This is a genomic window from Parabacteroides sp. MSK.9.14 (assembly GCF_019041495.1).
Lineage (GTDB): Bacteria > Bacteroidota > Bacteroidia > Bacteroidales > Tannerellaceae > Parabacteroides > Parabacteroides merdae.
Map to the genome: position 1 here is coordinate 1 of NZ_JAHPXO010000021.1, position 88,382 is coordinate 88,382.

Annotated in this window: 61 protein-coding genes, 4 tRNA genes and 1 pseudogene; 39 read left to right on the forward strand and 27 right to left on the reverse strand. The window is 42.7% G+C overall.

Annotation, left to right across the window (positions count from 1 at the left end):
* Nucleotides 1–183: 183 nt before the first annotated feature.
* Nucleotides 184–579, reverse strand: coding sequence for a DUF2721 domain-containing protein (locus KTG12_RS12190; protein ID WP_005646993.1), 396 nt, complete (start codon nucleotides 577–579; stop codon nucleotides 184–186).
* 94 nt (nucleotides 580–673) lie between these two features.
* Between KTG12_RS12190 and recO the strand changes: the two genes are divergently transcribed.
* Both recO and KTG12_RS12200 read left to right on the forward strand, forming a co-directional pair.
* Nucleotides 674–1,399 (forward strand): DNA repair protein RecO, encoded by a 726-nt coding sequence (recO, locus tag KTG12_RS12195; RefSeq protein ID WP_138272809.1) that lies wholly within the window; start codon nucleotides 674–676, stop codon nucleotides 1,397–1,399.
* 70 nt (nucleotides 1,400–1,469) lie between these two features.
* A tRNA-Arg gene (locus tag KTG12_RS12200) sits at nucleotides 1,470–1,541 on the forward strand.
* Nucleotides 1,542–1,577: 36 nt separating this feature from the next.
* Here KTG12_RS12200 and KTG12_RS12205 read toward each other — a convergent pair.
* Entirely contained in the window at nucleotides 1,578–1,988 is a 411-nt protein-coding gene (locus KTG12_RS12205; protein WP_005637519.1) for a hypothetical protein, read from the reverse strand.
* A gap of 91 nt (nucleotides 1,989–2,079) precedes the next feature.
* Nucleotides 2,080–2,826: an IclR family transcriptional regulator gene (locus KTG12_RS12210; protein ID WP_138272810.1), complete on the reverse strand. Its 747-nt coding sequence runs from the start codon at nucleotides 2,824–2,826 to the stop codon at nucleotides 2,080–2,082.
* Nucleotides 2,827–3,606: 780 nt separating this feature from the next.
* Here KTG12_RS12210 and KTG12_RS12215 point away from each other — a divergent pair.
* The 10 genes from KTG12_RS12215 to KTG12_RS12260 are packed head-to-tail and all read left to right on the forward strand — an operon-like array spanning nucleotide 3,607 to nucleotide 19,312.
* The gene (locus tag KTG12_RS12215) at nucleotides 3,607–6,597 is read left to right on the forward strand and encodes a TonB-dependent receptor (RefSeq protein ID WP_138272811.1); all 2,991 of its coding nucleotides are present in this window, start codon (nucleotides 3,607–3,609) and stop codon (nucleotides 6,595–6,597) included.
* Nucleotides 6,598–6,621: 24 nt separating this feature from the next.
* Complete coding sequence (locus KTG12_RS12220; protein WP_138272812.1) at nucleotides 6,622–8,082, forward strand: RagB/SusD family nutrient uptake outer membrane protein; 1,461 nt, start codon at nucleotides 6,622–6,624, stop codon at nucleotides 8,080–8,082.
* A gap of 54 nt (nucleotides 8,083–8,136) precedes the next feature.
* Nucleotides 8,137–9,360: an MFS transporter gene (locus KTG12_RS12225; protein WP_138272813.1), complete on the forward strand. Its 1,224-nt coding sequence runs from the start codon at nucleotides 8,137–8,139 to the stop codon at nucleotides 9,358–9,360.
* A gap of 29 nt (nucleotides 9,361–9,389) precedes the next feature.
* Complete coding sequence (locus KTG12_RS12230) at nucleotides 9,390–10,691, forward strand: endo-1,4-beta-xylanase (protein WP_138272814.1); 1,302 nt, start codon at nucleotides 9,390–9,392, stop codon at nucleotides 10,689–10,691.
* An 18-nt stretch (nucleotides 10,692–10,709) separates the two neighbouring features.
* A complete protein-coding gene (locus KTG12_RS12235) occupies nucleotides 10,710–12,260 on the forward strand; it encodes an endo-1,4-beta-xylanase (protein ID WP_138272815.1) in 1,551 nt (516 codons plus the stop codon).
* A gap of 10 nt (nucleotides 12,261–12,270) precedes the next feature.
* Complete coding sequence (locus KTG12_RS12240; protein WP_138272816.1) at nucleotides 12,271–13,461, forward strand: enolase C-terminal domain-like protein; 1,191 nt, start codon at nucleotides 12,271–12,273, stop codon at nucleotides 13,459–13,461.
* An 11-nt stretch (nucleotides 13,462–13,472) separates the two neighbouring features.
* On the forward strand, nucleotides 13,473–14,246 hold the full coding sequence (locus tag KTG12_RS12245) for an SDR family NAD(P)-dependent oxidoreductase (protein ID WP_138272817.1): 774 nt from the start codon (nucleotides 13,473–13,475) through the stop codon (nucleotides 14,244–14,246).
* A gap of 21 nt (nucleotides 14,247–14,267) precedes the next feature.
* Complete coding sequence (locus KTG12_RS12250) at nucleotides 14,268–15,011, forward strand: RraA family protein (RefSeq protein ID WP_138272818.1); 744 nt, start codon at nucleotides 14,268–14,270, stop codon at nucleotides 15,009–15,011.
* Nucleotides 15,012–15,023: 12 nt separating this feature from the next.
* A complete protein-coding gene (locus tag KTG12_RS12255; RefSeq protein WP_138272819.1) occupies nucleotides 15,024–16,457 on the forward strand; it encodes a cellulase family glycosylhydrolase in 1,434 nt (477 codons plus the stop codon).
* A gap of 41 nt (nucleotides 16,458–16,498) precedes the next feature.
* Nucleotides 16,499–19,312, forward strand: a complete 2,814-nt coding sequence (locus KTG12_RS12260) for a sugar-binding domain-containing protein (protein ID WP_138272820.1) — start codon at nucleotides 16,499–16,501, stop codon at nucleotides 19,310–19,312.
* Nucleotides 19,313–19,435: 123 nt separating this feature from the next.
* Here the strand turns inward: KTG12_RS12260 and KTG12_RS12265 are convergent, their stop codons facing one another.
* Complete coding sequence (locus KTG12_RS12265; RefSeq protein WP_138272821.1) at nucleotides 19,436–20,386, reverse strand: hypothetical protein; 951 nt, start codon at nucleotides 20,384–20,386, stop codon at nucleotides 19,436–19,438.
* 141 nt (nucleotides 20,387–20,527) lie between these two features.
* Here KTG12_RS12265 and KTG12_RS12270 point away from each other — a divergent pair, with 141 nt between their 5' ends.
* A complete protein-coding gene (locus tag KTG12_RS12270) occupies nucleotides 20,528–21,517 on the forward strand; it encodes a sugar phosphate isomerase/epimerase (RefSeq protein WP_155143589.1) in 990 nt (329 codons plus the stop codon).
* 55 nt (nucleotides 21,518–21,572) lie between these two features.
* On the opposite strand, the gene KTG12_RS12275 is transcribed toward KTG12_RS12270, so the two are convergent.
* Nucleotides 21,573–24,053 carry an outer membrane beta-barrel family protein gene (locus tag KTG12_RS12275; protein WP_216945447.1) on the reverse strand — a complete coding sequence of 827 codons (2,481 nt, stop codon included), beginning with the start codon at nucleotides 24,051–24,053 and terminating at the stop codon, nucleotides 21,573–21,575.
* Nucleotides 24,054–24,907: 854 nt separating this feature from the next.
* On the opposite strand from KTG12_RS12275, the gene KTG12_RS12280 reads away from it, so the two are divergent.
* The 3 genes from KTG12_RS12280 to KTG12_RS12290 are packed head-to-tail and all read left to right on the forward strand — an operon-like array spanning nucleotide 24,908 to nucleotide 31,428.
* Nucleotides 24,908–28,066 (forward strand): TonB-dependent receptor, encoded by a 3,159-nt coding sequence (locus tag KTG12_RS12280; RefSeq protein ID WP_216945448.1) that lies wholly within the window; start codon nucleotides 24,908–24,910, stop codon nucleotides 28,064–28,066.
* A gap of 27 nt (nucleotides 28,067–28,093) precedes the next feature.
* Nucleotides 28,094–30,082, forward strand: coding sequence for a RagB/SusD family nutrient uptake outer membrane protein (locus KTG12_RS12285; RefSeq protein WP_216945449.1), 1,989 nt, complete (start codon nucleotides 28,094–28,096; stop codon nucleotides 30,080–30,082).
* Between the two features lie 17 nt (nucleotides 30,083–30,099).
* Nucleotides 30,100–31,428 carry a BT_3987 domain-containing protein gene (locus KTG12_RS12290; RefSeq protein WP_075965460.1) on the forward strand — a complete coding sequence of 443 codons (1,329 nt, stop codon included), beginning with the start codon at nucleotides 30,100–30,102 and terminating at the stop codon, nucleotides 31,426–31,428.
* 217 nt (nucleotides 31,429–31,645) lie between these two features.
* Here KTG12_RS12290 and KTG12_RS12295 read toward each other — a convergent pair whose 3' ends face one another.
* Complete coding sequence (locus KTG12_RS12295) at nucleotides 31,646–32,641, reverse strand: sensor histidine kinase KdpD (RefSeq protein ID WP_138272824.1); 996 nt, start codon at nucleotides 32,639–32,641, stop codon at nucleotides 31,646–31,648.
* Nucleotides 32,642–33,041: 400 nt separating this feature from the next.
* Between KTG12_RS12295 and KTG12_RS12300 the strand changes: the two genes are divergently transcribed.
* The 6 genes from KTG12_RS12300 (at nucleotide 33,042) to KTG12_RS12325 (ending at nucleotide 42,196) form a co-directional block, all read left to right on the forward strand.
* Nucleotides 33,042–34,175 (forward strand): tail fiber domain-containing protein, encoded by a 1,134-nt coding sequence (locus tag KTG12_RS12300; protein WP_138272826.1) that lies wholly within the window; start codon nucleotides 33,042–33,044, stop codon nucleotides 34,173–34,175.
* A gap of 28 nt (nucleotides 34,176–34,203) precedes the next feature.
* The gene (locus KTG12_RS12305; protein ID WP_227226187.1) at nucleotides 34,204–34,572 is read left to right on the forward strand and encodes a hypothetical protein; all 369 of its coding nucleotides are present in this window, start codon (nucleotides 34,204–34,206) and stop codon (nucleotides 34,570–34,572) included.
* 20 nt (nucleotides 34,573–34,592) lie between these two features.
* The gene (locus tag KTG12_RS12310) at nucleotides 34,593–35,339 is read left to right on the forward strand and encodes a SpvB/TcaC N-terminal domain-containing protein (protein WP_138272827.1); all 747 of its coding nucleotides are present in this window, start codon (nucleotides 34,593–34,595) and stop codon (nucleotides 35,337–35,339) included.
* Between the two features lie 20 nt (nucleotides 35,340–35,359).
* Entirely contained in the window at nucleotides 35,360–40,645 is a 5,286-nt protein-coding gene (locus KTG12_RS12315; RefSeq protein WP_138272828.1) for an FG-GAP-like repeat-containing protein, read from the forward strand.
* Nucleotides 40,642–41,055, forward strand: coding sequence for a hypothetical protein (locus KTG12_RS12320; RefSeq protein WP_138272829.1), 414 nt, complete (start codon nucleotides 40,642–40,644; stop codon nucleotides 41,053–41,055). The genes KTG12_RS12315 and KTG12_RS12320 overlap by 4 nt, the downstream gene beginning before the upstream one ends.
* 190 nt (nucleotides 41,056–41,245) lie before the next feature.
* Nucleotides 41,246–42,196 (forward strand): outer membrane beta-barrel protein, encoded by a 951-nt coding sequence (locus KTG12_RS12325; RefSeq protein ID WP_138272830.1) that lies wholly within the window; start codon nucleotides 41,246–41,248, stop codon nucleotides 42,194–42,196.
* A gap of 63 nt (nucleotides 42,197–42,259) precedes the next feature.
* Here the strand turns inward: KTG12_RS12325 and KTG12_RS12330 are convergent, their stop codons facing one another.
* A complete protein-coding gene (locus KTG12_RS12330; protein WP_138272831.1) occupies nucleotides 42,260–42,931 on the reverse strand; it encodes a response regulator transcription factor in 672 nt (223 codons plus the stop codon).
* A gap of 160 nt (nucleotides 42,932–43,091) precedes the next feature.
* Here KTG12_RS12330 and KTG12_RS12335 point away from each other — a divergent pair, with 160 nt between their 5' ends.
* The 4 genes from KTG12_RS12335 (at nucleotide 43,092) to nagB (ending at nucleotide 47,037) form a co-directional block, all read left to right on the forward strand.
* Nucleotides 43,092–43,988: a diaminopimelate dehydrogenase gene (locus KTG12_RS12335; RefSeq protein WP_008154282.1), complete on the forward strand. Its 897-nt coding sequence runs from the start codon at nucleotides 43,092–43,094 to the stop codon at nucleotides 43,986–43,988.
* 95 nt (nucleotides 43,989–44,083) lie between these two features.
* A complete protein-coding gene (gene lgt, locus KTG12_RS12340; RefSeq protein ID WP_005637495.1) occupies nucleotides 44,084–44,917 on the forward strand; it encodes a prolipoprotein diacylglyceryl transferase in 834 nt (277 codons plus the stop codon).
* A gap of 36 nt (nucleotides 44,918–44,953) precedes the next feature.
* A complete protein-coding gene (locus KTG12_RS12345) occupies nucleotides 44,954–46,150 on the forward strand; it encodes an FprA family A-type flavoprotein (RefSeq protein ID WP_055284701.1) in 1,197 nt (398 codons plus the stop codon).
* A 74-nt stretch (nucleotides 46,151–46,224) separates the two neighbouring features.
* Nucleotides 46,225–47,037, forward strand: a complete 813-nt coding sequence (gene nagB / locus KTG12_RS12350; RefSeq protein ID WP_122116059.1) for a glucosamine-6-phosphate deaminase — start codon at nucleotides 46,225–46,227, stop codon at nucleotides 47,035–47,037.
* Nucleotides 47,038–47,105: 68 nt separating this feature from the next.
* Here the strand turns inward: nagB and KTG12_RS12355 are convergent, their stop codons facing one another.
* Nucleotides 47,106–47,369, reverse strand: coding sequence for a M48 family metallopeptidase (locus tag KTG12_RS12355; protein WP_055284703.1), 264 nt, complete (start codon nucleotides 47,367–47,369; stop codon nucleotides 47,106–47,108).
* Between the two features lie 149 nt (nucleotides 47,370–47,518).
* Between KTG12_RS12355 and topA the strand changes: the two genes are divergently transcribed.
* Nucleotides 47,519–49,864, forward strand: coding sequence for a type I DNA topoisomerase (topA, locus tag KTG12_RS12360; RefSeq protein WP_005647008.1), 2,346 nt, complete (start codon nucleotides 47,519–47,521; stop codon nucleotides 49,862–49,864).
* Nucleotides 49,865–50,616: 752 nt separating this feature from the next.
* Here topA and argS read toward each other — a convergent pair.
* The gene (gene argS, locus KTG12_RS12365) at nucleotides 50,617–52,410 is read right to left on the reverse strand and encodes an arginine--tRNA ligase (RefSeq protein WP_138272832.1); all 1,794 of its coding nucleotides are present in this window, start codon (nucleotides 52,408–52,410) and stop codon (nucleotides 50,617–50,619) included.
* Nucleotides 52,411–52,592: 182 nt separating this feature from the next.
* Nucleotides 52,593–52,865 (reverse strand): HU family DNA-binding protein, encoded by a 273-nt coding sequence (locus KTG12_RS12370; protein WP_005637478.1) that lies wholly within the window; start codon nucleotides 52,863–52,865, stop codon nucleotides 52,593–52,595.
* A 186-nt stretch (nucleotides 52,866–53,051) separates the two neighbouring features.
* Between KTG12_RS12370 and KTG12_RS12375 the strand changes: the two genes are divergently transcribed.
* Genes KTG12_RS12375 through KTG12_RS12385 form a run of 3 tightly spaced genes read left to right on the forward strand, consistent with a single transcriptional unit; the run spans nucleotide 53,052 to nucleotide 55,739 of the window.
* On the forward strand, nucleotides 53,052–53,762 hold the full coding sequence (locus tag KTG12_RS12375) for a rhomboid family intramembrane serine protease (protein WP_005637476.1): 711 nt from the start codon (nucleotides 53,052–53,054) through the stop codon (nucleotides 53,760–53,762).
* Complete coding sequence (locus KTG12_RS12380) at nucleotides 53,743–54,621, forward strand: rhomboid family intramembrane serine protease (protein ID WP_022321946.1); 879 nt, start codon at nucleotides 53,743–53,745, stop codon at nucleotides 54,619–54,621. Before KTG12_RS12375 ends, KTG12_RS12380 begins: the two co-directional genes overlap by 20 nt.
* Entirely contained in the window at nucleotides 54,618–55,739 is a 1,122-nt protein-coding gene (locus tag KTG12_RS12385) for an endonuclease/exonuclease/phosphatase family protein (RefSeq protein WP_022321945.1), read from the forward strand. Before KTG12_RS12380 ends, KTG12_RS12385 begins: the two co-directional genes overlap by 4 nt.
* An 85-nt stretch (nucleotides 55,740–55,824) precedes the next feature.
* Here the strand turns inward: KTG12_RS12385 and KTG12_RS12390 are convergent, their stop codons facing one another.
* Nucleotides 55,825–56,376, reverse strand: a complete 552-nt coding sequence (locus KTG12_RS12390) for a DUF4468 domain-containing protein (RefSeq protein WP_036724423.1) — start codon at nucleotides 56,374–56,376, stop codon at nucleotides 55,825–55,827.
* A 4-nt stretch (nucleotides 56,377–56,380) separates the two neighbouring features.
* Entirely contained in the window at nucleotides 56,381–57,382 is a 1,002-nt protein-coding gene (locus tag KTG12_RS12395) for a DUF4468 domain-containing protein (RefSeq protein ID WP_155143591.1), read from the reverse strand.
* Nucleotides 57,383–57,546: 164 nt separating this feature from the next.
* On the opposite strand from KTG12_RS12395, the gene secDF reads away from it, so the two are divergent.
* From secDF to hutH, 6 genes are all read left to right on the forward strand, one after another.
* Nucleotides 57,547–60,561 (forward strand): protein translocase subunit SecDF, encoded by a 3,015-nt coding sequence (secDF, locus tag KTG12_RS12400; protein WP_122342766.1) that lies wholly within the window; start codon nucleotides 57,547–57,549, stop codon nucleotides 60,559–60,561.
* A 175-nt stretch (nucleotides 60,562–60,736) separates the two neighbouring features.
* Nucleotides 60,737–62,740 (forward strand): urocanate hydratase, encoded by a 2,004-nt coding sequence (locus KTG12_RS12405; RefSeq protein ID WP_138272833.1) that lies wholly within the window; start codon nucleotides 60,737–60,739, stop codon nucleotides 62,738–62,740.
* The gene (ftcD, locus tag KTG12_RS12410) at nucleotides 62,737–63,642 is read left to right on the forward strand and encodes a glutamate formimidoyltransferase (RefSeq protein WP_046452459.1); all 906 of its coding nucleotides are present in this window, start codon (nucleotides 62,737–62,739) and stop codon (nucleotides 63,640–63,642) included. The genes KTG12_RS12405 and ftcD overlap by 4 nt, the downstream gene beginning before the upstream one ends.
* Nucleotides 63,643–63,645: 3 nt before the next feature.
* Complete coding sequence (gene hutI, locus KTG12_RS12415) at nucleotides 63,646–64,896, forward strand: imidazolonepropionase (RefSeq protein WP_046452458.1); 1,251 nt, start codon at nucleotides 63,646–63,648, stop codon at nucleotides 64,894–64,896.
* Between the two features lie 41 nt (nucleotides 64,897–64,937).
* On the forward strand, nucleotides 64,938–65,573 hold the full coding sequence (locus KTG12_RS12420) for a cyclodeaminase/cyclohydrolase family protein (RefSeq protein WP_005637450.1): 636 nt from the start codon (nucleotides 64,938–64,940) through the stop codon (nucleotides 65,571–65,573).
* Between the two features lie 12 nt (nucleotides 65,574–65,585).
* Nucleotides 65,586–67,076 carry a histidine ammonia-lyase gene (hutH, locus tag KTG12_RS12425; protein ID WP_005637447.1) on the forward strand — a complete coding sequence of 497 codons (1,491 nt, stop codon included), beginning with the start codon at nucleotides 65,586–65,588 and terminating at the stop codon, nucleotides 67,074–67,076.
* Between the two features lie 130 nt (nucleotides 67,077–67,206).
* Here the strand turns inward: hutH and KTG12_RS12430 are convergent, their stop codons facing one another.
* The 5 genes from KTG12_RS12430 to KTG12_RS12450 form a co-directional block, all read right to left on the reverse strand.
* Nucleotides 67,207–68,316 carry an Mrp/NBP35 family ATP-binding protein gene (locus tag KTG12_RS12430; RefSeq protein ID WP_005650530.1) on the reverse strand — a complete coding sequence of 370 codons (1,110 nt, stop codon included), beginning with the start codon at nucleotides 68,314–68,316 and terminating at the stop codon, nucleotides 67,207–67,209.
* A gap of 31 nt (nucleotides 68,317–68,347) precedes the next feature.
* Nucleotides 68,348–69,106 carry a tRNA (guanosine(46)-N7)-methyltransferase TrmB gene (trmB, locus tag KTG12_RS12435; RefSeq protein WP_005637438.1) on the reverse strand — a complete coding sequence of 253 codons (759 nt, stop codon included), beginning with the start codon at nucleotides 69,104–69,106 and terminating at the stop codon, nucleotides 68,348–68,350.
* Between the two features lie 123 nt (nucleotides 69,107–69,229).
* A tRNA-Asn gene (locus KTG12_RS12440) sits at nucleotides 69,230–69,303 on the reverse strand.
* Between the two features lie 35 nt (nucleotides 69,304–69,338).
* Nucleotides 69,339–69,412: transfer RNA gene (locus tag KTG12_RS12445), tRNA-Asn, on the reverse strand.
* 34 nt (nucleotides 69,413–69,446) lie between these two features.
* Nucleotides 69,447–69,520, reverse strand: a tRNA-Asn gene (locus KTG12_RS12450).
* 108 nt (nucleotides 69,521–69,628) lie between these two features.
* Here KTG12_RS12450 and KTG12_RS12455 point away from each other — a divergent pair.
* Genes KTG12_RS12455 through KTG12_RS12465 form a run of 3 tightly spaced genes read left to right on the forward strand, consistent with a single transcriptional unit; the run spans nucleotide 69,629 to nucleotide 73,504 of the window.
* Nucleotides 69,629–70,606 (forward strand): adenosine kinase, encoded by a 978-nt coding sequence (locus tag KTG12_RS12455; RefSeq protein WP_005637436.1) that lies wholly within the window; start codon nucleotides 69,629–69,631, stop codon nucleotides 70,604–70,606.
* Between the two features lie 47 nt (nucleotides 70,607–70,653).
* Entirely contained in the window at nucleotides 70,654–72,345 is a 1,692-nt protein-coding gene (locus KTG12_RS12460) for a S41 family peptidase (protein ID WP_138272834.1), read from the forward strand.
* A 19-nt stretch (nucleotides 72,346–72,364) separates the two neighbouring features.
* Nucleotides 72,365–73,504, forward strand: coding sequence for a hypothetical protein (locus tag KTG12_RS12465; RefSeq protein ID WP_022322599.1), 1,140 nt, complete (start codon nucleotides 72,365–72,367; stop codon nucleotides 73,502–73,504).
* Here the strand turns inward: KTG12_RS12465 and KTG12_RS12470 are convergent.
* The 10 genes and pseudogenes from KTG12_RS12470 to KTG12_RS12515 form a co-directional block, all read right to left on the reverse strand.
* Complete coding sequence (locus KTG12_RS12470; protein WP_138272835.1) at nucleotides 73,501–74,628, reverse strand: metallophosphoesterase; 1,128 nt, start codon at nucleotides 74,626–74,628, stop codon at nucleotides 73,501–73,503. The two genes, KTG12_RS12465 and KTG12_RS12470, sit on opposite strands and share 4 nt — an antisense overlap.
* A 9-nt stretch (nucleotides 74,629–74,637) precedes the next feature.
* The gene (locus tag KTG12_RS12475; RefSeq protein ID WP_138272836.1) at nucleotides 74,638–75,729 is read right to left on the reverse strand and encodes a metallophosphoesterase; all 1,092 of its coding nucleotides are present in this window, start codon (nucleotides 75,727–75,729) and stop codon (nucleotides 74,638–74,640) included.
* Between the two features lie 35 nt (nucleotides 75,730–75,764).
* On the reverse strand, nucleotides 75,765–76,154 hold the full coding sequence (locus tag KTG12_RS12480) for a hypothetical protein (protein ID WP_022322596.1): 390 nt from the start codon (nucleotides 76,152–76,154) through the stop codon (nucleotides 75,765–75,767).
* A gap of 23 nt (nucleotides 76,155–76,177) precedes the next feature.
* Nucleotides 76,178–78,868 (reverse strand): glycoside hydrolase family 2, encoded by a 2,691-nt coding sequence (locus KTG12_RS12485; RefSeq protein WP_022322595.1) that lies wholly within the window; start codon nucleotides 78,866–78,868, stop codon nucleotides 76,178–76,180.
* 11 nt (nucleotides 78,869–78,879) lie between these two features.
* Nucleotides 78,880–80,018: pseudogene (locus KTG12_RS12490) on the reverse strand (glycoside hydrolase family 130 protein).
* A 62-nt stretch (nucleotides 80,019–80,080) separates the two neighbouring features.
* Nucleotides 80,081–80,776, reverse strand: a complete 696-nt coding sequence (locus KTG12_RS12495) for a DUF3823 domain-containing protein (protein ID WP_224204268.1) — start codon at nucleotides 80,774–80,776, stop codon at nucleotides 80,081–80,083.
* A 22-nt stretch (nucleotides 80,777–80,798) separates the two neighbouring features.
* Nucleotides 80,799–82,649, reverse strand: a complete 1,851-nt coding sequence (locus KTG12_RS12500) for a RagB/SusD family nutrient uptake outer membrane protein (protein ID WP_022322594.1) — start codon at nucleotides 82,647–82,649, stop codon at nucleotides 80,799–80,801.
* A gap of 8 nt (nucleotides 82,650–82,657) precedes the next feature.
* Nucleotides 82,658–86,005, reverse strand: coding sequence for a TonB-dependent receptor (locus KTG12_RS12505; RefSeq protein ID WP_216945450.1), 3,348 nt, complete (start codon nucleotides 86,003–86,005; stop codon nucleotides 82,658–82,660).
* Nucleotides 86,006–86,116: 111 nt separating this feature from the next.
* A complete protein-coding gene (locus tag KTG12_RS12510; protein WP_005650514.1) occupies nucleotides 86,117–87,043 on the reverse strand; it encodes a FecR family protein in 927 nt (308 codons plus the stop codon).
* A gap of 130 nt (nucleotides 87,044–87,173) precedes the next feature.
* The gene (locus KTG12_RS12515) at nucleotides 87,174–87,749 is read right to left on the reverse strand and encodes an RNA polymerase sigma-70 factor (protein WP_005636964.1); all 576 of its coding nucleotides are present in this window, start codon (nucleotides 87,747–87,749) and stop codon (nucleotides 87,174–87,176) included.
* Between the last annotated feature and the right edge of the window lie 633 nt (nucleotides 87,750–88,382).

Sequence of the window (88,382 nt, forward strand, 5' to 3'; positions counted from 1 at the left end):
CCCCCTTTCAAGAATGAAAATCTTGCGTCCTAACCGATAGACGAACGGGCCATCATGTCAAAGTTTTTGCTTTTAGCTCTCTGGAATTGTTGATTTCCCGATTGCGAGTGCAAAGATAGATGTTCTCTTTAAACTGACAAAATATTTGAAAGAAAAAAGTTTTGGGTTAGTCGTATTTAACATCTATTTGGAACTCATATCCTGTAGGTGTATCTCTAAAGCATTGACGGAAATATTTATTTCCCAGATACATACGCATAGCGAAGCTGCCAATAGAAGCAATCCTATTCCAAATATCCAGGCGGCTATGATTTGCCATGAGATATAGATGAAGAACATCGAGACCACGCAAAAGAGTAGGCTTAGCAGACCTAATATCTGCATGGAGCGTGTCAGGTATAACCGTTTCCTAAGATTGGCTATCTGGGCGATGTCTTTCGGGTCGTGTGTCTGTTGATGCTTTTCTTTCAATGTGCGTACGAGGCTCGCATACGAAATAAAACGGTTTGTATAGGCCAATAGGATAAGTGAAACTGCTGAAAATAGCAGTGATGGGGTTGTGAGCGTGAGTTCTTGCATGTTTATATGTTCTTTATAATTTAGTAGTTTGTTATTCAATAAAACAAGGCTGAGAAGGAAAATGTTGTAACTTTGTTTTCCAAATTTCAGTGATATGTTGTGTAAAACGCGTGGGATTGTCCTGCATTCCATTCCATATAATGATAAGTACTCCATTATATATATGTACACGGAGGCTTTTGGACGTGCTTCTTATCTGGTTGCCCGTTCCCGTGGAAAGAAATCTTCTGTCTCGAAAGCGTTGTTCATGCCTCTTTCGGTAGTGGAGATGGAGGTTGAGCATCTGAATAAGCGGGATTTGCATCGTATCCGTGAAACGAAACTCTGCTATCCGTTGACGGAAGTGTTTTGTAATCCGGTGAAAAATATACTTGCGCTTTTCCTTTCCGAGATCCTTTTCCGCGTGGTGAAGGAGACGGAGCCGGATTCGCGCCTTTTCGAGTATTTGTTCGAGTCGATACAATTGTTAGAGCTTTCGGATAAGGGGGTGGCGAATTTTCATCTGGTCTTTTTACTGCGACTCTTGCATTATCTGGGGATATATCCGAACGTCGAATCATATGTGGCAGGTTCTTGCTTCGATATGTTGAATGGCGTGTTTGTCGATCGTATACCGATGCATCGCCATTATCTGAACCGGCAGGAGAGTGTGGTTTTGGTCCGGTTGCTGAAGATCAGCTTCGAGAATATGTCGTTGTATTCTTTTTCCCGGCAGGATCGTGTGAGTGTCATAAACCGTATTCTTGAATATTATCGCCTGCATTTGCCGGATTTTCCCGAAATAAAGTCCTTATCCGTCATGCAAAGTCTGTTCGATTAGCATATTGCTCCTTTAAATACTTGCCAGTTTGCGGAAAAGGTTATACTTTTGCCGCACTTATTATAAAAATGGCTCTGTAGTTCAACGGATAGAATAGAAGTTTCCTAAACTTTAGATCCGAGTTCGATTCTCGGCGGAGCTACAATAAAAAAGGCAATCGTTACGATTGCCTTTTTTATTACCAGTGGAATGCCTCGAAGGTCACCCGGTCTCCGTTTAGGAAACACTTTAAATATTCGTTACCTATTCGAACATCCTCGTAATAATCAGTCCCGTTTGCATATTCGACATAGAAAGAATCGAAATATTCGTCTTTCCAGTCCCAATAAAAACTTGTTTTCAATTCGTCAGTCATACCGTTAGGATAATAGATAATTGTAAAATCTTCTCCCGTATGATCGTTATAGAAGTCGAGCCGTTGTTCGCATTCGTACCCTTTGTTATTGGTATAAAAATCAACCCAGGTATTATTGCATAATGCATCGGTCGCCCAGCCGTAATCATCATAATACGGATCATCCTCACAACTGTTGAACAGACAGAGTGCGGACAGCAGAAATAATAAACCGAGTATATTCTTCTTAATCATAATTCCGAACATTAATCATTCAATGACAAAGATACGAATTAAAATAATATATATATGGAGAATCGGTTAAGATATAAGTCTTCAAATCGTACTATTTGCTTGCAGCATTGATCTTTTCGTTGATAATATCTGTCGCTTTTTTTAGTTGCTTTATGATATTATTTTTTTCTGATTTGCCGAAACGTATATCTGGTAGATAGATTCCGAGACTCGCAATGACCTTCCCTTTTTTCAAGATAGGGGTGGCTAAGCCTACTACATGATTTTTATTCCATGAAAGTTCGATGTTATTGGTTCGTATGTCGTTTAGTAATTGGATTAGTTCGGATTTTGTTTTGACTTCCGGCCATTCTTCTTCTGTAGGCAATCCGATCTTGTCGATAAAATCATTTAATTCCTTAGGTGAATAATGAGCCAGAATCATTCTGCCTGTTGTGGCTCTGTATACGGAAGACTCATTTGTTGTACGAACCTGGATTTCATGCGTACATTGTGATTCGTTCAGTAAAATTCTTTTGTCCCCTTTTATTACAGATAATATGACAGTTTCATTGATGTTGTCACGTAGATTATCCATTGCGACTTTTGCTGCATTGACGAGTTCTGTATTGTAAGAATTATCACGTGTGAGTTGATAAATCATGTATCCTAACTTGTATCCTTTTTTTGTGCCGGATTGTTCTACATAGTTGCGATATACAAGCGTTTTTAGGATATTGGCGCAAGTTCCCGCGTTTAATTCTACAGCAGTAGCAATTTCGGATAATCCGAATTCTTTGTCTGGTTCTTGTGCTAATATCTCGAGAATATTCAAGGCTCTGTTTATAACTTGTATCATACTTCCTCGTTTTTGTTTCGTGTAACCTGATTATATAACTGGCAATTAATAAGCTTATTTGCAAAACTACAAAAAATATAGTATTAAAATAGATTTTATGAAAGTCTTTATTGTGAGCATTTGTGATTCTCTCTATATTTTAATTTAGGATGAATCAAATATCTGTTTTGTTTATTTGTTTGTTCCCTTATTTTTTATTCTGGGTAACTTTTTATTCTATCTGTTCTCATGATGAAAAATAGGCTGTGATCTATTGACTTTTATTAATCCTTTGTTTGTAATGAATTGCTATAATTTAGTATATTTGTATTGTATTGAGAAAATAACGTAGAAGCGTTTAGTGAATCCTTGTCATCGAAATCGCCAATTTCAATAATGCCACAAGGTGTAACTATAGAACGCCTGCGCCCTTATAGGCGTGGGCTATAGTTTATTTGTGGCATGGTGTTTGGCGATACCTCGATGGCAAATAGGCTGTAGTCCCACGTTTTTTTGTGTCTGAATTTAAGGATGAAAAGTAGCCTTTCCTGCTATGTGCTTCTTTTTTTATTATTTCTATTTTTATTTATATTGTAAAATTTCAATTTTGTATAATTGAATTGTGATACCGCGAATATATTTGACTTTTTATTTTAAATAGCAGTTTATTTGTATGTTTAAGAGCATAAATGCTGATTTTTTTATAAAAATATTTTGTGGTTTATATGGTAGTAGTTAATATTGCATTGTAAAATTTAGTTTTACAATAGTAAATATCAAGTTAAACTTAATTCATGTCTTATGAAAAATCGGCAGAGTTTGTTATTGTGGATGTTGCTTTTTTGGGGCAGTGTCTCGGTTTTTGCTCAGCATGCTGTAAAAGGGAGAATTACAGATGCTAAAACAGGGGAACCTTTAATTGGTGTGAATGTTGTTTTGAGAGGTTCATCTGAATCTGGTACTATTTCGGATTTGAATGGAAATTATTCTTTGTCTGTTCCTGAATCTTCTTCGTTGATTTTTTCTTATATCGGTTATGTTACCCAAGAAGTATCAGTAGAAGGTAAGTCGGTTCTTGATGTTTCTCTGTCGGAAGATATGGAAGCTTTGGAAGAAGTTGTGGTAATTGGATATGGAACGATGAAAAAGAGTGATTTAACAGGTTCTCTAAGCTCTGTAAAGAGCGAAGATTTAACGGCTTATGCTGTCCCTAATCCGGTTCAAGCATTACAAGGTAGAGCTCCGGGAGTTCAAGTTACATCGAATACTGGCTCTCCAGAAGGAAATTTTACGATTCGTATCCGTGGTGCAAATTCGATTAAAGGAAGTAATGATCCTCTCTACATTATTGATGGGTTCCCAGCGAATATGTCCAGTGTTAATCCTGATGATATAGAGTCTTTGGAAGTATTAAAAGATGCTTCTGCTACTGCTATTTATGGATCTAGGGGCTCTAATGGAGTTGTTTTGATTACGACAAAATCAGGAAGAAAAGGAAAAACGACCGTAACCTATGATGGCAGCTATGGTATTCAATCTCAAATCAAAAAACTTGAGATGATGGATGCAACGGAATATATGATGTTTTATAATGAACAACAGTTGAATAATGCTGGAAAAGAATTTTTTACGGCTGATGAGATTGCTTTTGCTGGAAAAGGTACGGATTGGCAAGAGTTGGTTTATAAAGATGCACCTTTACAAACTCATAGTTTGTCTATTGCAGGAGGTAATGACAAAACCAAATTCTATGTGAGTGGCTCTTTGTTTTTGCGTGATGGTATTATCAAAAATAGCAGCTATGATAAGTATAATGTGAGAAGTAATATAGATCATAAAATTAACGATAAATTTAATGCTGGAGCTAATTTGTCGTATACAAGGACAAATAAAAGCATGAAAAGTAGTGGTGGTGGAAATCGAGGAGGGTCTTTAATTGGAGCATCAATTTCTGCTCCTCCAACTTTATTCCCTTATAATGAAGATGGCTCTTATAACAATTTACAATTGGCTTACCCATTTATGTCTAATGCTCTATTTAATCCATTAAATCTTATTAATGAAACATCCTCTAAAACTAAGGCTGACTTAGTGAATGTGAATGGTTTTTTGGAATATAAACCGATAAGAGGGCTGTCTTTGAAAGCTACAATTGGGGTTGAAACGTTGAATTATACTTCTAATAACTATAATAGTTCTCGCTATTTGTATGGAGCTTCAAGTGCTTCTTTGTCTTCTAATCAGCAAACAACAATTGTGAACGAAAATATCATGAATTATGATTTGACGGTCCATGATGATCATAATTTGAATTTTATGGGAGGTTTTACTTATCAACAATATTTAGGTACATCTTTTGGTGCAAGTGGAACTGATTTTATAAGTGATGCGCCAGAAGCATGGGGCCTTGGAGCTGCTGCTAATTTTGGAACGCCATCTTCTGGCTATACCAAATGGGTATTAATGTCATATTTGGCTAGAGCTAATTATTCATATAAAGGTCGTTATATGGCTACGGTTAGCTTCAGAGCTGATGGCTCATCTCGCTATAGTGAAGGAAATAAATGGGGATATTTCCCTGCAGCTGCATTAGCGTGGAGGATATCTGATGAGGCTTTTTTAAAGGATATTTCTTGGTTGTCTGATTTGAAATTACGTTTAGGATACGGAGAAACCGGGTCAACTGCAATTAATCCTTATTCAACGTTAAATATGTTGTCACAAGGTAAAGCGGCATTGGGGAGTGGGCTTGTTACATCATATGCACCGAGTTCAACTTTGCCGTCAGAATTGAAATGGGAAACTACATCTCAATGGAATATAGGTCTTGATCTGTCATTATTTAAATCTCGTTTGAGAATCACTGCTGACTATTATGATAAAACAACACGTGATTTGTTGAATAATGTTTCTTTGCCAACTTCTTCAGGTTATACGACAACTGTAAAGAATGTGGGAAAGATGGGTAATCGTGGTTTTGAATTATTAGTAGAAGGAGATGTTTTTCAACAAAAAGAATTCTCATGGACTTTATCTGCGAATTTAGGATTGAATAAAAATAAGATTAAAGAGTTGTATGGAGGACAGGATATTTATGGTTCAACTGTAGGTTTGTCTTATGTTGAAGATTTTGTGACTTTATTACGTGAGGGAGAACCTTTAGGAGTGTATTATGTATACCATGATACAGGTTTTGATGAAAATGGAAACATGACTTATGAAGATAAAGATGGGAATGGTGTATATGATAATAATGATAAATATATCGCAGGTAGTCCGCATCCTGATTTTACATATGGAATCAATTCCAGTTTGACATTTAAAGATTTTGAGTTTTCTTTCTTTTTGTATGGTAGCCAAGGCAACGATGTTTATAATGTAACAGAAACTGCAAATTATGATATGGGCATGGGACTTAATTTAAGGCGTGAGGTTTTTAACAGCCATTGGAGTTCGACAAATACTGCAGAACAAAACTTAATGGCAAAGTATCCGCGACCAGCAGCAAATCATAATATTAAGCATTCAGATCGCTTTGTAGAAGATGGGTCTTATCTCCGTTTGAAAAATATTATGTTAGGTTATAATTTACCTGTGAAAAAGTGGAATGTGAAAAACTGGTTAAGTGCGATAAAAGTATATGTGAGTGCTCAGAACCTATTTACTATTACAGGTTATTCAGGTATGGATCCTGAGGTGAACTCTTGGGGTGGAGATACAAATGCCGGACTTGATTATCTGACTTATCCAAATGTGAAGACTATTACATTTGGTGTTAAAGTTCAATTTTAGAGTATCTAATAAAGAAGAGAAAATATGAAAAAGTACATTTATTTATTCATGATATTATTATCGGTTGTTTCTTGCTCTGATTGGTTGGAAGAAGAACCAAAGTCTGTTGCTGCAGAAACGTTTTATAATACAGAAAGTGAAGCTGCAGCTGCGGTTGCTGCGCCGCTTGCTAATTTAAAAGGTTATGGTGGTTTAGACTATTTTGGAACTGCTTTGTGTGAATGTTTTGCAGATTATGCCTATGGTCGAGGTAGTTGGGCTTCTAATAGCGATTATATAGGATTAGATAATACTAATCAAACTCGTACTGCAAATATATGGACGAAATTATATACTGCTATCAGAAATTGTAATGTGGCTTTGGATCGTTTACCGCAAGCAAGTCAAATGTCAGAGGATAAAATAAATAGCTACATAGGGGAATTGCGGTTTATCAGAGGGCTTACTTATTTTTATTTAGTGCGATATTTTGGAGATGTCCCTCTTCATGTAGAAGAAAATATGAGTGAATATAATATAGGAAAGAGTTCTAAAGATGTAATATACGAACTTATAGAATCGGATCTCCGCTTTGCTGTAAATAATGCGCCTCAGACACCTCGTTTGGCAGGAACGCCTTCAGTGAATAGTGCAAAGAGCCTTTTAGGAGAAGTATATGCAACATTAGGTAGATATGAAGAATCGAAACAACTTTTGGAAGAAGTTATTAATAGTGGACAATATTCATTGGTCACGGTGTCTTCTGCTGCGGATTTTAATAATGTATTTGGACCAGAAATAGTTTCATCTACGGAAGAGATATTTTATATAAAGGAGTATCGAGAAAATGGTCAAGGTAATGAATATGCGATGTTTTGTTCCCATCCGGGAGCAATGATTGATGGGGATGCGATGCATGGTTCTGGAGGATGGTATGGTGTTTATACTACTACGGAAAATCAATTGATAACAGATTGGGATGTGAAAGATTTTCGGAAGGATTATAATTTGTTGTTGTTTGATTTCGGTATGGGAGATAATACTTATTTATTAACAAAATATCATGATACAAATGCTCCCGGGGCTTCTGGAGCTGCATGTGATTATCCATTAATTCGTTATCCGGATGTTTTACTATTGTATGCGGAAATGGCAATGAGAGTAACCGGTTCTCCTACGGAAGATGCAATGGAAAAGATAAATATGGTTCATCGTCGTGCTTATGGTTATGACCCTATGACTTCATCTGAAGTTGATTTTAAATTAAAAGATTACTCTACTTCAGAAAAGTTTTTGGAATTAATATTGAAAGAACGGATGTATGAACAATTTAATGAAGGGAAACGTTGGTTTGATCTGATTCGTCTAGGTATTGTAAAAGAGCAGATTAAGAGGATTAAAGGTCTTGATATACAAGAGAAACATATGTTATTCCCGATTCCGCAAACAGAGTTTAATTATAATGAGGCTCTTGATCCGTCAAAAGATCAAAATCCAGGGTATTAAATTAAAAATATGAAGGTGTGGTTTAAGCCACACCTTCGATAAACTATTCGTAAAATGAAACGACTACGTATCACCTATAAGTGGGAGTTAATTATCATGTTATGGGTTGCCTATTTTCTAAACCAGGGTGATCGGCAGATTTTTAATGTGGTGATTCCTTTGATAAAGGAAGACTTGCATTTGACGGATGTACAATTGGGGTTCGTTGCCTCTGTATTTACGATTGTATATGGTTGTTTGGTTCCCTTCGGTGGATATATGGGTGATTTTCTGAAGAGAAAATGGATTATTCTTATTAGTATCTTGATTTTCAGCATCGGAACGTTATGTACTGGATTTAGTGGAGGTTTGGTCTCTTTGATCATTTTACGTGGTATTACGACTGGCGGGGGAGAAGCTTTCTATTATCCGGCAGCTACCTCTTTGATCAGTCAGTATCATCATAAGACGCGAGCTATGGCCATGTCCATACATCAGACATCTTTGTATGTGGGTATTGTGGCCAGTGGGTTTATTGCGGCCTATATTGGTGAACATTTTGGTTGGCGAATGTCTTTTTTTACTTTTGGATTAGGAGGTTTGTTGCTGTGTATTTATTTATTTTTCAGAATGGAAGATACTCCGCAGGAAGTGAAAGAAGAAGGAAGGTATTCAATCTGGTATGTCATTAAAGAGATATTTAAAAAGAAGACGGTCTGGATGCTTTGTCTGGCTTTTGGAGGAATGTGTTTTGTGAATATTGGCTATGTGACTTGGATGTCTACGTTCTATCATGAAAAGTATCATTTATCTCTTTCGACAGCTGGGTTTACCTCTATGTTTTTTCATTTTGCAGCCGCATTGTTGGGGGTTTTAATAGGTGGAAAATTATCAGATAAATATGCACAAAAGCGTAAAACAGTCCGTCTGGAAACGGAACTGGTCGGATTGTTGTTCGGTGCTCCGTTTATATTTTTCATGGGATATACCTCGAATTTATATGTAAGTTATGCTATGTTGGCTTTGTTCGGCTTTTTCAGGGGAATTTACGATTCAAACTTGTATGCTGCTTTGTTTGATGTGATAGCGCCGGATTTAAGAGCATCTTCGGTAGGGGTTATGACTGCTTTTGCTTTTATTGTTGGGGCTCTAGCTCCCTTACTATTAGGATATCTGAAGACTGATTATGGTTTGTCTTTTGGCATATCATTTTTGGCAATATTCTATTTGTTAGGTGCCTTAGCCGTTTTTGTGGCGATCAAATTCTTTTTCTTGAAAGAGTTTTATGAAGGCAGATAGTTAGTAAAGTGTCTATAAAATTATAAAATATGAAAACAGTAATATTATTGATAGGATTGCTTTTTTCTACTTTTTCTTTACAAGCGCAAGATTATGAGGATGTCATGAGCGAGGCTTATTGGAAAATATGGAATTCGGATGTCCAGGCTAGCATAAATAAGAATATAGAGCAATATCGGAAAGGTGATGCCGAATTAAATATTCCATCTGGAGTCACTGTGAAAATTGAGCAGTTGAGCCATTCGTTTATTTTTGGAGGCAATATCTTTTTGTTTGGTCAGCTTGAGACTACGCAACAAAATAGACAGTATGAAAATACTTTTGGAGCTTTGTTTAATTCTGCTACTTTGCCTTTTTATTGGAAAACGCTGGAACCCGAGCAAGGAAAGCCACGTTATACGGCGGGATCTTCTTATATTTTCCGTCGTCCTCCTGTCGATCCTATTCTTGAGTTTTGCGAATCGAATAAGATAATGACAAAAGGTCACGCTATTATTTATGGTATGCGTCGTTGGGGACATCCGGATTGGATGCCGTCAGACCGTAAAGAGATGGAATTTTATTTTGAGAAGCATATTCAGGAATTAGCGTTGCGCTATAAGGATAGAATTCAGATATGGGACGTAGTCAATGAACCTGTTGATCAGGCAAATCGCGGAATAATGCCGGATGATTATACTTATAAATCGTATAAGTGGGCCATGAAGTATTTTCCGGAGTCTGTCATTTTTAATATTAATGATATTGATTTTAAAAGTGGTATTCCTTATACAAGACGGTATGTAGAAATTGCCCGGAATATGATCGATAGAGGAATTCGTATAGACAATGTTGGAGCTCAGATGCATATTTTTAATCCGGTCGAGGCTCAGAAAATAGCTGAGGGGGATAATATCCTGACACCGGCTAAGCTCACAGATGTGGTAGATTGCCTAAATGAAGTAGGACGTCCTGTACATGTGAGCGAAGTAACGGTTTGTGCTCCTGATTCAACGAGTATAGGAAGTGCGATCCAGGCTGTCATAGCTGAAAATTTATATCGTTTTTGGTTCAGTTGTCCCAATATTACGGGTATTACTTGGTGGAATGTCGTGGATGGAGGTGGAGCTCCAGGCGAGCCTTCTTATTCAGGACTTTATGACAAGAGAATGAGAAAGAAGCCTGTCTATGAGACATTAGATAGGTTGATAAACCGAGAATGGAAAACTTCACTGACCACAACATCGAATGCACAGGGCGTGGTTCGTTTCAGAGGTTTTAAAGGGCATTACCGTGCTACTTGGATAAATAAAAATGGTAAGATAGAAATTCAGGAATTTGAAATTAAATAATTAAAATTATAATTAGATATGAAAAGGATAACGTTAATAATCTGTTTAGTCTTTTGTTGTTTTAACTTGTTTGCGCAGAGAGGTTTTCCAAAAAGTGCAAAAGAGGACAAAGAAAAAATTATGAGTGAAGCTTATTGGAATATTTGGAATCCAAAGGTACAGGCTAAGATCGATAAGGACATTGAACAGAATAGAAAAGCAAATGCTATTGTTGGTTTACAGAATGTTGCGGCTGGATCAGAAGTGAAGATTGAGCAGGTTTCGCATGATTTTGTATTCGGTGCCCATATCTTTAACTATAATCAATTAGGAACTCCTGCGTGTAATCAGAAATATAAAGATGTGTTTGGGACATTATTTAATCGTGCGACTGTCGCATTTTATTGGAAAACCCTGGAAATGCAACCGAATCGCCCTCGTTTTCGTGAAGAATACTGGGATACGGAAGAATATTGGAATCGCCAGACAGACCCGAAGCATCAACCGCACTGGCGTCGTCCTTCTCCCGATCAGATTATAGATTTCTGTCTCAGTAAGGGGGTTCCTGTGCATGGTCATCCGTTGATCTGGGGAAACCGTAAATGGCATAATCCTAACTGGATTATAGACCAGATGATGACGCTTGAGGAGAAAAAGGAAATGGATAAACTGATTGTAGAATATGGCAATCTCGATAATTATTTGGATGGCGAAAAATACACAGATAAGTACAAAAATATGACTGTTGCTCAATTAGAAACGAAATTTCCTAATTTGACGAAAAAGTTAAAGGAATTGTTTGAAAAACGAATTGTAGAGATCGCTAAATATTATGGGGACCGTGTCAGTAGTTGGGATGTTGTCAATGAGAGTGCACAAGATTTTGCCAAAGGAGCAATGGTTCCGGGTTCCGGGCTCTGTAAAAGTAATTATGGGATAATGCCGGGAGATTATACATTTGAAGCTTTCAAAACAGCCAATCAGGTGTTTTCGAATAATGTCCTTTTGAATATCAATGATTATTGGACTGGTCCGGAGTATCCGGAGCAAGTAAAAGATTTGATGAAAAGAGGGGCGAAGATAAATGTTGCTGGTTCTCAAATGCATTTGTTCAAACCGCAACAATGTTTGGATATTGCTGCTGGTAAAGAAATCCAGACTCCGAATCAGATTTGGACTATCATGAACCGAATTTCGGAAACAGGATTACCGATTCATTTAAGTGAAATCACGATAACATCTCCAGGCAATGATGACCGAGGACAAAAAATACAGGCTATTATCGCACAAAACCTGTATCGCCTGTGGTTCAGTGTTAAAAATATGATGGGAATCACATGGTGGAATGTGGTAGATGATTGTGGTGCACCGGGAGAACCATCTGTTTCTGGATTGTTCACCAGAAACATGGATCCCAAACAATCATTTTATGCACTTGATAATTTGATCAATCATGAATGGAAAACTAATATGACCGTAAAAGCCAGTAAAAACGGGAATGTGGAATTTCGAGGGTTTAAAGGTAAGTATCATATTACTTATACAGATAAGTTTGGAAAGGAACAAGTTATAGAGTATCACTTAAAATAAGTATAAAGAAATGAAGATCGTAGACATGAAAGTCCGTTGTGTTGCAATTCCTATGAATTGTATGTTACGGCATAACACGGGAGTACATCCGGGTTATTTATTGAGAACAATCTTGGAACTTATTACGGATGAAGGAATTGTAGGATTGGGTGAAGTTGGTGGCGGAGATTCAAGAGCGGCTTTGCTTAAGTTGAAACCGCGCATTATCGGAATGAACCCGATGGACCTGGAGGCTATCAAGATGAAAGTTCTGAGAAGTATTTATTATATCTCCAATTCCCGTTTGTATGGTGCAATAGAGATAGCCTGTTTGGACATTATGGGGAAAGCGTTTAATGTTCCGATGCACCAGCTTCTTGGTGGTAAATTGCGTGATTCAATTCCGATGATCGCTTATTTGTTTTGGCGTTATGATCGTCCGGGTGGTGGGCATGATACCTGTGCGGAGGATATGGCTGATTATTGCGTACAGTTGAACAATGAACTGGGTGTTACAGCAATGAAACTGAAAGCTGGTGTTATGGATCCGATGGAAGAAGTGAAAGTGTTGCAATTATGCCGGCAGAAGTTAGGAGATGATTTCGGTTTACGGATTGATCCTAATGGAGTATGGAGTGTTGCGACAGCCATAAAAGCTGGTCATAGGATGGAAGAGTTGGAACTACAATATTTTGAAGATCCCTCTTGGGGCATAGAAGGTATGAAGGCTGTCCGGGAACAGGTTCGTATTCCTTTGGCAACTAATATGTATCCGAATAAATTTGATGATTTGGGCCCTTCTATCCATATGAAATCAATAGATATTATATTGACGGATTTACATTATTGGGAAGGCCCGCGGGGGGTAAAAGATTTGACTGCGGTTTGTCGTACGTTTAATTTAGGGGTAGCTATGCATTCCGGAGCAGAATTCGGTATTGAATTGGCGGCTATGTTACATACAGCATCTACCATCCCTCAAATGACTATGCCGGGAGATGCCCATTATCATTATTTGGAAGATGATATTATTCAGGGTGGAAAACTGCAATATGTCAATGGGGCTATAAAAGTACCGGAAGGACCGGGTTTAGGAGTTGCTTTAGACGAAGAAAAGATGGAAAAATATGAGCGGTATTACGAGAAGATGGGAGACTATTACGCTCGTTTTCATCAAGATCCGTATAAACCAAATTGGTATCCGATTGTAGGTGGTATTTAATAAGAATCGTTATGGGAGTGAAGCATTTGTTTGATATAACGGGAAAAACTGCATTGATTACAGGAGCTGGCCAAGGAATTGGCCGCTCCATCGCTTTAGCTTTGGCTGAACATGGAGCGAATGTTGTGATCAATTACCGGAGCAATCACCAATTGGCGGAAGCAACTTTACGGGATGTGCTGAAGATGGGAACAAAAGCGTGGTTATGGGAATACGATTTATTATCAGACACGCTGGCTTCTGACTTTCAACTGTTGCTGCAAAAATTAGGAATTGAAGTTGATATTTTAGTTTTGAATGCTTCTATTCAGATTCGTAAGAAATGGGAAGATGTGACCTTATCTGAGTTTAATACCCAAATGAATGTGAATGTAAGAGCTTCGCTGGAGTTGATGCAATGTTGTGTGCCTCATATGGAATCGAAAGGTTGGGGAAGAATTGTTACGTTAGGCTCCGTTCAGCAGAACAGGCCGAGTAAGCAAATGATCGTTTATGCAGCTTCAAAAGCTGCTCAATTGAATATGGTGAAAAATCTTGCTTGGCAATTGGGGAATAAAGGAATAACGATTAACAATTTGGCTCCTGGGGTGATCGGAACGGTCCGTAATGAGGAAGTTTTGTCGAATGAAGTTTTCAAAACAAAAATAGAAAAGAATATTCCATTAGGATATATTGGAGAACCGGATGATCTGGCTTCTATGGCGTTACTTTTGTGTAGCGAAGCTGGACGCTATATTTCCGGTGCGGATATATTGGTAGATGGTGGAATGAGTTTACCAGAGTGATTAATTAAAAATAAAAGAGTTATGAGCGTAGATCAGTATAAGAAAGAAATCGGAATGATGAATCTGGAAAAATTGATTCAGGATCGTGAAGGAATATCTTCGAAAAAGTTTTCCATACCGGATAAAGAGTTATTATTTCGATATGAGCAGTTATATACAGGAGCTGTAAACGATGTGATGCGTGAATTTTGTCTTTTGGAGCAAGCTTTGCCTGGTAGGATTAAACCTTTACGTGAATATCATTCTGTTGCCGGTTTTGCATTTACTGTCAAAAGTGCACCGAACGTAAAGATAAAGGGTGAGATGGAATATCGAACCCAGATGCTGGATGAGATGCAGGAGGACCATTTTATTGTCTGGGATACAAGTCGGGATGATAAAGCAACTTTGTGGGGAGGTGTAATGACAGCGACTGCTAAGGGGAAAAAACTGAAAGCAGCTTGTATAGATGGGGGAATACGGGATACACATCAGATTTTGAATGCTGATTTTCCTGTGTTTTACGAATACCGGATATCGAATGGTAGCTTGGGGCGCTGTTTGATTACTCACTATCAAATTCCGATTAAAATCGGAGATGTAACGATTAAGCCGGGTGATATAATACTTGGAGATATCGATGGAGTTTTAGTTGTACCAAGGGAAATAGCTTATGAAGTGCTTTTACGTTCGGAGGAGATACGTGAAAATGAGAAGAAGATTTTCTCTTGGGTACAAAACGGAGACAGTGTTCGGGAAATTACAGCAAAAGGTGGTTACTTTTAAGAATCAGTTGATATGATACGGAATATATTATATATGATGATTCTCTGTTCTTTTTTCTCTTGTGGAAAAGAACGTGATCAGAACTTTATACGGGTGAGTAAGGTGAATCCTTGTTATTTGGAATATTCGGATGGTACCCCCTTTATACCTGTAGGTCCCAATATTTGTTGGGAACGTTTTGAGACGGATGAAACAAAAGTTTTACAGCTTTATGAACAGCGTTTTCGCAATCTTTCGGAAAATGGAGGAAATTACACGCGTATTTGGTTGAGTGCACCATTTTTTGAGATTGAACATAAGAAAGCTGGAGAGTTTGATGAAAATAGAGTAAACCGCATTGACAAACTGTTGGAGTTGGCGACGAAATATGGAATCAAGATCAAATTTTGTTTGGAAAATTTCAGAAAACTAACAGGATATTCAGCCCCGTTTTCTTCGTCAGTGGCTTTTGATAAACCGATCTATTCTTTTGATAACCGAGGACCATTGGGCAATATGGATGATTTTTTCAAAACACAGCAGGGGAAAGATTTATATATAGACAGGGTCGCCTTTTTAGCCTCTAAATATGCGAATAATCCGACTATTATGGGGTGGGAATTGTGGAATGAAATCAATTCTGTAAGTTTTTCCGAAGGAATAGCAGGGGAGCTGGAATGGACAAGAGAAATGCTGCCTATCGTTAAATCTTATTTTCCGCATCATTTGGTTATGCAAAGTTTGGGGAGTTTTGATAATGAGAAATATCAGGAGTGGTATATAGATTTTTCTTCTCTTTCGAATAATGAGATAGCCCAGGTTCATCGTTATTTGGATCCGGGAGCCACTTGGGACATTTGTCAGGCCCCTATGGATTCTTTGGCAAGTCAGGCGGTCGTTTTATTACGTAATATGGTTGTTGATAAACCTGTTATACTCTCGGAAGTGGGTGCGGTTGAGGCACATCATTCCGGACCATCCAAGTTATATGAATCGGATACGTTAGGCGTTTTGTTACATGATTTGATTTTTGCCCCTTTTTTTTCAGGTGCTGCTGCTCCTGGACAAAGTTGGCACTGGCAATATTATATAGAAAAGAATAATTTATGGTGGCACTTCGGACGTTTTAGTCATGCGACGGCAAATATAAATCCGATAACAGAGCAGTATCGGCCTGTGTTTTTTATGTATGATCAGGTTCGTTTTTATTGTTTGAAAGGTAATACGCATACTTTAGTTTGGTGCCGAGATGCTTTAAGTAATTGGCATACTGAATTGATCGGAAATCAATTGCCGGATAGCAGGACGGTAAAACTACCACTACAATTTTTAAGTAATAAAGTCTCGGATGTTGAACAATATGATCCTTGGAGCGATGTGAGAAAAGTTGCCCATGTCGTGGATGATACTCTGGATATCACTTTCAGACGTTCGGTTATATTGCGTTTTAATAATGAAAATCATTGATTTTATATGGAATCTATGTCTAATAGCTAAATGAAAAAAGTATGGTAAGAAAGAGCGTTTTTAAGTATAGATGTATTTTTATATGGTGTTGTTTATGTTGTGTTTCGATAGTGAAAGCACAGGTAAGAGATTTGGAGTCTCCATATTATATTTATCCGAGGCAGGCAGAGCAGCATATCGATTTATCTCAAAATTGGGAGTTGAGTTCGGAAGAAATCCCTGTTGAAAACTTAGCAAAACTTAAAGAGAATAACTGGTTTTCAGTGGCATATCCGACTTCTGTTCAGATGGCTAATTATAAAGCGGGCATATTGGGAGACCCTTATAAGCATTTGAATGCAAGGGAACATGAAAAGTTAGAACAGAAAGTTTGGTATTACAAAAAACATTTTGTAATACCTCAAAAACGGAAGGGGTACTCTTGTATATTGAATTTTGATGGTATTGACTATTTTGCGAAGGTCTGGTTAAATGGCATAGAACTAGGCAAGCATCGAGGTATATTTGGGGGACCCGTCATAGATGTAAGTGAAAATTTAAATTATGGAGGGGATAATGAACTGATTGTAGAAGTCATATCTGCCAATTATGGGAAAACATCGTTTAATCCGAATCGACCGGGAAATATCGTAAAAGGTTGGTTCCTGATGGGAGGAAGTGCAATGGAACCTTTTTTCAATTTAGGCTTATGGAGAAACGTTCGTCTGGAATTCGTTCCTGAATATCATTTGGAACGTCCTTTCCTTTTTACAGAAAAGATAGAAAACAATCAGGCTACAATTGGTTTTAGCGTTGAACTGTTTGCTGGGAAAAACACATTGAATTATCAGTTACATCCCTGGAATAATTGTCAGATATCGAATTATGGAAAGCCCTCTAGTGCTCCACAGAATAAACGGGTAAAAGATAAGTTGACAGTAGTACTCGACTTAATAGATAAGGGACAAATCGTATTCTCAAAAGAATTTTTACCAGAGGTGATTGAAGGGAGATGTTGGATGGATGAGCACTTTATTATCGATAATCCCAAACTTTGGTATCCGAATGGTTTAGGTAACCCGGATTATTATCAGGCAAAAATAACATTAAAAGTAAATAATCAATTGACTGATTGCATTCAGTTTGATTTTGGTATTCGAACAATAGAGCAAGTTCGGAGTGCCGGTATTCGGACAAGTGACAGATGGCAAGATTGGCAGTTCGTTGTAAACGGGAAAAAGTTTTTTGTGAAAGGTGTCAACTGGATGCCTGTTGATGCCCTCTACGATTTAACTGTGGAGAAGTATGATTGGGCTGTGAAAATGGCACGAAATATGGGAATTCAGATGTTTCGGATTTGGGGTAGTGGGTTGTTAGAGAGCGATGCTTTTTATGATGCATGTAATAAATATGGTATAATGGTTTGGCAGGATTTTAATATTGCCAATTTTGATACGCCCGAATGGCCGCAGGAAGTTTGGGAGGCGCAGGTTTGCCAAAATATTTTCCGGTTGAGAAATCAACCCTCTTTGGCTGTTTGGTGTGGTGGAAATGAATTTAATCCGTATTCTTATGGAAATGCGGCTTCTATGGGTATTTTGGAGCGTAATTTAGCTATATTTGATCCGACAAGGTGTTTTCTGCGTACTTCTCCGGATGCTGGTTCTATGCATTCTTATCCGGATTTTGATCCTGCATGGTATAAAGGTTTTGAGTTGATACCCTATGTCGCTGAGACTGGCGTACATTGTATAACGGACCCTGCAAATATAAAACAAGTGGTTTCTCCGGGTGAGTTGGTTGATTTGGGAGGAATGTACGATAAGAATTTTGTGTTGGAGCATCCTGAATTTGTGGAACATTTTGCTGAATATAATCCTTCTCGTGTACCTCGTATGTTAAGTCGTGCTTCCCATATTGATAATATGGCTAAACCGACGTTAGAAACAATTGCAGAAGCGACTCAGATTGGTGCTGGTGAATTTTATCAGGTTATGTCAGAAGGTATTCAAAGCAATTATCCGGTTACAACAGGGCTGATGCCTTGGGTCTATAAACGTCCTTGGCCAGTAGTTGCTGCAATTAATTTGGTCGATGGTATGGGGCAGCCTTCTGCTACTTATTATTTTCTAAAAAGGACGTACGAACCGACTCATGTTTTGTTGAATATCAAGCACCTGTTGTGGGCACCTGGAGAAGCTTTTCCGATTTCCATAAATGTTTTAAATGGGGTGGACCGACCTAGTTTTAAAGGAGTGGTACAGGTGAAAATATTGGATGACTCTTTTAGAGAAGTTTGGCAAGCTTCGGAAAATGTTAATGTTCCGGAAGGCACATCGGTTTTAAAAGAAGAGATAGGGACATATGCTATTCCTCATACATATAGAGAAAAGTACTTTTTTGTTATTGTTTCTTTGACTGATGAGTATGGGAAAGTGATTTCTCATGCTGAGTATTGGCCTCGTACCATCAAGTTAATGGAGGATGAGGCCTATTATCAGAAGTTTGTCTCAGAACCTATTGAATGGCCAACTATGGAGAATGGTCCTTGGTTAAAGCCGACCGTGGCTAAACATAAAACTTCTGTTGGGTTTAAAGAGGTAAAGTTGATGAAAAAGAATGGGAACAAAGGAAGGTTACATGTAGTAGTGACGAACAAAGGAAGATTGCCTTCTTTTATGACTAATTTGAATATAGAAGATGTTTCCCGCTCTTTTTATGCGAATGATAATTTTTTCTGGTTGGCTCCTGGTGAAACGAAAAGTATCGAGATAGATTTTGAACTGAGAGAAAGACAAGTGGCAAGTTCTATGAAGTTGGTTCTTAATTCTTGGAATGCTAAAACACAGAGCCGGATGGTGAAATTGGTTGATTAGTTGGGGAAAATATGGAGAGCTCGTGCTTTCACAAGTACGGGCTTTCCGAAAATTATTAACCATTAAACTTGTAAATCCAAACCTGATTTTAATAAACTGTGGACTATAACAAGATATAAAATTTTATTCGTAATCAGGCAATTCAATATCGGTTGTCTCTTCCCATTTCCCATTGTTGTAGATGCTGATCTGGAATGTGTCGTCGGATTCGGAACGGCTGTAGAGGCGGCCTTTATAACGGATGATCTTGTTTTTTTCCGGAATGATATTGTCGATTTGCCGTTCCCGGATCGGTTCGTCGTTTTTGGCGATGGCCGAAAGGCGGACGGCTATTTTATTGTCGGTGGGAGGTATGAAAGTATAAAAAGAATGTACTTTGTTTACTTCTCCGATCTCATTATTTTTGAATGTATAGGAGAGGATTTGCTTATCCGGGGTTTTTATCCCCTGACCGGTGGCGATGTCCAGTTGATTGGATATTCCGTCGATCTCCATATCGAACTGTTTCAGTATGTCGGAAACCGAATCGGTCGCCATGAACTCAATACGGCTGACGATACGTTGAAGAGAGACATCTTTGTTGGTGATTTCTGCAACATCGATGTTTAGGGATATCATTTCGTAGAATGTATCCGAGATGCTGTCGAAAGAAAAAGTTGAACCGGATAATACAGCGTTTTTTGAATTGTGGGCTAAAAAGTAGAATTTGTAGTCGCCTTGTGGCAAACTGTCATATATGCAACTGAAATCCGCATCCAGATCGGTGGGATTGTAAGTGAACTGCTTGTGCTTGATTAATGCAGGAGTATCTTCGTTTTTAAATACCACATATTCGATGGTGGAACATATTTCGTTCAATTCGGCGTCGCTCTCTCCAGCTTTCGAAGCCGTTGGTTCCGGAATCACGTTATTCGGTATGCTGCGGGTGGGAAAAGACACTATCTCTTTTTCCATCTGAATGCTGAATTGAATGGGGAAAAACTTTGTTTGCGGGATGACTTTTTCGAGTGAAGAACTGTCGCAACCTGTCAAGTAGAGTACGCAGCCAAGTGCAAAAAACACTTTCTTTCTCATAGTTAAGTTTTTTAGTTGTTTATAATGTTACAAAGGAAAGATAAATAATCAGAAATGAAAAATATTTGTAGATGAATTTAAAAAGATATTTTATATTTGTCGAACAGACACAATGTATTAACCTTAAAAAGAACGAAAAACATGGCACGTCCTGTAACATTATGTACATTGCAGTGGGGAGACTTACCGCTGGATGTTATTTGTGAAAAAGCAAAATCATTTGGTTTTGACGGTGTTGAATTGGGATTACCATCTCATTTGGATGTTCGGCAGACAGATCCGGAATATTATCGGAATATCAAGGTGACACTCGATAAGTACGGTTTGCAACTGTTTTGTATTTCGAATCATCTGGTCGGCCAGGCGATATGTGATAATATCGATCAACGGCATAAATCCGTATTGCCTGATTATATCTGGGGCGATGGCGATCCTGATGGAGTGCACCTGCGGGCGGTCGAAAATATGATTCAGGCAGCCCATGCCGCTAGAATGCTGGGAGTCGACACCGTAGTCGGTTTTGCGGGAAGTTCGATCTGGCAATGGCTCTACTCCTTTCCTCCTGTTACCGACGAGATGGTGAATGAAGGGTATGCTGATTTTGCCCGACGTTTTATTCCGATTTTAGACGAATATCAAAAGTTAGGTGTCCGTTTCGCTCTCGAAGTACATCCGACCGAGATCGCGTTCGATACTTATTCTGCCCGTAAGGCTCTTGAAGCGATCGATTATCATCCGGCTTTCGGTTTTAATTACGATCCGAGCCATTTGGGGTATCAGGGAGTGGATTATGTAGACTTCATCAACCAGTTCCCGGATCGTATTTTCCATGTCCACATGAAAGATGTGTATTGGAGCGATACTCCGAAACAGATCGGCGTGTTCGGCGGCCATTCAACTTTTGGCGATGCCCGCCGCTTCTGGAATTTCCGTAGCTTAGGACGTGGAAAGATCCGGTTTGAAGAAATTATCCGTGCTTTGAACGATATCGGCTATCAAGGTCCGCTCTCGGTGGAGTGGGAAGATAGCGGCATGGATCGTGAACATGGAGCACGCGAGTCTTGCGCTTTTGTCAAACAGGTGGATTTCCTGCCGTCGGCACATGCCTTCGATGCCTGTTTTGAAAGATAAGAGGATGTAGGTAAGAAGGGATAAGTGCGGCAAAGGTTTATCCCTTCTTTTTTATTTAGTCCATTTCATACATGTCCGGTTCCTCGCTCCTGCTTTTGTCTTTTTTCTTGTTCATATTGCCGAAGTTGTAGGTCAGGGTAAAACCAACTCTTCTGCCACCACGCCAGTTCTCGGAATCCTGCCAGAAACCGTCTCCGGATGTAATGGTGCGGAATCTGCGGGAGTCCAGCAAGTCGCGTGCATTGATACTTAACGTCAACTTGTCTTTTAAGAAAGATTTGCGCAATCCAAGATCGACTGAGTAGTTCGGTTCGCGGTATCCTTGTGCCATCAAGCGCTTGGAATTATAGTTGCCTGTGCCCTGTAGGGAAACACCCCAAGGAAGACTGACATTGGCAATCATGCGTACGTTCCAGTTGAAGCTTTCATCCTCCTCTCCAATGACAGGAGCTTCCGCTCCTTCGGGCAGATAGCTGAAACCGTCTAATTTGGAGTAGTAGAGGTTTACGGTCGTTGTCAGGCTAAGGATGCTGAATAAATTGTTTTTTCCAACGATTTCCAGACCGCTGTTTTGCTGGCGGGCTACGTTTTCACTGGTCGTGTACATTACATTGTCTGCCGTGTTCAAGAAACGAATGCGCTGGATCACGTCATCTGTCGAGCGATAGTAGCCGGATAATGATAGGGTATGGCCGGATTCCCAGGTCTTGATATAATTCAATTCGAAAGAATGGGAATATTCAGGTGTCAGTTCCGGGTTACCGAAAGAAATGTTGGAGGCATCGGAAATATTGCGGAATGAATTTAGCTGTCCACCCCAAGGACGACGCAGGCGACGGGTATAGTTTACTTGTATTTCATTGTTTTTAGGGAGGGCATAGGAGATAAAGGCACTTGGAAACAACTTGAAATAGTCTTTCTCGAAAGTTTCCGACGGCTTGCCGTTAAATTCCTGGTCGAAGTCCAGCGAGCGGGTATCCACACGCCAATATTCTCCACGTAGGCCGGCTTGGTAGCTCAGATTGTTCCACTTGCCTCCATACGTCATGTACAAGGCATGCACATCCTGGTTATATAGAAAGCGGTTGTAAAGTGCCTGGTCCTGTTCGATGTCGGTAGCGGTTGTTCCGGTATAGGTATCCACAGGGCTGGATTCTCTTGGGAATGTCCCTTTATAACCTGCCTCGATCCGGCTCGCGTCGGATATTTTGTTTGTGTAGTCGGCCTGAACTTCCCAGCTTTTGTTTTTGATGTTGTTTTCCTGAGTTTGATATTCCTGTTTGTCGGTTAAGTCAGTGTCCGTATATCGGGTTGATTGTTCGTAAATGCTTAGTCCGTCGTTTCTCCATTGGTTATTGCTGACGGTTAAGTCTATATTGCTGTTTTCCGAGAATTTGTGTAAGTAATTCAATTCCAGGTTATACATTTTCATGTCCGAGTTTCCGTCTGTTGTACGGTCGCTGGTGTAAACCGTATTCTTTTGCTTGTCTGTCGAAATGTAATGGATCGATTCGTTGTTGTCGCCCCCTCCGGTCATGCCGGTCATGTTGAATGCTAGGTCGTCGCTTTTGGTAATGTGCCAGGTTGCCCCGATACGTCCGAACCAGTTGTTGTGTTGTCGTTTGGAGTTGTTGGTCTGGTCGAGAAAACTATTGTTGGCTGTATTTTCACGACTTGTGATTCCACCGCCTTTCATTTCCCGGTTCCGATAGCTCAGATTGGCGTACGCGTCTACTTTGCTACTGCTGTAGTTGATGTTTCCACTTGCCTGATAACCTCCGTCCGTATCGGCTCCGGCTTTTACGCTGCCGTAGTAACCGGGTTTCCGGTCATCCTTTAAAATAATGTTGATAATCCCGGCTGTTCCCTCCGGGCTGTATTTGGCAGAGGGATTGGTAATGACTTCCACTTGTTTGATATCTTCTGCCGGCATCATTTCCAGTATGTCCGCCTGGTTGTCTGCTGTCAGTCCCGATGCTTTTCCGTTGATCCAGACTGTTACGCTGGAATTTCCACGCAATGAAACAGATCCTTCGTTATCGACTTCCACGGATGGGATATTGGCAAGCAAATCACTGGCCGATCCCCCTTCGGATGCGATATCTTGTGTTGCGTCGAAAACTTTTCTATCGAGCTCGAATCTCATTTGGGGCTTTTTTGCTACGATTTCTACTTCTCCCAATTGGTTGGCATCTTCTTCCAGGGTGAGTTCTCCAAGATTAAGAGTTTGAGAATTGTTGCTGATTGTTATATTTTTAGAAATTTCCGCGTAGCCGATATAGGAATAAGTAACTATATATTCCCCCTTCTTCAGTCCTCCGATACTGTAATTTCCGTCACTTCCGGTAACGGCTCCCTGCAATATTTTGTCCGAACCTTTTGCTTTAACCTGGACGGTTACAAATTCGAGTGGTCCCCCTAATTCGCCGTCCATTACAATACCTTTAATCCTTCCGTCCGTTTCATTACCTTTTATATCCGGAGCCAAACACAAAAGCATACCGGTTAAAAGTAAGCTCATCTTTTTTGTCATCATCTTCCAAATCTGTCTTTTACATTTTACAAAACGATTTATATGACTGCTATCATACAAAAAGGTTTATTTGAAAAATCAAAAATTAGGTAAAATCCTTTTGTATGGTATGATGATGGATCGGGTATGCCATCTCTTTTCCTTACCTTTTAAACCCTGTCAATGATGAAGTTTTTTTACAGGCTCTTTCTGCTGAGTGGAAGGAGGGAAGTTGAAGAAAGAAGAAACAAGCTGTTTTGTGATACATGAATGACTTTTTATTATCTAATACCTGTTAGAGTTTGTTCTACCTTTTATTCCATGATAAAAAGCAATCAAGATGAAGTATTTTTTCATTCATCTTATCCCGATGTCCCGTTACGCAATTCTATAAATAGGAATTGGATGAAAAACTCCTTCTTGCTTAGTACTATGGCTGAAAAATATGATCATTTCTTTTATGAAGAAATTAAGGGGGAATATATTGATTTCCATGAACAATGATGGGGAACTGTTCGTTTGCAACGAACGATGATGTGGTTGCCTTAGGTTTTTCAAAAGTTTTGGTGCCAATATGGTGTAGGTTTTATCATAGTCCTGCAAGAACTGCGGCTCAAATATAGGCAAATATCCACAACTTTCTATAAAAAAACACACAATAATTTAATCAATTCGATAAAAAGTATATTAGATTCTTTGTATCATACAGATATAACCAAGATTCTACAACTTATATATTAAATAATCACTCCAAATCACCGCAGTTCTTGCAGAACTTAATGTAAATATAAAGAATGTATAATCGTGTAAAATTATAAGTCTTTGTGTTTTAGGATCTTTAGGCTATTTTTTTTATTATAAAATAAAAATGTTAACTTATGAATTTAATCTCAATTAGAAAAAAGCGGAGACCTGCAATTGCTTTATTGCTTTGTACTGGTTTGTTGGGGGCTTGTCCTCCGGATGCCGTTGCTGATGCGGGAGATAGATTGCCCGTCCCTGAAATCCAACAAAGTAAGTCGCCTGTTAAACGTACGTTAGTCGGTACTGTTACGGATGCCTCTACCGGTGAAACACTGATCGGTGTAAATGTTATCATTAAAGGTACTACTCAAGGTACAGTGACTGATCTTGACGGAAAGTTTTCCATTGAAGTAACAGGTAAAGATGAAATCGAAATCTCTTATATCGGTTATAAGACACAAACGATCGAAGTGGGTGATTTAGGCGTCTTGAACGTTAAGATGGAGGGGAATAATGAAGTTTTGGACGAAGTCGTTGTTGTTGGTGCCGGTACTCAGAAGAAAGTATCTATTACCGGTGCGATTACAGCTACAGAAGGTATACAGCTGAAAGCTCCGACATCTTCATTGACCAGCTCACTGGCTGGTAAACTGGCTGGTGTCATTTCTACGAACAGCAGTGGTGAGCCGGGTTCTACTTCTGCGTTCTATATCCGTGGCATCAATACGTTTGGTGGTGTGGCAACTCCATTGATTTTGTTGGATGGCGTGGAAATATCGTCTGGGGACTTGAACCGTATTCCGGCAGAAAGTATCGAAAGTTTTTCGGTTTTGAAGGATGCTTCGGCGACGGCAATCTATGGTAACCGTGGTGCGAATGGCGTCATGCTTGTTACAACCAAACATGGGAAGGAAAATACAAAAGCAACGGTCAACGTGTCGGTCGAGGCTTCTTATTTCCAGCCGATGAATACACCGGAGTTTGCTGATGGACCGACATTCATGCGCACCTATAACGAGGCGCAGCAGGCGCGTAGTGCGACAGTAATTACACCACGTTATTCGGATGAGATCATTGCGGCGACAGAAAGTGGTATCAATCCGTATGTCTATCCGAATGTAGATTGGTATGACATGATTTTCCGTAGTGGAAATTATAATCAACGTGCTAATGTGAACGTATCGGGTGGTGCGTCGCGTGTTACTTATTATATGAGTTTGCAGGCAAACCATGATACAGGTTTGCTCAATGCTGCGGACAATTCAGCTTTCAATCCGAACATTAACCATTGGGAGTACAATTTTCAAAATAACATCAGTTATAAGTTGACGAATACGACGACTGTCAATCTTCGTATGATGGCGCAAATCGGTAGCCAAAAGGGACCGAATAATAAGACTACTGATATCTACAAAAAGGTGATGTATGCCAATCCTGTCTCTTTCCCCGCTTATTTCCCTGGCGAAGAAGATCATATTTATTATGGTAATGCCGAAATTAAAGCTGGGGCTTACGGAGAAAACCCTTACCAATACATGATGGGATCGTTCAGGGAAGACAACTTCAATACGCTGAATACCTCTTTGGATATCTCGCAAGACTTGGGATTTGTCACAAAAGGTTTAAGCGCAAAGGTTTTAGTGAACTTTAAAAATTGGTCAAACTCTTATTATACCCGTTCGCTATCTCCTTATTACTATCAGGTACAGCCCGATAGTTACGATCCCGAAAATGATACCTATGCTTTGCGACTTTTGCAAACTGGTACGGATTATATCAGCCAGTCTGACATCACTAAAGAGGCCGATCAAACATTCTATTTGGATGCCCGTTTGGATTGGAAACGTTCGTTTGGCAAGCATAATATGACTGCCATGTTCATGTATATGATGAGAGAGTATCGTAATGGAGTCTTGCCCAATCGTAACCAGGGTTATTCAGGACGAGCCACTTATGATTATGACAACCGCTACTTGGTAGAGTTCAATTTCGGTTACAATGGTTCCGAACGGTTGGCAAAGGAGGATCGTTTTGAGTTCTTCCCGGCCGCATCTCTCGGTTGGGTATTAAGCGGGGAGCAGTTTTGGGAGCCGATCGCCGATTATGTGGATTATTTCAAGATTAGGGGATCATACGGTTTGGTTGGTAGTGACCAGTTCAACAGTGGTGCACAACATTTTCTTTACCAAAATCAAGTAGCTATTGGGAGCGGTGCCTCTTGGCATTCGGGACTTCCCGGGCAATGGTTAAATCGTCAGGGGCATGGTTTCAATATTCTTGCCGTACAAAATGCTGGATGGGAACATGTGAAAAAGTTGGATATCGGACTTGACGCTTCGCTTTTTAACCAAGTGAACATTACATTCGATTATTTCCGTGACTACCGCGACCGTATCTTGATGAAACGTGCCAGCTTCGGAAAGCTACTCGGTTATTGGGGCAGTACGCCTTGGAGCAATATCGGCGAAGTGTTGAATACCGGTTTCGAAGTCAGTGTCAATTGGAAAAAACAATTTGGAAAAGACTGGCAAGTCGACTTCCGTGGTAACTTCACCTATAATCGAAACGAATACAAGTTTTCTGACGAACCGAATTATCCCTATGTATGGCAAACGGAAACTAACAAACCGTTGAATCGATTGACCGGTTATGTGGCAGAAGGGCTTTTCAGCAGTCAAGAAGAGATAAATAATTGGCCTGATCAAACACAGTTAGGTTCGAAGCCGATGCCTGGTGATATTAAATATCGCGATATCGATGGTGATGGTGCGATCACATCCGAGGATAAGGTAATGCTTTCGCCTTACGGGGATATGCCGCGTATCCAATATGGGTTAGGGTTGAACGTTCGTTGGAAGAAATTCGACTTCGGAGTCTTCTTCAATGGTTCGGCCAAACGTAAAATTATGATCAACTCCGGCTTTGCTCCATTTTTGGCTTCCGGTGGCGATGGTGGTCCGTCGGAATCTTTACCACGCAATTTGATGTCGTGGATTGCCGAGAGCCATTGGTCGGTCGACAATCCTAATCCGGATGCACTCTACCCGCGTTTAGGAACTTCAAATGCTGACATCGCGGGTAATATCCAACCGAGTTCTTATTGGATGCGTAACGGCAATTTCCTTCGTTTCAAAACGTTGGAATTGGGTTATACCTTCCCGATGTGCCGCGTTTATTTCAGCGGTGATAACTTGGCCGTATTCAGTCCCTTCAAGTTGTGGGATCCGGAATTGGCTTGGAACGCTTATCCGTTGCAGCGGACTTTTAACCTGGGGGTGCAATTTACTTTCTAATGTTTAATTAACTAATAGAATAACGAGATGAAACTGAAAAAAAATATCAGACAATATATAAAGATTGCCTTGTCGGCCGGTCTGTTGGCATTCCCTTCTTGCAACTATTTGGATGTCATACCACCGGCACAACCGGATTTCGATGACACAATGAAGGACGAGTCAGCAACTTTAGGTTTCCTTTTTACCGCTTACTCAGGCACCTCGCTATATACTTTCTGGCGAGAGAGGAGTGGAGATGCTTCGTTGGCCACCGATGAATATGTCGAGCCGAAAGACTGGGACTGGAATATGCAGAAAATGCTGTACGGAACCGTTTCAGCGGCCGATGATATCGGTGACTGGGAGAATTTGTATAACTACATTGGATATGTCCACTACTTTTTGGAACAGTTGGATCGTTTGAACCCGGCAGGTGTGACAGAGGAGGAGAAGGCACAATACCGTGCCGAATGCTGGTTTCTCGAAGCATATTATCATTTCAAAGTATTGCAAAACTATGGGCCTTGTCCTATCATCGAAACAAAAGTAGATCAAAACATCCTTCCGTCCGAAATTCCGGGGCGTTCGCATTTTGATTATTGTGTAGATTGGATTGTAGGAAAATTGGATGCGGCAGCCGAAGTTTTACCGGCCACACAGACCACTGAAAATTTAAGCCGTGCAGATGCCACTATCTGCAAAAGTTTGAAAGCTCGTGTGCTGCTCTATGCTGCTTCTCCTCTTTGGAACGGTTCATTTGTTTATCCGAACTGGCGGAACACCAATTATGAGACGCCGGGCTATGGAATGGAGTTGGTTAGCAATAAATATGACCCTGCCAAGTGGGAACGTGCTTTGACGGCTTGCAAGGAGGCGTTAACAGCTGCTGAAGCTGCCGGATATAAATTGTTTGATCTTGAAGCTTCTGAAGCAAAGGCAGCTATTGATAAAGTACCGCTTCCATTCATTCCGGGGAAAGAAGAGGATACGGAGGAAAACCAATCGTTCAAAAAGCGAGTTCAGATGTTTCAATATATGATTACGGCGCACGAAGGGTTCAATAACAAGGAAATCATTTGGGCTATCAATCTTGATGCGAATGGCATTGATGCCGGTGTCACGAAATCGCGGCTTCCGAACCGACTTGTCAAAAAGAGTGACGGTTCGTGGGCCGGAGGCTATCATGGGACTGCACCTACTTGGGCGGCTGTAAACCGTTTCTATACGGAAAACGGTCTTCCTCCTGCTAAAGATCCGGATTTCTATTTGCAAAGCGAGTGGCTGACACGTTACTATGAGGGAGCTTCCAGTCCGGAGTTGTCGAAAGATCAATTGGATAGCGAGGAAATTAAGAATGATATTGTCAAGTTTAATGTTGGTCGTGAACCGCGTTACTATGCGTGGATTGCCTATGACGGTTGTGAGTATATGCCGTTAATCAACAACAATAACCCATTATGGCTGAACTTGAAGAATTCCAATACGAATGGTTATTCACTTTCTAATACGCGTAATGCAACAGGTACCGGTTTCTTGAATAAGAAATTCATCGTGCCGAACGGGGTATATCTGTCTTCCGGATCCACTTCAGGTGACAAGTTCCGGATCATTCTGATTCGTATGGCGGAATTGTATTTGAATTTGGCTGAATGTTATGCAGCATTAGATCGTACAGATGAAGCGTTAGAGAACCTGAATGTTATTCGGGAACGGGCCGGTGTACGTAAGTTGACTACAGCTGATCTTTCGACCATGTCACTGATGGAATGGGTACGTAATGAACGGGCAATCGAACTGCATGCCGAAGGTCACCGATATTATGACGTCCGTCGCTGGCGTATTGCCGACCAAGTAATGCAGCCCTCCGAATTTAAAGGGCTGAATGGAATGACTGTCAATCCTTCATTTGAGGAGTTCAATCAAATCGTGCCAATTGACCAGCCGATCCAATGGAACGTCAGACAGTATTTGGTTCCGATCAAGAATAGTGAATTGTACAGTGATCCTCAGTTGGTGCAAGCTCCTGGTTATTAATCTAAAAAACGAATTGTATGAAAGTGAATTATATAGGAATTGCATGTCTGGCTGTTCTTTTGTTGACAGCTTGTGACGAGTCGAAATATGAATTGGAAAACTTAGTGCCGGAAGAATACCACAAAGTGCTTTATATTAATAAATCCGGTACGCAGGAGCTCACTCTTTACAATACGGGAGAGCTTAATACTTATGCTTTCTCTGTTTATAAGGGTGGTAGTGATCCGTCATTGACGGCAAGCGGGGAAATAGCCGTTCACTCGCAAGAGGAAGTCGATGTACTTTATGGCGCGGACTATCGGATAATCCCTTCAGGTTCTTATTCGATGGACACCGATCGATTGGATTTTGCGTCGGAGGAACGTAGTAAAGTCGTTACGCTTTCGTTGTCGACAGATTTGATCGGTGCGGCGATGGAGGCGAATCCGGAAGCGACTTATGTGCTTCCGCTTTACCTGACGAGCGAGAAGGACTCGGTCAATGCCGATAAAAGTGAATTGTTTATCCGGATAACAGATGTGTTGACCCCGGCTATGGGGTTCACGGATACCGACATTCAGCCATTGTCTTACACATATGGATTCAACACGGAGTCAGTTGAAGTCGGTTTCGGTTTGGATACGGACAACAATTGGGATGTAGAATGTCAGTTTGTCGTAGATCCCGGATATGTTACAGCTTATAACGCAGAGAACGGCACAGCTTATAAGCTGTTTCCGGAAGGGAACTATTCATTCGAAGATGTTGTCACCTTGCCTACGGGGACGAGCACGACCGATTTGGCGGTGACGCTCAACGGCAACGGATTGACTCCGGGAGAATATATGTTACCTATTCGTTTGGATAATGTTTCGCTGTTCAATATTGCTGAAAACGCCGTCTACCCGTTGGTAGTTCGGGTTGTCGGAATCAAGTTGGATCGTGCGGGCTGGAGTATACAAGCCAATACGGAAGAACGGACCGGAGAAGGTGCCGGAAACGGTGTGGCGACATGTTTGCTGGATGGGCAATTATCGACTTTCTGGCATTCACAATGGAGTGGCGGATCGATTCCACTTCCGCATGAAATCGTTGTGGATATGAAGAAGGAAACAACTTTGACCAACATCAGCTTGACTGAAAGGCAGCATGATAGCTACCGGGATGTGAAGGGTGGTGAATTTTTTGTCAGTTCAGATAAGCTCAATTGGACAGCAGTCGGTGCATTTGAAGCGCAGAAGGTACTCGAAGAGCAAATCTTCAGCATCACACCGACAAAGGGACGCTATTTTAAGATAAAAATTACTGATAGTTATCGTGCAAGTAATTCGTCGTTGGCTGAAATCAATGCTTATGGAATAGATTGATTTTTGATGAATGTTCGGAATGCTCAATTGTAAATGCCTTTTATAGGAAAAAGAGGCACTTGTGAATTGGGCATTCCGTAACAAAAGTTCAGAATCGGGATATACTTATTGTATAATATTGTTTATTCAATAATGCTTTACATTCTTTATGGGTTGCTGCAAATTTTCGTATTTTCAGATAAAACAACCGTGATTTTAACATCGTCGTCCGAGTATTTCAGTGCATTTTCCAATAGATTTCGTAAACAACATTCCAGAGGGCCGGATCTGTATATATATAATGTATAGGAATCGGATTGTCCAGTTCGAACTGATATTTTTTTCCGGGAAACAAAAGGGCTACTTCCCGGTTGACTTCTTCGATCAATTCCGGTAGAGAAACCTGTGTTCTTTTTATTTCAACGTTTTGTTTTTCCTTATGTGTATTCAGTATGGAGTCGATAATGTCTGTCAGTTTGCGGATTTGTACTTTCCCTGTTTGCAGTAATGATTTCCGTCTGTTGTCGGTTCCCTTCAAGGCTATGAAGTCTAGTATGCTATAGGTTGTGTTAAGAGGTGTTTTCAAGTCATGGATGGCAGTGTGTATGGTTTGTTGCTGCTGTTGCAGTTTTTTATGGGTGTGACGGATAATGATCAATTGGTAGTATAGGCAATAGAAGATAATGATTGTCATCAGAAAGGAAACGATCAGGGCATAAGGGAGGTGGAGGAATATCTGCTGAGGCGGAATGGCGACAATAGCTTGGATGTAAAATTCGTCTTTTGTTCCGATCGGGTGGGTTACTGTAATAATCTGCTGATTTTTCGTATATTCCCTATGGGTGGAATCCAGTATTTGCCCTTTGTCGTTGCATAGATTTAGCCGACATGTGACATGTGGTATGTTTTTTTGTATTTCACTATTGAAGATGCTGTCTAATAAAATTATAGGGAAAGAATACTCTTTCAGTAGAGTCTCTATGGAGCTTTGGGCAAAGAGAGTGGAAAAGCCTTTTCTTGTATGCGATAAAGAGTCTGCTCCAAGGATAATTGTATCTCCTTTATGGCTCTTAATTTCTTCGGGAGTCATTTCATCTGCGCTTTTAATAATCAGTTTAGGCTTGTTGGTTTTATTGTATTCTCCGAAAAGCCCGGATTGCAGAATCAGTTCATTGTCGATACTATAAGTTAAGGATTCCTCGATAAAATCGGAGTATTGTGTTTTTTTATCCAAATACATGTTTGTTAGCCAGTATACTTGGGAGAATAATAGTGTTAGCATTCCGATAGCGGATATGAGTATTGTTCGGTTTATAGTAGTTATTGTTCTAAGTTCGACAAAATTATAAAAAATACGTGTATTATGAAAAATATGATGTTTTTATTATGTTGCTGTTCTCACTTTAAGTTGTCATTTGCATAAATTTTAATACCAAAAAGAGATGAGTAAATTAAAAAAGTTATCTAAATCAGAAATGAATGCCATAATTGGTGGCGAAAGTAATCATGGTAGAAGCGGTGGCAAATGGGTGTATGATTCGAATACGGGCAAATGGTATTGGGTCGAAGTGTGTGATTCGAATGAATCTAAATGATGTAGCAAAAAGAGAGTGTAAATATTAATTAGAAAAATAATGAAGACAATAAAAATATTTTCGTGTTTGGTTTTAGCAAGCTTGTTTACCAGTATCAATGCCCAGTTGCGGGTTCTGTCGGATGGGCGTGTGCAAGCAGGACAGAATGTACCAAGTTTAGATCAAGGAAAAGTGGCTACTTTATTAGTTTTGGGGTCGAATGATAAAATAGGGACCGGTGCTATTATTGCATTGGGGGATTTCGGTACTAAATCCAAAAATACATTTTGGGGTGAATATGGAAATACGGATTCTGACCAATTGTGGTTTCAAGGTAAATTAGGCTATTATTTGACTTATGGCGAGCAAGCAAGTTCTGTTGTCTCTTATTATGATCCTGCTAAAAATAGTAATTTTGTTTTTAATACTAATCTTCGCGTGAATGGTGTCAATATAACATCTGATGCTCGTATGAAAGATAATATCCAACCGATAGAGAATCCTATAGATGTCTTATCACGAGTTGATGGAGTTTCTTATACTTATCGTTTATCAGAGGTTCAAAAAAATCGTAAATCGGAAGAAAATGCGTTTCCTGAAACATCTGAAACAATGGCTAACGAAGTCAATGAAGCTTTGACAGAGAAAGAACTGCGGGATGAGCAAATAAAAAAAGAAATAGAGCGGCGGGAAGAAGAGGAAGCTAATCGTAGGCGTATCGGATTTATGGCCCAAGATATTCAAAAAGTTTTACCGGAATTAGTCCAGACAGATGAAAAAGGAGTTATGTCTATAGATTATATAGGTTTTATCCCTCTGATAGTGGAAAGCTTAAAGCAGATGCAACAAACCATTCAGGATCAGCAGAAAGAGATCGAGACATTGCAAAGTTTTTTACCGGCTGAAACAAAATCCATGTTTCGATCCACATCCAACGAAGAGGTGAGCGTGGTCGAGGGAGCGAAACTCTATAACAGGGCTGGTGCTTCCGTTTCTTATACATTGCCAGCAACTTATAATACTGCCGATCTGAAAGTCTTTGATATTTCCGGAAAATTGTTGAAGAAAATAGTATTAACAGGCAATAATAGTATTGTCGATTTAAATTCTTCAGAGATTGGTTATGGAACATTCGTCTACACCCTTTTTGTAGATGGCAAGAAAGCAGATACATTGAAAAAGTTTATTAATTAAGGCTGCTAACCTCAAATGAATAATCTGTATGAAGAATACTGTTAGAATATATCTGCCAATACTTTTATGGTTGTGTTTTTCTAATTCTATCAGAGCCATAGAACAGCCGGTAGACACTACCCAAGTTTATTCTGCTCGTTATTGTGTCAATACATTTAAAGATCAGACAGTGTCATCTTTGCAGTCTGTTGAAGGGTGTGACTCACTAATTGTACAAAATGTGACGGTGTCCGGTACTGGTGATCTGAAACTTTCTGCACCGGAGGGTGTCACGATATACGGTTTGTTTGAAGTGGCACAAGGAGGAGTTTTGAATATCAATAGAAAAGAATCTTTGGTTTTTGAGTTTACCTATGATGCGGCAGGAAATAGGACTTTGCGGGAAATAGGGCAATGACCAATTTTATAGAATGAGATATGAAAAAAATATTAGTTGTATTATTTACTATATTTTGTAGTACGAATATTATTGCTCAAATTTTAGGGGATGGTGGAAAAAACGATTCGATTGCAGTGCAAGATACGATTGTTTTACCATTGAACTTGCCTGATGAATATAGACGTTTATTAGAAGATCGTCGCAGTGATAATATAAATAGTGACTATGAAACTATGAAGCCAACTCGTTCTCTTAATAATTTTTATGCTGTAGGAACGATAATTGGTGAGGCGAATGTTTCCCAGACAGGAGGTGCTACTTATCAAATACCGATTGAAGTCCCGAAAGGAGTAGCCGGATTTCAACCGGATATCTCTATATCGTATAGTAGCCAATCTGGAGCAGGTTTATTGGGATATGGTTGGAGCCTGAATGCCTCTTCTTTTATAACAAGGATTGGAAAATCTTATTATTATGATGGAATGACGGAATCACCAGATTTATCGAATACTGATAACTTGATTCTTGACGGACAGCGTTTAATATTGAGTTCTGGAACAAATTTTGTGAATGGTGCAAAGTATAGGACAGAAATAGAAGGTTATAGTGATATCACTTATAAAATAAAAAATGCTCGTGCTTATTTAGAAGTAAGAACGAGAGATGGAAGAGTCTTAGAATATGGTTCAACAGATGATTCATCTGTTGAAGCGTTTCAATCAGGGCCTATTCTTTTTTGGTTGTTATCTAAAGTGACTGATAAAATTGGTTGTTATCTAAAGTGACTGATAAAAATGGAAATGTCATGACTTATTCTTATGAAAAGATTGCAGGACAGGTTGAGTTTTATCTGTCTGCTATCCAATATGGAGATGACCGGAAAATATCATTTACTTATGGAGAACGAAAAGACCAACAAGTAAATTATATCGCAGGAGCAAAAGTGAATAGTCGAAAAATACTAAAACAAATATCGACTTATGTTGCAAATGTACAGGTAAAGAACTATCAGTTCAATTATGTAAATGATAGCCTTTATTCTAAATTAACTGAAATTGTAGAGTTTGGACAAGGTAGTGAAAGATATAATTCCACTTTGATAGATTATGGGATGCCTGATGTTTATGCTTCTGAGGATATTGCATCGTTATCGGAAAATAGACAAGGAAATAAACCTATATTTGCCGATTTCAATGGTGATGGGAAGACAGATTTTTTGTCTTTCTCTGAAAAAGACTCTTATACTTCATCAGATGTTGCAACACTTTTTCTTGCGACAGAACAGTCTGGCATAATAGGTTTTAGAAAACAGTGTACAATACCTTTAGTTGCAGGATTTTCTCATATTATTCCGGCTGATATGAATGGTGATTCAAAGATTGATGCAGTTGTTGTGTCTCATGCTCCAAATGGGACATATCGATATAATTATTATTTATGGGAAAATGATAAATTGGTATATAATTATCTTGGGTTTAACACAGATAGCCCTACGGGAATAGCTGGGGATTTTAATGGTGATGGCAAATTCGAAATATTAGTACAAGGTAATCAGAAAGTATTTGACGGCGAAGGAAAAGAGATTGCTTCCGGTGGCATTGATGATTGGGGGACCCAGTATGTGAATTGTTTTGCTAATAATTTGTATTTGAGCGATTTTAATGGCAATGGCAAAACGGATTTGTTAGTAATGAATGGTACAAAGTCTTGGGTGTATGAATTGCAAGGAAAAACATTTGTCCGTCTTTCTTCTTTTGAGACAACTTATTTGAGAAATTCATATTTTCCCTATTTTGCGGATTTTAACGGAGATGGTAAGACTGATATCTTATATCAAAATGTACAATCCGGAAATTATGATGATGTTCATATTCTGTTTTCTACTGGTAAAAATTTTGTGAGGCAGTCCGTCCCTTCAAATGCCAATATTCGTGCAAAAGTAAGTATCGGTGATTTTAATAAAGATGGAAAATCTGATATTTTTCACATGGAAGTCATTAATGGTAAAATTGTTATGAAGGTCGGGCTATATGATGGAACCGGTTTTATCACTAAAACATATTCAACGATACTAAGCCCAAGTAATTTTGAGGTTCCTTATGAATATGAGAATTATCTTTTCCCTGTTGCGGATTTTAATGGAGATGGAAGATCTGAATTCTGTTGTGCGCGTTTTGTAGATTCTTATGTGATTCATACATTTGATGACGAACAAACATTGTTGGCTAAATCCATTACTAACGGGCTTGGAGAATATATTTCGTTTAGTTATCTGCCCATTACGAAGAGTGGTGTTTGTAGTATTGATGAAAATCTTTCGTTTCCGTTGACGAATACCAGGTTTCCATTGTATGTAGTAAGCAGTGCTACCGTAAGCGGAACAAACTATAGCGACTATACTACTTATTCATATAAAAATCCTCGTATACATAAGCAAGGAAAAGGATTCCTTGGTTTTGGAGAGATAACAGCAAAAAATAACAGTACGGCTATTAATACCGTGACTAAATATGGTTACGATAATACTCACTATTATCCTTGTGTGATAGAACAGAAAAGTGAAACTAAAACGGGGGTGGCTATTCAAACAACAGCGAATGAGTATGCGACAGTTCTTGGAAATGGAAAGATTTTTTATCCTTATATCCGTAAACAAACAGTAACCGACCACCTGAAAGGTACGGCTATTACAGAAACTGTTTCAAATCTGGAATATGGAAATCCGAAGACAGTAGTGAGAGATTATGGGAGTGGTTTAGTTGAAACGACGACTTCTGTTTTTAAGAATGTTATGACAGGGGATAAATGGATTCTCGGACTACCTGCATCAATTGCAAAACAGACTATGCGAAGTGGTGCGAGTTGGACTGATAGAACAGTATATGAGTATAATACCAATAATCAGATATCGAGTAAAACGATCTATACAAATACAGGCCAGAACCAAATTTCACAAGAAACTTATACGTATGATAAGTACGGGAATATATTGACTTCTGCGTTGAAGCCTTATTCTTCGTCTATTTCACTGACAACGAGGCATCAATATTCATTGAATGGTGTATATGAAACATCAATAACGGATCCGATGGGATTGACAACATCATATACTTATAATGCATTGGGATTACTTGCCTCCACAGAAGATGTGAGAGGGAATATTACAACATATAAATATGACGGATTAGGACGACTGAAAAAGACAGACTATCCTGATGGAACGTATGCTTCTATTAGCCGTGCATGGAGTACGATTGCCGGTGGCGTCTATAGTTTGACGAAAGAAACATCAGGGGAACCGACTGTAACTGTTTATTATGATTCTCGTGAACTTGAACTCCGTACAAGTCAAATACGGTTTGATGGCTCACCTTTGTTTGTGGATAACGTGTATGATAATGCCGGTCGTTTGCAAAAGGTTTCTTTGCCATTTAAAGGGAGCGTACCTTCTGTATGGGATATATATAAATATGATGTATACGGAAGGTTGGAACAAGTTACTCATGCTTCGGGGAGAAAAGAAGCGTATGCTTATTCCGGAGCCAGTGTGACGGAAACGAAAAATGGAATATCAATAAAAAGGACGTATAATGCAAAAAATGAATTAATAGGAACGAATGATCCCGGAGGTTCCATTTCTTATCAACTACGTCCGGATGGACAGCCCTCTTCAATAACTGTATCAGGAAATGTTACGACAAGTTTCTCTTATGATAAATATGGTCGGCAGACTGAAATAAACGATCCGAGTGTCGGCGTAAAAACTTTTGGTTATGATGATGCTGGAAATATCAATTATGAAAAAGATGCCAACGGAAAGGAAAAAACTATGATATATAATGAGTTCGGTCAATTGACTAAACGAACATTGTCTGAATATGAAACAACTTTTGTTTATGATCAGTATGGAAGTCTTGAAAGTGAAAGTTCTGATAATGGAATATCCAAGTCTTATGTACGTGATGCATTGGGGCGGTTGTCCAGTAATCGTGAGGAAGTAGATGGTTATTGGTTCCAATACAGTTACAACTATTCTTCTACAACAGGTTTGCCAGAGTCAAAAGTTTATAATTTTTCTTCCGGAGGTAATGCTATTACCGAGAATTATGCTTATCAAAATGGAACTTTGACTGAAATAAAGCAAAATGGACAAAATTCGATTTGGAAATTGCTTTCTGAAGATGCTTTCGGGCATCCGACAGCTGTATCGACAGGTCCTTTGAATCGAACTTATTCTTATGATGATTATGGATTCCCGACTACTCGAAAAGCTGTTACTTCTTCGGGGGCTGTTATTCAGGATTTCGGAACGTTGTTTGATCCCGTTACAGGAAACTTGAAGGGGCGCGGGGATAACAAATATAATAAGTTTGAACAATTCCGTTATGATAATCTGAATCGGTTGACCCAGGTCTATATGGCCACATCATTGGTAGCTACACCTTCTGCTGAAGCTGAAAATGTATATTCCTATTTGGCGAATGGCAATTTGGCTTCAAAGAGTGATGTCGGTGTGTTCTCTTATGATAATGCCAGTAAACCGTATGCTGTGACCGGACTCGGATTGATAGGAGATGCTGTTCCTGCTCGTAAGCAGCAAGTGACTTATACCTCTTTTGAGCGACCGGCGTCCATTATCGAAAATAATTATACGGCATTATTTTCTTATAACGGATCCGGAGAAAGAGTAAAAATGGATATCACCCGGAATAATAAAACAGAAATTCTTCGTTATTACTTAAACGGAAGTTATGAAGTCGATCACACTCCGGCGGGAGACACGGAACGGCTTTATATGGGAGGCGATGCTTATTCCGCTCCTGCTGTGCTGATAAAAAAGAATGGTAGTTGGAACTTGCATTATATTTGTCGTGATTATTTGGGTAGTATAACACAGATGACAGATAGTAATGGCACTTTGCTGCAGGAAGTGAGTTATGATGCTTGGGGACGGTTACGTAATCCGAATACATTGGTCGCTTATCTGCCGGAGATGGAACCGGAACTCCTTTTAGGACGCGGTTATACGGGGCATGAACACTTGACAATGTTTGGTTTGGTGAATATGAATGCCCGGCTGTACGATCCGGCGGTAGGACGCTTCCTGAGTCCGGATCCTTATGTGCAAGTTCCGGATTTCACACAAAGCTATAATCGTTTTAGCTATGCGATGAATAATCCGTTGATGTATGTGGATGCTGATGGCGAAAATCCTTTATTGGTGTTAGGATTGGTCATCGGTGCTTATATTGGAGGAGTTGCGACAAATCGAGGAGAGCTAAATCCGTTCCGTTGGAATTATAGTTCTATTACTACCTATTTAGGGCTTGGATTTGGTGCTTTGGTTGGTTATTATGGTGCATATGGGATTGTTTATCCTGGAAGTATTAGTATTGCCGGTTCAATCGGAACTCCCTGGATAAGTGCAGGGACTTCAGTAGCTGCATTAGGTCAAGGAACAGATTGGCAATTTAATTTTCAATGGACGACTGCTGGTGGTGGTGGAGGTCGGTATGGACATTTCGGCAATGCAGAAGTATCGGTCGATAAAGCAATTGCTAATGCGCAATCTTATTATTATAATTATCAGTCTCACTCTCAAGGTTCATCATTGGATCCTATGGTCGTTTTATCTACAACCTTGTCTGGTACGTCGGAAGTTTATTATAGTAAACATTTTGGTACATGGATGGGAAAAGATTTCAAGGTGAGAAGTCAAAGTTGGGGTGGAAATCAATACACTGGAGGAAAGAATCAATTTGCATTGAAAATGTCTAAAAAGATAACGTGGGGAGGAAATGTTTTGGGTATTTATAATGGAGTGAATATCTATCTTGATTGGGATCGAGGAAATAGTTCGTCTCAACAATTTCTAATAGAGGAATTTTCAAATATTTATTCAACAGTAGGTGGTGTTTATGGAGCCGCTTGGGGCATTGGTTGGGAAATGGGAAGACAAACAACGTACCAGGCATGGTATCAACAATTAAAATATCGTTTTTGGTATAATCGAATGGAGAATTTAATTGGACCTCCTTCTGAAACAAATAAAATATATTGGGATGAATTTTATAAAAACTATCGGCCATGATTGATGTATTATATTATATGTACTATCTGTTCTACTTAAAGAAATTGAAAGACGAAGAACCGCATGCAAGAACAATTTGGTTCTTAGGTATTTTCTTCTCTTATTGGGTATTCTGTGCTATTGATTTATTTTTGCTTTTTTTCTTTTTGTATTCAATCTCTTTGGAACTTGCACTTACAATTTTCTTTTTAGGAGTGCTGCTGTTTTATTGGATTTATTCAAAAAATGGAAGAGGAAAATTTGTTGTTGAAGAGAGGAAGCCTCTTATTCGCGGTAGTTTTCGTCTTTCAGTTATTTGGGCAATATTCTTTTTTGTGATAACTGTTACAATGTTTCTTTCATCAGCTTTCATGAGGGAATATATGTATCAGCTTGTTGAACCTATGTCCCGAATGGTGTTTGGTGAATGATGAATTTTATAAAAATTATCGGCCATGATTGATGTATTATATCTACTATTTAAATATTTAAAGAAGCTGAAAGATACGAAGCCACATGGGAGAACGGTATGGGCTTTGAGTTTTGTGGGGAAATATATGTTGCAATTCGTGAAGCCTATGTCACAAATAATATTTGATTAATTAAAAAATATAATCAAGAATGAAAATGTTGATTTTTTCTTTGCTTCTGCCTCTTCTTTTAGGCAGTTGCGCCCCCAAAGTGTTGACACACATAGAAAAGAAATATCCATCCCGTGTTGTTGCGGATGAAGTCCATTTGTATGGAGTCGGGCAAACCGTGCCGGAGACGGCAGAGCGGATCGGAAGTGTACGAGTGGTGGATGGCGGGGCATCCACCAAGTGTAACTACGAGCAGGTTGTGGCGTTGGCCAAACAGGAGACGGCGAAGAGTGGCGGAAATGCTTTGGCATTGACGGATCACCGGAAGCCGTCGCTACTGGGTAGCAGTTGCCATCAGATCGCCGGCGATATGCTTTGGATCGGCGACACGGCAAATTGGGAAACGGGGACGGTTGCCGATTTGTCTGCTCCGGTTGGTGATAAAAATACCACCGGTGTGGCTAAAAGTGCTTTCCGGCACAGCACGTTCTATGCTAATGTCGGGTATGCTTTTATAACCAGTAAGTATTATTTACCGTCGGGTGCATCGGGCAATCCCAAGAACGGTATGGATTGGCAATTAGGCTATGATTGGGTGTCAAGGAGCGGCTTTGGAGCCGGGTTGATGTATTCGGGCTATAAGTCGTCCTATGCCTATTCGAATGTGGATGTCAAAGTGGGGCTTGCATACGTGGCGCCTCAGTTTGTGATGAAACAAAAAGTAGGCTGTTGGGGGATTGAGGAAAAATTCGGTATCGGCTATTTCAAGTATCGGGAGTCGGCGAAAGGCACGAGCGCTTCTCTTTCGGGTGTGGGATATGATTTCCTGTTTGGAGCGGAATATTATCTGTCTGATCATGTCGGGATCGGAGCAAACCTTGGATACATCGGCGGCTCTTTGCCGAAGCAGGACTATGCGGGTTATGGAGATGAGGAGCATACCGGAATCTTTCGTTTGCACTTTGACGCCGGAGTACGGTTTCATTTCTGATGGGCGGATTTGACAACCGGGAGAGGCTGGATCGGGTTCGGTTTCTCCCGGTTGGGTTGTCCGTCAGAAATCCAGTTGATATCCGATACATGGATATGTTTGGATGCTAATACATTTATCCTGCATGAATTTTTTGCGGAGTTGCGAGATAATATTGTTCAGGCTTTCTTCACTCGAATCGTTTCCCCATATTTCTTCGAGCAGTTGTTTGCGTGTGACTACCTGTCCTTTATTGGAGTATAGCTTTTGCAAAACCTGAAATTCTTTCGGAAATAATTTTTCAATTCTTTCATCCGGATAAATCAGAAGATGCTTGGCTGTGTCTACCTGATAAGTGCCGATTTTCCATATCGCAGGCAGCTGTTTTTCGGACTGTTGCAATAGGTTTTGAATCTGAAATACCAATTCCGTAACGTCATACGGCTTTTTAATGTAATGGTTGGCTCCGGCGTCATAACTGCGGACGATCTTGGCTCCGTTCGTATGTGAGGAAGCTATGATGATCGGTAGTTGCGGATATTGTGAGCGGATAGCGGGAAGAATGTCGAGGCAACTTTGATTGTTTACCTCAATATCCAATATCAGTAAGTCCGGCAGCATGGAAGCCAAACTCTCTTGAAGCCCGTTTAATGTTGTCCTGAAATCGATTTCAAATCCATAGTCGACCAAGGCTTGTGTAATCAAATTCCCTAAGATCTGATCGTCTTCGATATATATGAGTTTGCTGTTCGTCATTTTCCTTTTTTTGTTTCAGAGAGCAAGATAGTAAAAACATCCTATATGATATAGGATGAGGGAACCTCTTTTCATTTTAAACAAAAACAACATACCCCTCTCTTGTCAATCCCCTAATTATAACTACTTTTGTGGCTGAAGAAAAAGTAAAAACTAAAGTATGAAGAAGATTAGAGCTGCCATTGTTGGATATGGCAATATTGGAAAGTATGTATTGGAGGCCCTGGAAGCTGCTCCCGATTTTGAAGTAGCTGGTGTTGTACGTCGTAATCCGAATGATATTCCGGATGAATTGAAAGGATATACTGTCACTGATACTATCACGAAGTTGGATAAAGTGGATGTGGCAGTTCTGGCAACTCCGACACGTAGCGTAGAGACTTACGCCAAAGAAATACTTTCTTTAGGCATCAATACGGTGGATAGTTTCGATATCCACGGAGGTATTGTCGATCTGCGCCGTTCGCTTGATGCTGTAGCGAAAGCTCATAATACCGTTGCTGTCATCTCTGCCGGATGGGATCCGGGAAGCGACTCTATCGTTCGTGCTTTGTTGCAGGCGATCGTTCCGAAAGGAATTACATATACGAATTTCGGACCGGGCATGAGCATGGGACATACCGTTGCCGTTAAAGCTATCGAAGGTGTAAAGGCGGCTTTGTCCATGACAATCCCGATGGGTACAGGCGTTCATCGTCGTATGGTTTATATCGAAGTGGAAGAAGGATATGATTTTGATAAAGTAGCTGCTGCCATCAAGGCGGACGACTATTTTGTGCACGACGAAACGCATGTGATCCAGGTCGACTGTGTGGACGACCTGAAAGATATGGGACATGGCGTGAATCTTGTTCGTAAAGGTGTTTCCGGTAAAACGCAGAACCAGTTGATCGAATTCGACATGAAGATCAACAACCCGGCTCTTACTGCCCAGATATTGGTTTGTGTTGCCCGTGCAAGTTTCAAACAGCAGCCAGGTGCCTACACGATGATCGAATTGCCGGTGATCGATATGCTTTATGGCGAAAGAGAAGACTTAATAAAAAAATTGGTTTAAATGAATTGACAGTGGATAATTGACAGTTAGGGAAGGAGCCTCATTCTCTTAAATTGCCAGTTGTCCATTGTCAATTATCAATTGATGTAATAATTATGCTTGATTTTATTACCTGGACGGCTGACCCCGCCATCTTTTCCATCGGTTCGCGTGAGATACGCTGGTACGGACTGGCGTTTGCCATCGGTTTCCTGATCGGTTACAAGATCGTGGAAAAGATGTGGAAAAGAGAGAAACTTAATCCGGCATGGATCGATTCCCTGCTGATTTATACGATGTTGGGAACAGTTATCGGTGCCCGTTTGGGGCATTGTCTGTTTTATGCTCCGGATTATTATCTGGCGAATCCGCTCGAAATTCTGAAGGTTTGGGAGGGTGGACTTGCCAGTCATGGGGGAACGTTGGGTATAATCATCGCCATCTATTTTTATTCTAAGCGGGTTAGCCATCGGAGCATGCTTTGGACATTCGACAAACTGGTGGTCCCTACCGGCCTTGTGGCTGCTATGATCCGATTGGGAAACCTGATGAATCATGAAATATACGGACATCCGACAGATCTGCCCTGGGGGTTTCGTTTTATTGAAAACCTGCATGCTTGGAAAAGAGGAGCAGCTCCCGTTTTTACCGCTCCCAGTCATCCTACACAACTTTATGAAGCCGCCAGCTATTTGGTGACTTTCGTTATTTGTATGTGGCTCTACTTCAAAAAAGATGCCTGGAAGAAGGAGGGGCTTATCTTCGGTGTATTTATGATTTGCGTATTCGGTTCGCGCTTCTTCATTGAGTTTTTGAAAAACGATCAGGAAGAGTTCGAGGCTGATATGATGCTGAATATGGGGCAATGGCTCAGTATTCCGTTCGTTTTGGCCGGTATCTACTTCGTATGGCGTGCCATGCGGCTTGGAAAAGGAATGAAGAAGATTTGATTTTTGATTTTCAACTTTTAATTTTTAATTTTCAAAGTGTATAAGTTAAAAGAAATAGCAGATAAAGTTTACTATGTAGGGGTAAACGACCGGCAAAAAGCTCTTTTTGAGAATATGTGGCCTTTGCCTTATGGTGTATCTTATAATTCCTATCTGATCGTGGACGAGAAAACGGTCCTGGTCGATACGGTGGATGTGTGTTATTCCGATATTTTCTTGAAAAAAATAGCGGATGCTCTCGACGGGCGTCCTTTGGATTTTTTGATCGTGAATCATATGGAGCCGGATCATGCGGGCAGTATCCGTTTGTTGCGCCAGCAGTATCCGGATGTCCAGATTATTGGAAACAAGCAGACTTTCGGCATGTTGAATGGGTATCACGGTATCTCGACGGGATTGTATGAAGTGAAGGAAGGAGACACCCTGAGTGTGGGCCGTCACCAACTGTCTTTCTATATGGCTCCGATGGTGCACTGGCCGGAAGTGATGGTCACTTACGATTCGACTGACAAAATCCTGTTCTCTGCCGATGCCTTCGGTACTTACGGAACGTTGGATGGCGGTGTGATCGACTCTGAAATGAATGTGGAACATTATTGGGAGGAAATGCTCCGTTATTATTCCAATATTGTCGGTAAATATGGAAATCCTGTACAGCGTGCTTTGCAGAAGTTGTCGGCTTTGGATATCCGGACGATCTGTTCGACTCACGGTCCGGTGTGGCGTGAATATGCAGCAAAAGCGATCGATATTTATGACCGTATGAGCCGTTATGAAGGTGAAGAAGGTGTGACGATCGTGTACGGCAGCATGTATGGCAATACCGAACAGATGGCAGAAGCGATTGCCGCTTCTTTGGCCGCGAACGGGGTGAAGAATATCGTCATGCACAATGTGAGCAAGAGCCCTGCATCTTATGTCTTGAAAGATATTTTCAAGTATAAGGGCTTGATTATCGGTAGCCCGACTTACAGTAACCGTCTGTTCCCTGAAATCGAATCGATTCTGGATAAGATCGAAACGCGCGAAGTGAAGCATCGTCTCTACGGCTATTTCGGCTCTTTCACTTGGGCGGGAGCTGCGGTGAAAAACTTGGCGGCATTCGGCGAGAAGATGAAATGGGAAGTTGTGGGTGTTCCGGTGGAACAGAAACAAGCTCTGAAAGCCGACAAGTATGAAGAATGCTGGGCTTTGGGAGAAGAAATGGCCAAGAAATTGAAAACTGAGAATTGAAAATGGAAAATTCTTGGTCAGAAAGAATAAAGGTATTACTTTTAGGAACGAAAGAACTAAATTAAAAAAAGCGTATGAGACTAATTATTGAACCTAATTACGAGCAACTTTCAAAGTGGGCCGCTAATTATGTGGCCGCCAAAATTAAGAAGGCGAATCCTACGGCAGAGAAACCATTTGTATTGGGCTTGCCTACAGGCTCTTCTCCCTTGGGCATGTACAAGAATCTGATCGAACTGAACAAACAGGGGGTAATCTCTTTCCAGAATATCATAACTTTCAATATGGACGAATATGTAGGTTTACCGAAAGACCATCCTGAAAGCTATCATTCTTTCATGTGGAACAACTTTTTCAGCCATATCGACATTAAGCCTGAGAATGTGAACATCCTGAATGGAAACGCAGAAGATCTGGAAGCCGAATGCGCCGCTTACGAAGCAAAGATGAAAGCTGCCGGTGGTGTGGACCTGTTCCTGGGCGGTATCGGTCCTGACGGGCATATCGCTTTCAACGAGCCGGGTTCTTCTTTGTCTTCCCGTACCCGTGTCAAGTCTTTGACAACCGATACGATCATCGCCAATTCCCGTTTCTTCGATAACGATGTCAACAAAGTTCCGAAGACTTCCGTTACGGTCGGCGTTGCTACGGTATTGGATGCAAAAGAGGTGCTGATCATGGTGAACGGTCATAACAAAGCCCGTGCTTTGCAGCAGGCTGTTGAAGGTGCGGTAAACCAGATGTGGACTATCACGGCTTTGCAGATGCACCCGAAGGGTATTATCGTTGCCGACGAGGCTGCTTGTGCAGAACTGAAAGTCGGTACATACAACTATTTCAAGGATATTGAGAAAGACAATCTTTGTCCCTGCTCTTTATTGAAGTAAATTTTTATTATTCATAATAGTTTTGATTTAACATCGAAAGGCTGTGTCTGTGATAGATGCGGCCTTTCTTATTGGTTGAACATGTCCTTGTTGTAGAAGTTCATGATTGAAATCAGTTGATCGTGGGCGATTTGTGCGGGACTGTCGGAGTTCAGGTCCATCGCCGTAAGATAGTTGTTCAGGGCCTGCCGGATATCCCCTTTTTTACGGTAGGCATTGCCACGTAAGTAATACGCTTCATCAGAAGATGTGTTTTTTTCTATGTATTCGTCCAACAAACGGATAGCTTCGTCTGTTTTACCGTCGGTAATGAGTTGTTTAATAGTTTCCATTTCGAGATTTATGATTTGTAATTTATGAATTATAGATGCCGATTTGGGCAGATAAAGTGCAAATTTAAATCATAAATCATAAATGATAAACCATAAATCATGGATTTTGTGTAAGTTTGCACCCGATTTCAAAAAGATAAGACGTTATTATGCAAAAGAATCTGGTAATAGTGGAGTCACCCGCTAAGGCAAAAACCATTGAAAAGTTCCTCGGAAAAGATTATAAGGTTATGTCGAGCTATGGTCATATCCGCGATCTGAAGACGAAAGAGTTTAGTATTGACATCGAGCACGACTATGCTCCGCAGTACGTGATACCGGCCGACAAGAAGAAGCTAGTCAGCGAACTGAAATCCGAAGCCAAGTCTGCTGAACAGGTATGGCTCGCTTCCGATGAGGACCGTGAGGGAGAGGCTATATCCTGGCACTTGTATGAAGTGCTGGGCCTGAAACCTGAAAATACTAAACGTATCGTCTTTCATGAAATTACCAAGAATGCCATTCTGCATGCTATTGAAACACCACGCGATATCAATATTAACTTGGTGAACGCCCAACAGGCACGTCGTGTGCTGGACCGTATCGTGGGATTCGAACTTTCACCGATTTTGTGGCGTAAGGTAAAACCGGCTTTATCGGCCGGGCGTGTGCAGTCGGTGGCTGTGCGCCTGATTGTGGAACGGGAGCGGGAGATCAATGAATTTGTAAGCGAGGCGGCTTTCCGTGTGATTGCAAACTTTATCCTGCCTGACGGCACGACGGTGTTGAAAGCCGAATTGAACCGCCGCCTGAAAGATAAGAAAGAGGTGGAAGCCTTTTTGGAATCCTGTAAGAATGCTTCGTTTACGATTGACGATATCACGACGAAACCGGTAAAGAAATCGCCGGCACCTCCTTTTACGACTTCCACTTTGCAGCAGGAAGCGGCTCGTAAGTTAGGATACTCCGTGTCGCAGACGATGATGATCGCACAGCGTTTATATGAATCCGGACTGATCACTTATATGCGTACCGACTCCGTGAACTTGAGCGATCTGGCATTAGGTACGGCGAAAGAGGCTATCTTCGAAACATACGGTGAGAAATATTATAAGTTCCGCCAATATCATACCAAGAGCAAAGGGGCGCAGGAAGCACACGAAGCGATTCGCCCGACTTATATCAGTAATGTGGAGGCAGGGAGTTCTTCGCAGGAAAAGAAGTTGTATGAACTGATCCGTAAACGTACGATCGCTTGCCAGATGGCGGATGCCGAATTGGAACGTACGACTATTTCGGTCGGTATCAGCGGACAGACGGAACGTTTTGTCGCTGTCGGCGAAGTGATCAGTTTCGAAGGTTTCCTTCAGGTTTATATGGAAAGCAATGACGACGATACGGAGAAAGAACAGGAAAACGGCCTGCTTCCTCCGGTAAAGCTCCATGAGACATTGTCATTGAAAGATATCGTGGCGACAGAGCGTTTCACGCAGCGTCCTCCGCGCTATACGGAAGCCAGCCTGGTTCGCCGTTTGGAAGAATTGGGCATCGGACGTCCGTCTACCTATGCGCCGACTATCCAGACGATCCAGAACCGCGAATATGTGGTGAAAGGAGATAAGGAAGGCGTGGAACGTGCTTACACAGTTGTTTCGCTGTCCAAGGGAAAGATCGAGGAAGCGGAAAAGACCGAGACCGTCGGGGCCGACCGCAATAAACTGATGCCGACCGATATCGGTACGGTAGTAAACGACTTTTTGATGGAGTATTTCCCGGATGTGTTGGATTACAACTTTACGGCCAGTGTAGAAAAAGAATTCGACTCGGTTGCGGAAGGCGAACTGGTATGGACGAAGGCCATCGATAAATTCTATAAGATTTTCCATCCGATCGTAGAGGCTACGGCTGCCGTTAAGACCGAACATAAAGTAGGGGAACGCGAGCTCGGTATCGATCCGAAGAGCGGCAACCCGGTGTTTGTGAAGATCGGCCGCTATGGTCCTGTCGTTCAGATTGGGGCGGCACATGCTGACGACAAAGAGGCGCCGAAACCTCAGTTTGCCTCTCTGATGAAAGGCCAGTCCATTGATACGATTACATTGGAAGAGGCTCTGAAACTTTTTGATCTTCCCCGGACGGTCGGTGAATATGAAGGCAAGGTGATGGTGGCGGCTGTCGGCCGTTTCGGGCCGTTTATCCGTCATGACGGTAAATTTGTTTCTATTCCGAAAGATTTGAATCCGCTGACGATTACGGCAGAGGAAGCAATCGCTTTGATCGAAGGGAAAAGGGTGAAAGACGAACAACGTTTTATCAAGAAGTTCGAGGAGGATCCGGAGATGGAAATCCTGAAAGGTCGCTTCGGCCCTTATATTTCTTATCAGAAAGCGAACTATCGTATTCCGAAAACGGTAACCGACCCGACAATCCTGACACTTGAAGATTGTAAAAAGATCATAGCCGAAGCTGGAGAAAAACCGGCTGCAAAGAAGACAACGCGTAAAAAGAAAGCTTGACAAAAAGCTTACTTATTATTGATTGCAAAAACAACTGTCATACTATCATGCTCTGCTCTTGATATTATGAATATCAATGTTTGTGTGAGATGATAGTAGGCATGATAGATGTTTTTTCAACTATCATGCTATCATAAAGACTGTATCTTTTTTACGCGTTTTATATAGCTTATTTTCATAAGAATAACTACATATTTTTATTGAGACCCGGATGTCGGCTACCTGCAGACCCGGGTGTCGATACCCGTCAGATGGAGGTATAAAAGGCTCTGATACGGGTATTTCAGGGAGAAGATCTAATGTCTTTTGTGTAAAAAAGTAACGTGTTCCGGCAAAAAAGCCTTATGTTTTCCGGAAAACAGTCTGTTTTTAACTCTTTTGGAGTGTTTTGTTTCGGGTAAAACGGCTAAAATGATGGTTAAACAGCTGATTTATGATAGTAGAATGATAGTTAAAAAGGAAACTATCATATCTGCATGTTATGATATTCAATCTTCACACAAGAAACATGATGGTATGATAGTTGTTTTTCAAATTTTTTTATTGTTGGCATATCTTTGCACCTTCCTCGCTACTTTCCATTAGCTTGATGGCAAAAGTAGTGCTAATATACGGGCCAGCACATTCTTCTTGTCCGAATCTTTCTCGATTGTCGCCAGCTTTGTATAAAAACAATGCTCTCTGTGACTTCATTACGCTGAAATCGCAGGAGAGCATCGTTTGTCTGTTGATCTATATTCATGATCCGTTTCTTACATTCTCTCCGGAACCTCGATTCCCAACAATGACATGGCCGATTTGACAATCTTGGCTACGTTGGCGGAGAGGACAAGGCGGAACTCTTTTACTTCTTCATTCTCTTCGCGGAGGATGGAGAAATCGTGATAGAACTGGTTGTATTCTTTTACCAGGTCATAAGTATAGTTGGCGATGAGGGCGGGGCTGTATTCCTTTCCTGCTTCGCGAACGACGGAAGCGTAGTCGGCTATCATCTGGATCAGGTTTTCTTCCTTCTCGGATATGGTAGTCGTTGTCGGCAGTTGTTCGGGTAAAATGATGCCCTGTTCGGCAGCTTTACGCAGAACGGAACGGATACGGGCATATGTGTATTGAATGAACGGGCCGGTATTACCGTTGAAATCGATCGATTCCTTCGGGTTGAAAGTCATGTTCTTGCGCGGGTCCACCTTCAGGATGAAGTACTTCAAGGAACCGAGGCCGACCATGCGGGCGATGTTTTCGGCTTCTTCCGGTGTCATTTCGTCCACTTTGCCCAGTTCCTGCGAGATTTCGCGGGCTGTACCCACCATCTCTTCCATCAGGTCGTCTGCATCGACAACCGTTCCTTCGCGGCTCTTCATCTTGCCTTCCGGCAGTTCGACCATGCCGTAAGAGAAATGTACAAGGCCTTTGCCGAATTCAAAACCCAATTTATCCAACAGGATGGACAATACCTGGAAATGGTAGTTCTGCTCGTTTCCTACCACATAGATCATTTTGTTGATAGGATAGTCGTCGAAACGCAATTTGGCAGTTCCGATATCTTGTGTCATGTAGACGGAAGTTCCGTCGGCACGGAGCAGCAGTTTCTCGTCCAGGCCGTCTTTGGTCAGGTCTGCCCATACGGAACCGTCTTCACGGCGGTAGAAAATGCCTTTGTCGAGCCCTTCCAGCACTTTGCCTTTACCTTCCAGGTAGGTCTGTGATTCGTAATAGATCTTATCGAAGTCTACGCCCATCATTTTGTATGTCTCGTCGAATCCGGCGTACACCCAGTTGTTCATCATTTCCCAAAGAGCGCGTACCTCCTTGTCGCCGGCTTCCCATTTGCGGAGCATCTCGCGTGCTTCGGCCATCAGGGGAGAAGCGGCTTCGGCTTCCTCTTTCGTCATGCCTTTTGCTTCGAGGGCGGCAGTCTCTTCTTTCAGTTTGTTGCTGAAAAGGACGTAGAAGTCACCGATCAGGTGGTCGCCTTTCTTGCCGGCCGTTTCGGGAGTCACGCCGTTGCCCCATTTCTGCCAGGCGAGCATGGACTTGCAGATATGGATACCGCGGTCGTTTACGATGTTCGTCTTTACCACTTTATTGCCGTTTGCTTTCATGATCTCGGACAGGCTGTAACCCAATAGGTTGTTACGCACGTGTCCAAGGTGGAGCGGCTTGTTGGTGTTGGGAGAAGAATATTCGATCATGACCAGCGGAGACTGTTCCGTTACAGGGATGATCCCGTATGACGGCTGGCCGTTGATTTCGTTTAATAAATCGATCCAGCAGGCACAGGCGATGGTCAGGTTGAGGAATCCTTTGATTACATTGAATTCGGCTACAGCCGGTTCATGCCGGAGCAGGTATTCGCCAATTTCCTGGGCAGTCTGTTCCGGAGATTTCTTCGACATGCGGAGGAAGGGAAAAACAACCAGAGTCAGATGTCCTTTGAACTCTTTCTTTGTCTTTTGCAGTTGTACCTGGTTGGCTGCCACATCGGCGCCATACAGTTCTTTTATGCCGGTAATGATAGCACCGGTAATCTGTTGTTCGATAACCATATTCGTTTAGTATATGTTCGGATTTATTTTGCCTGCAAAGGTACAGGTTTATTTTGTAAAAACCATAAGATTGGTGTGGGTAGGAAAGAGATAACTATGATTTGATAAAGTAACCGGCATGCAATAAAAAAGGCATTCCGATTGCGGAGTGCCTTTTTACTTATTGAGAGTGTAAGACTAATTTACTTGATGATTTCTGTCAATTCGGCGCCAGCTTTGAATTTAACTGATTTGCGTGCCGGGATTTCGATTGGTTGTTTAGTCTTCGGGTTAACACCTTTGCGTGCAGATTTTTCAGCAACAGAGAAAGAACCAAAACCTAAAAGGGCCACTTTGCCACCTTCTTTTAATTCACTGGATACTGTTTCAACAAAAGCTTCTACAGCTTTCTTTGCATCAACTTTGCTTAAACCGGATTTTTCCGCTACAGCATTGATAAATTCTGTTTTGTTCATGATGGTTTGATAATTAATATATTAAACAATATTTGTGATAGCCTAAAAAGTCGGTGTCAAATGTAATTCTATTTTGATATATCGCAAAGAAAAAAAGAGTTTTTTTTATTGATTTACTATGTTTTAGTGCTATTTTGTCAGAAAACTGCCGAAATATATATACCTTTGTCCTTAAATTGTAAATATATGATGAATCAAAATAGTTCGGGATTCCTGAGCAGTATCCCGATGGTTACGAAAAACCTTATCATTATCAACCTGTTGTTTTGGGTAGCGAGTCTTGTTTTACCTAAAGTCGGGATTGATTTAGTCCAGTTATTCGGACTGCACTTTCCGGGTGTGAAGGATTTCTATCCTTTCCAGTTTGTGACTTATATGTTCATGCATGATACCCATTCGTTTGCGCACGTGTTTTTCAATATGTTCGGTGTGTATATGTTCGGACGCGTGCTGGAGAATGTCTGGGGGCCGAAGCGCTTCCTGATTTTTTACATGGTGACGGGTATCGGGGCGGGTATTACGCAGGAACTGGTTTGGCTGTATTCCGTCCATTCCTTCGCAAGTGCGAACGGGGTTACTCTGGTACAGTTGGTTGCAGGAGATCCTTCATTGAACTATCTGATTACGATCGGTGCTTCTGGTTCCGTGTTCGGTATTTTGCTGGCATTTGCCATGTTGTTCCCGAATGTTCCGCTGTACCTGATGTTCATCCCTATTCCTATCAAGGCAAAATATTTCGTGATCTTTTACGGATTGGCCGAATTGTTTATGGGTGTCGCTAACAACGGTGGTGATTCCGTGGCGCATTTTGCCCACCTGGGCGGTATGCTTTTCGGTTATTTCCTGGTTCGGTATTGGAAAAAGAAAGATATAGACAATGGGCGATATTTTTACTAATCTCAAACGGACTTTCAATTCCGGCAACATCCTGGCAAAACTGATTTATATCAATGTCGGGCTATTCGTCATTATACGGTTGGCAAGTGTGATCCTGATGCTGTTCAATCTGGGCGGTTTTCCGTTTTTGCAGTATTTGCAAGTGCCTTCGTCTCCCGAATTGCTTTTGTACCGGCCGTGGACGATTATTACTTATATGTTCACGCATTTCGACTTTCTGCATATTCTGTTTAATATGCTGTGGTTATACTGGTTCGGCGGTTTGTTCCTTACTTTTTTCAGTGAGCGGCAATTAGGCGGCCTGTATCTGTTAGGAGGTATTGCCGGGGCTGTCTTGTTTCTTGTGGCATACAACATATTCCCTTATTTCCGTACAGTTGCCGCTTATAGTTATTTGATGGGAGCGTCGGCTTCGGTTATGGCCATTGTGTTTGCCGTCTCTTTCTACCGGAAAGACTTGGAGATCGGCTTGTTCCTGATCGGGAGGATCAAGTTGATTTATCTGGCCTTGTTTACATTTGTGATAGACTTGCTGGCTATTACATCGACGAATGCCGGCGGTCATATCGCCCATATCGGCGGGGCGTTGTTCGGCATCTGGTTTGCCGCCCGGATCAAGGATGGCAAAGATCTGACGGCTCCTATGAACCGCTTGCTTGACTGGGTGGTGAATCTGGGAAAGCGGAAACCCAAGATGCGTGTGACTTATAAACGTCCGGAGACCGATTATGAATATAATGCCCGTAAACATCGGGAAACAGTCGATCTGGATGCAATATTGGATAAATTAAAACGTTCCGGTTACGAAAGCCTTTCGGCAGAAGAAAAGAAAAAACTATTTGATGCCAGCAAAAAATGAGCGAGCGGTTTAAAGCGATCAGGATTCTGTTTAAATCTGTAGTCGGTACTGCCAATGTGATAGTTATTCTGCTATTCATTGCTTCGGCCTTCTCGGACAGAATTTCACCGGACAGGAGTGTGTTCTTCTCTTATCTGGGGTTGGGATTTCCTGTGTTTTGCGTTTTGAACCTCTGTTTTGTTGTTTATTGGCTGTTTCTTTGGGAATGGCGGTTTGTGTTGGTCGGACTATGTTCGTTCCTGATCTGCAGGGGGCCTGTAACCCGTTATTTCCCTTTCCATGACAGAATGGACGATATTCCGAAAGAGAATGTACTGAAAGTCTTGACTTATAATGTCATGGGATTCGGTTATAAAGGCCATACGGAAGATGCTCCGAATCCGATCATACGGTATATTGCGAATTCCGGTGCGGATATTGTATGTCTGCAGGAATATGCAGTAGGTACTTCCAAGAACTTTTTGACGAATCAGAAGATCGCCAATGCCTTGAAGATGTATAGGTATCGCTCCATTATTCCGATCGGAACCTCCGGTACGCTCAAATTCAATATAGCCGTATTTTCCAAATATCCGATCTCCAAATCCCGTAAGATCAAGTATGACAGCTCTTTCAACGGCTCGTCCATTCATGAACTGGATATAAGAGGAAAGAAGTTGACTTTGATCAATAACCACTTGGAGTCTTTCAAGCTGACGATGGAGGACCGGAGCCATTATTCCGCATTTATCAAGAATCTGAATTCCGAAACGCTCGATGGTTTGAGAAGTTCCATCGAACAGAAGTTGGGACCTGCATTCCGGATACGTGCCCGTCAGGCGAGAGCGGTTGCCGAAGAAATCAAAAAGATCGATACCGATTATGTATTGGTGTGCGGTGACTTCAACGATACGCCGATTTCCTATGCCCATCGTACGATCCAGGGGCCGTTGAAAGATGCTTATGCTGCTTCAGGCCGTGGTGTCGGGGTCACCTATAATGAAAACTTCTTTTGGTTCAGGATCGACAACATCCTGCATTCAGCCAATATGAAACCGATCAACTGCACGGTCGACAAGGTGCGTTATTCCGACCATTATCCGCTGTGGTGTTATTTGCAATTGAAAGAGGGGGATTGAAAATGAAAAATTCCCTTATACAGGAAACCGTAGTTTCTCGTATAGGGGAATTTTTGTGCCGTGCTTATGGAGCTAGCTCTTTATGCTACAGTTCCGCATCGTTCACTGCATCCAGGATGTCGGCAAACAGGTTTTCGACGAAGAAGAACGTGGCATTACAAAACAGCTTCGGATCCTTGATCAAGGCAACCGTATTGCTTTTGCCATTATTGGCGATTACGCTTTCTGCCGAATACGTCTTGAACTTCTTATTGTTCTGTGGATCGTATTGATAAACGATATTGCTAACTTCTGCCGAGTAGCAGTTGTCGTGGCAATTGATTTTCATCTTGTATTTGATGATCGTTTTGTCTGTATCGTTCAACAGCATCTCGACTTTGGAAGAAACGTTGATAGTCCCTTTGGACTTCTTGGAGTTGACATTCGACAGGAATATATCTTTCGCATAGCTTTTCTTCGCCCATTGGTTGATTACTTCGAATATCTGGTCCTGGCTCATATCTTTCACATGGACTGTGTCGCGATAGCATACTTTCCCGTTTCTCATCGGGGCACACTCATCGACTTCGCCTTTATGCCCCTGTGCCGTTGCCAGCGCAGGGAGCATGATCAATAGAAGGAAAAACAGCTTTTTCATCATCCTATTTCATCCATACATTTACGATTTCACCGATGACGGTTATCTGCTGGCCTTCTGCCGTTTCGCCCTGCTTGCGGCAGTCGATGATCAGCCAGGCATCCCCGCTTTCACCTTTCTTGAAGAAAGACAAGCTATATGTGTCATTGTTACCTATTTCTTTATAGACAGGACTATCTTTGCTGATGGCGATCGAGGCAATCGATTTGCCGAACATATTGCCCGTGCCTTTCCACTGGGCGGATGTCTCTTTTGTATCCGGCTTACCGGCGGATACGACCTGCATATCGCTTTCCGGTAACATCTGTAATAATGTAGACGGAACCTTGTCGGCGGCAAAAGCCACATATCCTTCTTTTGCCGGAACCTGAGTTGCCGGTTGGGTGGTCTGGGCAGGTGTCACAGTCCGGGCGGGAGTGACCGGTGTTGCCGGAACTACATTGGCGGTTGCCTGCGTGCCTAAAGCGGCGGAGGCGGAGGCAAACATTTCGTCAATGAAATCGACTGTCTTTCTTCGGAATTTGCCGTTGCCTCGGTTCAATTTGGTTTGGTCTTTGTTCAGGCAATACTTATCTGTAATCCATTCTTCGGCGGTGTATTTTTCCGGTTCACGCTGGTACGATACATTATATTCGTAACGGATACCGGCCACTTTCACTATACATTTCTGGTTCTCGCATTCCATCGTGACGCGATAGTTCATTTCCGTACGGTCCAGAGAAAGGGCGGTGCTCTGGAAGACCAGGTTGGTTTGCCCTACTGCGGCGATGTCGCCTTTTGCCTTGTCGGAATAGACAACGCGGTTACCGTCTTCACTGAAGAAACCGTCCGCCCAGTCCAGCATTTTGTCATATACTTCATCTTTCGAAAAAGAAGGTGCGTTTATCTCCTTTGCGAATACTACTTTACCATTCTCGACCGGAACGGCTCCGGCTAAATACTTGGAATCTTCCTGAGCCCAGAGTAGGGCCGGGATAAATAGCGTTAATAATAAAAGTTGCTTCATGGTTATTCTTTACTTATGTTTTTTACGGGCAAAGATATATAATTGTGGCTGAAATAAACTAAGAGTGTGACAAATAAATTAATCTAATTACTGTTGGACAAAGAAAAAAAGCCTATATTTGCACCCTGTGAAAAAACGAATAATAACATAAACATAAGATTCAAATGCAAAACAAAGGATTTGTAAAGGTCTTTGCGGTGTTACTTACGCTTGTCTGTATGTTTTATCTGTCATTCTCGTTCGTGACAAGACATTACAACAGTAAAGCCGCTGAGTATGCAGGTGGAGATCCGGTAAAAGAGAGTTCTTATTTGGACTCGTTATCTACTCAGAAGGTATGGTTGGGCTATACGCTCAAGGAGTGCCGTGAAATGGAAATCAGTTTAGGGCTTGACTTGAAGGGCGGTATGAACGTCGTTCTGGAATTGAATGTGGCCGATGTGATTCGCTCGCTTTCGAACAACAATCAGGACGAGAACTTCAATAAAGCATTGGACCTGGCTTATGAAAATCAGGTTACAAGTCAGAAGGACTTTATTGATCTATTTGCAGAAGAGTATAAGAAGTTAGATAATGGCGCCCGTTTATCCGCTATTTTCAGTACTTTCGAATTGAAAGACAAAATCACTCCGCAGAGCTCGGACGCACAGGTAATCGCCGTGTTGAAGGAAGAACTGAAGAGTGCAATCGATAATTCATTTAACGTATTGCGTACCCGTATCGACCGTTTCGGCGTGGTGTCTCCGAACATCCAGCGTCTGGAAACTGCCGGTCGTATTCTGGTTGAACTTCCGGGTGTGAAAGAACCGGAACGTGTGCGTAAATTATTACAGGGTAGTGCCAACCTCGAATTCTGGGAAACATACAACTTGCCGGAAATCTACCAGCAGTTGGTTGCCGCCGATAATATGTTGGCTACAATCCTGAAATCGGACGATACTGCTGCTGTAGGTTCGGATACTACGGCTATCGAAGCAACGGAAGAAGTAGTTGCCGACAATGCTGCTGCCGAAACAACCAACGACGCAGATTCTCTGCTGGCTAAGATCGGTGAAGACAAGCCTGAAGCACAGGCAGCCAAGAGCATGGAAGAATTCGCAAAGCAACATCCGTTGTTCGCCGTTCTGCAGATCAACCAGTATAACGGACAGTTGGCTCCCGGACCGGTTGTCGGTATTGCCGATAAGAAAGATATTGCCAAGATCAACGAATACTTGAACATGAAGCAGGTAAAAGATATCCTGCCGCGTAACCTTTCTTTGAAATGGGGCGTAAAGGCTATCGATGAAAAAGAACAATATTTCTACTTGTATGCAATCAAGATGACGAACCGCGACGGAACGCCTGCTTTGGGAGGTGACGTTGTAACGGATGCTAATGCAGACTTCGTTCAGCAGGCAGGCCGTTCAGAACAGCAGGTTAGCATGACTATGAACGCAGAAGGGGCTAAAGCATGGGCTCGCCTGACAAAAGAAAATATCGGTAAAGCGGTTGCTATCGTTCTCGACGATATGGTTTATTCAGCTCCTAACGTGCAGGTGGAAATCACAGGCGGACGTTCTCAGATCACAGGCCACTTCACTCCGGAAGAGGCAAAGGACTTGGCTAACGTGTTGAAATCCGGTAAAATGGCTGCTTCCGTACATATCGTACAGGAAGACGTTGTCGGCCCGTCTTTGGGTCAGGAAGCTATCAATTCCGGTGTTATCTCATTTGTTTTGGCTTTGATCCTGTTGATGTTCTACATGTGTGCCTTCTACGGAGTTCTTCCGGGCTTGATCGCCGACGGTGCTTTGGTATTGAACATCTTTTTCACAATGGGTATCCTTGCATCCTTCCAGGCAGTCCTTACGTTGCCGGGTATTGCCGGTATGGTGTTGACGCTGGGTATGGCTGTCGATGCCAACGTGTTGATCTACGAACGTACGAAAGAGGAACTTCGTGCCGGTAAATCGTTGAACAAAGCAATTGCCGATGGTTACAGCAATGCATTTTCTGCAATCTTCGACTCGAACTTGACTTCCATCATCACTGGTGTCGTATTGTTCTATTTCGGTACGGGTCCTATCCGTGGTTTTGCCACGACGATGATTATCGGTTTGTTCGCGTCCTTCCTGACGGCAGTCTTCCTGACTCGTATCGTCTATGAAGCATTGCTGGCTAAAGATAAACTGAAGAACGTAACCTTTACGACTTCTATTACGAAAGATTTATTGACGAATCCGAAGATCAACTTCTTGGCAGCCCGTAAGGTTGGGTATCTGATTCCGGCCGGTATTATCGTTTTGGGTGCGATCTCCATGTCTACTATCGGTTTGAACAACGGTATCGATTTCACCGGTGGACGTAACTATGTGATCCGTTTCGCCCAGGATGTGAAGACTGACGAAGTCCGTAATCTGTTGGATGCGCAGTTGGATGGTTCTGTTAGCGTTATCCAGATCGGTACTCCCGACCAGGTTCGTGTATCTACCAACTATAAGATTGAAGACAATGATCCGGCTATCGACCAGGAAATCGAAAATAAATTGTTTGAAGGTGTCAAGTCATTGCTTCCGGAAGGAACGACTTTGGCTCAGTTCACGGATCAGTATATCCAGAGCTCACAGAAGGTAGGACCGAGTATGGCAGACGATATCAAGAACGCTGCGTTTCTCGCAGTTGTATTTGCCATGTTCTGTATGGCGGCTTATATCTTGCTTCGTTTCCGCGACATCTCATTCTCTGTCGGTGCATTCGCTTCTGTAGCTGTCACGACTTTGTGTATTATTTCATTCTACACATTGCTTTGGAAGGTATTGCCGTTCTCTATGGAAGTCGACCAGACCTTTATCGCGGCTATCCTGACCATCATCGGTTACTCTATCAACGATACCGTGGTTGTGTTCGACCGTATCCGTGAAACGATCGGTCTGTATCCGAAGCGTGATCGTTATCAGGTGATCAACGATGCATTGAACTCGACTTTATCCCGTACCTTCAATACATCATTAACTACATTGGTAGTTGTATTGTGTATCTTCATCCTGGGTGGTGCGACGATCCGTAGCTTTACGTTCGCTATCTTGTTAGGTATCATTATCGGTACATATTCTACTCTGTTCGTGGCAACTCCTATCGCTTACGAATTGCAGAAGAAGAAGATCAATAAGAAAGCAGCTGCTGAAGCTGGTAAATAAGAATAGATTTTAATCCGATAGAAAAGGGCTGTTCCTGGTTAAGGGAATGGCCCTTTTTGTGCTTCTAAACATAATTGTGCCGGTTGGCAAGATGAAAGAGAATGCTTATCTTGTACGCCTCTTACTTCTGCTATTTACTTACAGATTGTAAGAAAACACCTTAAAATATCATGTTATGGAAGTACGCCTAAGTAACCAATTGCCGGTTTACCCATCTTTTGTTCCCGGTATCCGCCGCGCTCCTGATCGCGGCTATTCACTTACGCCTGCACAAACAGAAACGGCCTTGAAGAATGCGCTCCGTTACATTCCCGAAGAGTTGCATGAAGTGCTGGCTCCGGAGTTTATGGAAGAGTTGATGACTCGCGGCCGCATTTACGGATACCGTTACCGGCCGGAAGGAGACTTGAAAGCTAAGCCGGTCGACCAATATAAAGGGCAATGTCTGGAGGGAAAGGCTTTTCAGGTGATGATCGACAACAATCTCAGTTTCGATATCGCTCTCTATCCATACGAACTGGTCACGTATGGCGAAACCGGGCAGGTTTGCCAGAACTGGATGCAGTATCGCCTGATCAAGCAATATCTCGAAATACTGACGAGCGAGCAGACACTCGTGATCGAGTCCGGACATCCGTTGGGACTGTTCCGTTCCAAGCCGGATGCACCCCGTGTGATTATTACCAATTCCATGATGGTCGGCTTGTTCGACAATCAGAAAGACTGGCATATAGCCGCCCAGATGGGTGTCGCTAATTACGGACAGATGACCGCCGGCGGCTGGATGTATATCGGTCCGCAGGGGATCGTGCACGGGACGTTCAATACCTTATTGAATGCCGGGCGGAAGAAATTAGGCATTCCGCAGGATCAGGATTTGCGTGGGCATCTCTTTGTCTCCTCCGGTCTCGGAGGAATGAGTGGGGCACAACCGAAAGCGGCCGTTATAGCCGGTGCTGCCAGTATCATTGCAGAAGTGGACAGTTCCCGCATCCAGACCCGCCATTCGCAAGGTTGGGTTCAGCATGTGACTGAAGATAAAGCAGAGGCATTCCGTATGGCGCAGGAGGCTATGCAGGTAAGGGAACCGATTTCGATCGCTTATCATGGCAATATAGTAGACTTGTTAGAGTATGCCGAGACGCAGGTGATCCGGATCGATCTGCTGAGTGACCAAACTTCCTGTCATGCCGTCTATGAAGGTGGTTACTGTCCTGTCGGCATCTCCTTTGCCGAGCGTACGGAACTTCTTTCTCACGATATGGACCGGTTCTGCTCGTTGGTCGATCAGTCCCTGCACCGTCATTTCGAGGTAATCAAGAAGCTTGTGGCTCGCGGCACTTACTTCTTCGACTACGGAAACTCGTTTATGAAAGCCATCTACGATGCCGGTGTAAAGGAAATTTCCCGGAACGGAGTCGATGAGAAAGACGGTTTCATCTGGCCTTCCTATGTCGAGGACATTATGGGGCCGGAACTTTTCGACTATGGTTACGGGCCTTTCCGCTGGGTATGTCTGAGTGGGAAACATGAAGATCTGGTAAAGACCGACCAAGCAGCTATGGATTGCATCGATCCGAACCGGCGCGGGCAGGACAGGGATAACTACAACTGGATTCGCGATGCCGAGACAAACCGGCTTGTTGTCGGTACCGAGGCGCGCATTCTCTACCAGGATGCGGAAGGAAGATTGAATATCGCGCTCCGCTTCAACCGCATGGTGCGAAACGGTGAAGTCGGGCCGATCATGCTCGGACGTGACCATCATGATGTGAGTGGGACGGATTCGCCTTTCCGCGAAACGTCCAATATTTATGACGGAAGTAACGTCATGGCCGATATGGCTGTCCAGTGTTTTGCCGGAAATGCGGCACGGGGTATGAGCCTTGTTGCCCTTCATAATGGCGGCGGAGTCGGTATCGGGAAAGCGGTAAACGGTGGTTTCGGTATGGTGCTGGATGGAAGCGAACGGGTGGACGAAATCCTTCGTTCCGCCATGCTCTGGGATGTGATGGGAGGAGTGGCACGCCGTTCCTGGGCCAGGAATCCGAATGCCATGTCCACCAGTGCGGCCTTTAACGAAAGCTATGGCGATTGGTATCATATCACGTTGCCTTTTATTCCGAAAGAAGATTTAATTCAAAATAGTATACGTACCTCTTTAAAACGCAAAGTATGAGTACATGGAATAAGATAATGGAATGTGTCCCCAATTTCAGTGAGGGAAGGGATTTAGCGAAAATAGAAAAGATAGTAGATAAATTTCGTGCCAAAGCCGGTGTAAAGCTGTTGGATTACAGTAATGACGAAGATCATAACCGACTGGTCGTGACGGTAGTCGGTGAACCGGAAGCCTTGAAAGACGCGCTGCTCGAAGCTATCGGGCAGGCAGTGGAACTGATAGACCTCACGAAACACTCCGGGCAGCATCCTCGGATGGGAGCGGTCGATGTCGTTCCTTTTATCCCGATCAGAGGGTGTACGATGGATGAGGCGATTGCGCTCTCCAAAGAAGTGGGCGAGAAGGTGGCTGCTCTCTATCGAGTGCCGGTCTTCCTGTATGAGAAGTCGGCTTCGGCTCCACACCGAGAAAACTTGGCGGCGATCCGCAAAGGAGAGTTTGAGGGTATGGAAGCAAAGATCAAGCAGCCGGAATGGAAACCTGACTTCGGGCCTGCCGAACGGCATCCGTCGGCAGGGACAGTGGCGATCGGCGCCCGTATGCCGCTGGTGGCTTATAACGTCAATTTGGGCACGGCGAACCTGGAGATCGCGAGCAGTATCGCCAAAAAGATCCGCTTCATAGGTGGCGGGCTCCGCTACTGCAAGGCGATGGGAGTGGAACTGAAAGAACGCGGCATCGTGCAGGTTTCGATCAATATGACCGATTATACCCGCACCGCCCTTTATCGCGCTTTCGAGCTGGTACGCATTGAGGCACGTCGCTATGGTGTCCCAGTCGTCGGAAGCGAGATTATTGGGTTGGTTCCGATGGAGGCGTTGATTGATACGGCTTCTTACTATTTGGGACTGGAAGACTTTTCAATAGATCAGGTATTGGAAACCAGGATAATGGGATAGACGATGGAAGACGAAAAGATATTGATACGGAATGCGTCGCAGGTGGTGACTTGTTCTGGTTTTGAAGCGAAGAAGGGGAAGGCTATGTCCGATGTCGGGATAATCGAGGACGGGGCGGTTGCTATGTCGGATGGTATTATCACGCATGTGGGACCGACTGAAGAGGTCCTCCGGCAAGTGGATGTCGGAGATTATCTGGAAGTAGACGCTTCCGGACGTGCGCTTCTGCCAGGGTTTGTGGATAGCCATACACACTTCGTCTTCGGTGGTTACCGAGAGGAGGAGTTCTCTTGGCGGATGAAAGGAGACAGCTATATGTCGATCATGGAAAGGGGAGGCGGGATCGTCAATACGATGAATGCGACCCGGAACGCCAGCTATGATGACCTGTACGGCGATGCATACGACCGTCTCGACGCTATGATGGATATGGGCGTGACTACTGTCGAAGGAAAGAGTGGTTACGGTCTTGACTTGGCGACCGAGCTGATCCAGCTTCGTGTCATGAAGGAGTTGAACGACGAACACCCGTTGGATGTGGTCTCTACTTTCCTCGGTGCACATGCTGTCCCGCCGGAGTTTGCCGGGCGTACGGACGCATATGTCGATTACATAATAGAAGGAGTGTTGCCCCATGTGCGTGCAGAACATTCGGTAACCTTCTGCGATGTCTTTTGCGAACAAGGCGTTTTCTCGGTCGAACAAAGCGAACGTTTGTTGAAAGCAGCCCGCAGCCAGCGTTTCAAACTGAAACTTCATGCCGATGAGATCGTTTCTTTCGGAGGAGCCGAATTGGCAGCCCGCCTGAAAGCCGTGAGTGCCGACCATCTGTTGCATATCTCCGATACCGGCATCAAACGCCTGGCACGTTCGGGGACGATCGCGACTTTGCTTCCGCTTACCGCTTTCTCGCTAAATGAACCTTATGCTCCGGGACGCCGGATGATAGATGCCGGTTGCGCCGTGGCACTGGCTTCCGACCTGAACCCCGGTAGTTGCTTCTCCGGTTCGATCCCGTTGTTGTTCGCCCTGGCCTGCATCCAGATGAAACTTACTCCCGAAGAAGCCCTGACCGCCCTTACGATCAACGGAGCGGCAGCGTTAGGGCGGGAAAAGAAGGTCGGTAGCATCGATGTCGGAAAGAAGGCGGACTTGGTCTTGTTGAAATTCCCTTCTTATAAGTTCCTTCCTTATCATATAGGAATGAATATCGTGGACACGGTTATCAAAGACGGCGTGCTTTATATCGTTTGACGGGATGAAGATAAAATGTTTAATCTTAAATAATAGACACAATGCTTGTAGATTTGACAATCAAAGGATTTCTTGCAGAAACGGCGGGTAGCGCGCCTGTTCCGGGGGGCGGAAGTATCTCGGCTCTGAACGGGGCTATTGCGACGGCACTTACCGAGATGGTGGCAAACCTGACGATCGGTAAGAAGAAATATGCCGATGTGGAAGGCCAGATGCGGACAATCGCGACGGAGGCAGCCATCATTCGTGAACGGCTGATCCGGGATATAGACCGCGACAGCGAAGCGTACGACCGTGTGTTTGCCGCCTTTAAACTCCCGAAGGAAACGGAGGAGGAAAAAGCCGAGCGCAGCCGGGTGATCCAGGACGCGACGAAACAGGCGGCTATGGTCCCGATGGAAGTGGCCGAAGAGATTGCCTCGGTGATGGAGACTATTATATATGTGGCGCATAAAGGGAACCGGAATGCCGTGACCGATGCCTGTGTGGCGATGATGACGGCCCGTACTTGTGTGTTAGGGGCTTTGCTGAATGTCCGTATCAATCTTACATCCATAAAGGATGAAGCGTTTGTCAAACGGATGTCGGAGAAAGCGGATTTCCTCGAATCCGAAGCGATCCGGATAGAAAAGAAGTTGCTGGATTGGACGCAGGAGCAATTGAAAGTTGAAAATTGAAAGTAGAACGTTATGGGAAATGTACATTATGTGGGGGCGGAACCGCTGACGTTCGAACGTATCGAAGAGATACTGACCGGAAATATGAAGTTGGAACTGACCCCGGAAGTGAAGGAACGTATCCAGCGTTGCCGCGATTATCTGGACCGGAAGATCGAGACACAGAGCGAGCCGCTTTACGGCATCACGACAGGCTTTGGTTCCTTGTGTAATAAGAATATCTCGCCGGATGAACTCAGCACCTTGCAGGAGAATTTGGTGAAAAGCCATGCCTGTAGCGTGGGGGATGAGGTGAGCCCGGTGATTGTCCGCCTGATGATGCTGTTGAAGGCGCATGCTTTGTCGCTGGGGCATAGCGGCGTGCAGGTGATAACGGTGCAGCGTATCCTTGATTTCTTTAATAATGACGTGCTCCCGATCGTCTATGACCGTGGTTCGCTTGGTGCGTCGGGCGACCTGGCTCCGTTGGCGAATCTTTTCCTTCCGCTTATCGGAGTGGGAGATGTGTATTATAAAGGGAAGAAGAGGGAGGCAATCAGTGTCCTGGACGAGTTTGCCTGGAAGCCGGTGCGCCTGATGAGTAAAGAGGGATTGGCGTTGCTGAACGGTACGCAGTTTATGAGTGCCAACGGCGTGTTTGCCCTGATGCGTGCTTTTGCCGTGTCGAAGCGGGCGGACCTGATTGCAGCCTTGTCGCTCGAAGCCTTCGACGGGCGGATCGATCCTTTTATGGATTGCATCCAGCAGATGCGTCCGCATCCCGGACAGATCGAGACGGGCGATGCTTTCCGCCGTATTCTGGAGGGCAGCGAACTGATCAGCCGGAAGAAGGAGCATGTGCAGGACCCGTATTCGTTCCGCTGCATCCCGCAGGTACACGGGGCGACGAAAGATGCGATCCGGTATGTCTCCGGCGTATTGCTTACCGAGATCAATTCCGTGACGGACAACCCGACGATCTTCCCTGACGAGGACAAGATCATCTCCGGAGGTAATTTCCACGGCCAGCCGTTGGCGATCTCCTACGATTTCCTTGCGATTGCGTTGGCTGAGTTGGGAAATATTTCCGAACGCCGTGTCGCGCAGTTGATCATGGGGCTTCGGGGCTTGCCTGAGTTTCTGGTTGCCAATCCCGGACTGAATTCCGGCTTTATGATCCCGCAATATGCGGCAGCCAGCATGGTAAGCCAGAACAAGATGTACTGTTATGCCGCCAGCAGCGACTCGATCGTGTCCAGCAACGGGCAGGAAGACCATGTGAGTATGGGAGCCAATGCGGCGACGAAGCTCTTTAAGATTATGGACAACTTGGATCATATCCTGGCGATCGAGCTGATGAATGCGGCACAAGGTATCGAGTTCCGTCGTCCGGCGCGTACTTCCCCTATCTTGGAGAAATTCTTGAAAGCCTATCGCAAAGAGGTTCCCTTCATTGGCGAAGACATCATCATGTATCCCGAAATACATCGGACGGTCGCTTTCCTAAGACGGTATACTTTATAATAAGAAGATAGGATTGTGTCCAATTTCTTGGTGATGTGTCAAAATTTATCTCTCTCTTTTGCCGGGGGATTAATCCCCCGGCAAGGAATTGATTTCTCTTTCTTTTTGACACATCCTACTCACTCTCTTATTACTTCTTGGTAACAACAACCCTCTTTGTCGGATCCAAATGTTCGTTACGGTAATCGATCTGTTTCACGACATTTTCGGCTAACTTCTGGAATGCCTGGCCAGTGATGCTGTCCGGATTGAGGGCGACTGGCTTTCCGCTGTCTCCACCTTCGCAAATGCTTTGTACGATGGGGATTTGTCCTAGCAACGGGATATTCAGTTCTTCCGCCAGACGTTTGCCTCCTTCTTTGCCGAACAGGTAGTATTTGTTTTCTGGCAGCTCGGCAGGCGTGAACCAAGACATGTTCTCGACCAGTCCCAATACTGGTACGTTGATCTTCTCACCTGTAAACATACTGATCCCTTTGCGGGCATCTGCCAACGCCACTTCTTGCGGTGTGCTGACAACGATGGCGCCGGTGATGGCCAATGTCTGTACCATCGTCAGGTGGATATCGCTTGTTCCCGGTGGCAGGTCGATCAGGAAATAGTCCAGATCGCCCCAGTTGGCGTCGCCGATCAACTGTTTCAAGGCATTGCTTGCCATTGCGCCGCGCCAAAGGACGGCGTCTTCCTTATTGACAAAAAAACCGATGGACAGTAGCTTCACGCCGTAGTTGGCAGCCGGTTCGATCAGTTCGCGGCCTCCCACCTCCACCATATAGGGACGGGCTTCTTCTACATTGAACATCTTAGGCTGCGAAGGACCGAAGATATCGGCATCCAGTAAACCGACCTTGTGACCCTGCAAAGCCAGCGCTACCGCCAAGTTGGCCGCTACTGTACTTTTGCCTACGCCACCCTTGCCGGAAGATACGGCGATGATATTTTTTACCTCCGGCAGCAGCTTGTCTGGTTCAGGACGGGCCGCCTGCTTGGCGTCAACCGTGATATTACCCTTGATGTCCACTTCTTCTCCTACGTAAGTAAGGATAGCCGTCTCGGCAGCTTTTACCACCGATTTGATAAACGGATCGTTCGGTTTTTCGAAAAGGAGCGAGAAGCTTACTTTGTTACCGTCGATCCGGATATTATCTTCTACCATACCCATTGTCACAAGGTCTTTTCCTGTGCCGGGGTAACGCACCTTTGCCAGTGCGTCCATGATTAGCTTTGGATAGAGTGTCATGTTGTATGATTTATAATTTATGATTTATGAATTATTTGCCGGAAGCCAACGCACTCCGTTTGCTCCGGTTGAAACTGCGATACGGATCGTATTCGATTTCCACTTCCGGTTCTACCAGTTCATCCCGTTCTTCACAGACAAACTTGATATATTTGATGGTTAATCCGCGGTCCAACCACTGCTGTTCATAATAGGTCTTGATAGAAAGAATGTTGTCTGTCAGCCCCGAATGATACAAATCGTCGTTGCTGAACAGTACGGGATAGCGATTTGCTTTTACCATCTCGCAGGTGTAGGTGTACATGAAGTTGCTGTCTGTTTTCAGATGTATGATGCCGTCTCCCGCCAGTATCTCGCGGTACATCTTCATGAAGCGAGTGGAGGTAAGGCGTTTGTTCGCTTTCTTCATCTGCGGGTCAGGGAAGGTGAGCCAGATCTCGGCCACCTCTCCGGCAGCAAAGAAATGGGCGATCAGTTCGATACTGGTCCTGAGGAAGGCAACGTTCGTCATACCTGCCTCAAGCGATTCTTTCGCCCCTGTCCACATACGGGCTCCCTTGATATCGACTCCTATAAAATTTTTGTTGGGAAATAACTTTCCCAAACCTACCGTATATTCTCCTTTTCCGCAGCCTAATTCAAGCACGATCGGATTGTCGTTCTTAAAGAACTGTTCGTGCCAGTGCCCCTTTAGCTCAAATCCTTTCTCTTGAAGGGTTGCAAACGGATATTGGAACACATGGGGATAGCTCGCCATGTCGTCAAACTTTGCTAATTTATTCTTTCCCATAATGCAAAGGTAATATAATTACACGTAAAAAGACTATAACCTGCCAGGCAATTATTCGATCAGGTTATCGTCCCAATCATGCATAAAAAAAGAGATACTCTTGTGAAGTATCTCTCTCTTTCGCTCTTCCTCTTGGACTTGAACCAAGGACCCTCTGATTAACAGTCAGATGCTCTAACCAACTGAGCTAAGGAAGAATATGTCTTTTTCAGTCTTTCCCGATGTCTTTTCGCTCTTCCTCTTGGACTTGAACCAAGGACCCTCTGATTAACAGTCAGATGCTCTAACCAACTGAGCTAAGGAAGAATATGTCTTTTTCAGTCTTTCCCGATGTCTTTTGCTCTTCCTCTTGGACTTGAACCAAGGACCCTCTGATTAACAGTCAGATGCTCTAACCAACTGAGCTAAGGAAGAATTTATTTCTTTCAGTTCGGGACTTATTAATCCCTTTCTGAATTTGCACTGCAAAAGTAGAGGTTCTTTTTGAAATATGCAATATCTTTGCGAAAAAAAATAGAAAAAATGAATACGATTGGATTAGGAAACGCTTTGGTAGACGTTCTGCTGAAGCTTGAGAACGATGATGTACTGGCGGAAGTAGGCATACAGAAAGGCGCAATGGATATGATCAACCAGGAGCAGATGATTAAAATCCGTAAATCGCAGGAAGGCCTTGAACGCAGTCAGGCACCGGGAGGTTCAGTATGCAATACCATGCGTGCGATGGCTATTTTGGGAGCAAAAGCAGGATTTATAGGTAAGATCGGATCCGATTCTGTAGGTGAGTATTATGAAGAGGCTTTGAAAAAAGCGAATGTCTCTCCCTATTTTGCCAAGACAGACGGTATTTCCGGTAGCTGCACGGTTCTGATTTCTCCCGATGGCGAGCGTACGATGGGAACCTTCCTCGGACCGGCCCCGACGATCACGCCGGATGAGATAACGGAAGAGATGCTTTCCGCTTACCAATGTATTTATATCGAAGGTTATCTGTTGGTGAACGAAGAACTGGTGCGCACTACTATGCAGAAAGCGAAAAAGTTAGGATTGAAGGTTGCCCTCGATCTATCTAACTTCAATATCGTGAATGCTTTCCGGGGGCTATTAGACGATATTATCCCTGAATATGTCGATATCCTTTTCTCCAACGAAAGCGAAGCGGAAGCCTTTACCGGGCTGAAAGCACACGAAGCGGTCAAGGTCCTTTCAGAACAGGTAGAGATTTCTTTAGTCACTTTAGGAAAAGAAGGCGCTCTGGTGGGAAGCAAGGGACAGGTTATCGCTGTTCCGGCGGAAGGCGGCAAACCGGTCGACACGACGGGAGCCGGCGACCACTTTGCCGCCGGATTCCTTTACGGACAGTCGGTCGGTGCGACTTTGGAGCAGTCGGCACGTATCGGATCGCTTTTGGCCGGTTACATAATTGATGTCATCGGGGCGCAGATACCGGATGATAAATGGGAACAAATAAAGTTAAAAGTAAATAGTATATTGTCCTGACAAGCGTTTATTATATACATTTACGTCGTTAATTAACTAAATATTCTATGTATAAACAACGAGAGAAAATAATAGTTCTTTTTAGTTTGCTGCTTCTGTTAGGAGGCGTGATTCCCGGACAGGCACAGAAAGACAATCGTTTCGAGGTCAGTAAGAACCTGGATATCTTTAACGCTCTGGTAAAAGAGGTGGAAATGTTTTATGTGGATTCGGTCGACGTCGAGAAAACGGTGCGTCGGGGTATCGATGCCATGTTAGGCGGCTTGGACCCTTATACCGAATACTACCCGGAGCAGGAAATGGATAAACTGAAATTCATGACGACCGGCGAATATGGCGGTATCGGTTCTTATATCCGTGAACGGAAAGAAGGCGGTGTCTATATTATCGAGCCGTTTGAAGGGATGCCGGCTGCTTTGGCAGGATTGAAAGCGGGCGACCGCATTCTGACTATCGATACGGTGGATGTGACCGACAAATCTTCGGATGAGGTGAGTGCCCTGTTGAAAGGTGTCCCTAATACGAAAATGGTATTGAAGATACAGAGTCCGTATGACAAGAAACCGCGTGAAGTGGAACTGGTGCGCAGGCAGATTTTGGAAAATCAGGTTACTTATTATGGTGTGCGTGGTGATAGCGTAGGCTATATCTATTTGAAGGGTTTTACAGATAAGAGTGCGCAGGAAGTAAAAAATGCGTTTGAAGACTTGAAAAAGAACCATCATATAAAATCACTGATTCTGGACTTGCGTAACAATGGCGGCGGTTTGTTGGAAAGCGCTACGCAAATAGTCGGTATGTTCGTCCCGAAGGGGAAAGAAGTGGTTTCGACAAAAGGGAAGATCAGCCAGTGGGACCGCACTTACCGGACACCGGGCGAACCTCTCGACACGGTGATGCCGATGGCTGTCCTTATTAATGGAGCCTCTGCTTCTGCTGCCGAGATCGTTTCGGGCTCTTTACAGGATATGGACCGTGCTGTGTTGATCGGACAGCGTTCTTTCGGAAAGGGACTTGTGCAGTCTCCCCGTGAACTTCCTTATAATGGAAGTGTGAAAGTGACGATGAGCAAATATTATATCCCTAGCGGCCGTTGTATCCAGCAGATGGACTATTCGCACCGGAAAGCAGATGGTAGCGTCGGGGCTATTCCAGATAGCCTGACGTCCGTATTCTATACTTCCAAAGGACGTCCCGTTCGGGATGGAGGCGGTATTACCCCTGACTTTAAAATAGAAGAACCGGAAACACCGACTATGATGTTCTATTTGGTGACAGACTTTCTCTTAACGGACTTTGTCGCCGAATGGTCCCAAAAACATAAGAAAATCGCTCCGCCCGAAGACTTCGAGGTGACGGATGAAGATTTTGAGGCTTTCAAGCAATATGCTAAAGAAAAGAACTTCACCTATGACCGGCAGAGTGAAAAGCTGTTGAAGAACTTGAAAGAAGTGGCTAAGTTTGAAGGTTACATGGATAATGATTCTACCCTCTTCAATTCTTTGGAAGCTAAACTGACTCCGGACTTGGATCGGGATTTCGACCGCAACAAGGATCAGATTAAGAAACTGTTGACTTCCGAGATTATGAAACGTTATTATTTCCAGAAAGGCGAGTTGATAAACAGCTTGAAAGAAGATGATGTTTTGGATAAGGCGCTGGAAGTGTTGGGTGATCCAGCATTATACCAGCAGACATTGGAAGCGCCGGGAAAGGTAGAGAAAACGGTTACATTATAATCGAGGTAAGAGACTTGCCATGAAGAGTGCTTTGAAGTTGCTTGTGTTTTTTGGCATCGGATGTTTGATCGGCATTGTTTTGGTGTGTGCCGGTATCGTGTCGTTTACGGATATGACATGGAATGAACTGGTGCAGAAGCTGGCCAAGATAGAGGCGCTTGAGGTGGTGGGAATATTTGCCGGGAGCATCGTTTGTACGTTGGTCGCTTTTATTTTGCAAATTGTTTTGCATGAAGGAGGCCATTTGCTTTTCGGGCTGCTCTCCGGCTATCGTTTTGTCTCTTTCCGTATTTTCAATTGGACGCTGATTCGCCAAGAGGGAAAATTTCGTTTGAAGCGTTTCGGCATCGCGGGGACAGGTGGACAATGCCTGATGCTCCCGCCTGACAAGCCTTTGGAAGAGATCCCTGTTGTGCTTTACCATTGGGGAGGCGTTATTGTCAATATGTCGGTAGCGCTTTTGGCTTTTGTGGTTTGGTATGTGGTGGAAGATCCTTCTCCTCTGCTGGCACAATTCCTGGTTATGATGTGTTTTGCCGGTGTGTCGTTGGGATTGCTCAATGGCATCCCGTTCAAGCGGGGAATTACTAATGATGCGGCCAATGTACGTTTGATGAGGAAGTACCCGAAGAGTAAAAAGGCGATGATAGTCCAGCTGCGCGTCAATGCCTGTATACAAGAAGGTATCCGGATAAAGGATATGCCGGAAGAGTGGTTTGCTTGGGTGGATGACATTGATTACGGGGAACCGATGCAACTGAATATCCGTTTGCTGCAAGTAGGGCGACTGCTGGATTTAGGGCAAATGGAAGAGGCCTATGTTGCATTGGAAGAGATTGCAAGACACAAGGGGGAGATGATCGGGCTTTTGGCGAAAGAGGTGGTTTGCGAACTCATCTATTTGGATCTGGTGACTGGGCATAACCGATGGGCAGATACGTTATACACGAAAGAAATAGAACTTTACGTTCGGCAATACCGTGTTTTGATGTCTTCAAAACAGCGTTTTCTCTGTGCTTGGGCACTTTATAAGGAGCGAGATCGGGAGAAAGCGTTGGCAATCTATAAAAATGTAGTCCAAAAGCAAACTCAATATCTGTTGCAGGGGGAAGTGAAGATGGATATCGCCATGATGGAGGCAATGTTTCATCCTGCTTAATTGGCAAACCGGATGTGCAGCACGATCATTTCTGATACAGTACCGACCCGGTAGGGAGGTCCGGCTATCCCGATGCCGGAAGATACATAGAACTGGACCGGCCCTTTCTTATGGTAGCCATACGGACATTCATAGATCAATTTCATTACGAGGGGGTAAGGCCATAGCTGTCCGTTATGGGTATGCCCGTGGAGTCCGAGATCCACACCGTTCATTGTCATTTCGGTGAACGACCAGGGTTGATGATCCAATACGATGATCGGTTTGGTTGTGTCTATGCCTGCCATGAGTACATGTAACGGCTTTCTTTTCTTGTTGATATGGTCGTCCCGTCCGATCAGATAGAATGAAGAGTCCGGACGTGCAACGGAATCGATCAGAAGCGTCGCCCCTGTTTTCTTCAGCCAACGGTATTTGGCTATGCGGTTGGCGCGATACTCATGGTTGCCATAAACCACATACACGCCTAATGGGGCTTTCAGTTGTTTCAAATCCTCTTCGATATGTGCTTTTTCGGCAAAGCGTGATTCATAATCCATGATATCGCCTACTAGGACGACCAGGTCGGGATGTTGTGCGTTGCTCATCTTCACGTATCGTTGTACCAGTTTCTTACCGATCATTTCTCCGATATGGAGGTCGCTCATCATGACAATCGTCATGCTGTCACGGTTGCTACTTCCTTTGGGTAGGGTGACATATACATCTTTGACAACCGGATAGGCGACGACATGGTAAGCATGAAACATCAGGCCGGTAACGATTGCCATGACTAAAAAGAACAGGACCAGTTTCGTTTGTTTCCAGTGGCTCGTAATCCAGCCGGGAAACCAATGGAAGAAACGGTTGCTAAGCCGGAGCACTTCCAGACCCAATAGGGATAGCGTGATATAAATAGATGCGATATACCAGGTGTTACAGATATATTGGATGGCAATCATGACAGAGTCCGGCAATACATTGCGGAACGTAAATCCGAAAAAGAAGATTGATAATTCAAGGATAAAAAACAAGATATAAGGAATCCTCCAACTCTTTTTGGGGGGAATTGCCTGATACCCTCGCCAGAAGATATAAGGATTTAGTAATATCTGTGCTACTATCGATTGAATGAAAACTTTCATGTCTGCAAACTATTTACAGGTAATGTTGAATACGACAAGCTCGCTGTCGGTACCTATCCTGAAAGGCGGTCCCCAAAGCGATAGTCCGGAGGAAACGTATATGTGGCTGTTTCCCCACTTACGGTAACCATAACTTTGATCGAACAGATGGTCGGTAATGAGACTGACCGGCCATACCTGTCCACGATGCGTATGTCCGCTGAACTGAAGGTCGATGCCCGCATTTTCCGTATCCGACAAGTTGTACGGTTGATGATCCAAAAGGATAACAGGTTTTGCCGGATCAATGTTTTTCACCAGTTCTTGCAGGGATAGCCGGGATTTATTGCTGCGATCGTCCCGTCCGATTATTTGTATACCGCCAGGCAATGTTACGACATCGTCTCTCAATAGGCGGATCGGCGTTTCATTTATGAATTGCATACTCTTCCGTATGCCGCTGATGTATTCATGATTTCCTGGAACCATATAGATTCCCAAAGGTGCTTTCAATTCAGCCAGTTCCTCCGTCATCTTTTCTTCATAAAGGGGAACTACGCTGTTGTCGATCAAGTCGCCGCCTATCAGGATCAGATCCGGTTTCTGCGCGTTGATCATCTCGACATATTGTTTGAGTTCTTCTTTGTCTGTCCCGTACCCTAAATGAACGTCGCTGACGGAAACGACTTTCAACGGCTGTTCATTATGAACCGTCTGCTTGTTGATAACTATGTTGAAAACTTCTGTTTTCGGATGTTGGTAGTTATAGTATCCATAGCTTAATAGGCTAAGTGTCAGAAATAAGGATATATAGAAACCATATTTGCATGGAAAGTTGAAAAGTCGGAATAAATCGAATATGATTAGGCATAATACCATATAAAGCGTGAAAACTAACCAGCCGGTCCCTATCTCGTGGGCTGTATGAGCCAAAACAACCGGCAATTTGGTGTTTCGTGCTAAAAAACTACCGATAAACGCCAAGGCACCGCACCAGAATAGTACGGCTAATAAAACTTTAACACCGAAAGGCTGAGCTACCAAAGCCTGTGCCCCTCTCCTGAATATATAGATGTTTCCCGCAAGATAAATACTGATGAGGACAACGAAAAATGTCGGCATAGTTGTAAATTTTCGGCAAAAGTACGGAAACAAATTTAGTTATGGTCGTATTTGATATGAAATTTCTCCAGCAAAACCTTGAAATGATCCTGTGCCGTCAGGCAGGTATCGGCCAGATATCCTTTGATGTGCGGCCAGTGCCGTAAGCCGTTGTAGTAGAACATTTCTTTTCGTTCTTCAGATGTACCGGATTTCAAAATAAAGTGGAGTTGTTTGATGTACGTTTCGGTAAGTTTGCCGTTGTTCTCTTGGATAATGTAGTCTACGGCGCGGAAATGGTTGGTGGTTTCGATGATGTCGTCTACATTAATCGCTTCATCCGTCACTCCGATCGTGTTGGTTTTCCATCTATCGGCAAGTTTGATAGTGACATTATATCTACAAAGGTAGTATTTCTTGCTGATATCGGCAAGAAATACTACCATATACTGCATTTACCGTTATGGAATTACAATTTGAAACTACTCGGTTTGATATTCCAACCTTTCACAACGAATGTCGGTTCGGATGGCATATCGCTTGCGGCTGTTTCTATGATGACGGTTTTACTTTCTCCCGGTAAGAGCGAGAAGAAGTTGTCTGTGTAGAAACTGGGGCGCACCGGCTTTTTGTCCTGACCAAGCAATTGAAGCTGGGTGAAGAATGCTACGGTTGAAGAAGGGTTCTTTATTTCAGCTTTAATGAAATGCCGATCACCTTCTTGATAAGTTTGGTAGCGAGTCTTCAGTTGCACCTGTTTCAATTTCGACAGATCTTCGAAGCCGGATGAGGTCGGGCCTGTTAAGGTCTTGCGTCCTTCATACTTGTCGTTGGAACGCCAGTAGAATGTATTGGCGACTTCTTTCCCTTTCGTGTCGAACAGGCGTAGTTTTATGAAATGGACCTGCGTGATGTTTTGGGGAAAATCGATTGTGAAGATATCGTTTACGACACCGTCTTCCGGGATATCGATCTTCTGGCTTTTGCCCCATACCTTTTTGCTGTTCAGGTCGTACACTTCGGCAGTTACTTTATAGTCCTTGAATGCCTGGTAGTAGTCATTATAAACAGAAACCGTATTTTTCAAGTAATCAAACTGTGCGTGAAGCGGTTCCAATGCGTTCTGAGTATGATATAAAGAGGCGGTTGGTTCCAAAGAGTAGTCCCACATACGGGCGCAAACCTGACTGACTGGGCAGTTGTGATACCAGAACAATAACCCTGATGCGTAGCGGTCTCCATAACCGAATTTGTTATAGTTCCAGACTTCCCAGATCGATTTTGAGTTCATCGCACCGACCGCCTGACCTTTGGTGGCAAACTCTTCGATGGAAGAGGAAGGGCCATAATGGTTGGTAAGGTCCGTGTACATGGTCGACATCAGATGGAATCCTCCGCCATCATGATAATCCCATACCTCCTTATTGATCGGCCAGAGGTCTTTCTCGTCCATTACTTCGCGGAGTGTTTCGACTGTCGGGATAGTGGGCGAACCATATTCCGGGTTGAAGCCATCGACACGGCTACCGCGTTCGGATGCCGTATTCTCGTAATGCTGCATCGGGTTTACCTGTTTGTAAGGGCTGCCGTCGTGCACGCCGTCACATTCCGACTGCATCTGGTAACCGCGTGTCCCGTCCAGTTTCATGATCAGGTCTTTTGCTCCTGGCATTTCCGTGCTTTCATTAGACGAAACATAGTAGGCCAGTGAAGGATGGTTGCGCAGGCGTTTTACGGTTGCCTCGACGTTGCTCAGGTATAGATCTTTATCCTGCGGATGTTTGGTGTCTCCGGTCATCCAGAATTCCTGCCAGACAAGGAGTCCCATTTCGTCGCATAGCTGGAAGAAATAGTCCGATTCGGCAATGCCGCCGCCCCACATGCGGATCAGGTTGATACCGGATTGTTTTGTATAGCGCAATTCTGCATAAGTACGTTCGTCGGAGGTACGGAGCATCCCTTCCGGAATCCAGTTGGTTCCCCGGATGAAAAGTTTCTTGCCGTTCACATAGAATTGGCGGGATTTGTCCGGTGTATTCTGGTCGGATGTGATTTCCCGGATACCGAAACGGGTTTTTGTTTCATCGGACACTTTACCGTCTATGCTTACGGTCAGTTTCAGTTCGTACAGTTCCGGATTCCCTTTGAAGATCGGCCACCACAGACGTGGGTTCTTGATTGTCAGTTGTGGGAATTCTTCCGGAGTAAAACAAATTTCCTTTGTTTCTCCTCTGAATAGGTTCAGGTCTTTGCTGAACGTGATGTTTTCGCCGATGATTTCTCCTTTGACCGTGCATTTTATGCCACGCTGTGTCGGGTTTGTCACTTCTACGCTGACAGTTTCTTTTGCCAGGTCGTAGTTGGGTTTTGAAAGTTCGGATTTGATGAACGGATGGCGGATAACTGCTTTATCTGTGGCATAGAGACTGATGTTTTTCCAGATGCCGGTATTACGGTCGCGGATGCCGTCGTTGAAGGTGAAATCCCAACCGACACTCATCAGCATGGTTGTGTTCAGTCCGATGTTACCGTCTCCACCATTGTGAAACTCGCCGGCAGCTCCCCACTGCTTCGGTTTGATGGTTCCCGGCATATCGACCGGATAAACCTTGATTGCCAAGGCATTCTTCTGACCGATACGGGCGAAGTCGGTGATATTGATATACTCCGGTTTGAACATGCCGGACATATTGCCAAGCAGATAACCGTTTACCCATATTTCGGCACGATAATTGATACCGTCTACCTGAAGCCAGACGATTTTGTCTTTATAGTTTTCCGGTACGTCAAATTCCGTGCGGAACCAATAGGTGTAGAACTCGCGTCCTGTTTTGGCAAGATCTGGGATGATATTCCGGTCTAACTTGTTGTTCATGCCATAATAAGGCTCCGGATACACCTTGTTGTGGACAAGGGAATTCAGGACCGTACCCGGAACGATTGCCGGCATCCATTTTCCGGTCTGATAGCCTGGTTGTGAGATTTTTTCAGCCGGATCTTTCGTCTCGTCGGCCTTATGCATCTGCCAGGTAAAACTTCCGTTATGTCCTTCTTTCGAATCCAGATATATTTTATCCGGGTTTCGGTAATAATTGGGTGTCTGAGCTTGCATGAAGCAGGCAGACACAAGTAAAAATATTCCTGTAAAAATGTTTTTCATAAATTATTCTTTTAATTCGGGATCTGATCGCCAGGAGTTTTCTTGGCCGGATCGTAAATAGCTACGCTGACCTGAGAATCTGCACATCCGTAATAGAGATACCATTTGTTTTTGAAAAAGACCAAACCTTCGATAAAGACGGTTCCGTCGACATACTGTCCGCTCTTTTCGAATGAAGCCATCGGACGGAAGAAAGGAACGTCCAGACGTTGCAGAACCTTCATCGGTTCCTTCGGATCGGTCAGAATCTGTCCGGCACAGTAAGCTCCGGCTGTGAAACGCTTGTCGCGCTTGCTGTCGTTTGTCTGGTTCTTGCCGTTATAAAGCAAGACGATACCTTTGTCTGTCAGGATAGCGGGAGGACCACACTCTGTCAAGGCGCTGTCGAAATATTGGGGACGGGGTTTGATGACAGTCGCCAGTTCATTTTTTTCGTCCAATATCGGTGTCCAGTTGACCAAATCGTCGGAGGTTGCTGCGTAGACCGCATGTTCCCCCCAATACATGAAGTATTTTCCATCGATTTTCGTCAGCACTTGTTTCCCGTCTTTGATCGTTGTCACCATGGAACCGGATTTGCAGAAAATGTCTTTGAAACGTCCGTTGTAGGCTTTAGCAAAAGCAGGTCCATGTTTTTCCCATTTGACCAGGTCATGTGAGGTGGCGATGCAGAGGCGTGCCACTTTCCGATGCAGGAAGTGTAGGCCATGACATACAGACCGTCTTCCGTCATTGTCACACGTGGGTCTTCGCAACCGCCTTCTCATTCGTATTCCTTCATATTATCTTTGTCCGGGTACATGACGGGGGTCTTCCGGCGTTTCATGTGGATACCGTCTTCGGATTCTGCTAATCCGATACGCGAAGTACGTTTGCCGATTCCTGTTGCAGAATTGTCCTCAGCCCGGTAAAGGACATATATTTTACCGTCTTTTACGGTTGCTGCGGGATTAAACACATCGCTCTCTTCCCATCCTATTTTTTTGTCCTGCATGGGACAGTCGAATTGATTGGAAGGATTGGGGGTAATGATCGGATTGGCTTTTTCCGGTCTGACAAAGCCGCCTAAAGCCCAGTCCGGTAATACATTTTGGCTATACCCGAATAGGGGTAGAACTGCCAGACTGATGAGTAAGATACTTTTTTTCATGCTCTAAAGAATAAAAAAGGCACAGAGATCCAAACAAAAAGGATATCTGTGCCAAAGGTTATTTATTGTACAATCGTTTCTATAATGGTACTGTAGTTGACTGCGCCTTCTGTTTTAGCACCGACACGTACATATATTTTGTTGCCATTTGCTTGTATTTTGTACAGATTGTCCTGATAGGTTTTATCGTTTTCCAGATCGAAAACGATCGTCCCTTCCTGCTCCTTAACGGTCTGCTTTCCTGCTTGGTTGGCATTTCCATTATCAACACCCGGAGCAAAATTCCAGTAGCCGTACACTTCGGATACCTTGAAATTGCTGTTTGTCGGATTCACCTTGTATGTAATCGTGATTTTTTTACCCGTAACCTGGGCCGAAGCGTTGATTCTTGCATACGGAGTTGCTTTCAGATCCAATGTTGTCTGTCCTTTTACGGTTACAAATTCTTCGCAAGGAGAAACAAACGGACCGTTTACAACAATTTTATAATCACAGTTGAACAACTTTGCATTTTCGTATGAACCATCCATCTTTGCATAGAAATCGACCGATTGTGTTGCATCTGTGTTCTGTTCGAACATATTAATAATAACACCGGTAGATCCTTGGACAGGCAGTGGTATCGGTTCATTCGTTTCCGCATCTAAGATTTGTCCTTTGATGCCTCCGTTGGGAGATTCATAATTATCCATATCGCTCAAACAACTTGTGAAGCATAATGAGCAAACGGCCATCAGTAATAAACTTATCTTTTTCATATCAAATTTCTAAATTATATGATTAATTGGTATAGCCCGGGTTCTGAATGAGATTCGGATTTGAATTCATATCGTCTTGGTTGATTTTTGTATAATAATTTTTTTCCAAGAAGATTCGTAATTGTTTAGGGGTGTTACGTCCTCTTTCAAATACATATTTACCATCACGAATATCATACCAAGGATACAAAGCCGTTCCTCTGAATCCATTCAAACCGCCTTGTGCCACATCCAAGTGAGCAATTCTCCAACGCTTCATGTCCCAGAAGCGATGACCTTCGAATGCCAGTTCCACTCTGCGTTCATGACGGACCTTTTCCATATTGATGTTTGATAATAAGGCGATTCCGGCACGTTCGCGGATCTTGTTGACAGCATCCAATGCTTCGGATGATTTGTTCAACTCCATTGCAGCTTCCGCCAAATTTAGATAAATTTCTCCTAAACGGAAAACCGGCCACGGAGTTTCTGATTTACCCATATTCATATCAGTCAATGTTTCGTCCCAGAATTTCTTCTGATAGAAGCCTGTCTTGGAGGCATCTCCGGCATCGGCTCCTCCATCTTTTCCAGAAGTGTTATAAGTAATGCCGTTGATTTCTACCGTGTTACCGCCATCCGGCTGGCTTGTTGCTACATATTTTTCATTGTCGGATACGATTATACCTCTTTTCCATTCGATTTTTGAATTTTGGCAAGGAGACCCTGGTAAATAGACAGATGCAAATAAGCGTGGGTCTTTATTGGCAAATACATCGTAAGGATCGTCAAAACGAATCGACTTCCCGTTTTCTTCCAGTTTTAAAGAACCTTCCGAACCGTCTATATATTCATAAGCTTCTACCATTTCGAGAGTGGGGGCGATACCGCATCCCCAACCACCGGCACGATAAGAGAACGGTGCGTTACGTTTGTCCCAGTCGTGACCTTTGCCTCCTGCAACGTTATATTGTTTCTGGAAGATATATTCTCCGTTATCACCGTTACCTTTCAGGAACATATCACAAAAGTTCTGTGCTTTGTTGTCAGGCTTGTTGTTATACAAGGCATATTTGCCAGAAGTAATGATTGCTTTAGATGCCTCGTAAGATGTTTGGAAAAAGCGATCGGCTTCGGAAGCGGGGATACCTACAAGTCCTTCTTGCTGGACCGTTCCGTAGCGGGCAATGGAACCGGCATACAAAGCAGCTCGTGAACATAAAGATAATGCAACATATCTATTTGCTCTGTATTTGGCTTCTGCCTCTCTTGTTTCGGGAAGATCTTGTGCGGCTTCTTGGCATTCTTTTACGATAAAATCATAAATTTCAACTTCTTTGTTGCGAGGAACCATCAGAGCTTCCAAATTATTGGGATCATACTGCTGCGGTTCATCGATAAGAGGTACACCTCCGTATCGCTTAACTAATGTGAAATAGTGCATGGCACGTAAGAAACGGGATTCGGCTAACAGCAGTTTCTTTTCAGAATCCGATAAGGCCGTTGCTTCCTGTAATTGGTAGATAAAGTCGTTGCAATTTCGTATATTCTTGTATCGATCGGAGAATTTCTGTTCGAACAACGCGTCTTCGTATGTGTATGTCGCATTTCCGTTATCGAAAAGAGGATCTTTTTGGAAAGAACCTTGCGCTTCGTCAGACATGGAAGAGGCGTTTTGTAAACGCCATGCATCACGATACCAGTAATTGAAATCTTCTAAGTTCAGACCGTCATATAAATTAACCATTACACCGTTGATCAATTTAGGGTCTTGCCAAACCTGTTCAGGAGTGATGATGTCGAAAGATTCTTTATCAAGGTAGTCGGCACATGCTGTCGTACCTAACAAAAGTAATCCGCATCCGATATTTTTTATGATTGTTGTCTTCATCATTTCTTTTTTTAGAATGTTAGATTAACACCGAAATTAAATGTTTTCATTTGCGGGTAATAGCGGAACATGCTTTCGCTATTTTCCGGGTCCATATATTTCATGATACCTGTGCGGCTTGTTATTGTTGCAGTATTGAAACTGTTTACATAAACACGCAGGTTTTCAATGCCGGCCCTTTGCATCCATTTTTTAGGGAAGGTATATCCGATTTCGATAGTTTTCAGACGTAAATAATTAGCTTTTTGTCTGGTCCATGTATTTTTGCTGGCATTTGCTGAAAAGCCTGTAGGACGAAGAGCGGGCATATACCCAGGAATCCATTCGCTACTCATGTCGGAAGGATCTTCTCGATGCCAACGATCCAGGTTCAGAGTAATACCATTTCCAAGACCTTGCTGGATGAATGGAGCCATAAAGTCACCAGTTGTGAAAACCTCATGTCCGGCTGCACCTTGGAAGAATACAGTCAAATCGAAGCCTTTGTACTCTCCGTAAAGATTCAATCCATAATACATACGAGGTGTATTGCCGAATCCGATAGGTTGATCGTCTTTACCGTCTATGATACCATCATTATTCCAATCTTCGAATTTCAAGTCGCCAGGCATTAGGGATTTATTTCCATTGTTGTCCTGTACTGGTGAATTCAGTATTTCTTCGTAACTTTGAAATTGTCCGATGCAGACTTTACCCCATTGAATATCTTTATAACGATCGTTACTGTTATTTCTCCAATTGTCATACATATTGGCTGAAGCCGCACGTTCTACATGGCGATTATAATTACGTGTTGTAGAAAAATTCGCTTTTACATCGTATGTAAAGTCTCCAATAGTTTTACGGTGTCCCAACACAATTTCAAATCCTTGTGTTTTATCAGAATTGAGATTCTCTTGTGGTAAAGATTGACCGAAAGTGGTCGGTAATGTTAGTATACGAGTAGCTAGCAAGCCGTCTCTTTTTCGGATGAAGTAATCAAATTCCACGTTTATCAAACCGGATAAAACAGAAGCTTCAAATCCTACGTTGGCTGTTGTTGATTCATACCAAGTTAGGTTTGTATTAGGCATTCCTTTATCTTTAGCTCCGTTTGTAAGTCCTCCGGATCCAAGAACATAATTACCAGATGGATAGGTGTAACCAGTTAAGTATTGATAGGCGGCAAAATCACCTTCATCTCCCACTTTACCATAAGAGCCCCTGATTTTGAAGTTATCGAACATCGGTAAAGATTCTTTGAAAAAATCTTCTTCAGAGATTCTCCATCCTAAAGATCCTGCAGGGAAAAAGCCCCAACGTTTTCCTGGTGCAAATTTGTAGGAACCGTCATATCTGAAACTGAATTCTGCCAAATATTTACTGGCAAAAGCATAGTTTATTCGTCCGACTAATCCTGTATGTGCAGAAACGGATGCTTTACCATCATTATTTATATTTGTCTTGTCTCCTGCACCGATCTGATCAATGGCTCCAACTGTAAATTGACGATAGGCTTTGACCCAGTCTGTCCGATCATTGTAAAATTCCCATAAGGCTAATACCCCAACGTCATGCTTTCCGAATGTATTTTTATAGTTTAAAGAAATCTGCCCGTTAGGTTTGAAATAATTGTCAGATTGTGTTGTCAATTCGGATATAGTGTGACTGCCTGATTTGTTATAAACATCATTAACGGTGTCATATGTATACTCATAATATTCCTTATACCATTTACGACTGTATTTATTGTTGTAGTCATAGGATAATAATGCTTTAGCAGAAAGACCTTTTACCCAAGGTACTTCCCAGTTTAGAGTGATTGATCTGTTAAATTCACGGCGATCTCTTCTGTCATAACCGACATTGTCGATATCGGATAGATGAACAGGATTACCTTTATCTCCAGGATTTGACCAATAATCTGGATTGTTGTTGGCATAAATCGGGAAAATAGGTTTAGCCATTTGAATACTACGACTTAGCGGTTCTGCTTCATAAGGTTTCATTCGTGTATCCAAGCGTCCGCTTAATTGTAGATCTACCGTGAAACCTTTGACTATTTCGGCACTGATATTGGAGCGTACGTTATATTTTTTATAATTAAATGCTTTGGACTTGTAAATTCCTTCTTGATCGGTGAAACCAAGGGAGAAGAAGTATTTCACTTTTTCTGCACCTCCCGATACGCTTAAATTGTGGTAGGTAGTGGGAGCTGTTTTTCGAATGACCTCATCATACCAATCAGTTGTTCCAATCCCTTGTTTGAAACGTTCCAAATCTTCAGCCGAATAGGGCGCGGATACTCCGATATTCTGTTGAGCTTCATTATACAAAGTCGCATACTCGTATCCATTGTAATATTCTGGATAACGGGTGATATTTTGTAAACCGACATATCCGTTATAGTTGATCTTGGGTTTCCCAATTTCCCCCCTTTTGGTTGTAACAAGGATCACACCATTTGCACCTTTAAAACCGTAAACGGCGGCGGAAGCATCTTTCAAGATACTGATCGATTCGATATCGTTTGCATCGATTTGTTTGAAATCTCGTTCCACACCATCTACGATAACTAATGCATTACCAAAACCACGAATATCAATGCTTGCATCGTCGTCACCCGGAGCACCGCTTCTTTGTACGGCACGTAAACCTGGCAACTTACCTGCTAACGCATTACTGACATTCGGAGTCTTGACAGTTGCAATATCCTTGGCTTGAAGTGAAGCAACCGATCCTGTTACGGATGCACGTTTCTGGACACCGTAACCGACAACGACTACTTCATCCAATGCTTGTGAGTCCTCGACTAATTTAATCTGGATATTTGTCTTGTTGTTGACCGCAATTTCCTGATCCTTGTAGCCGATATACGAAATGACCAACGTTGCGTTCGGTGCTACATTCAATGTGAAATTACCGTCCATATCGGTAATCGTACCGTTTGTTGTTCCTTTTTCTACCACATTGGCACCTGCGATAGGGCCTAATGCATCTTCAACCACACCTTTCACTGTGTGTTTTGCTTGTTGTGGGCTGCCTGTTGCTCCTGCTGGTGAGAGAACGATGTAAGAACCTTCGATTTTGAAGGATACATTGTTGTCGAACAGGTTCTGCAATACTTCCTGTAAAGAAGTATTTTGGGCATTTACTGAGACTTTTCGGTTAACATTTACGTTCTTGTTATAAATGAACAGTAAATTAGTCTGGCTTTCAATGTCGTTCAAGATGTTTTCCAGCCGGACATTGTTTTTGTTAAGAGTGATGCGTATGCTCTGTGAACTTACCGTTTCTGCTTGTGCGCACATGGCACAGGAAAGGAAGAACAGAGATGTCATCTTTAAAACACGAGATACACAAATTTTTCTTTTCTTCATCTTTGTGATAGTTTAATAAATGATATTAGATTGAAACTTCATTTTTACATTGGACATGGTTTGCCCGTCATTCTGATTATCTCCTTTTCATAGGCTTATCTATTTAATTGTTTATTGAATGCGAATTTCAGTTCCGCTCTCTCGCTCGAAGGTGAAGTGAGCATCTTGTTGTAAAGCTCTCAACACCTGCTCAATCCCGTCGGATATACGGAACTTCCCACTACATGCATAATTGTCGAGCGTATGATTGTCGATAATTATTCGGATACCGAAATTTTTCTCAAGTTCCTTCATCAAATCCTTGAAATTGATATCCTTAAAAGTGATAAGTCCCTCTTTCCAACTATATGGATTGAAGTCGGTGATGGGAGTGACCGTCAGTTTTCCGTTGTTGAGACTGACTGTATTATTGGGTTCTAACACAACTGATTCGTCTGGCTGTGATTTGTCGGTAACTTTTACGCTGCCTTGTATGAGGGCTGTGGAAAATTCATTTTCGTTATAGGCTTCCACATTAAACTGTGTTCCTAAGACTTCCACTTCGCAGCGGCCTGTATTGACAATAAACTTTTTGTTTCTATCCTTGGCTACATCGAAAAATGCTTCTCCTTTTAAACGGACTTCTCTTGTATTTTCGTTAAACGAAGCCGGATAAGAAAATTCCGACCGGGCATTCAGCCAGATATGAGTCCCGTCTGAAAGCGTTACTTCAACCCGTTGTCCGGCAGGAACTTTAATTGTGTTGAGCGCTATTTCTGGCTGGATATTTTTAGTGGTGAATACCGGAATGTTATATAATAAGAATAGGGCGATAACAGCAGCGGCAGCACTTCCGATCCATTTCCAGAGTGGTACGGACTGCTTGCGGACATGATTTCCTTTTTGAAAAGCATTTAATTGGAGTGCGTCGAACAGGGCACGTTCATGATAGAAAGTTTCTCTGTTCATTTTATCGGCATTTACCCATTGGCGGATCTGAGTCAGCTCGTTATCTGTGGCCTCTCCGTTAAACATTTTATGTAGTAACTTCTGTTCCATTTTTTCCTGTTTCTATTATTAAGGGCGAACGGGAGGAAAAATACCCTAAAGGGAAAACGAACTATTTTTTATTATTTTTCATCTCTTGGCAAGAGGGTTTATTTTCACTGTCTGGTTAACGTGAAAATATTTAGGGAGTATAAAAGAAGTCCACCACAAATAGCAGACAAGGAAGGTAGTCTTTTAACTCTTTGCGTAGTAAATTCAGAGCTTTACTGATATGGAATTCGATACTCTTCACTGAAAGGTTGGTTTCCTTGGCTATTGTTTGGTAGTTTTTCCCTTCGTATCGGCTCATGATAAAAATATGTCTGGACTTTTCCGGTAGTTTGGCCAGTGCTTGGTTGACAAGTTCTTGTACTTCATTGCTGAACAATGTCTCCGGCTCACATGCTTCCAGGCTGGAGATGCGCATTTGTAGTTCCCATTCTTTGTTGGACAGTAAGTTTTCAGCGATGTTATTCCAGGTTCGTTCACGTTGAAGGTAATCCAGGCATTTGTTTTTTAGGGTGACTAATATATATAAGGGTATGTCTTTGACTTCTTCTAACCGATGCCGGTTCTCCCAGTAATACATCAGGCTTTCCGTCACCAGGTCTTCTGCTGTTTCTTGATTATATGTGTAAGAATAGGCGAACCGAATGTATCGGTCCCGATGGGTGACGAAAATATTATTGAATCGTTTTATGTCCGCTTTCTCATCCATGATGTGTTGTTCGAATGGATTTAGTTCTAAGGGAACTATGGATTTTGTGGGGGAGATTAGGACGGTAATGGTACTTGTTTTCACCCGGTGAATAGTTGTTTGCAGAAAAAAATGACGTTTTTTATATTTGTCCCCTCAAATTACCGACTGTGAAAAAGAATTTTACTTATTTTTGTCAGATAAACAACCATAGTTCCCTTAGTACTAAGGTCACAATCCTCTCATTATATTATCAACTCTGTACATTCTTAATTGTCGACAACGCGGAAGGCGGGCAGATATATCGTTTGTCAGGGTCGGAGGCCAACCGAGCTGTTTGGCGAGTTGTAAAGCTATGCATTAGCATTCGTAACCAATAGGGTTATTGTTGAAAAATAGTCATTGTTGATTATCAGTCGTTTATGGTGAAAGATGAAAGATAAAAACAGCTTTTGGTAAAAGTTTATGAAAAATGAATTAAAAAACGCCGCCTTTAAGGTGGCGTTTTTTAATTCGAAATCATAAGAGCCTGTTTAAATTTCTCTGAAATAAATTTTGCATAGCCCTCATCGGCCTGCTTTATCTCTTTATAGGATTATTTTGAAAAACAACTGTCATACTATCACTAATTTCCTTTTATCAATTGAATATCAA

Bases quoted from the DNA above. Each gene is read 5' to 3' on its own strand.
- KTG12_RS12510 (WP_005650514.1), bottom strand. From the start codon at position 87,043: ATGGAACAGAAGTTACTACATAAAATGTTTAACGGAGAGGCCACAGAT.
- KTG12_RS12480 (WP_022322596.1), bottom strand. From the start codon at position 76,154: ATGGTAGTATTTCTTGCCGATATCAGCAAGAAATACTACCTTTGTAGA.
- KTG12_RS12395 (WP_155143591.1), bottom strand. From the start codon at position 57,382: ATGAAGCAACTTTTATTATTAACGCTATTTATCCCGGCCCTACTCTGG.
- KTG12_RS12485 (WP_022322595.1), bottom strand. From the start codon at position 78,868: ATGAAAAACATTTTTACAGGAATATTTTTACTTGTGTCTGCCTGCTTC.
- KTG12_RS12430 (WP_005650530.1), bottom strand. From the start codon at position 68,316: ATGACACTCTATCCAAAGCTAATCATGGACGCACTGGCAAAGGTGCGT.
- KTG12_RS12205 (WP_005637519.1), bottom strand. From the start codon at position 1,988: ATGATTAAGAAGAATATACTCGGTTTATTATTTCTGCTGTCCGCACTC.
- KTG12_RS12505 (WP_216945450.1), bottom strand. From the start codon at position 86,005: ATGAAGAAAAGAAAAATTTGTGTATCTCGTGTTTTAAAGATGACATCT.
- KTG12_RS12495 (WP_224204268.1), bottom strand. From the start codon at position 80,776: ATGAAAAAGATAAGTTTATTACTGATGGCCGTTTGCTCATTATGCTTC.
- KTG12_RS12515 (WP_005636964.1), bottom strand. From the start codon at position 87,749: ATGGATGAGAAAGCGGACATAAAACGATTCAATAATATTTTCGTCACC.
- KTG12_RS12310 (WP_138272827.1), top strand. From the start codon at position 34,593: ATGAAAAAAATATTAGTTGTATTATTTACTATATTTTGTAGTACGAAT.
- KTG12_RS12270 (WP_155143589.1), top strand. From the start codon at position 20,528: ATGGCACGTCCTGTAACATTATGTACATTGCAGTGGGGAGACTTACCG.
- KTG12_RS12355 (WP_055284703.1), bottom strand. From the start codon at position 47,369: ATGGAAACTATTAAACAACTCATTACCGACGGTAAAACAGACGAAGCT.
- KTG12_RS12290 (WP_075965460.1), top strand. From the start codon at position 30,100: ATGAAAGTGAATTATATAGGAATTGCATGTCTGGCTGTTCTTTTGTTG.
- KTG12_RS12300 (WP_138272826.1), top strand. From the start codon at position 33,042: ATGAAGACAATAAAAATATTTTCGTGTTTGGTTTTAGCAAGCTTGTTT.
- KTG12_RS12375 (WP_005637476.1), top strand. From the start codon at position 53,052: ATGATGAATCAAAATAGTTCGGGATTCCTGAGCAGTATCCCGATGGTT.
- KTG12_RS12225 (WP_138272813.1), top strand. From the start codon at position 8,137: ATGAAACGACTACGTATCACCTATAAGTGGGAGTTAATTATCATGTTA.
- KTG12_RS12280 (WP_216945448.1), top strand. From the start codon at position 24,908: ATGAATTTAATCTCAATTAGAAAAAAGCGGAGACCTGCAATTGCTTTA.
- KTG12_RS12380 (WP_022321946.1), top strand. From the start codon at position 53,743: ATGGGCGATATTTTTACTAATCTCAAACGGACTTTCAATTCCGGCAAC.
- ftcD (WP_046452459.1), top strand. From the start codon at position 62,737: ATGAGTACATGGAATAAGATAATGGAATGTGTCCCCAATTTCAGTGAG.
- KTG12_RS12470 (WP_138272835.1), bottom strand. From the start codon at position 74,628: ATGAAAGTTTTCATTCAATCGATAGTAGCACAGATATTACTAAATCCT.
- KTG12_RS12285 (WP_216945449.1), top strand. From the start codon at position 28,094: ATGAAACTGAAAAAAAATATCAGACAATATATAAAGATTGCCTTGTCG.
- KTG12_RS12330 (WP_138272831.1), bottom strand. From the start codon at position 42,931: ATGACGAACAGCAAACTCATATATATCGAAGACGATCAGATCTTAGGG.
- KTG12_RS12220 (WP_138272812.1), top strand. From the start codon at position 6,622: ATGAAAAAGTACATTTATTTATTCATGATATTATTATCGGTTGTTTCT.
- KTG12_RS12250 (WP_138272818.1), top strand. From the start codon at position 14,268: ATGAGCGTAGATCAGTATAAGAAAGAAATCGGAATGATGAATCTGGAA.
- KTG12_RS12210 (WP_138272810.1), bottom strand. From the start codon at position 2,826: ATGATACAAGTTATAAACAGAGCCTTGAATATTCTCGAGATATTAGCA.
- KTG12_RS12315 (WP_138272828.1), top strand. From the start codon at position 35,360: ATGACTTATTCTTATGAAAAGATTGCAGGACAGGTTGAGTTTTATCTG.
- KTG12_RS12230 (WP_138272814.1), top strand. From the start codon at position 9,390: ATGAAAACAGTAATATTATTGATAGGATTGCTTTTTTCTACTTTTTCT.
- KTG12_RS12320 (WP_138272829.1), top strand. From the start codon at position 40,642: ATGATTGATGTATTATATTATATGTACTATCTGTTCTACTTAAAGAAA.
- lgt (WP_005637495.1), top strand. From the start codon at position 44,084: ATGCTTGATTTTATTACCTGGACGGCTGACCCCGCCATCTTTTCCATC.
- hutI (WP_046452458.1), top strand. From the start codon at position 63,646: ATGGAAGACGAAAAGATATTGATACGGAATGCGTCGCAGGTGGTGACT.
- KTG12_RS12335 (WP_008154282.1), top strand. From the start codon at position 43,092: ATGAAGAAGATTAGAGCTGCCATTGTTGGATATGGCAATATTGGAAAG.
- KTG12_RS12190 (WP_005646993.1), bottom strand. From the start codon at position 579: ATGCAAGAACTCACGCTCACAACCCCATCACTGCTATTTTCAGCAGTT.
- KTG12_RS12255 (WP_138272819.1), top strand. From the start codon at position 15,024: ATGATACGGAATATATTATATATGATGATTCTCTGTTCTTTTTTCTCT.
- KTG12_RS12305 (WP_227226187.1), top strand. From the start codon at position 34,204: ATGAAGAATACTGTTAGAATATATCTGCCAATACTTTTATGGTTGTGT.
- KTG12_RS12215 (WP_138272811.1), top strand. From the start codon at position 3,607: ATGAAAAATCGGCAGAGTTTGTTATTGTGGATGTTGCTTTTTTGGGGC.
- KTG12_RS12465 (WP_022322599.1), top strand. From the start codon at position 72,365: ATGAAGAGTGCTTTGAAGTTGCTTGTGTTTTTTGGCATCGGATGTTTG.
- KTG12_RS12325 (WP_138272830.1), top strand. From the start codon at position 41,246: ATGAAAATGTTGATTTTTTCTTTGCTTCTGCCTCTTCTTTTAGGCAGT.
- KTG12_RS12245 (WP_138272817.1), top strand. From the start codon at position 13,473: ATGGGAGTGAAGCATTTGTTTGATATAACGGGAAAAACTGCATTGATT.
- KTG12_RS12370 (WP_005637478.1), bottom strand. From the start codon at position 52,865: ATGAACAAAACAGAATTTATCAATGCTGTAGCGGAAAAATCCGGTTTA.
- KTG12_RS12420 (WP_005637450.1), top strand. From the start codon at position 64,938: ATGCTTGTAGATTTGACAATCAAAGGATTTCTTGCAGAAACGGCGGGT.
- hutH (WP_005637447.1), top strand. From the start codon at position 65,586: ATGGGAAATGTACATTATGTGGGGGCGGAACCGCTGACGTTCGAACGT.
- secDF (WP_122342766.1), top strand. From the start codon at position 57,547: ATGCAAAACAAAGGATTTGTAAAGGTCTTTGCGGTGTTACTTACGCTT.
- topA (WP_005647008.1), top strand. From the start codon at position 47,519: ATGCAAAAGAATCTGGTAATAGTGGAGTCACCCGCTAAGGCAAAAACC.
- KTG12_RS12455 (WP_005637436.1), top strand. From the start codon at position 69,629: ATGAATACGATTGGATTAGGAAACGCTTTGGTAGACGTTCTGCTGAAG.
- KTG12_RS12390 (WP_036724423.1), bottom strand. From the start codon at position 56,376: ATGAAAAAGCTGTTTTTCCTTCTATTGATCATGCTCCCTGCGCTGGCA.
- KTG12_RS12385 (WP_022321945.1), top strand. From the start codon at position 54,618: ATGAGCGAGCGGTTTAAAGCGATCAGGATTCTGTTTAAATCTGTAGTC.
- nagB (WP_122116059.1), top strand. From the start codon at position 46,225: ATGAGACTAATTATTGAACCTAATTACGAGCAACTTTCAAAGTGGGCC.
- KTG12_RS12235 (WP_138272815.1), top strand. From the start codon at position 10,710: ATGAAAAGGATAACGTTAATAATCTGTTTAGTCTTTTGTTGTTTTAAC.
- KTG12_RS12260 (WP_138272820.1), top strand. From the start codon at position 16,499: ATGGTAAGAAAGAGCGTTTTTAAGTATAGATGTATTTTTATATGGTGT.
- KTG12_RS12405 (WP_138272833.1), top strand. From the start codon at position 60,737: ATGGAAGTACGCCTAAGTAACCAATTGCCGGTTTACCCATCTTTTGTT.
- KTG12_RS12240 (WP_138272816.1), top strand. From the start codon at position 12,271: ATGAAGATCGTAGACATGAAAGTCCGTTGTGTTGCAATTCCTATGAAT.
- KTG12_RS12475 (WP_138272836.1), bottom strand. From the start codon at position 75,729: ATGCCGACATTTTTCGTTGTCCTCATCAGTATTTATCTTGCGGGAAAC.
- trmB (WP_005637438.1), bottom strand. From the start codon at position 69,106: ATGGGAAAGAATAAATTAGCAAAGTTTGACGACATGGCGAGCTATCCC.
- KTG12_RS12500 (WP_022322594.1), bottom strand. From the start codon at position 82,649: ATGATGAAGACAACAATCATAAAAAATATCGGATGCGGATTACTTTTG.
- KTG12_RS12460 (WP_138272834.1), top strand. From the start codon at position 70,654: ATGTATAAACAACGAGAGAAAATAATAGTTCTTTTTAGTTTGCTGCTT.
- KTG12_RS12275 (WP_216945447.1), bottom strand. From the start codon at position 24,053: ATGATGACAAAAAAGATGAGCTTACTTTTAACCGGTATGCTTTTGTGT.
- KTG12_RS12265 (WP_138272821.1), bottom strand. From the start codon at position 20,386: ATGAGAAAGAAAGTGTTTTTTGCACTTGGCTGCGTACTCTACTTGACA.
- argS (WP_138272832.1), bottom strand. From the start codon at position 52,410: ATGGTTATCGAACAACAGATTACCGGTGCTATCATTACCGGCATAAAA.
- recO (WP_138272809.1), top strand. From the start codon at position 674: ATGTTGTGTAAAACGCGTGGGATTGTCCTGCATTCCATTCCATATAAT.